This window comes from Massilia sp. TWR1-2-2 (assembly GCF_049897565.1).
Classification (GTDB): Bacteria; Pseudomonadota; Gammaproteobacteria; order Burkholderiales; family Burkholderiaceae_D; genus JAFCUW01.
On the sequence record NZ_JAFCWM010000003.1, the window covers coordinates 57,029 to 169,229 of the forward strand.

A 112,201-nucleotide genomic window follows, 5' to 3' on the forward strand; every position below is an offset into this window, starting at 1 on the left:
CCGTTGATGCCGCCGCCGATCACCAGCAAGTCGCAGGCGATGTCCTGCACAGCGGCGGTCATGGCGCCACCTGTTCTTGCCAGCTGCGCGCGAGCGCCACCGCGCGCCGCCAGCGTGCCAGCGTGGCGCCGCGCCAGTCGTCCGAGCGGCGCGGCTCGAAAGCGCGCGCCAGCTTCCAGTGCGCGCCGATCTCGTCCAGGCCCGACCACACGCCGCAGCCCAGTCCCGCCAGGTAAGCGGCGCCGAGGGCGGTCGTTTCCGTCACGCGCGGGCGCAGCACCGGCACGCCGAGCACGTCGGCCTGGAACTGCATCAGCAAATCGTTGGCGCTGGCGCCGCCGTCGACGCGCAATTCGTGCAAGGGTGTGCCGGCATCGAGCTCCATCGCATGCATCAGGTCGGCGCTTTGCAGCGCGATCGATTCAAGCGCGGCGCGCGCAATCTGTGCGCGGCCGGTCGCGCGCGTCATGCCCAGCAGCGTGGCGCGGGCGCCGGCATCCCAATACGGCGCACCGAGGCCGGTAAAGGCCGGCACCATCAGCACCCCGCCGGTGTCCGGTACGCTGGCCGCCAGCGCTTCGACTTCGCCGCTATGGCCGATGATGCCGAGGCTGTCGCGCAGCCACTGCACCGTGGCGCCACCCATGAAGACACTGGCCTCGAGCAGGTAAGTGGTCTGGCCGCCGGCCTGCCAGCCGACGGTGGTGAGCAGCCGGTGCTGCGACGCCCGCGCTTCGGCGCCGGTGTTTTGCAGCATGAAGCATCCGGTGCCGTAGGTATTCTTGGCCATGCCCGGACGGTGGCACGCCTGGCCGAAGGTGGCTGCCTGCTGATCGCCCGCGATGCCGGCGATCGCAATCGGGGCGCCGAACAATGCCGCCTCGGTGTAGCCGCACACGCCGCTGCTGGGCACCACTTCGGGCAGCAGCAGGGGCGCAATGTCAAACAGCGCAAGCAGCTCGTCGTCCCAGGCGCAGGTATGGATATTAAACAGCATCGTGCGCGCCGCGTTCGATGGATCGGTCACGTGCAGCCGCCCGCCAGTGAGCATGAACAGCAGATAGCTGTCGACGGTGCCGAAACACAGTTCGCCGCGCGCGGCGCGGGCGCGCCCGTCAGGCACATGATCGAGCAGCCAGGCCAGCTTGGTGGCGGAAAAATACGGGTCGACCACCAGGCCGGTGCGTTCTGTGATCAGCTGCGCGTGGCCGGCTGCGCGCAAACGCTCGCACGTATCGGCGGTACGCCGGTCCTGCCACACGATGGCGTTGGCCAGCGGCGCGCCGCCGTCGCGCTCCCATAGCACCGTGGTTTCGCGCTGGTTGGTCACGCCGATCGCGCTGATCGACTGCGGCGCCAGGCCACTTAGCGCAGCGCGCGCCACGGCAAGCTGCGCCTGCCACAGCGCACGCGCGTCGGTCTCGACCCAGCCCGGACGCGGATAGTGCAGCGCCAGCTCCTGCTGCGCGCGCGCCACCGGCTGGCCAAGATGGTCGAACACGATGGCGCGCGAACTGGTTGTGCCCTGGTCTAGCGCTAATAGATAGCTCACTGGCTTCCTTCCTGGTGTACTTTACGGCTGGCGGATTGTTAAAACAAACTTTCGTTGACATCGAAGATGAATCACTTTATCGTAGACATATTAATCATCTATATGAATATTACGGCCAAAGGTGGTGCGGCGCAAGGCAAATCGCCGGCCCGCAGATTGGCGCTTACCAGAATCGAAGGAACACATGGCCACATCGACACCACGTCGCCCCCTGTCGGAATTGCGCAGCCAGCGCTGGCTGGCGCCGGACGACATGCGCTCGTTCGCGCACCGCCAGCGGCTGCAGCAAATGGGACTGCGGCGCGAAGAGTTCATGGGCCGTCCCGTCATCGCCATCATCAATACCTGGAGCGACCTGTCGCCCTGCCACGCCCACTTGCGTGAGCGCGCCGACGCTGTGCGGCGCGGCATCCTGCTCGCCGGCGGCTTCCCGGTCGAACTGCCGGCCATGTCGCTCGGTGAAGTGATGGTCAAGCCGACCACCATGATCTACCGCAATTTCCTGGCGATGGAAGTCGAGGAGCTGCTGCGCTCCCTGCCGATCGACGGCGCCGTGCTGCTCGGCGGCTGCGACAAGACCACGCCCGGCATGCTGATGGGCGCCATCAGCATGGATATTCCGGCGATCTTCTGCCCGGCCGGCCCGATGCTCAACGACCGCCATCGCGGCCACAGCGTCGGCGCCGGCACCCACACCCGCATGTTCTGGGACGACTACGTCGCCGGCGCCATCGACCAGCCGGAATGGATACGGCTCGAAGCGAAGATGACGCGCTCGCCCGGCACCTGCAACACGATGGGCACGGCCAGCACCATGACCGCGATCGCCGAAGCGATGGGCATGACCTTGCCGGGCGCGTCGAGCATTCCGGCGATGGACTCGAACCATCCGCGCATGGCCGCGCAGTGCGGCGCGCGCGCCGTCGACATGGTGTGGGAAGACCTGAAGCCGTCGCGCATCCTCACCCGCGCCGCCATCGACAACGGCGTGGTGGCATACATGGCGCTGGGCGGCTCGACCAACGCGGCGATCCACCTGGTCGCCATCGCCGGGCGCGCCGGCGTCGACCTCACGCTCGACGAGATGGCGCGCACGGCCACCACGGTACCGGTGCTGGCCAACCTGTTCCCATCCGGCGACAAGCTGATGGAAGACTTCTATTACGCCGGCGGCCTGCCCGCGCTGCTGGCCGAGGTGGCGCCGCAGCTCGCACTCGATTGTCTAACCGTGACCGGGCGCACCTTGGGCGAAAACATCGCCGGCGCCGCCAGCACAGATGCGCAGGTGATCCGTTCCTGCGCCGAGCCGGTGTCGGCGCTTGGCGCGCTCGCTGTTTTGCGCGGCAACCTGTGCCCGGACGGTGCCGTCATCAAGCCATCTGCCGCCAATCCGAAATTTTTCCGCCACCGCGGCCGCGCGCTGGTGTTCGATTCGAACGCCGACATGCTGGCGCGGATCAATCAGAGCGACCTCGATGTGGACGAAGACACGGTGCTTATCTTGCGCAACGGCGGACCGATCGGCGCGCCCGGCATGCCGGAATGGGGCAATCTGCCGATCCCCAAAAAGCTGCTGCAGGCGGGCGTGCGCGACATGCTGCGCGTGTCGGATGCGCGCATGAGCGGAACCCACTACGGCACCTGCGTACTGCACGTTACGCCCGAGGCGGCCGTCGGTGGTCCGTTGGCGCTGGTGGCGACCGGCGACATCATCGAACTCGATCTCGACGCCGGCTCGCTCAACATGCTTGTTACCGACGACGAACTGGCGCGCCGGCGCGCCGCCTGGCAAGCACCGGTACACCCCTACCGGCGCGGCTACACGCGTTTGTACATCGAACACGTGACGCAGGCCGACAAGGGCTGCGACCTCGATTTCCTGCTGGGGAACGAACCGACGCCGGAGCCGCCCATCTTCTGACGTCGCGCCCGCATCGCTGCCGGCGCCCGCACCCTCACAACAACACAAACAACAACCCGAGACAAGACCATGGATATCCTCAACAATCCGTTCCGCGCGCTGCTCGCTGCCGGCTCGCCGCCGCTTGGCACCTGGCTCATGTCGGGCTCTGCGGCGACGGCCGAAGCGATGGGCTGCGCCGGCTTCGACTGGCTGTGCGTCGACATGGAGCATGTGCCGCTGGGCTTTAGCGACGCCATCGCCATTTTGCAGGCCATCGCCGGCACCCGCGCCTGCCCGGTGCTGCGCGTGGCCTGGAACGACCAGGTGCTGGTCAAGCGCGCCCTCGACATCGGCGCCCAGACGTTGATGTTCCCGTTCGTCGAAAACGCCGATGAGGCGCGCCGCGCGGTCGCCTCGACGCGCTACCCGGCGCCGGGACAGGAAACGCCGGGCACGCGCGGCTACGCCGCCATGCACCGCGCCAGCCGCTACGGCACCGTGCCGGACTACAACGCCCGCGCCAACGATTCCATCGTGCGCATCATCCAGATCGAAACACCGGGCTCGCTCGCGCGGCTGGAAGAAATCGCCGCCGTCGACGGTGTCGACGCACTATTCGTCGGGCCCGGCGACATGGCCGCCGCGCTGGGCCACCTGGGCGACATCGCCCACCCCGACGTGCAAGCTGTCATTGCCGACGCCGCGCGCCGCGCCAAAGCGGTCGGCAAACCGATCGGCATTGTCGGTCCGACGCCGGCGATGGTGGCCAGGTTCATCGCCTACGGCTACACCTACGTGGCGGTCGCCTCGGACATGGGCATGATGATGCGCCAGGCGAACGCCTTCCTCGCGGACCTGCGCGCCATTCCTGGAGTCGCACTCGACACCGGGGCCTACTGATGGATCCGCGCATGTCGGGCGTCAAGCTCGAAGGCGTCGTCAAACAATATGAAGGCGGCCTGCAGGTCATCCACGGCATCGACCTGGAGATCCGGCGCGGCGAATTCGTCGTGTTCGTCGGCCCTTCCGGCTGCGGCAAGTCGACCCTGATGCGCATGGTGGCCGGCCTCGAAAGCATCTCCGCCGGCACCATCTCGATCGACGGGCGCGTCGTCAACGAGCTGCCGCCGCGCGAACGCGACATCGCAATGGTATTCCAGGACTACGCGCTGTATCCGCACAAGAGCGTGTACGACAACCTCGCATTCGGGCTGAAACTGCGCAAGACCGCCGCCGCCGACATCGCCAAGCGCGTCGCCGACGCCGCCGCCATCCTCAAGATCACCCATCTGCTCGACCGCAAACCGAGGGCACTGTCCGGCGGCCAGCGCCAGCGCGTGGCGATGGGCCGCGCGATCGTGCGCAACGCCAAGCTGTTCCTGTTCGACGAGCCGCTGTCGAACCTGGACGCACTGCTGCGCTCCGAAATGCGCACCGAGATCAAGAAGCTGCACCAGCGGATCGGCGCCACCACCATCTATGTGACGCACGACCAGGTCGAGGCGATGACGCTGGCTGAGCGCATCGTCGTGCTCGATGCCGGCCGCATCATGCAGGTCGGTACTCCCGACCAGATCTACCAGCGTCCGGTGTCGCGCTTCGTGGCCGGCTTCACCGGCTCGCCGCCGATGAATTTTCTAAAGGCGACCCTCGACGTGCGCGATGACGGCGCGGCAATCGTCGTCGGCGCCAGCGCACTGGCGATTCCCGATTCGCTGCGCGCCTGCGTGCAGGGCATGCACGGACGCGAAGTCGAATTCGGCATCCGCCCCGAAGACATCCGGCTGGCGCCGAACGGCGCCGGCAACGCGGCGCTGCCCGCAACGGTGGTGGTGGCCGAACCGCTGGGCGCCGAAACGCTCGTCACGTTCGAGTGCGCCGCCGGCGAACTGATCGCGCGCCTGCCCCCCAGCGTCAAACTGGCGCCGTCGCAACCGTGCGCGCTGGCGCTCGACATGGACAAGCTGCACCTGTTCGACGGCGCCAGCGGCCTGTCGCTCGGCATGACGCACCGCGGGAGCTAGCCGATGCATCCGCCTCCCGTCATGACACGCATGCTGCTGTGCGCAGCCCTGCTGGGCGGCGCCTGCCAGCACGCCCTGGCCGAGACGCGCCTGCGCGTATTCGTCGGCGCGCAGCAGCGTCCCGAAGTGATGCAGCAGGTATTCGCCCGCTACATGGCGCTGCACCCCGGCGTCGTGATCGAAGCCGAGACCGGCGGCGCCACGTCCGAGCTGCAGTCGCGCTACCTGAACATGATGCTGAGCGCGCGCGACAGCCACCTCGACGTCTTCCTGATCGATATCGTGCGCCCCGCGCAGTACGCCGCGGCCGGCTGGCTCGAGCCGCTCGACCGCTACCTGGGCGCCGAGCGCGATGCGCTCATCGACAGCTATCTGCCGGCCTATCGCCAGTCGAACGTCATCGACGGCAAGCTGGTGGCGCTGCCCGGCTTTGCCGATGCCCAGTTCCTCTACTACCGCAAGGACCTGCTGGCGCGTCACCATATCGCGCCGCCCACCACCTGGGACGAATTGGCTGCCGCTGCCAAAAAAGTGATGGCGGCCGAAGCGAACCCCAAGCTGCAGGGCATCAGCTTCCAGGGCAAGGCCGTCGAGTCGGCGGTGTGCACCTTCCTGCTGCCGTACTGGAGTCTCGGCGGCGAACTGGCCCCGCGCGGCAAGCTAGAACTCGACCGCGCCAAGGTCACCGCCGGCCTCGACATGTGGCTTGGCCTGGTACGCCAGGGAGTGGCGAAGAAAAATATCGCCGAAGTGGCCACCGACGACACGCGCAAGGAATTTCAGGCCGGCAACGCGCTGTTCGCCGTCAACTTCGGCTACGCCTGGAACCACTTCCAGAGCAATCCCGATACCCGGGTGCGCGACCGGGTCGGCGTGATGCCGGTGCCGGCCATGCGCGGCGGCGTGCCGGCCGGCTGCATGGGCGGCTGGCAGTGGGCGGTGTCTGCGTTCTCCGGCAACAAGGCAGAATCGGTGCGGCTGATCCGCTGGCTGGCCGGCCCGGAAGCGTCGAAGATGCTGGCCCTGAAGGCGTCGAACCTGCCGGTATTCGCGCACCTGTACCAAGACAAGGACGTCCTCGCGGCCAATCCATTTTTCGGCGCGGCGCTGCCGGCCGTGCTGGGTGCGCGTCCGCGTCCGGTCACGTCCGAGTACCGCGCCGTATCCGATGCGCTGCGCATCAACACCAGCGCCGTGCTGGCCGGCGCCAAGAGCATTCCCGCCGCGATCACCGACATCGAGGCGCGCTTTGCGCGCGTCAACCACTAAGGGTGCCGACCATGCAAGCACGCAGCTGGAAAAACCGCCTGGCCGACCCCAGTGAACGCACCCTGGCCTGGCTGCTGCTCGCGCCAGCAGTTCTGCTGCTGCTGCTGGTGGTGGCCTATCCGGTCGGCCGCCTGATCGTCGACAGCTTCTACGACATCCGCATCACGCGCGGCACCGCACCGCGCTTCATCGGCTTCGACAACTACATCTACGCCTTTGGCGACGTGCTGTTCTGGCACGCGCTGAAAAACACGATGATCATCACCATCGTCACCGTTCCTGGCGCGCTGGTAGTGGGCCTGGGACTGGCGATGCTGGCCAACCTGCCGTTCAAGCGCAAATGGCCAGTGCGCCTGGCGCTGCTGATGCCGTGGGCGCTGCCGCTGGCCTTCGTCGGCATGATCTTCGCGTGGTTCTTCCACAGCGAATACGGCGTTGCCAACGACCTGCTGCGCCGCGTAGGCCTGGAACAGCAGATCTGGTTCAACTCCACCGCCCTGACCATGATGGCGATCTGCATCGCCACCATCTGGAAAACCTCGTCGTTCATGGCGCTGATCCTGCTGGCCGGCCTGCAGACCATTCCGGCATCGCTTTACCAGGCCGCCGAAGTCGACGGCGCCACGCGCTGGAACCAGTTCACCGAAATCACCTTGCCGCTGCTGCTGCCGTCGATGCTGGTGGCGCTGATCTTCCGTACCCTCACCGCCATCCAGTCCTTCGACATCCCCTACAACATGTCGGGACCGGGCGAAGAAACCAAGACGCTGGCCATGTACATCCAGGGCAGCGCGGTCGACTACCTCGATATCGGCTACAGCTCGGCCCTGGCGGTGTTCATGTTCCTGCTGTCGATGGCCACCACGTTCGTGTATCTCAAATTTGTCAGGGCGGACAAGGAATGAATTCACTGCTGTCCTCGAAACGACTGCGCTGGCTCGCCGCGCTGATCGTCATCTTCAACGGCGCCGCACCGGCGCTATGGATCTTGCTCACCTCGCTCAAGGGCGAAGCCGAACTGACCCAGCTGCCGATCACCTACCTGCCGCAGGCGCCGACGATGGTCAACTTCGTGCACGCGTTTGCCGACCAGCCGCTGCTCACGTTCCTTTACAACAGCGCCGTCGTCGCCACGCTGTCGACCATCAGCTCCCTGTTCGTCAGCACGCTGGCCGCCTACGCCATCGCACGCCTGCGCCTGCGCTTTCGCAACGCCATCCTCACCTGCATCATCGCCGTATCGATGTTCCCGCTGGTGACCTTGATGGTGCCGCTGTTCGAGATCATGCGCGGCCTGGGTCTGCTCAATACCTACTGGGCGCTGGTGCTGCCATACACGGTGCTCAATCTGCCGATCTGCACGCTGATGCTGGTCAGCTTTTTCCAGGACATCCCGCGCGACATCGAAAATGCCGCCATGCTCGATGGCTGCACCCGCGTCGGCGCGCTGTGGGCCATCGTGATGCCGCTGGCGGCGCCTGGCGTGTTCACCGCCGCCATCATTGCCTTCGTCAACGCGTGGGACGAGTTCCTGCTGTCGCTGTCGATGAATTCGGCCGTGGCCTACCGCACCCTCCCGGTCGGCATCCAGCTGTACCAGGGCGAATTTTCCTTCCCGTGGCCGATCGTCTCTGCCGCGCTGGTGGTGGCGCTGGTACCGGTGCTGATCCTGGTAATGGTATTTCAGGAGAAGGTCGTCAGCGGCCTGACGTCCGGTGGCCTGAAAGGCTGAACCGCATTCGTCGTTCGCGTTTTTGTAGTTTGCCACAGGAGTCTGCATGTCCTCGTCCGTTTTACACCAAGCCGATTTTTCCCGATTCGCGCAGCTGCGGCTGCTCGCGTGCGAGGCCCACCGCGCCCGCTTCGACGCCGACGGCGTCGCCCTCACCGTCAGCGCGGTCGATGGCCGCACGCTGCGCCTGACCCTGGGCACCACCAGTTTGCCGGACTATGCCTTGCTGCAGCCTACCGCGCTGCCGCCCGCACTGACGCTGGCGCAAATCGACGGCGGCTGGCACATCGACTGCGGCGTGCTGCGCCTGGAATTGCGCGGCAATCCGCTGCGCCTGTCGCTGTACCGCGACGCCGAGCTTGTGCTCGAGTCGATCACCGACCAGCACTTCAAGGGCCGCACCCGGCTGCCCGCCTTCGGCCGCGCCGGCGCCAATCTGTGGTGCGCCGCCTTTGCGCTGTCCAGCGACAGCGCGGTCTACGGACTGGGCGAAAAATACGGGGCCCTCGACAAGCGCGGCCAGCTGGTACGCGGGCGCACCGAAGATGCGCTCGGCGTCAATACCGAACTGTCGTACAAAAACATCCCGTTCTGCTGGAGCCCGGACGGCTGGGGTCTGCTGGCGCACACGCCGGGCGTGGTGCGCCACGGCGTGGGCTTCGGCCAGTGGTCGCACCGCAGCTACGTGCTCGAGGTCGAGGACGACTGCCTCGACCTGTTCCTGTTCGGCGGCGAACCGGCCGCCATCATCGACAGCTATACGGCGCTGACCGGACGCGCCGCCATTCCGCCTTTATGGAGCCTTGGCATGTGGCTCTCGCGCGCCTACTACGCCACCCCGGAGGAAGCGATCGAGACGGCGGCCGAACTGCGCAAGCGCAAAATTCCGTGCGACGTGATCACGCTGGACGGTCGCGCCGCGTGGGAAGTGCGCACCCGCTTCGACTTCAAGTGGGACAAGAGCCGCTTTGCCGACGCGGCCAAGTCGCTCTCGGCGCTGAAGGCGCACCAGCTCAAGGTGTGCTTGTGGGAGTACCCTTGCGTCTCGGTCCACAACCCGCTGTTCGGCGAACTCGAAAAAAAGGGCTGGCTGCTGAAAAAAGCGGACGGCTCGGCTTACGTATTCGATTGGGTCAAGGACCCTACCGACGATCCTTTCGGCGCGGTGCTCACGCCGCTGCCGCCATCGGCTCTGCTCGACTTTACCCATCCGGACGCCGCGCGCTTCTGGGCCGACAGCCACGACGCCCTGTTCGATGACGGCGTCGACGTGATGAAGACCGATTTCGGCGAACAGGTCGAAGACGACATGCACGCCCACAACGGCGACACCGGACGCCGGCTGCACAACGTCTACCCGCTGCTCTACAACGGCTGCGTGTACGACGCCACCCAGCGCTACAACGACGCCCACGGGCGCGGTGCGGCCATGGTGTGGGGGCGCGACGGCTTCATCGGCAGCCAGCGCTATCCGATGCAATGGGGCGGCGACCCGCAGACCGACTGGGAAGGCATGGCCGCCAGCATTCGCGGCGCCCTGTCGTATGGCATGAGCGGCGTGCCGTACTACTCGAGCGACGTTGGCGGCTTTTACGGCGCACGCCAGCCCGATCCGGAGCTTTACCTGCGCTGGACCGCCAACGCGATCTTCTGCTCGCACTTCCGCTACCACGGCATCGGCGTGCGCGAACCGTGGGGCCTGGGCGAAGAGGCCGAAACGGTCGCGCGCCAGTGGCTGCTGTTTCGCTACCGGCTGATCCCCTACATCATGGGGACGATGCAGCAGGCAGCGGGCACCGGCCTGCCGCTGATGCGCGCCATGGCGCTGGCGTACCCGCACGACCGCGCCGCGCGCGCCTTCGAAATGCAGTACATGTTCGGCGACGCTTTGCTGGTCGCTCCGATCATCGCCGCCGGCGGCGCCACGCAGGTATGGTTCCCTGCGGGCAGCGCGTGGTACGACCTGGGCACGGGCGAGCGCATCGAGGGCGGCCAGGCGCGCCAGGTGCACAAGGCAATCGACCAGTTGCCGGTGTACGGGCGCGAGGGCCACATGCTGTGCCTTGGCGCCGAAGTGCAGCATACCGGCGAAATCGATCTTGCCAATCCGGTCGACCAGGTCTGGCTGTTCGGACAGCCGCGCCACGCGCCAACCGTGATGAACCAGTGCGTCATGCTCGAACTCGGGCGTGACGGCGCATGGCTGAACGGCGTAACGGCTGCGCAGTGCCTGCCGGCGGCCGGCATCGGCGTGCAGCAGCGCGGCGCCCGCGTGCGGATAAGCTGAGACGCGCATGACCGCCATGCTGGCACTCGCGCGGGGCGACACCACCGCCACAATCGACGCGCACACCGGCGGCGCCATTGCCAGCTTGACGTGGCGCGGCATCGACCTGCTGCGCCGCGCCGGCGAGGGCGCGACGGTGCGCGCAATGGGCATGTTCGTGCTGGTGCCCTACTCGAACCGCATCGGCCTGGGCGGCCTGCCCGGCGAAGCCCAACTCGCTGCCAATTTTCCGGGCGAGCCGCACAGCATCCACGGTTTCGGCTGGCAGCGCACCTGGCAGGTGTCCGGCGCAGGCGCCGACTGGGCGTGCCTCGAACTGGTCCACGCGCCCGACGCGCACTGGCCGTTCTCGTGCCGCGCCACCCTTCACATCGCACTGCGCGCCGATGGCGCGCGCATGCAGCTTTCGCTGCGCAATACCGACACGCGCCCGATGCCGGCGGGGCTCGGGTTTCACCCGTTTTTCCCGGTCGCCGCGTCCACCTGCCTGCAGGCGCAGTGGGACGGACGCTGGGAGCTCGACGCCGCTGGCCTGCCCACGCATCTGGCGGCGCTGTCGCCGCAGGACGACTTCAGCGCACCGCGCCCGATTGGCCGCTGGCAGGTCGACAACTGCTTTACCGGCTGGCCTGGGCGCGCCACGCTCGATTACCAGCACTACCGCGTGCGCATCGAGGCCGGTCCCGAGTGCCCGTATGTAGTATGTTTCCGCCCGGCCGACGGGCGGGCGTTCATCGCCATCGAGCCAGTGAGCCACGTCAGCAACGCCCACCAGCTCGAGCAGCGCGGCGTGACCGGCACGGGCCTGCGCAGGCTGGCGCCGGCCGAGTCCTTTTCCATCCGCATGGCCATTAGCGCCATGCCCACCACGAGACAGCCATGACTCTTTATCCGAGCCTCACCGACCGCCTGGTCGTCATTTCCGGAGGCGCTTCCGGCATCGGCGCCGCGCTGGTCGAACATTTCGCACGCCAGGGCGCGCGCGTGGCCTTTTGCGACATCGACGCCGATGCCGGCGGCGCGCTGGCCGAGCAGCTGGCGGGCAAATCGCACCGTCCCGATTTTTTCGCCTGCGACGTGCGCGACATCGGCGCCTACCAGGCAGCGCTGGCCGCGCTGGAGCAGCGCGCCGGCCCGGTGCGGGTGTTGATCAACAACGCCGGTCGCGACGACCGCCACACGCTGGCCGAGCTGACGGTCGACTACTGGGACAACTGCCTCGCGCTCAATTTGCGCCACCACGTGTTCGCGATCCAGCAGGTGGCGCCGGGCATGGCGGCTGCCGGCGGCGGTTCGATCATCAATCTGGGATCGATCTCATGGATGCGCGGACGACCCAACCTGGTCGGCTACACGGCGTCGAAGGCGGCGGTGTCGGGCATTTCGCGCACGCTGGCGCGCGAGCTCGGCGAATCCAACATCCGCGTCAACGCGCTCGTGCCGGGCGCTATCGTCACCGAACGCCAGGCGGCGCTGTGGCGCAGCGCCGACGACGACAGGACATTCATCGACCTGCAATGCCTCAAATACCGGCTCGATCCGGGCCACGTCGCCCGCGCCGCGCTGTTCCTCGCCGCGGACGACTCGGACGGCATGACGGGGCAGAACATGATCGTCGATGCGGGCCTGTCGCAGGTCGCCGTATTCGGCTAACACACACCCAGGAGCGACCCATGCTGCAACTGAACGACCCAACCTTGCTGAAGACCGCCTGCCTGATCGACGGCCAGTGGATAGGCGCCGATGATGGCGCCACGATCGATGTCATCAACCCTGCCAGCGGCGCGCTGGTTGCGTGCGTGCCGCGCATGGGCGAGGCCGAAACACACCGCGCGATAGCGGCGGCGCACGCTGCCTTCCTGCTGTGGCGCCAGACTACCGCCAAGGAACGATCGGTGGTCCTGCGCCGCTGGTACGATCTGATTCTGGCCAACGTCGACGACCTGGCGCTGATACTGACCAGCGAACAAGGCAAGTCGCTGGCCGAGGCGCGCGGTGAGATCCGCTCCAACGCCGCCTACCTCGAATGGTTTGCCGAAGAGGCCAAGCGCGTGTACGGCGACGTGATCGCCGCGCCGTCCAACGACAAGCGCATCGTCGTCATCAAGCAGCCGATCGGCGTGTGCGCCGCGATCACGCCGTGGAATTTCCCCAACGGGATGATCACGCGTAAAGCGGGACCGGCGCTGGCGTCCGGCTGCGCGATGGTGCTCAAGCCGGCCTCCAAGACGCCGCTGTCGGCGCTCGCCCTGGGCGAACTGGCGCTGCGCGCCGGCGTGCCGCCCGGCGTGTTCAACGTGATCACCGGTGGCGCCGAGGCCATCGGCAGCGCCATCTGCGCCGATGAACTGGTCCGCAAGATCAGCTTCACCGGCTCGACCGAGGTGGGCGCCTGGCTAACCCGGCAGTCCGCCGGCACCATCAAGAAGCTGTCGCTCGAACTGGGCGGCAACGCACCGTTCATCGTCTTTGACGACGCCGACATCGATGCCGCCGTCGAAGGCGCACTGCTGTCGAAATACCGCAACAGCGGCCAGACCTGCGTCTGCGCCAACCGCATCTACGTGCAGGACGGCGTCTACCAGCAGTTCGCCAACAAGCTGGTGGCCCGTGTGCGCCAGTTGAAGGTCGGCGACGGCACCGGCGACGGCGTCGAGCAGGGACCGCTGATCGACCAGAACGCGGTGCACAAGGTGGAACAGCACATTGCCGATGCGCTGGCCAAGGGCGGGCAGCTGGCAACGGGCGGCGCCCGCCACGCGCTGGGCGGCACGTTTTTCGAGCCGACGGTGATACTCGAGGCAACCGCGCAGATGCTGGTGGCGCGCGAGGAGAGCTTTGCACCGCTGGCACCGCTGTTTCGCTTCGAGACCGAGGCGCAGGTAATCGCCATGGCCAACGACACCGAATACGGCCTGGCAGCGTATTTCTATACGCGCGACCTGGCGCGAAGCTGGCGCGTGGGCGAGGCGCTGGAAGCGGGCATGGTCGGCATCAACACCGGCATGATCGCCAACGAGGCGGCCCCGTTCGGCGGCGTCAAGCAGTCGGGAATGGGACGTGAAGGATCGCACTACGGCATGGAGGACTACCTCGATATCAAGTACCTGTGCATCGGCGGCATGTAATTATCCGGGCGATAAAGAAAGGCCGCGCAGTGCGCGGCCTTTTTCTCGGGGTGCGGCCGGTTAGCCTGTGCAGCAGGGTCAGAAGTCCTTGCGCACGCTGATGCCGAAGTAGCGCTGGTCGTCGCGCGGCACGTAGCGTGCAAAGAAACCGCCGCCGCTCACCAGGTTGGTCGCGTAGGACTTGTTGGCGAGGTTCTTGCCAACCAGCGTTACGCTCCAGCCCTGCTCCGAGTTGTACAGCGACAGCGTGGCATTGATGATGCCAAACGCCGGCTGGATCGAATCGGGCGCCTGGCCAATATCGTAAATGACTTCGCTCTGGTAGTTGTAGTCGGCGCCGACGTCCGCCATCCAGCCACCCGATACGGCGACCTTGTAATTGGCGCGCAGGTTGGCGCGCCAGTCAGGCGAGAATGGCAGCGGCTTGCCATTGACGTCGCAGCTGGCCGATGCACCCGGTGGGCAGTTGAAGCTGTCGATGCGCGCCTGGATATTGGCAGCCGCTCCCGACACCGTGAAGCGCGGCGAGAACTTGGCCACGAAGTCCATCTCAATGCCTTTGGTGGAGACCGAGCCGGCGTTGATCAGGCGCGTGACGATTGTGCCGGCCACCAGGTCGTTCAGGTTGGCCTGGTAATTGTCGTACTTGGTGTTGAAGGCCGCAAGGTTCAGGCGCAGCCTGTTGTTCAGCAGCGAGGACTTCAGGCCGACTTCGTAGGAGTTGGAGGTCTCCGGCTTGATCGCGATGTTGTCGAACGCCTGCATGTTGAAGAACACGTTGTAGGCTGGTCCCTTGTAGCCGCGCGAGGCGGTGGCGTAGACCATCACATCGCGGTTGATGTCGAACTGGGGCCCGATTCGGCCCGAGTAGCCGGTCACCGAGGTGCTGCCCGCCGCGGCAAACGCCGGACGCACGCCAGGGATGGCGGCCAGTTGGGTCGACGTGCGGCTATGGTCAAACGACAGCTTGTCGCGCGTATAGCGCGCGCCGGCGATCGCACGCAGGTCGCTGCGGAAATTGAAAGCGCCTTCGCCGAACACCGAAGCGCTGGTGCTGTCGATGCCGTAGGTGGCCACGCCGTTATCGACCGTGGTGGTCGACGGCGTGCACGGCACCAGGCCCGACGGCAGCGCCGCCGCCACGCTGTTGGCGCAGCGCGTGACGTCGCGCCGGTACGTCTCGGCGTTTTCGGCCTTCATGTAGAACAGGCCGCCGACGTAGTCGAAGAACTGGCCCTTGGGCGAGGCGACGCGCAGTTCCTGGGTGAACTGGTTGAACGACAGGTCGCCCTTGTCGACGGTCTGGGGGAACTGGCGGTACGTCAGCGGCAAACGGTCCTGGTCCTGGAACTGCGTGTTTTCCCATTTGCGATAGGCCGTGATCGACGTCAGCGCATGCGCGCCGGCGTTCCAGTCAACTTGAGCGGACAAGCCCGAATTATCGTCGGCGACCCGGGTTTCGAGCTCGCTGTTGATGCTGCGGTTGGTCTTCGACGGCACCACTGGCGCAACGGCAGCCTGGTACAGCGTGTTCGGCGCGCCGACGACATTGCTCGGATAGGCAGTGACGGTCAGCCCCACCGGCACGCCGGTCGGGGTGTTGTCGCGCGACTTGACCATGTCGGCAATCAGCGCGATCCTGGTATCGGCATTCGGGGTGATAATGAGTTTGCCGCGGGCGCCGTTACGGTCGTAGCCATTGAGCTTGGCGCCATTGGCGACGTTGGTGATGTTGCCGTCGTAGTCGCCATGCATCAGCGAAATCGAACCGCGCACCACGCCGGGTTGCAATTCGCCGGAAACGCCAACGCGCGCGCGCTTCTCGTTACCCTGGTAGAAACCGAGATCGACGTAGCCGCCGAATTCGGTCCCAGGATCGCGCGTGACGATGCTGATCACGCCGGCCGAAGCGTTTTTGCCGAACAGCGTGCCTTGCGGTCCGCGCAGCACTTCGACACGGTCGACGTCGAGCAGGTCCATCGTCGACTGGCCCGGGCGCGCGGTGACCACGCCGTCGATCACGGTCGACACGGTCGGCTCGATGCCGGGCGAAGTCGAAATGGTGCCGACCCCGCGGATGAACAACGACGTGTCCTTGTTCGAGGCGCCCGAGCGGAAGCTGGCCGTCGGCGTTTGCGACGTGATCGCGCCGAGCGTGTTGAGGTTCGATTTTTCTAGCTGGGCGCCGCTGATGACGGTGATCGCGATCGGCACCGTCTGCAGCGGCGCGGAGCGCTTGGTCGCAGTGACGATCACCGTTTCGATCTGGCTCGACTCGGCCGCCGGCGCGGCGACCGGCGCCTGCTGGGCGTGCGCCGGCAGGCTGGCCAGTGCTGCCGCGATCAGCGACGGGAGCAGCGCAAGCTCAAGCCTGCGCGGATAGCGGGTACTAGACGTCAACTTCATGGGGTGTCTCCTCCAGTTGGACTGCTTTTCTATACGCCACGTGCTGGCGCCCGCATGCGGGCGCCAGCACGTGGCAACGATGAAACGGCTGCGTCTCGAGTTCGCGGCGATCGTTTTTCCCGTGCTGGCCGTGTCTCCGGCCATGCTTGTCAAACGATCTTATCCAGCGCTCTCGTTTAAGTCAAACGTAATTTATATCATCTATATCAATTAGCGGAGCATGAGCACCCCGGCGAAGACGAATGCTGCGATCCACAGCGTCTCGCCCACCAGCATGGCGACCGGGCGCCAGCCAAGCTGGGCGAGCGCCTGCAGCGAGGTTTTCATCCCCAGCGCAGCGATCGCGGTGACCAGGCAGGCGCGCGAGATGGTGTTCAGCAGCGCCACCAGCGGCGGCGGAATCAAGCCATAGGTATTGGCCAGCATGATCACCACGAAACCCATCAGGAACAAGGGCAGCAGAGCCGGCACGTCGACCTCGGTGCTGCAGCCGCGCGCCTGGAATATCACGCACAGGGCCAGCACCACCGGCACAAGGCAAGCGACGCGGGTCAGCTTGACGATGGTGGCGACGTCGCCCGCGTGGTTCGATATCAGATAGCCGGCGCCGACTACCTGGGCGACATCGTGAATGGTGCCGCCGATGAAAATGCCGCCGGCGGCGCCGTCCAATCGCGCCAGGTGCACCAGCAGCGGGTAGACGATCATCGCCAGCGTCGACAGCGCCGTGACGCCGACGACGGTGAGCAGCGTGAAGCGCTCGTTTTCGCGCGTTTGCGGCAGCACCGCGGCGATAGCGAGGGCGGCCGACGCGCCGCAGATGCCGACCGCGCCGCCGGACAGGATGCCTTCGTGCAGCGGCCGGCGCAGCAGGCGCGCCAGCAGGTAGCCACAGCCGATGGTCGACAGGACCGCCGCTACCACCAGGGCGATGGTGGTGCCGCCGAGCGACGCCACCTGGGGAAAGGTGATGCGAGCGCCGAGCAGCGCCACGCCGGTGCGCAGCACGGTTTTGCTGCAAAAATCGACGCCGGGCCGGCACACCGGATCGTTGGACAGGAAGTGGAAGGCCAGTCCGATAAAGAGCGCAAACAGCAGTTGCGGGCCGCCGTAGCTGCTCGAAATGAACGATGCGGCCAGCGCGATCACCACGGCGATGACGATGCCCGGCCACAAGCGCAGCAGCGCGGCAGGCTTCCAGGCCAGCACAGAATTCATCGCAACGACCTTCGGACTCGTGGGGGGTGAGCCAAAGAATAGCATCAATTAAATATAAATGATACAGGTCATCTAGTTGAATTAAACGACGGTCGCAAGAATTCAAGCGGACGAAAAAATGCCCGGCGCCTCTTGCGGAAGCGGCCGGGCCATGCTGGCAACGTCGTTGTGTGCTTAGTCGGCTTGCTTGCGCAGGAACGCCGGAATGTCGTACGTCTCGACGCCATTGCGCTGCATTGCCTGCACCTGCTCGGACGCCTGTTCGCGGCGCCACACGGCCGGCTGCTTCATGCCGTCCATCGCGGCGTGCCCGCCCACCGATGTCGAACCCATCGTCACGCCGGCCGACGCGTGCAAGCCCGCGCTCGACGCCATCAGCGGCGCGTTGTGGGTACCGGTGCGCAGCATCGGCTGCTGCACCAGCTGCATCGCCTTCTTGCTCTTGCCCAGGCCAGTGGCGACCACCGTCACGCGGATGTCGTCGCCCATGGCGTCGTCGTACGCGATACCCTGCGCGATCGATGCATCGGGAGCGGCAAAGGCGCGCACCGCCGCCATCACTTCCTTGATCTCCTTGCCCTTCAGGCCACGGCTGGCCGTCACGTTGACCAGCACGCCGCGCGCGCCGGACAGGTCGATGCCATCCAACAGCGGCGACGCCACTGCCTGCTCGGCGGCGATGCGCGCACGGTCGACGCCCGACGCGGTCGCGGTGCCCATCATGGCCTTGCCCTGCTCGCCCATGATGGTCTTGACGTCGTTGAAGTCGACGTTGATGTGACCAGGAACGTTGATGATCTCGGCGATACCGGCCACCGCGTTATTGAGCACGTCGTCGGCATGCTTCATCCAGTCGATCATGCTTTCGTCTTCGTAGATCTCCTCGAGCTTTTCGTTGAGGATGATGATCAGCGAGTCGACGTGCTTGCTCAGCTCTTCGAGGCCTTCTTCGGCGATGTCCATGCACTTCTGGCCTTCGTACGAGAACGGCTTCGACACCACCGCCACCGTCAGCGCGCCCATCGACTTGGCGATTTCGGCCACGATCGGCGCGGCGCCGGTACCGGTGCCGCCGCCCATGCCGGCAGCGATGAACACCATGTGCGCGCCGCGCAGCGAGTCTTCGATGCGCGCGCGCGATTCCTCGGCCAGCTGGCGGCCGACCTGCGGCTTCATGCCGGCGCCCAGGCCCGACTCGCCGATCTGGATCACGTTGTGCGCCGACGATGCAGCCAATGCCTGCGCGTCGGTGTTCGCGGCGATGAACTCGACGCCGGAGACGCCCTTGTTGATCATGTGTTGAACCGCATTGCCGCCTGCGCCGCCGACGCCGACAACCTTGATGACAGTACCCAGTGCTGCGTTATCGACCATATCGAACTCCATGATGAAACTCCTAATCAAAGTGCCGTTTCCAAGCGCCAGGACTCATAGTCGTATGAAACCTGGAGATTGAAAACTGCGTTTGTAAATAAAAAATGTAAGTGTTTGTATTCTTGTTGCAACCGTCTTGCCAATCCGCCGCCGTACTTAGAAATTCCCTAAAAACCATTCCTTCATTCGCTGCCACACCGCCTTCACAGAACCGTCCTGGCGCGTCACGATGTGCCCGCGCAGATACTGCTTTTTCGCTTCCAACAACAGACCGAGCACGGTCGCGTAGCGCGGACTGCGCACCACGTCGGCCAGCTGGCCGCGGTAATCCGGCGTGCCAAGGCGCGCCGGCTTGAGGAATATGTCTTCCGCCATTTCGACCATGCCCGGCATGATCGCGCTGCCGCCGGTGAGCACGATGCCCGACGAGAGCACGCCTTCGTAGCCCGACTCGCGCACCACCTGGTGCACCATCGCGAACAGCTCCTCGACGCGCGGCTCGATGACGGCGGCCAGCGCCTGCTTCGACAGCGTGCGCGGACCGCGGTCGCCCAGGCCCGGCACTTCGAGCGTCTCGCCGGGATCGGCCAGTACCTGCTTGGCGACGCCGTAACGGATCTTGATCTCCTCCGCTTCCGAGGTCGGCGTACGCAGCGCCATCGCGACGTCGTTGGTGATCTGGTCGCCGGCGATCGGAATGACCGCCGTGTGGCGAATGGCGCCGTCCGAGAACACCGCGATGTCGGTGGTGCCGCCGCCAATGTCGATCAGGACCACGCCGAGCTCTTTTTCGTCCGGCGTGAGCACCGCATCGGCCGACGCCATCGGCTGCAAAATGAGATCGGACACTTCAAGACCGCAGCGACGCACACACTTTACGATGTTCTGCACCGCGGACACCGCACCGGTGACAATGTGCACCCGCACTTCCAACCGGATGCCGCTCATGCCGATCGGCTCGCGCACGTCTTCCTGGCTGTCGACGATGAATTCCTGCGGCACCGTGTGCAGCAGCTGCTGGTCGGTCGGGATGTTGACCGCCTTGGCCGTCTCGATCACGCGCGCCACGTCGGTCGCCGTCACTTCCTTGTCCTTGATGGCGACCATGCCGCTCGAATTGAACGAGCGGATATGGCTGCCGGCGATGCCTGCGTAGACATTGCGGATCTTGCAGTCGGCCATCAGCTCGGCTTCTTCGAGCGCGCGCTGGATCGATTCGACGGTCGCCTCGATGTTGACGACGACACCTTTCTTCAGGCCGCGCGACTCGTGCTGCCCGAGTCCGATCACCTCGTGGCGTCCGTCGGACATCACCTCGGCGACGACGGCGACCACTTTCGAGGTGCCGATATCGAGTCCGACGATCAGGTTTTTAGCGTCTTTTGTCATTTTGCTGTGGCCTAGTGCTTGCTGGTTTTGTTGGTTGTTGAAGTTGTCTTTTTCACGACGGCCTTCACAGGCTTGGTTCCATCTCTCGGCACTGCCAGCCCGGCCGCGGCCAGCGCCAGGCCGTTCGCATAGCGCATGTCGATCGTGTCGATGCCGCCCTGCACCCGGCTCTCGAGCTGCGGATAAATCCCCACCAGCCGCTGCACCCGGGTACGCAAGGTGGTGTTGTCCTGCTCGCGTCCCAGCGCCACCTGCATGCCATTGTCGAGCTTCACCGTCCACGCATAGCGGCTCGACAAACTCAGCGCCGCCGGCACCAGCTTGATCGGCGCGAACCACGCGCGCAGCTCGGCAAACCGCGCCAGCACTTCCTTCTCGCTGCCATCGGGTCCGGTGAACTCGGGCAGCGGATGGTCGTCTTCCGCCTCCGCCAGGTTCGCCGTGAACACATCGCCCTTCACCGACAGCAGCCGGCCGTCCTCGCCCCAGGTGCCGAGCGGCTCGTGCTCTTCGACCGACACGATCAGCTGGTCGGGCCACTCGCGTCGCACCGTTGCGCGCCGTACCCACGGCACCGATTCGAACGCCGTGCGCACCTGCTCCAGGTTCGCGGTGAAAAAATTCCCCTTGATCTTGCCGACCACGCCGTTGCGCAAGGTCAGTTCGCTCACCCGCTTGAGTTCAATGTCGTACATGCTGTCGACCCGCACCGTGCGCAGCGAGAACATCGGCCGCTGCGACACCCACCACACGCCCGAGGCGATGCACGCCAGTACCACCAGGGCCATCAGGCCGCTGGCGGTTGCGTTCAGGGCGCGCGCGTCTTGCCACATATGCGATTAACCCTTTTCCTTGACCAGCTTCAGGCGCGCCGTCTTGAGGATCTCGACGCACAGGTCTTCATAGCTCATGCCGACCGCGCGCGCCGACATCGGCACCAGCGAGTGGGTCGTCATGCCCGGCGACGTATTCACCTCGATCAGGAACGGCTTGTTGTCGGCCGCGCGCAGCAGCACGTCGACCCGGCCCCAGCCCTCGCAGTCGAGCGCGCGGTACGCTTCCAGCGCCAGGCGCGCCATCTCGGCCGCGGTGGCGTCGTCCAGCTTGGCCGGGCAGATGTACTGCACGTCGTCGGTAAAGTACTTGTTCTGGTAGTCGTAGTTCCCTTGCGGCGCGACGATCTCAACGACCGGCAGCGCGCGCGCTGTCTTGCCGCGGCCGAGCACCGTGACGGTGAACTCGCGGCCGGTGACGAATTCTTCGGCCAGCACGATGTCGTCGAAGCCGACGGCGACATCGTACGCCGCCTTCAGGTCGGCGCCGGCGGTGACCTTGGTGATGCCGATGGTCGAGCCTTCGTGCGGCGGCTTGACGATCAGCGGCAGGCCGAGCTCGGCCACCACCTGCGCCAGGTCGGTCGCGTCGTCGAGCGAAGCATACTTCGGCGTCGGCAGGCCTTTCATCAGCCAGATCATCTTGGTGTAGATCTTGTCCATGCCGATCGCGCAGGCCATCACGCCGCTGCCGGTGTACGGGATGCCGAGCTGCTCGAGCGCACCCTGCAGGCTGCCGTCTTCGCCGAAGCGGCCGTGCAGCGCGATGAACACGCGGTCGAATTTTTCGGCCGCCAGCTCGGCGATGCCGCGCTCGGCCGGGTCGAACGCGTGTGCGTCGACGCCGCGGCTTTTCAGCGCTGCCAGCACGCCGGTGCCTGACATGATCGAGACGTCGCGCTCGGCGGAACGGCCGCCGAACAATACGCCTACCTTGCCAAGTGCTGTTGCGTCAGTGGAGAAAATTTCGCTCACGATCAAGCCTTTGTATAAGAAGTCAGTTTGGCCGGAATGGTGCTGATCGAGCCGGCGCCCATGGTGATGACGACGTCGCCGTCGCGCACCGCACCCATGATCGTCGCCGGCATGTCGGCGATCGACTCGACAAAGATAGGTTCGAGCTTGCCGCCCACGCGCAGCGCGCGCGCCAGGGCGCGGCCGTCGGCGGCGGCGATCGGCGTCTCGCCGGCGGCGTAGACGTCGGCCAGCAGCAGCACGTCCGGCGTCGACAGCACCTTGACGAAGTCTTCGAACAGGTCGCGCGTGCGGGTGAAGCGGTGCGGCTGGAACGCCAGCAAGATGCGCCGGCCCGGATAGGCGCCGCGCGCGGCCGCCAAGGTCACTTCGGTTTCGATCGGGTGGTGGCCGAAATCGTCGACCAGCGTGAAGCTGCCGGCGCCGCCCGGAATGGCGATGTCGCCGTAACGGGTGAAGCGGCGGCCGACGCCATTGAAGCCGGCCAGGCCGCGCTGGGTGGCGCTGTCGTCGATACCGATTTCGCGCGCGATTGCGATCGCCGAGCAGGCGTTGGCGACGTTGTGCATGCCCGGCTGGTTCAGCACGAAGTCGGTGTCTTGATAGCCGTCCTGGATGACGGTGAAGTGCATCTGCAGGCCGTTGGCGCGGGCGTTGACCGCGCGCACCTGGGCCAGCGCCGAAAAGCCGTAGGTGGTGACGGGCTTGGAGATGTGCGGGATGATGGCGCGCACGTGCGGATCGTCGATGCACAGCATCGCGCGGCCATAGAACGGCAGCCGGTGGGTAAAGTGCACGAACGCCATCTTCAGCTTCTCGAAGTCGTGCTCGTACGTCTCCATGTGATCGGCGTCGATGTTGGTGATCACTTCGATCATCGGCGCCAGGTTCAGGAACGACGCGTCCGATTCGTCCGCCTCGACGACGATGTAGTCGCCGTTGCCAAGCTTGGCGTTGGCGCCGGCGCTATTGAGCTTGCCGCCGATGACGAAGGTCGGATCGAGTCCGCCTTCGGCCAGAACCGAAGCGACCAGGCTGGTGGTGGTGGTCTTGCCGTGGGTGCCGGCAATCGCGATGCCGCGCTTCAAGCGCATCAGTTCACCGAGCATGATCGCGCGCGGCACGATCGGGATCATCGCGGCGCGAGCGGCGATCACTTCCGGGTTATTGTCGTTGACGGCGGTGGAAGTGACGACGGCGTCGGCGCCTTCGACGTTCTTGGCGTCGTGGCCGAGCGTGACGATGGCGCCCAGGCTTTCGAGGCGCACGCTGGCCGCATTGCTGCCCAGGTCAGAGCCCGTCACGTTGTAGCCGAGGTTGAGCAGCACTTCGGCGATGCCGCTCATGCCGCTGCCGCCGATGCCCACGAAGTGGATGTTCTTGATCTTGTGTTTCATTTGGAGTCCGCCAATTTTTCGAGTATGTCCGCAATCGCCTCATTGGCGTCGCGCTTGCCCACCGCCTGAGCGGCTATCGCCATCTGGCGGCAGTCGTCGCGGCTGAGCGATTCGAGCAGCTGCGCCATGCGCGCTGCGTTCAATTCCTGTTGCGGCACATGGATCGCCGCCTTCTGCGTCGCCATCCACTGCGCGTTGTCGCGCTGGTGACTGGTAGTGGCCGCGACGAACGGCACCAGCACGCTGGCAACGCCGGCCGCCGTCAGTTCCGACATGGTGATGGCGCCGGCACGGCAGACCACCAGGTCCGCTTCTGCGTAGGCGGCGCCCATGTCTTCGATGAAGTCGACCACGTTCGCTTCGACGCCGGCATCGAGGTACGACTTGCGCAGCGCATCGATGTTCTTCTTGCCCGACTGGTGGGTGACGATCGCGCGCGTCGCTTGCGGCATCAAGGCCAGCGCCGCCGGCACGCTGTCGTTGAGCGCCTTGGCACCGAGGCTGCCGCCGACGACGAGGATGCGCAACGGACCATCGCGGCCGTCGAACCGCGTCTGCGGCGCTTCGACATCGAGAATCTCCTTGCGCACCGGGTTGCCGGTGACGCTGGCCTTGCCGGCGGCGCGGCCGAAGTCGGCCGGAAAGCCGAACAGCACGCGCTGCGCCAGCGGCGTCAGCGTCTTGTTCGACAACAGCAGCGCGGCGTCGGCGTTGACCAGCGCCAGCGGAATGCCGCGCAGGCGCGCCATCAGGCCGCCCGGCACCGTGACGTAGCCGCCCATGCCGAGCACCACGTCGGGCTTGCGGCGCGAGATGATGCGCAGGCAGGTGGCGAAACTGGCGGTCAGCTTGAACGCACCCGACAGCGTGTGCTGCAGGCCCTTGCCGCGCATGCCGGAAAAGTCGATGGCGTCGAGCGCGATGCCGTGCTTGGGCACGATGTCCTGCTCCATGCCGAGCGAGGTGCCGAGCCAGGTCACTTCCCAGCCGCGCGCGCGCATCGTCTGCGCGATCGCGATGCCGGGGAAGATATGGCCGCCGGTGCCGGCCGCCATGATCATCAGGCGCTTCATGGGCGGCCTCCGCGCATCAGCACACGGTTTTCGTAATCGATGCGCAGCAGGATCGCCAGGCCGACGCAGTTGATCACCACGCCAGTGCCGCCGTAGCTCATCAACGGCAGCGTCAGACCCTTGGTCGGCAGCAGGCCGAGGTTGACGCCCATGTTGATGAAGGTCTGCACGCCGAGCCAGATGCCGATGCCCTTCGCGGCCAGGCCGGCGAAGGTCTGGTCGATGGCGATTGCCTGGCGGCCGATGTCGAAGGCGCGCTTGACGAGCCAGTAGAACATCGCAATTACCACCAGCACGCCGACCAGGCCAAGTTCTTCGCCGATCACGGCGAGCAGGAAGTCGGTGTGCGCTTCGGGCAGGTAGTGCAGTTTCTCGACGCTGCCGCCGAGGCCGACGCCAAAGATCTCGCCGCGGCCAAAGGCGATCAGCGAGTGGGTCAGCTGATAGGCCTTGTTGAGCGCATTATCTTCCTGCCACGGGTCGAGGTAGGCGAACATGCGTGCGCGGCGGAACGGCGACAGCGCAATGATGGCGGTGAAGATCAGCACCAGCAGCGCGCCGATGCCGCCAAACCAGACCGCGTTGATGCCGCCGAGGAACAGGATGCCCATCGCGATGCAGACGATGACGCCAAAGGCGCCCAGGTCCGGTTCGAGCAGCAGCAAGAGGCCAACCAGGCCGATCGCGCCGGCCATCGGCAGGAAGCCCTTGGTCAGCTTGTGCATGTATTCCTGCTTGCGTACCGTGTAGTCGGCCGCGTACAGCACCGCCACCACCTTCATCAGTTCGGACGGCTGCAGCTTGATGACCTTCAGGTCCAGCCAGCGGCGCGCGCCGTTGACCGAATAGCCCAGTACCGGCATGAACACCAGCGCCAGCAGCACCAGCGTGGCGACGAACAGCCACGGCGCGAAGCGCTGCCAGGTGGCGATGCGCACGCGGAAGACGAACAGGCCGGCCAACAGGCCCACCGTGATGAAGGCCGCCTGGCGGGTCAGGAAATAGGTGTTCTTGTAGGCGGCGAACTTGGGCGAATCGGGCAGCGAGATCGAGGCCGAGTACACCATCACCATCCCGAACAGCATCAGCAGCAACGTGACCCAGACCAGCGGCTGGTCGTATTCCATCATTTTCGACGGCCGCGCGCGGCTGCTGCTGAGCGCATCAGCGGACGAACCGGCGAACTTGAATGGGAGCTGGAAGGCCATCAGAGGTCCTGGCCTTTCGACAGTGCGATGTCGCGCACCGCGTCGACGAACACCTGCGCGCGGTGGGCGTAGTTGGTGAACATGTCGAGGCTGGCGCAGGCCGGCGACAGCAGCACGGCGTCGCCCGGCTGGGCCAGTGCGCAGGCGCGCTGCACCGCGTCGGGCAGCGAGCGGCAGTCGATCAGTTCGACGCCGGACGGCTCGAGCGCGACGCGCAGCTTCGGCGCATCGCGCCCGATCAGCAGCACGCTGCGCACGTAGCGCGACGCCGGTTCGGCCAGCGGGTCGAAATCCTGGCCCTTGCCGTCGCCGCCGGCGATGAGCACGATGCGCTGCTGTTCGCCGCCGAACGCCTTGCCCAGGCCAACCAGCGCGGCGACGGTGGCGCCGACGTTGGTGCCCTTGCTGTCGTCGTAGTATTCGACGCCATCGATGGCGGTGACCAGTTCGACGCGATGCGGCTCACCCTTGTATTCGCGCAGGCCGTGCAGCAGCGTCGCCATCGGCAGGCCGATCGCGCGGCACAGCGCCAGCGCGGCGAGCGCGTTGGTGGCGTTGTGCACGCCGCGGATGTGCAGCGCGTCGGCCGGCATCAGGCGGTTGACGATGGCCTCGACCGGTTCGGCCGCTGCGTTCTTCTTGCGCTTCTTGTCACTCTCTTCGCCCGGCGTGGCCATTGCCAGCCACAGCACGCCGCGCTCTTGAACCAGGCCGAAGTCGTCGGCCTGCGCCGGCGCGCTCGCGCCAAAGGTGACCGCCGGCGCAGTAGCCGATGCCATCCGCATGACGGCGGCGTCGTCGCGATTGAGCACGCGCACGGTGTTGGCGCCGAAGATGCGCGCCTTGTCGTTGGCGTAGGCGGCCATGTCACCGTGCCAGTCGAGGTGGTCCTGGGTCAGGTTCAATACGGTGGCGGCGTCGGCATCGAGGCTGAAGGTCGAATGCAGCTGGAAGCTCGACAGCTCGAGCACCCACGCCTGTGGAAGCGCGTCGTCCCGCAGCGCTTCGCGCAGCACGTCCAGCGCGGCCGGGCTGATATTGCCGGCCAGGCGGGTGCTCAGACCGGCGCGCTGGCACAACAGGCCAGTCAGGCTGGTGACGGTGGTCTTGCCGTTGGTGCCGGTAATCGCAATGACTTTCGGCGCGTAGCCGCGTTCGAGCCTGAGTGCTGCCAGCGCCTGGGCGAACAGCTCGATCTCGCCCCACACCGGGATGCCGCGTTCGCGCGCGCTTGGCACGATGCCGCGCAATTCGCGCTGCGGTCCGAGGCCCGGGCTGAGCGTGACGAAGTCGACGCCGTCGAGCAGGGCGTCGTTGAATTCGCCGCAGACAAACTCGACGCCCTCGACCGCGGTGCGCAGCGCATGCAGGCGCTGCGGCTCGGTGCGGGTGTCGGCCACGCGCACGCGCGCGCCGCAACGGGCCAGCCATTGCGCCATCGCCAGCCCGGATTCGCCGAGGCCGAGCACGAGTGCCTGTTTGCCCGCGTAGTTCATCAGCGCAGCTTCAAGGTGGACAGGCCGACCAGGACCAGCATCATCGTGACGATCCAGAATCGCACGACAACCTTGGTCTCTTTCATGCCCAGTTGTTCGAAATGGTGGTGCAGCGGCGCCATGCGGAACACGCGCCGCCCTACCCCGTAGCGCTTCTTGGTGATCTTGAACCACGCGACCTGGATGATCACCGACAGCGTCTCGGCGACGAACACGCCGCCCATGATGAACAGGACGATCTCCTGGCGCACGATGACGGCGATGGTGCCGAGCGCGCCGCCGAGCGCCAGCGCGCCAACGTCGCCCATGAACATCTGCGCCGGGTGCGCGTTATACCAGAGGAAGGCCAGGCCGGCGCCGGCCATCGCGCCGCAGAAAATCAGCAGTTCGCCGGCGCCGGGGATGTGCGGAATGAACAGGTAGCGCGAATAGGTGGCCGAACCGGTCAGGTAGGCGAACAGGCCGAGCGCCGAGCCGACCATCACGGTCGGCATGATCGCCAGGCCATCGAGGCCGTCGGTGAAGTTGACGGCGTTGCTGGTGCCGACGATGACGCAGTAAGTGAGCGCGATGAAGCCCCACACGCCGAGCGGATAGCTGATGGTCTTGACGAACGGGACGATCAGGTCGGCCTTCGGCGGCAGGTCCATCGAGAAGCCCGACTGCACCCACGCGTAGAACAGTTCCCACACCTTGGCCGGCGTCGGCGCCGATACGGAGAACGCCAGGTACAGCGCGGCGGCCACGCCGATCAGCGACATCCAGAAGTACTTCTCGCCCGAGCGCATGCCTTCCGGATCCTTGTAGACCACCTTGCGGTAGTCGTCGGCCCAGCCGACCGCGCCGAAGCCGAGCAGGACGACCAGCACCGGCCACACAAAACGGTTGGAGAAATCGCACCACAGGAACGTGGAGATGCCGATCGAGATGATGATCAGCACACCGCCCATGGTCGGGGTGCCGTGCTTGGCCAGGTGCGACTCGGGACCATAGGTGCGCACCGCCTGGCCGACTTTCATGCGGGTCAGCCAGCGGATCACGTACGGGCCGGCGCCAAGGCCGATGACGGTCGCGGTAATCGTCGCGAACACCGCGCGGAACGTGATGAAGTTGAAAATACGCAGGGGACCGAGGTCTTGCTGAAAGAATTGTGCGAGCCAGAGCAGCATGTTAGTGGGCGTCCTTGCCAGTGTTTTTGGTTCCAAGCAGGTGTTGGACTACGCGTTCCATCTTCATGAACCGCGAGCCCTTCACCAACACAGTCGCGTCAGATTTACTGCCCAGTTCTGTATCCAGTGCTGCCAATAATTCGTCGAGCTGTTCAAAATGCCGCGCGCCGGCGGCCGTCATGTGGCGCGTCAGTTCACCTGTCACCAGCACGGCGTCGATAGCGCGGCTGGCAGCGTAGGCGCTGATCTCTTCGTGAAACTGCTGGCCCTGAGTGCCGACTTCGCCCATGTCGCCCAATACGAGCATGCGCGGGTGCGGCGCCTGCGCCAGCACGTCGATCGCGGCGCGAACCGAATCGGGGTTCGCATTGTAGCTGTCATCGATAACTGTTGCGCCGTTCGCGCTTCTATTGTGCTGCAGTCGGCCCGCCACCGGCGCGAACGCTTCGAGCCCGCGCACAATGGCTTCCTGGCCAATGCCGGCGGCCAGCGCGCAGGCGATCGCGGCGAGCGCGTTGCGCACGTTATGCAGGCCGGCAGCGGCCAGGTTGATGTCGAAATGCTGCTGTTGCTGCCCGCCGATGCGCACCGAAACCGACAGCGCGCTGCCGAAGGCCTGGACGGCGTGGGTGCAGCCGACGTCGCACTGGCCATCGAGGCCGAAGGTGATCGAGCGGCGCTGGTCGGCCAGCCGCGCCCACAGCGGCGTATAGATGTCGTCGCCCGGATAGACGGCGATGCCGTTTTTCGGCAGGCCGGCCAGCACGGCGCCGTTTTCCAGCGCCACCGCTTCGACCGTGTGCATGAATTCCTGGTGCTCGCGCTGGGCGTTGTTGACCAGGCCGACCGTCGGCGCGGCGATGGTGGTCAGGCGCGCGATCTCGCCAGGGTGGTTCATGCCCAGTTCGACGACGGCCGCCTTGTGCTCGGGCGCCAGGCGCATCAGGGTCAGCGGCACGCCGATTTCGTTATTCAGGTTGCCACGCGTGGCCAGGCGGCCGTCTTCGCCGTGCGCGGCCGCCAGGATCGCCGCGATCATTTCCTTGACCGTCGTCTTGCCGTTGCTGCCGGTGACGCCGATGACAGGAATGGTGAATTTGCTGCGCCAGAAATTGCCGACCTGGCCGAGCGCGGTGAGGGTGTTGGGCACGACGATTGCCGGCAAGGTCCAGCCGGACGGCAGCGCTTCGACGATGACGGCGGCTGCGCCCTTCTCGGCCATCTGCGGCAGGAAGTGGTGGCCGTCGAAGTGCTCGCCGCGCAGCGCGACGAACAGGGAACCGGGCGCCAGGTTGCGGCTGTCGGTGGTGACGCCGTCGAACGGGGCGTTGTGAGTCATGCGGGCGCCCGACAGCGAGGCGACCAGGTGGGCCAGCGAAGCGCGCATCAGTTAGTCCTCATCATGGTGACCCGGGCGGCCAGCGCCAGGGCGGCGTGGTCGGCATCGGAAAACGGCATCTTGCGGCCCTTGATTTCCTGGTAAGGCTCGTGGCCCTTACCGGCCAGCAGGATCACATCTGGCTTGGCGGCGTGCTTGACGGCCGACAGGATCGCCGCGGCGCGGTCTTCGATGGCCTGGAAAGTCGACTGCGGGTGCGCCGCGTCCATGCCGGCGACGATCTGGGCGATGATCGCCGACGGATCTTCGCTGCGCGGATTGTCGCTGGTGACCAGCACATGCGCGGCGATCTGGGCGATCGCGCCCATCTGCGGGCGCTTGCCCGGGTCGCGGTCGCCGCCGCAGCCAAACACGCACCACAGCTGGCCGCCGCGTTCCTGCGTCACCTGGCGCAGCGTCAGCAGCGTTTTTTCCAGCGCGTCCGGCGTGTGGGCGTAGTCGATGACGACCATCGGCGCTTCCTGGCCGCCGACCTGCTGCATGCGGCCCGGCGCCGGCGTCAGCGCTTCGATGGCGTCGACCGCGGCGCGCAGCGCCACGCCCTTGGCCATCAGCGCGCCGAACACCGCCAGCGCGTTGCTGATATTGAAGTGACCGACCAGCTGGGTCTTGACGGTGGCGCTGCCGTAGGCCGAATCGAGGTGAAAGTCGGTGCCCGAATTGCGGCTCTTGAACTGCGAGGCGCGCAGCATGGCGACGCCAAGCAGGTCCGGCTGGGCGGCGCGGTCCTGCAGCGTGTAGCCCATCAGCGGCAAGCCCGGGTTGGTCGACTGCAGGTGCGCGACCAGCCGGTGGCCGGCCGGGTCGTCCAGGTTCAGCACCGCCGCCTTCAGGCCAGGCCAATCGAACAGCTTGACCTTGGCCGCTTCGTAGCTGACCATGTCGCCGTGGTAGTCGAGGTGGTCGCGCGTGAGGTTGGTAAACAGCGCGACGTCGAAGTGCATGCCCAGCGCGCGGCCCTGTTCGAGGCCGATCGACGACACTTCGATCGCTAATGCAGTGGCGCCGGCGTCGCGCGCGGCGGCGAGTTTTTCGGCCAGCAGCACAGCGTCGGGAGTGGTGTAGCCAGTGACGTCGAATTCAGGTTCGGCGCGACCCTTGAACATGCCGACGCCGAGCGTGCCGATTACCGCGGTGGTGTGGCCAAGACGCGCCATGGCCTGGCCGATCCAGACGGCGCACGAGGTCTTGCCGTTGGTGCCGGTGACGCCGACGGTGAACATGGTGGCGTCGGGCATGCCGTGGCAGGCGTGGGCGATCGGGCCGGCGTTCTTTTTCAGGTCAGGCACGGCCAGGTGCGCGACCTGCCAGGCCGGGTCCCAGGTGAAATCGCGCTGCTCGAATACCACCGCGGCGGCGCCCTGGGCGATGGCGGCGCCGATGAACGCGCGACCGTCGCCGCCTTCGCCCGGGTAGGCGAAGAAGACGTCGCCGGCGCTTACGCGGCGCGAGTCCGACGCCAGCCTGGCGCCAGGCGCGGCGACGGCGATCCAGCTACAGACATCCTGATGGTTGATGGCAGCGGTCACATGCCCTCCTCAAGAGGATTTTCCGGAATGATGATGTCGGTGACGGTCGAATCGGGCGGTACATTGGCCGCGCGCAGCGCGCTGGTGGCCAGCGCGGCGAAGGTCGGCGCGGCTACGGCGCCGCCGGTGTGGGCGGCGGTGGTCGGCTCGTCGATCATGACGGCGATGACGAAACGCGGGTTCGACATCGGCGCGATGCCGACGAAGTTGCCGATGTACTTGGTATGCGAATAGCGGCCGTTGACCAGCTTTTGCGCGGTGCCGGTCTTGCCGCCGACGCGGTAGCCGGCCACCTGCGCCTTTGACGCGGTGCCCTCCGGGCTGACGACGCTTTCGAGCATCACGCGCATTTCGCGCGCCGTCTTGGACGAGATCACGCGCTGGCCGACCGGGTTCTCGCTCACCTTCTGGAACGACAGCGGGATGATGTCGCCGTCGCGGGCGAAGATCAGGTAGGAGCGCGCCAGCTGCAACAGCGACACCGAGATGCCGTGGCCGAACGCCATGTTGGCCTGCTCGATCGGCTTCCACGCTTTATATGGCCGCACGCGGCCGGCGACGGCGCCGGGAAAGCCGAACTTCGGCTGCTGGCCGAAACCGGACTTGGTGAACATTTCCCACATTTCCTGCGGAGGCATCGGCAGCGCGATCTTCGCCATGCCGATGTTGGACGACTTCTGGATGATCTGCGACACCGTCAGCTGCGGCTTCGGATGCGCGTCGTGAATCGTGTCGGAGCCGATCTTCATCGCGCCGGGCGTGATGAACAGGGTGTCCGGGCGAATACGATTGGTCTCGAGCGCCAGCGCCGCGGTGAACGGCTTGAGCGTGGACCCAGGCTCGAAGGTATCGGTCATGACGCGGTTGCGCAGCTGGTCGCCGGTCAGCGCCCTGCGGTCGTTCGGGTTGTAGGCCGGCCAGTTGGCCAGCGCCAGCACCTCCCCGGTATGGACGTCGAGGATCACCGCGGCGCCGGCCTTGGCCTTGAATTTTTCAACCGCTTCCTTGACGTGCGAGAAGGCGATGTACTGCAGCTTGCTGTCGACCGATAGTGCCAGGTCCTTGCCGTCGCGCGGGTCGCGCGACAGGCCGACGTCTTCGACGATGTTGCCGAGGCGGTCCTTGATGACGCGGCGGCTGCCGACGGCGCCCACCAGCGTCTTTTGCTGGGCCAGTTCCATGCTTTCCTGGCCGATGTCCTCGACGCTGGTAAAGCCCACCAGGTGGGTCATCACTTCGCCCTGCGGATAGAAGCGCTTGTATTCCGGCCGCTCGTCGAGCCCCTTGATATCGAGCTTCTTGATCTGGTCGATGACGTCCATCTCGACCTGCCGCTTGAGGTAGACGAAGGTGCGGTCGGAGTCGAGCTTCTTGCGCATCTCGGCTTCCGGCATGTCGAGCAGTTTGGCCAGCGCGCGCAGCTTTTCCGGCGGCGAGGTAAGCACGACGTCCGGAAACGCCCATACCGCCCGCACCGGCAGCGACGACGCCAGTACCTGGCCATTGCGGTCCGTGATTTTCCCGCGGGTGGCCGGCAGCTCGATGGCGCGCTCGTAGCGGCTCTTGCCCTGGCTTTGCAGGAACTGGGTCGACACCGCCTGCAGCCACAGCGCGCGCCCGGCCAGCGCGACGAACGAGGCGAACAGCACGAACAGCACGACGCGCGAACGCCAGGTCGGCAGGCGAACCGCCAGCACCGGGCTTTTCGAGAACGCCACCCCTTTCGAGGCAGCGACCCGCGAACCGTTTGCGCCATTCCCGCCGCGCTTCATTTGGCGCCTTCCGTCAGATACTGCGTGCGCGCCGGCGTGAGCGGCGTCATGTTCAAATCGGTGCGCGCGATCTGTTCGATGCGCGCGTTCTTGCCCAGCGTGGACTGGTCGAGCTGCAGCTGGGCCCAGTCGATGTCGAGCTGGCGCGCCTGCTGCTGCAAGCTCTCGAGGTCGATGAACAGGTGGCGCGCCTTGTACTGCGCGCTCACGACCGACAGCGCGCAGGCGACCAGCGCCGCCAGCAGCACCAGGTTGATCTTGGCGTTCATTGTGCGCCTTTCGACGGCAGCCGTTCGGCCACGCGCATCACCGCCGAACGGGCGCGCGGGTTGGCGTCGACTTCAGCATCGGATGGCTTGATCTTGGCGACGAGCTTCATCAGCGGTTGCGGCAGGTCGACCGCGCGGATCGGCAGGCGGCGGTCGGGCTGTGCGACCTTGGCTTTGCTGGCCAGGAACTGCTTGACGATGCGGTCTTCCAGCGAATGGAAGCTGATGACGACCATGCGCGCGCCCGGCGCGAGCATGGCATACGCCTCGGTCAGGCCTGCCGCAAGGTCTTCAAGCTCCTGATTGACGAAAATCCGGATAGCCTGAAAGGTACGGGTGGCCGGATCCTTGCCCTTTTCCCGAGTCTTGACCGCGTTTGCCACGATTGCGGCAAGCTGTCGTGTGCTTGAAATTGGTTCGACTGCCCGGCGAGCAACAATCGCCTTTGCAATCTGAAAAGCAAACCGTTCTTCCCCATAATCGCGTATCACCTTTTCCAGTTGTTGTTCGGTTTCGACGGCCAGCCATTGCGCCGCCGACACGCCGCGCGTGGTATCCATCCGCATGTCGAGCGGGCCGTCGTTGCGAAAGCTGAAGCCGCGCGCGGCGTCGTCGACCTGCGGCGAAGAAATGCCGAGGTCGAGCAGGATGCCGTCGACCTGGGTCACGCCGCGTTCGGCCAGCGCGCTGCGCATGGTGGCAAAACTGTCATGGACGATCTCGAAACGCGCATCGTCGATCTGGCCCGCGGTGGCGATCGCCTGCAGGTCCTTGTCGAAGGCGAACAGGCGGCCGTTGGCGCCCAGCTTCGACAGGATCAGGCGGCTGTGGCCGCCGCGGCCGAAGGTGCCATCCATATAGATGCCGTCGGCGCGCGCGCCGCCCAGGTTGAGCGCATCAACCGCCTCGTCGAGCAGCACCGTCCGATGCTGAAACTCGGGCACCGCCACTGGGGTCATCGCGGCGCCTTCAGAAAGAAAAATTGGAGAGCACATCGGGCATGCCGCCGGCAACGGCTTCCTGCTCGTTTTCGTGCAGCTTGACGGCGTCCCAGATCTCGAAATGGGTGCCCATGCCGATCAGCATCACGTCCCTGGCCAGGCCGACGGCGGCCCGCAGCTCGGGCGAAATGAGAATGCGGCCGGCAGAATCGATCTCGACATCGCAGGCGTTACCGAGGAAAATGCGCTGCCATGCGCGGGCCGACATCGGCCAGGCGGCGATTTGTTCGCGGTGCGATTCCCACACCGGGCGCGGGAAGAACAGCAGACAACCATTCGGATGCTTGGTGAGCGTAAGGCGGCCTTCGCACTGAACTGCGAGTGCGTCACGGTGCTTGGCGGGGATAGACATCCTGCCTTTGGCATCGAGGTTGATTGCGGACGCGCCTTGAAACACGGTGTATACCTAGCTTAGAGTTTGATGGATCGGTTTAGTTTGCGCGTCGGATCATGATTTTTTTCCCACAAAACTACACTTTTCCACACAGTTGCCCACTTTAGAGGAAGCATTCCTAGGGGTCAAGCGGTTTCCGATAGGAAAATGGTAAATTTTCCAATGAAGTCAATGACTTAGCGCGTTTCGCTGAAGTGACGTAAAGTAAAAATACGTCGATAAATTAGGCACTTATCAAAGACAGTGAATGTGGCTTCTCAGCTGTATGGACGCTTTTCTCTTCTAAAATAAATGTCCACAGTTCAATTCCCGCAACAAATGCAGGGAACTGTGCGGCATTGCGCGATCAACCCGTCCGGGGTAGGATTTGAACGCGGGCCGGCCGTTTTGACGGCCCCGGCGGACAGTGCCGCCACGTCACTTTCAGGAAGTGCGGCAAGCTGGCGGAGCGGCTGGTGCGTGGCCAGTTTGCCAACCCTGAAACGTCGCGCGCGTTTCGCGACGAGTTCATCGACGTGGAGATCGACGCCAGCCAGATCTTCTGGGTGCTGACGGCCAACAGCACCGACGGCATTGCGGCGCCGCTGCTGAACCGGATGGCGGTATACGAGGTGCCGGCGCCGACCCTGGAGCAGGCGGCGGGAATTGCGCAGCGGATCTATGCGGGGCTGCTGCGCGAGCTGCACCTGGGGAAATTCGCGCCGCAACTGAACGGCGCAGTCATCGACAGGCTGGCTGGCGTGTCGCCGCGCGACATGCGCAAGACGCTGCTCGACAGCCTGGGATATGCGGTGGCGGCGGCCCGCGACCAGGTCAAGGCGGAAGACATCCGCGTCAAGCCGGGGGCGGGCAAGGCGCGGATCGGATTCTGATCTGTGGCGCCGAATGCATATTAGATAAGCTATACTGGCGATGGGTGCTCACACGCCGTGTGCAGCAGGAAAAGCGTCGGTCGGGCCGCCACGCGAACATCCCGCGCCTCCATGAACCCTCCTGCCACCACGTCGCATCGCCAGCTATCCCTTACTTTCAAACGTTTTTTCGCGTCGAACAAGTCGAGCGGAATCGTCCTCATCGTCTGCACGCTCGTGTCGCTGCTGTTGGCCAATTCGCCATGGGGCGATACTTATCAGGCGCTGTGGCACCGGCAATTACTCGGCATGAGCGTCGAGCACTGGATCAATGATGGCCTGATGGCGATCTTCTTCCTGATGGTCGGCCTCGAACTCGAACGCGAAATGTACAACGGCGAATTATCCGACTTTCGCAACGCGCTGCTGCCGATATTCGCAGCGGTCGGCGGCATCTGCGTTCCCGCGCTGCTGCACTTCAGCCTCAACGCCGGCTCGCCGACCCAAGGCGGCATCGGCATTCCGATGGCGACCGACATCGCGTTCGCGCTCGGCGTGCTTGCCCTGCTGGGCAGCCGGGTGCCGGCATCACTCAAGATATTTTTGACCGCGCTGGCCGTCATCGACGACCTGTGCGCCATTGTCGTCATCGCGCTGTTCTATACGAACACGCTGTCGATGGTCTATCTGGCCGGCGCGCTGGCCGTGTTCGGCGTGCTCGTCTGCATGAATCGCTTCGCGCGCGTGATGGCGCTCGCCCCCTATCTCATCGGCGGCGCGCTGATGTGGGTGCTGATGCTCAAATCGGGCATCCACGCGACCATCGCCGGCGTGCTGCTGGCGTTTGCGATTCCCTTTTCGGCGCGGGAAGACGACCAGCAGTCGCCTTCGCACCGGCTCGAACACGCGCTGCATGTTCCGACCGCGTTCGTGATTCTGCCGCTGTTCGCGCTGGCCAACACCGGCATCATCATCGCGGCCGGCTGGACCGAGCAACTGGCCTCGCCGAACAGTCTCGGCATCTTCGCTGGCCTGATGCTCGGCAAGCCGATCGGCATCTTCCTGTTCAGTTTTGCCGCGGTGTCGTTCGGCGTGTGCAGGCTGCCGCTCGACCTCGGCTGGCGCCATGTGCTCGGCGCCGGGATGCTGGGCGGGATCGGGTTCACGATGTCGATCTTTATCACCAACCTGGCGTTCGCCGGTCAGGCGAGCGACATCACGGCGTCGAAGATCACGATCCTGCTGGCGTCGCTATCGGCCGGGGGGTGCGGCTTCGTGTGGCTGAAATTCTTTGGCCCGCACTTGCCGACCGATACCGATCCCGACAGCGTCGACTATGCAGTTTCGGCGTCACGCTGATCTACGATTGCGTCGTCGCCTTGCGCTGAAACCTGCACCAGGAAGTTCATTTGAAACTCCACATACAAATGCAGGATGGGTGCGGGAGCGAACAGAAGGCCGTTGATATAACTGCGATTCTGGCATCAATCCAACCACGCTGCACTCTACGAGGCTACATCATGAACGAAGACCTGCCAAGCCAGCCCGTCCCTGACCGTTCGATCTACCTTCATGAGGAAATGGAAGTCGCTTACTGGATGAAAGAGCTGGGTGTCAGCAGGGATCAACTGCGCGATGCCGTTCAGCAGGCCGGCACCGGTGCGACCGCTGTCAAGAACCTGCTCGGGTTGCATTGAGCGTTAGGTAGCCAGCAGCACACCGGGGTCTGCCCCCACAGGCACTCGGCGTCCCCGTCAGACCCCAGACCCGGACGGCGCCCAGCCGCGCGAGCGTTCCACTGCCCTCGCCCACGTCGCCATCAGTTCGCGCCGCCGATCCTCCGGCATCAGCGGCTCGAACTGCTTTTCCGCCTGCCACTGCGCCGCCACTTCTTCGCGCGACTGCCAGAATCCGATCGCCAGTCCAGCCAGCCAGGCCGCGCCCAGCGCGGTCGTTTCCGTCACTTTTGGCCGCACCACCGGCACGCCGAGCAGGTCGGCCTGGAATTGCATCAGCAAATCGTTGCGCGCGGCACCGCCGTCGGCCCGCACCTCGGTCACCGGGATCGCGGCATCTTTCTGCATCGCCATCAGCAGCTCGGCGCTCTGGTAGGCAATCGCCTCCAGCGCTGCCCGCGCCACGTGCCCACGATTGCTGCCGCGCGTCATGCCGATCAGGGTGCCGCGGGCGTACGGGTCCCAGTGCGGCGCACCGAGCCCGGCAAATGCCGGCACCAGGTAGACGCCGCCGTTGTCCGGCACGCTCAGCGCCAGCTCCTCGACGTCGCACGATTTTTCGATGATGCCCAGGCCGTCGCGCAGCCACTGCACCGTCGCCCCGCCCATGAAGACGCTGCCTTCGAGCAGGTAGTCGGTGGCGCCGTCGATGCGCCAGCCGACGGTGGCCAGCAGCCGGTTGTGCGAGGCGACCGCCTGCTGGCCGGCGTGCATCAGCATGAAGCAGCCCGTGCCGTAAGTATTCTTGACCATGCCCTGGGTGTGGCAGGCCTGGCCGAACGTGGCCGCCTGCTGGTCGCCGGCGATGCCGCAGACCGGTACCGGCGCGCCGAACAGCTCGGTGTGGGTGTGCCCCACCACTTCCGAACTGGACACAACCTGCGGCAGCACCTCGGGGGGAATATCGAACAGCGCCAGCAAGCGCGGGTCCCACGCCACGTCGTGGATGTTGAACAGCATGGTGCGCGAGGCGTTGGAGACGTCGGTGACATGGCGCCCGGTCAGCTTGAACGCGAGCCAGCTGTCGACGGTGCCGAAGGCGAGTTCGCCGCGGCGTGCGCGCTCGCGGGCGCCGGCCACGTTGTCGAGCAGCCAGGCGAGCTTGGTGGCGGAAAAGTAGGCGTCGAGTTCGAGCCCGGTGGCCTGCTGGACAAGCGCGGCGTGGCCGTCCGCGCGCAGCCGTTCGCAAGCGTCGGCGGTGCGCCGGTCCTGCCAGACGATCGCCGGCGCCACCGCTTCGCCGCTGCGGCGGTCCCACAGCAGCGTCGTTTCGCGCTGGTTGGCGATGCCGACCGCGGCCACCTGCGCGGCCGACACGCCGGCTTCGCGCAGCACCTGGCGCGCGCAGGCGAGCTGGCTGCTCCAGATGTCGTTGGCGTCGTGCTCGACCTGGCCGGGAACCGGAAAATGCTGCGGGAATTCGTGCTGGGCGCTGCCGCACAGGCGGCCATCGTGGTCGAACAGGATGGCGCGCGAACTGGTCGTGCCCTGGTCGAGGGCGAGGATGTACTGTTTCATACGCAGCTCCCCGATTGGCCCGCGGGCGCACGCGCGCCGGGGCCGGAAATATGAAGTGAAGCAGGCCGATAGGCCGGATTTTGTTACGGCCGATGCCCTTGCGAACACCCGCTATGACAGCCATTCCTCTAGGCGCAGAATTACTCCTGCGCTCAAGCTCCCTACCCGCACGCTCCGCGAGCCGCCTCAACGCGTGCCTATTTGGGATTGCTCCAGATGGAGGTTACCGCGTTTCACCGTAACTTAATACGCTCGTCTCTGTGGCCCTATTCCTCGCCTTATACCTTGCGGCTTTCGGCGGACGGCCGTTAACCGTCATCCTGCTCTATGGAGTCCGGACCTTCCTCCCGCCGACGCATTACACGCCAGCCAGCGACTGTCTGGCCTGCTTCACGGCGCCATTGTACCGCGCCACGGGCCGCGCCGGCAGAACGATCGGCGCAATGGCGGATGCGACAGCGCCTAGGCCTCCTGCGGCGGCGGCGCGGCGCGCGACACCAGCACCCGGTCGATGCGGTGATTATCCATGTCGACGACCTCGAAGCGATGGCCGTCACGGTCAAAATGGTCGGCCGGCTTGGGCACGTGGCCCAGCTCGTCGAGCACGAAGCCGGCCAGCGTCTGGTAGGCGCCGGATGCTTGATCCGGGAACGCGGTATTTGCGCCGAGCTTGTCGCGCACAAGGTGCAACGAGATGACGCCGTCCATCAGCCAGCTGCCGTCGGCGCGCTGCACCGCATCGCCGTTGCGCTCCTCGACACCCGGCGCGTCACCGACCAGTGTATTCATCAGGTCGGCCATGGTGACGATGCCGCCGACCTGGCCGTGTTCGTCGACTACCAGCGCCAGCTCGGCCCGGTGCGAGCGAAACTGTTCCAGCAAGTCCATCGCGCTGACCGAATCGGGGACGAACAGCACCGGTTTCATCGCCGCCAAATGTCGATGCCGCCAATCGAGTCGCGATGCACCGCCTGCTCCAGCAGGTCGCCGGCATGCACTACCCCGATTATATGGGAGCGGTCGCCGCGATAGATGGGCAAGCGGCGATACGGACTGCGCGCGATGTGCTGCAGGTTGCGCTTGCTGTAGTCGTCGATGTCGATCAGTTCGAGGTCGATGCCGGGCGTCATCACCCCGCTGAGGCGCTGGTCACGCAGTCCCAGGGCGCGGGTGACGATGTCGTATTCGCCTTGTTCGAGCCCGCCGGCGGCGGTGCCCTCCTTGAGCACGGCCAGCGAGAGCGCCGTGCGGGCGCCATGGCTGCCTTCGGCGGCACGCTTTTGCAGCCGCGCTCGCTTCGACGACACCAGGGCCAGCTCTGCCATGGCGAACACGCCGTTGAGCAGGATCCGTCCGAGGATGATGAATATTTCCATGGCAGACACGTCGAGCCGCTCGTCAATCGTTGACGATCGACTGCGCGCCGGTCGCGCGTTTGAGCAAAACCAACCGTGTGCATATTGCCGCCGTTGGCGGACGGCGTGCCACCGCCACCGCGTGTCACGGGTGCGCGTCGGCCGCGACTGTCCGGCCCGATCAGTTCAGAGCGACCTGGTCGGCCCGAATGGCGAAAATCTCGTCGATGATCTTGCCGATGTTAGTGCGAATCGCGCCTTCGTTGGCCAGACGGAGACGTTCGGTCCCGACGAAGGACGAATTCCATGCCGCCGTGTATGGCAGGCTGACCGTACGGTTCAGCACTTCCTTGCCGCTTGCGCGCTCCGTCAAGACGTAATTGACGGTGACGGTGACGGTCATGCTGGCGCCGACCATCGGCTGCTCGACCTTTTGCATGTGCGCCGTCAACAGGTATTTGCCCGCCTGCTTTCCGGCTGACAGCAAGCCGGCATCCTTCAGCGACCCCTCCAGCGCCTGCTCGAACTCGCTGTTGCCAACATTCGATACCCACATCGGATTGGTTTCCTTGCCGCCGGAAACATCCTCGACGGCGACGTTGTTTCGCATCGGCGTGTTTGCAACGCGCAGCGCAGGGCTGACCTGCGCCGTCATCTGATCGGTCCGGGCCGGCGCCGCACAACCGGACAACAGGGCCGCCGACAAAGTAAACAGCGATAGGAGGGAGATGGTTTTCAGGCTTTTCATGGTTTTATTGCTTGCGATCGAGGGGAAAAGCGGATGCAGATACCATTCCAGGGCATTTGCGAATAATTGCCGATTGCTGAACTGCGTCATATTCACCGCGCAGCCGGCCGTAATCGGCCTCCTGCTGCCTGGTGCCGCCCAGCGCGAATAGCGCTGGCCAGAACAGAATCACCCCTACGCCGGCAATCGCCTTGTCGTTCGATGCGGCGGTGTCAAGCCGCCCGCCAAGCTGCACGACGCGGGTTTGAATGCGCTGCGACTCGCTGGCGAGCTGGTCACAATCATAGGACTGGTATTGCATCGGCGAAGTGTAGGTCGGCGAAATATCCTTCGACGCCGTAGCGCATCCAGACAACACGAGACTGGCCGATACGGCGGCAATCGCTATTCTCTTCATGGTCTTCCCTTTATTAACGTCCTTGTTGTGGAGAGTCGGCATTCTATTGCCACAAGGACTTTAGTTCTTATTGGCAAGATTTGTCAATAAATATTATTTACCACTTGTTAACACGCGTCGCTGTGTGCCGCGCACCACACTTCCGCCCGGCCATTTTTGAAATTTGGTGTCGCCATTTCAAAAGCCACCTAGAAACGGCTCGCATAGAATGGCTGCCATACGCCCCAGTTCGCCTGGCGCTGATAACCACATAGGCAGACATGACCCACCCATCCCGCACCGGCGGCCAGATCCTGGTCGACGCACTCAAGATTCACGGCGTCGACACCGCCTTCGGCGTGCCTGGCGAGAGCTTTCTCGACGTCCTCGACGCGCTGCACGACTCGAGCATCCGCTTCATCATCAACCGCCAGGAAGGCGGCGCCGCGTTCATGGCCGAGGCCTACGGCAAGATGACCGGGCGGCCGGGCATCTGCTTCGTTACCCGCGGGCCGGGCGCCACCAACGCCTCGATCGGCGTGCACACCGCCTACCAGGACTCGACGCCGATGATCCTGTTCATCGGCCAGGTCGGCCTCGACTTCATGGACCGCGAAGCGTTCCAGGAGATCGACTACCGCCGCATGTACGGCCAGATGGCCAAGTGGGTGGCGCAGATCGACCGCGCCGACCGCATCCCCGAATACATCGCGCGCGCCTTCCAGGTCGCCACCAGCGGCCGCCCGGGCCCGGTGGTGCTGGCGCTGCCCGAAGACATGCTGGTGGCGCTGGCCGCCGTCGCCGACACCCGCTCCTATCAGCCGGTGCAGGCGTCGCCGTCCGCCGCCCAGATCGACAGCTTGCGCACGCTGCTCGCAGCGGCGAAAAATCCGCTGCTGCTGCTCGGCGGCGGCACCTGGAATGCCCAGGCCTGCGCCGACGTGCAGCGCTTCGCCGAAGCGAACGCGCTGCCGGTGGCATGCGCATTCCGCTTCCAGGATTTGCTCGACAACGCGCACCCGAACTACGTCGGCGACGTCGGCATCGGCATCAATCCGACGCTGGCCGCGCGCGTGAAGAACGCCGACCTGCTGATCGCCTTCGGCCCGCGCCTGGGCGAAATGACCACCAGCGGCTACTCGCTGCTGGCGTCGCCGACACCGACCCAGCAGCTGGTGCACATCCACCCGGACGCCGAGGAACTGGGCAGCGTGTACCAGGCCGACCTGATGATCGTCAGCGGCGCGCCGCAGGCAGCGGCGATGCTGGCGGCGATGGCGCCGGTGGCCGCCGATGCGTGGCGCCACACGGTGGCCGAGGCGAAAGCCGAACTGGCGGCGTACCAGCAGCAGCCGCCGATTTTCCAGCACGGCAGCGCCCCGCTCGACCTGTGGCAGCTGGTGCAGGAGTTGATGGCGGCAGCGCCGAAGGACACCATCATCACCAACGGCGCCGGCAACTACGCGACGTGGGCGCACCGCTTCTACCGCTACGGCGCGATGCGCACGCAGCTCGCGCCCACCAGCGGCGCGATGGGCTACGGCGTGCCGGCCGGGATCGCGGCCAAGATCATCGATCCGCAGCGCACCGTGGTTACCTTCGCCGGCGACGGCGAGTACATGATGAACGGCCAGGAGCTGGCCACCGCGGTGCAGTACAAGGCGGGCGTGGTCATCATCGTCTTTAACAACAGCATGTTCGGCACCATCCGCATGCACCAGGAGCGCGACTATCCGGGCCGGGTGTCCGGCACCACGCTCTCCAATCCGGATTTCGCCGCGCTGGCGAAGGCGTATGGCGCGCACGGCGAAGTGGTGGCGCGCACCGAGGAGTTCGGCCCGGCGCTGGCGCGCGCGCTGGAACACACGCGCACGCAGAAGCTGCCGGCGCTGATCGAACTGCGCTACGACGGCAACCTGATCACGCCGAATGCGACGCTCGAGACGATCCGCGCCAACGCCGAACGAGCGAAGGCGGCCAGCTAGGCCTAGTGCGGCGAGGCTTCGGTGAACGTCGGCGACGCCGGCGCCTCGGCGCCGATCGAGCGCAGCGTGAATTCTTCGATGCCCAGTTCGGGCGGCAAGGGGACCGGCTGCTCGCCCTTGCCCAGCTCGCCCACCGGGCTGGTGCGAAACAGCGCGATCAGCGCGATGAACAGGCCGCACAGCACGGTGCGCAGCGTCGCCGCACCGCGCACGACGATCTTATCGGTAGACAAGATACGCTTGAAATACCCCGCGATCTTCATCGCCATCCCCTGGATGAGTCAACTCTGCCATGACTTATACCAGCGACAAAGTGCTGCCTGGCTGATCTGCTTCAAACGCGCGCATCACTTGTTGGCCGCGCGTTTCAGCCAGCGCATCAGCGCCCCCACCAGCGGCAACTTTTGGTACAGTTCCTCGGCCGCATCCCAGTAGTCGCGGTGCATGACAACGGCGCCGCCGTCGTCGAAGCGGATGTGGGTGGAGCCGCGGATGCACTGGCGTTCGCGCGAGAAGCGTTTCATGCGGAACGTGAAATCCCAGACCAGGAAGGCGTCGTCGCCTTGCAGGACGCGGGTGCCGACGGCGAAGCGCGGCGCGTCGACCTGCTCGTACATGTGGCGAAAGATCGCCGTGATCGGCACGATGCCGCGTACCTCGTTGAACGGATCCTTGAACCTTGCGTCGGGCGCGTAGATCGCCGGCAGCTGCGACAGCGATTCGAGGCTGAGCGTTTCGTAGAAGCGTACCAGCCGGTCGAGTTGTTCCTGGTGTTTCATAGCCCCGTCACCTTGTGGATCAGCCAGAAGTATGCACGGTACGGCAGCAGGCGCGCAAGGCGCATGCTGTTGGTGAAGCGGCGCGGGAAATGCACGTGGAACTGGCCGTGTTCGATCCCTTCGAGCATCGCCGCCGCCGCTTCGTCGGCGCTGATAATTGCCGGCATCGGGAAGTCGTTGTGGGCCGTCAGCGGCGTGTCGACGAAGCCGGGATTGATCTGGTAGACGGCGATGCCGCGCGGGCGCAGGTCGAGGTACAGCGACTCGGCCAGGTTGATCAGCGCCGCCTTGGTCGGCCCGTACACCAGCGCCTTCGGCAAGCCGCCGAAGCCTGCCACCGAAGCGACGATGCCGATGCCGCCGGCGCCCTGGCGCAGCAGCACCGGCAGCACCGCGTCGAGGCAGTTGAAGGCGCCGCGCAGGTTCAGGTCGACCATCGCGTTGGCCGCGTCCAGGTCGAAGCTGTCGGCGCGCATCTCGTTGTAGCCGCCGGCGACCACCAGCACCAGGTCGATGCCGCCCCAGGCGGCGATGATGGCGTCGCGCGCGGCCAGCACGCTGGCATGGTCGGTGACGTCGAGCGGCAGCGCCAGCGCGTTGGCCGCGCCGGTCGCCACCGCGTCAAGCCTGGCGGCGTTGCGGGCCGACAGCGCCACCCGCGCGCCTTGCCGCAGCAGCCGGGCGGCGGCGGCGGCGCCGATGCCGGTCGAGGCACCGATCATCCAGACGCGCTTGCCCGACCAGGAGTCGATGCGCGGATTCATCGCTTGGTGAACGACAGCGTCACGTGGCCCAGGTTGACGCCGAATTTGCTCATCGCGGTCCGGTTCAGCATGACCTTGTCGTCGATCAGGAACATCCAGTCTTCCATATCGACGTTGTAGACCTTGTCGCCGACCGGTTGCGCCAGCACGTACTTCCAGCGCAGCGCGTTGCCGGACTCGATTCCTTCGGCGACGCCGATGACGTCGGGCGCGGTCGCGGTAAAGGTTCCGGGGCCGGTCTTGCGGATGGTCCAGACGCGCTTTTGTTTGGTGCCGTCGGAGTAGGTGAAATCTTCGTCGAGCGTGCCGGTGTCTCCCACCCAGCTGCAGCGCATCACCACGACGAAGCGCTTGACGACGTCGCCGGAGCGGTCCTGGAACATGCCGTGGGCGTCGAGAATGCCGTTGAAGTAACGCTGGATGTCAAGGCGCGGGGACTCCTTCGCATACTGGTCGGGCTTGGGCGACGAGCAGCCGCCAAGTACCACGCCGAGCGCCGCGCCGAGCGCCAGCGCGCCGATAAGTCGTTTGGTATTCATGGTATCTCCTTTTAGATTAACAATCGCGCAGCGGCGCGCGCCACAGCATGGCGGCGGCCGTCAGTTTCAATGCACATGGCAGCAGCGCGTACGCCGCCGCCAGCGCGCCTACCGCACCCTGCCCGCCCGGCACGTAGCCGAACCAGCCAAGCAGCGGCAGCGCAATGCCGGCGGCCAGCGCCAGCGTCAGTTGCACGCCCCAGTTCCACACGCCGAAATACGCCGCCTCGCGCGAGCCCCCATGGCCGGCCTTGCCGATCACGCCGGCCAGCAGGGCCGGCGGCAGCGCCAGGTCGGCGCCCAGAGCAATCCCCGACAGCAGGCAGATCGCGCCAAAGCCGACCGCGGCGCCAGGCGCCAGGCCGAACGCCCAGACGAACACCAGCGCCGAGGCAAGCATGGCGCCGGCCCACACGCGCGCTTCGCCAAAGCGGCGCGCCAGCGCGACCCACAGCGGCAACGACAGCGCCGCGGCGCAGAAGTACAGGATCAGGAAGGGGCCCGACATGGCGGCCAGGCGCAGGCGGTCGGCGGCAAAAAACAGGAACAGCGTGGCCGGGATGGCCGACGCCACGCCGTTGACCAGCAAGACGGCAAACAGCGCGCGAAAGCGCGGCTGGCGAAACGGCATGACGAGCGCGCTCCATTCGAGCGGCGCGGCGGCGGCGGTGGCGGCGGGACGGTCGGCCTTGGCCAGCAGCAGCGCGCCGCCAAGGCCCAGCGCCACCGCGAACGCCAGCGCCAGGGCGTCGTAGCCGGCGGCGGCGGTGACGCCGGCGGCCAGCACCACGCCAACCAGGCCGCACGCTTCGCGCACGCCGGTCACGCGGGCGCGCTCGCTCGGTGCATGCGACAGCGCCGCGCCCCAGCTCTGGTGGGCGATGGTGGCCAGGCTGAAGCCCAGGTAGACCAGCATCAGCGTGGCGCCGAACCAGGCCAGCGTGGCGCCCGCCGCCATGGCCGGAGGGTGGAACAGCGCAATGAAGCTGGCCAGCAGCAGCGGCAGCGCCAGCGCGACGTAGCGCGCGTAGGCGCCGCCGCCGCGCTCGATCCACCAGCCGAGCAGCGGATCGATGAAGGCGGCGACGATGCGCGCAACGAGCAGCGCGGCGCCGATCAGCGCCAGCGGCAGGCCGGCGCGCACGGCATAAAACTGCGGCAGGTAGACGTAGATGGGCAGCGCCACCATGGCCAGCGGCAGGCCGAAGAAGCCGTAGTACAGCAGCTTGGGCAGCCCGAGCGCCTTCACGGCGGCGGCGCGGCGTTGGCCAGCAGCGCGGTGCGCAGCGCCGGCGCGGTGGTGGCGGGATCGAGCCAGATGCCGAAGAAGGCACGGGCGAATGCCGGGTCGGCGACAGTGCCGAGCGGCTTGCCGTCGAGGTAGAAGCGGGCGCCCTCGCCCGGCACGTTGACGCCGGTGATGCTGCTGCCTTCGTTCACGTCGGGGAACAGCGCCGTCATCCGGGCCAGCCACGCCTGGCGCTGGGCGGCGCTGCCGGCGCCGATCCTGGCCATCTGTTCGGCGCTGGCCTGGGCGATCTTGGCGCCATCGAGCTTGCGCGCGTAGCGCAGCTCGAGGGCGAACGGCGCCTGCGGCTGATAGCCCTGCGGCCCGACCCACAGCTCGGCCGAGTAGATCTTCATGGTGAACCAGGTGAAGGCGCCGGCGCCCGCCAGGCGCGCCTGCGGCACCGACTGTTCGACGTGGCCGGGGACGGCGGCGGCCTGCGCCAGCGCGCACGCGCACGCCAGCGACGCCAGTGCGACCAGGCGGCGCAGCACCATCATTTCTTCACCAGCGTGAAGTGCATGACGTTGGTGTTGCCGGCCCTGAAGGCGGCCTCGCAATAGCACAGGTAGAACTCCCAGGTCAGGATGAAGCGCTCGTCAAAGCCCTGCGCGCGCACCGTGTCGAGCCGCGCGTGGAACACCTTGCGCCAAGCTGCAAGCGTATCGGCGTAGTCGATGCCGAAGCTGAACCGGTCAACCACTTCCAGGCCATGTTCGGCGGCCAGGCTGGCGAACCTGGATGGCGACGGCAGCATCCCGCCGGGGAAGATGAACTGCTGGATGAAGTCGGTGCCCTTGCGGTAGCGCTCGAACAGTTCATCGGCGATGACGATGGTCTGCACGCAGGCGCGCCCGCCGGCATTGAGGCTATTGGCGATGCATTCGAAGTAGCTTGGCCAGTAGCTTTCGCCGACCGCCTCGAACATCTCGATCGACGCCACCGCGTCGTAGCCGCCGACGCTGTCGCGGTAGTCGCGCAGGTGCAGGTCGACCTGGGCGGTAAGGCCGGCGGCGTCGATGCGCTCGACGGCGTATTGCAGCTGCTCGGACGACAGCGTGAGACCGGTGACGTAGGCGGCGCGCTCGCGCGCCGCCATTTCGGCAAATCCGCCCCAGCCGCAGCCGATTTCCAGCACCCGCGTGCCGGGGGCGATCTGCAGCTGGTCGAGGATGCGGCGGTATTTTTCGGCCTGCGCCTTCTCCAGGTTGGCGCCGCTCGCCGCGTTGAACAGCGCGCTCGAATAGGTCATCGACGGATCGAGCCACAACTTGTAGAACTGGTTGCCGATGTCGTAGTGGGCGTGGATGTTTTTCAGGCTGCCTGCCTTACTGTTGCGGTTGAGCAGATGCTTGATGCGGTAAGCCAGGCTGCCCCACCAGCTGCCATACACCAGCGCTTCGATCTCGGTGCGGTTGCGCGCCAGCAGTTCGATCAGGCCGGCCAGGTTACTGGTGCTCCAGTCGCCGGCGATGTAGGACTCGGCAAAACCGATGTCGCCGGCGCGCGCCGACTGGGTAAACAGGTTCCAGTTCTTCAGCTCCAGCGCGATCGGCGCCGCGCCGTTTCCGAAGTGGCGCACCTCGCCGTCGGGCGTGCGCAGCGCCAGCGCGCCGTGCTGCAGGTTCGACATGAGCTTGAGGAAGATGCGCGCCGCCGCCGGCGCCGGCGACGCGACGATCGCCTGGCCGAGGGTATGGATGGAGTCGGAATTCATCGGGTTACCTTGTTTTCGGGTGGAGCAGGTTGGGAATGGAACGGCACGCGCTTGAGCCAGAGGCGCAGCGCCTGTATATGGATGCGGGCGACGACGCCGAACGTCATCAGCGGGTAGGTGAAGAAGGCGATGGCGACGCGCGCGCTGGTGACCGGCGCGCCGCTGCCGGAGACGCTCGTTTGCAGCAGCAGCTCGCCGGCGGCGTCCTCGTGGTCGATGCGCGCAAGCGTCGCTTCGGCCGCGCCGCGCCGCGAGCGCATGAAGCGGAAGCGGTAGCTGCCGTCGACGGCAAAAAACGGCGACACGTGGAACACCTTGCGGGCCGTGATCTCGGCGCCGTTGGCCAGGTCGCCGCCGTTATCGAGCAGGTAGAAGTGGCGCTCGCCGAAGGTGTTGCGCACGTCGCACAGCACCGCGCGCAGGCGGCCGTCGGCGCGGTGGCAGAACCAGAACGAGACCGGATTGAAGACGTAGCCGAGCACGCGCGGCATCGCCTGCAGCCACACTTCGCCGTCGGCATCGAGCACGCCTTCGCGCGCCAGCAAGACGTCGATCCATGCGGCCAGCGGCGTGCTGCCGTCGCCGTGGTCGGCATCGTGGAACGACAGCAGGTTGAAGCGGTTGCGCGAAAACAGCGCGCAACGCGGGCTGCCGGCGCCCATCGCGCGCAGCGGCAGGCGCAGATAATAGGCGCGATAGGCGAACGCGTTCGCCACCGGCCGCACGCGCTTGTGGCGAACCTGGCCGAAGCACAGCTGAGGCGCCGGCGCGGCGCAGCCGTCAGGCCGCATGCTGGCGCGCCGCCATCAGCAATGTCAGCGACGCCGCCACCGCCAGGCCCGACTTGAGGCCATCTTCGTGAAACCCATAACCGGTCCAGGCGCCGGCAAACCAGGTATTCTGCGCGCCCTGCATCTGCGCCAGCGCGCCTTGCGCGGCCACCGCCGCCTGGTCGAACACGGGATGGGCGTAGTCGAACGACGCCAGCACGCGCGCCGGATCGGGCGCGTCGATCGGGTTGAGCGAGACGATCACCGGCGTGGTGCAAGGCAGCGGCTGCAGCATATTGAGCAGGTAGTGGACGCAGACGTCGGGCGTGGCCGCGGCGGTGCTCTGGTAGTTCCACGCCGACCAGGCTTTTCGGCGCGCCGGCAGGCAGCTCGCATCGGTGTGCAGCACGGCGCGGTTCTGCTGGTAGCGGATCGCCGACAGCAGGTCGCGCTCGTCGGCGCGGGCGTCGCCCAGCAGCGCCAGCGCCTGATCGCTGTGGCAGGCCATGACGACCTGGTCGAAGTGCTCGACGCCGGCGTCGGTCTCGATGCGCACTGCGCGCGCGCCGCCGCTGACGCGCAGTACCGAGCGCACCGGGCTATTCAAGCGGCACGACGGGATCGCCGCCAGCATCTTGTCGACGTACTTGCGCGAGCCGCCCCTGACGGTGCGCCACTGCGGCCGTCCGCTGACCTGCAGCAGGCCGTGGTTGTGGCAGAAGCGCACGAAAGTCGACAGCGGAAACGCCAGCATCTGGTCCGACGGGCACGACCAGATGCAGGCGGCCATCGGCAGCAGGTACCAGTCGCGAAACTGCGCGCTGTAGCCTTGCTGGTCGAGCCAGTGGCCAAGCGCGGCGTCGGGCATGGCGGCGCCCTGCGCCATCGCGCCGGCCTCGCGGTTAAAGCGCATGATGTCGCCCAGCATGCGCAGAAAGCGCGGGCGCAGCAGGTTGGCGCGCTGGGCGAACACGGTGTCGAGATTGGCGCCGGCCCATTCGAGCATGGCGCTAGCGCCGAGCGGCAGCTTGACCGAGAACGACATCTCGCTGGGCGCGGTATCGACGCCGAGCTCATCGAACAGCTTGATCAGGTTCGGATAGGTGCGGTCGTTAAAGACGAGAAAGCCAGTGTCGACGCCGAAACTGGCGCCGTCGAGCGTGACGTCGACGGTGTTGCTGTGGCCGCCAAAATAATTGCCAGCTTCGAGCAAGGTCACGTCGGCCGACGCCTGGGCGAGCCGGTACGCGCACGACAAGCCGGCGATGCCGGCGCCTATCACCGCTATTTTCATGCCAACCCGCCTTCATTGATGTATCTTTGTCGTGGACAAACCATATGGAGTGCCCATAATCCACGAAAAGTCAATCGTCGTCAATTGTTTGTCCTAGACAAACGAGTCGGGAGATGATTAGATAGTCATACCTTGTCGCTACCGGCAGCGCAACAGGGGCTGCGCAGTCCATAACGAACGGAAGCAATCTTTATAGGCGTACAAGATCCGATGCATTTGTCGTATTGACGTCATCTCAATGTAGAATGCAGACAGCCGCCTACAGAGCGGCGATGTCCTGAACAGGAACCGACACTTTGACCGAGCCCGACATGACCAGCGCCCCCCTCCCTGCCGTACTGAGCAGCATTAGCGACGTCGAACGCGACATCGGCGTTGCCAAGGAAACCCTGCGGGTGTGGGAGCGCCGCTACGGCTTCCCGCAGCCGCGGCGCGACGCCAACGGCGAGCGCGCCTACCCGGCCGACCAGGTGCACCGGCTGTCGCTGGTCAAGCGCCTGCTCGACCAGGGTTACCGTCCGGGCAAGATCATGGCGCTCGGCACCGAGGAACTTGCTGAACTGGGCAGCAAGCTAAGTCCGGCGACCCCGCATCGCGGCCTGGACGACCCGGAAATCCGCGCCTGCATCGCGCTGCTGCGCTCGCACAAGATGGCTGAACTGCGCCAGCGTCTGTCGCAGTCGATCCTGCTGATGGGGCTGCAGCGCGGCGTGACCGAACTGATCGCCCCGCTGACCTCGGCCGTCGGCACGTCCTGGGCGCGCGGCGAACTGGCCGTTTTCGAAGAGCACCTGTTCGCGGAACTGCTGCAAGGGGTGATGCGCAGCGCCATCTCCGCCGCTACCCAGCACGCCGGTCACGCGCTGGCGACGCCGCGCGTGCTGTTGACCACGGTGCCGCAGGAACGCCACGGCCTCGGCCTGCTGATGGCCGAAGCGCTGCTGGCGCTGGAAGGGGCGCACTGCGTCTCGCTCGGCGTGCAGACGCCGCTTGGCGACATTGTCGAAGCAGCTCTGTCGCAGCGCGCCGACATCGTGGCGCTGTCGTTTTCCGGCGTCACTTCGCCGCGCGCGGCGGTCGACAACGTCAACGAACTGCGCACCCGGCTGGGCGACCGTGCCGAAGTGTGGGCCGGCGGCGCCGGCGTCGAAGCGGCGCGGCGCCATCTCAATCCTGCCAACGTGCTGAACCTGGGCGGCATTCCGGCGGCGGTGGCGCGCTGGCGCGCCCAGCACGGCGCGCTTGCCGCTTAAGCAACGCATGCGGCGAAGCATCGCCCTGCTCTGGTAAAATACCGGCCAGTCGATTCGTCGTGCCCGGCAGCGCCGGTCATGTGCATGCAGCGCCCGCCCCTAGACATCCATGTTCAGTTTTTTCAAGAAGAAACCGCCTGTTCCCGAGACAGCACCGCCGCCACCCGAGCCGGTCGTGACCGCCATTGAACCTGGCGTAGTGCCTGCCGCGCCTTCCACGCCTTCGCGCCGCTACGGCACCACGTCGACTTTCATTGCGCCGCCGCGCGCGCCAGCGCGGCCGGATCGGCTGCCTGTGCCGGCGCCGGCGCCGCTGATCGTCGAGACCGCCGAGCGCCTCGGCGGCAGCGAAGCCGAGCGCAAATCGTCGTGGATGGCGCGCCTGAAGGCCGGCCTGTCGAAGACGTCGTCGAACCTCAGTTTGCTGTTCGTCGGCGCCCGCATCGACGAAGACCTGTACGAGGAACTCGAATCGGCGCTGCTGATGGCCGACGCCGGCATGGACGCGACCCTGTTCCTGCTCGACGGCCTGCGCCGCAAGGTCAAGGAAGACAAGCTGCTCGACGCCGCCGCCGTCAAGCGCGCGCTGAAGGTGCTGATGACGGACCTGCTGCGCCCGCTCGAAAAGCCGCTCGAACTGGGCCGCCACGCGCCGCTGGTGATGATGATCGCGGGCGTGAACGGCGCCGGCAAGACCACCACCATCGGCAAGCTGGCCAAGCACATGCAACAGTACGACCAGTCGGTGCTGCTGGCCGCCGGCGATACCTTCCGCGCCGCCGCCCGCGAGCAACTGATGGTGTGGGGCCAGCGCAATAACGTCACCGTCATCTCGCAGGAATCGGGCGACCCCGCCGCGGTCGCGTTCGACGCCGTGCACTCGGGCAAGGCGCGCGGCATGGATGTGGTCATGGTCGACACCGCCGGCCGCCTGCCGACCCAGCTGCACCTGATGGAAGAACTGAAAAAAATCAAGCGCGTCATCGGCAAGGGCATGGACGGCGCACCGCACGAGCTGCTGCTGGTGATCGACGGCAATACCGGCCAGAACGCGCTGGCGCAAGTGAAGGCTTTCGACGACGCGCTCGGCCTGACCGGCCTCGTCATCACCAAGCTTGACGGCACCGCCAAGGGCGGCGTGCTGGCGGCGATCGCGCGCACCCGCCCGGTACCGGTGTATTTCATCGGCATCGGCGAGAAAATCGAAGACCTGCAGCCATTTAACGCCGACGAATTCGTCGAAGCGCTGCTCGGATAGGACCACATGATCGAATTTCGTTCTGTCTCAAAACAGTATTCCGCCCACGCCATCGCCTTGCGCGAAGTGTCGCTCGACATTGCCAAGGGCGAACTGGTCTACCTGGCCGGTCCGTCCGGCGCCGGCAAGTCGACCCTGCTGAAGATGATTGCCGCCATCGAGCGGCCGACGTCGGGCTCGGTACTGGTCAACGGCCAGGACATCGGCAAGCTGCGCAAGGAAGGCACCCCCTTCTTGCGGCGCAACCTCGGCCTGATCTTGCAGCAGCAGAAACTGCTGAACGACCGCAACATCCTGGCCAACACCATGCTGCCTTTGTTGGTGACCGGCGCCTCGAAGGCGCAGGCCGAGCAGCGCGCCCGCGCCGCGCTCGACAAGGTCGGCCTGCTCGAGCGCGCCAAGGCGCTGCCGCTCGAGTTGTCCGGCGGCGAGCAGCAGCGCGTGTCGATCGCGCGCGCCATCGTCAACCGGCCGCAGATCATCCTGGCCGACGAGCCCACCGCCAACCTCGACCGGGCCAGCGCCGACAAGGTGCTCGACGCCCTGCGCGCGTTCCACGCGGTCGGCGTGACGTGCATGATTTCCACCCATGACGAATATGTACTGGACGGCGCGGCGCGCGTGATCCATCTCGACCATGGCCAGCTGGTGCAGGAGCAATCATGAAGAGCTGGCTGCGGCAACACCGTTTCGCCATGATGGCGGCGCTGGGCAACCTCGGCAAGTCGCCTGGCAGCTTCCTGTTCAACGTGGTGGTGGTGGCGATCGCGCTGGCGCTGCCGTTTGCCGGCATCACGCTGCTCGACAATGTGCGGCCGATGTCGGAGCAGCTGTCGGTCGATCCGGAAATCAGCCTGTTCGTCGACGCCGGCACCACCCGCGAGCAGGCGCAGGCGCTGGCGCCGTCGCTGCGCGCGGTGCTCAAGGACCACAACGCGAAGATCGTGTTCGTGCCGCGCGAACAGGCGCTGGAGACGCTGAAGGCCAAGAGCGGCCTGTCCGACGTGCTTGGCACGCTGGGCGAAAATCCGCTGCCCGACAGCTACGTCATGACGCTGGGCGGTTTCAATAGCGCCGCCGAAGCGAGCAATGTCGACGCGTTGGCCGACCAGCTGCGGGCGCTGCCTGGCGTCGAAACGGTGCAGGTCGATTCGGCCTGGGTGCGGCGCCTGGCCGCCCTGCTCGGCGTGCTGCGGCTGGTGCTGCTGCTGCTGGCGCTGACGCTCGGCATGGTGGTGATCGCGGTGGTGTTCAACACGATCCGCCTGCAGGTGCTGACCCAGCGCGACGAGATAGCCGTTTCCAAGCTGATCGGCGCGACCGACCTGTTCATTCACCGGCCGTTCTATTACACCGGCGCCCTGCTGGGCCTGTGCGCCGGCGCCGTGGCGCTGGGCGCGGTGGCGCTGGCGCTGCTGCCGCTGAACACGGCGATCGCCGAATTCGCGCGGCTGTACGCCAGCCAATTCCAGCTGACGCCCTTGGCGCCGGCGGCGATCGCCGCCCTGCTGGCCGTCAGCGCCGGCCTCGGCCTGGTCGGCGCCGTGCTGTCGGTGCAGCGCCACCTGGCGCGCCTGCACTAACAACGCTGGGGTCAGGTTGTTGAGCAGGGTGCGTTCTCGTACCGGGCGCCTCCCCTGCGGCGTCTATCGTATACTTGATCGGCGCCACAACCGCGACCTTTCCCAAGAACAACACGTTTGGTTCGATCCAGTTCAGTAGAGGACGATGCCCGTGCTCTACAGTGTTAACGCCGCAATTAGATACTTACAAGCAATTTAATCGCCTATCAGGATCATAGTTCCTGGCGATTGGCACTCTATCTAAGAGAGTGCTAAACTATGTTTGCTGACGGGGAAACACAATCACCACCGTCGGCACCAGGGAACAAACGCTGTGACCGCGCCGGGGAATTTCTCCTCCAGGCCGACGATCCGGCACTACTACATGACGAGGCAACTACATGACGACGATGACCGCACAATCCGCATTGGTACCAACCGCCAATCGCGCTTTGGGCCTGGGCTTCACGGGTAACCTTGGCAATATCGACGCCTATATCTCGGCGGTGAACCGCCTGCCGATGCTGACGCACGAGGAAGAGATTTCGCTGGCCAAGCGGCTGCAGGAACAGAACGACCTCGGCGCCGCGCAGGAGCTGGTGCTGTCGCACCTGCGCCTGGTGGTGTCGATCGCCCGCGGCTACCTCGGCTATGGCCTGCCGCACGCCGACCTGATCCAGGAAGGCAATATCGGCCTGATGAAAGCAGTCAAGCGCTTCGACCCGAACCAGGGCGTACGGCTGGTGTCGTACGCGATGCACTGGATCAAGGCCGAGATGCACGAGTACATCCTGAAAAACTGGCGCCTGGTCAAGGTTGCCACGACCAAGGCACAGCGCAAGCTGTTCTTCAACCTGCGCAGCAACAAGGTTGGCCTGGACGCGATGACCCCGACCCAGATCGACGCGCTGGCCAAGCTGCTCGACGTCAAGCGCGAAGAAGTGATCGAGATGGAAACGCGCCTGTCGGGCCGCGACATCGCGCTCGAATCGCCGACCGATGATGAGGACGACAAGTTCTCGCCGATCGCCTACCTGTCGTCGGACCTGTCGGAGCCGACCAAGGTGCTGGAAGCGGAGCAAGTCACGCGCCTGCAATCGGAGGGCCTGGACACCGCGCTCGGCAAGCTCGACCCGCGTTCGCGCCGGATCGTCGAAGCACGCTGGCTGGCCAACGACGACGGCTCGGGCGCCACGCTGCATACGCTCGCTGAAGAGTTCGGCGTGTCGGCCGAGCGCATTCGCCAGATCGAGTCGGCCGCGCTGAAGAAGATGAAAGGCGCGCTGAGCGCATTCATCTAACCGGCTGCATGCCAGCACAAGAAGGCGCCTGTTACAGGGCGCCTTTTTTCATGTCGAAGTGCGTTACCATGCTGGCATTGTCCATGCGGAATACACGATGAAACGAATCGCCCTGTGGGCCAGATTGCTGTGCGTGTCGGTGCTCTACAGCCTGGCTGGCTGCGCCGGCACGCCGCTCGACCAGCCGCTGCGTGGCGGCAGCTTTCCGCTGGCCGAACGCCAGGCCGTGACGCTGGCGCCCGGCGTGGCGGTGCGCTACGACAGCTTCGCCGACAGCCGCTGCCCGACCGGCGCAATGTGCATCTGGGCCGGCAAGGTCAGCTACAACTTCACGCTCACCAGCAAGGCAGGCGCGGAGAAATTTGCGCTCGATTACGAGGGCGAGCAGTACGTTTCCACGACGCTGCCGGACCTGCGCTTCGGCATTTCGTTTGCCGGCGTGAAGCAGCGGCCGCTGGCCGAACATGCCGTCGTGCTGGAAGTGGCCATCGGGCACAAGTCGCAATAGCAACGTGTCAGCGCTTGCTTCCCGCGGGGAATGCCGGCGGCGCCTGCACCATGCAGCGCCAGCGGCGCCAGACGAACAGCGTGATGGCGATCGTGCCGGCCAGCGCACACCAGGCCCATACCTGGCCGTCGAACTTGCCGCGCACCGCCGCCGGCACCAGGAACAAGGCCGCGCCGGCGCCAACGGCGAGCAGCACCGGCTGCAATCGGTCGGCCACGACGCCGCGCGCATAGTCGCGCAGCAGCACGCCGGCCAGCACCAGCGCGGCGCCGCACACGGCCAGCGCGCGCAGCACTTCGCCGCCGGTCGCGCCCAGCACCCACAGCATCGCCAGCGTGACCACGCTAGCGAACGCCCACATCGCGCAAAATCGGGCGAGCAGGTATCGCGCCAGCGCGCGGTTGAGCTCGCGCGCCATCGGCGCCGCCGGCGACAGGCGCACCAGGCGCTGCTCGGCGGTGCGGCCATAGCAGCGCGCCGCTTCGATGAAAGTCATCATCGCCAGGCCGAACAACACTGTGCTCAACACCAGCGCGCGCGTCATCGTCAGCCGTGCGTGGGCGGTGCCGAGGCCCTGCACTTCGATCAGCACGCGGATCGCCACGCATACCACCACCAGCACCGCCAGCCAGGTGCGCGCGCCGCTGAAGGCGGCGGGACCAAGCACGCGGGTGAACGGCGGCTGGCGGCGCTGGCCGTCGATGCGGATTTCGCGGTGTACCGGCGCGCTCACTGCGTCACCTCGACAAACAGATCGGCCAGCGTCAGGTGCTCGATGCGGATGGCCGGCTCGCGTTCGGCCAGCGCCAGCAGCTCGCCGCTGGCCGCGCTGGTGACGATCTGCGTGATGCCGTCGAGATCCTTGGAGCGGCGCAGCTCGCCGCTGACGGCGAAGCGGTCCAGCAGGCGGCCCGGCCCGGTGACGCGGCGCGCGCTTTGCAGCAATTCGTCCAGCCCGCCTTGCAGGGCAATCTTGCCGCTCTTCAGGAACGCCACTTCCGACGCCACCCGCTCGAGATCGGACAGCACATGGGTCGAGAACACGATGGTGGTGCCGCGCTCGATAAAGCCGTCGAACAGCTCGCGCAGGAAGTCGCGCCGCGCGGCCGGCTCGAGGGCCGACATCGGTTCGTCGAGCACCAGCAGCTGCGGGTCATGCGCCAGCGCGCGTACGATCGACAGGCGCTGCTTCTCGACGGCCGAGAGCTGGCTGATCGGCCGCTTGCGCATGATCTTGTCGAAGCCCCAGCGCGCCAGCAGACCCTCGACCTTGGCGCCGTTCCAGTGCGGGTACAGCGTCTTGAAGTAGTCGAGCATCTGCAGCGGCGAGAGCCAGTCGAACAGGTCGCAGGTGTGCGGCACGTAGGCCAGTTTCGCCCGCGCCTGCGCCGACAGGTTGGCGACCGGCTCGCCGAACACGGTGACGGCGCCGCCGTCGGTTTCCTGCAGCCCCAGGATGCAGTCGAGCAAAGTGGACTTGCCGGCGCCCTTGCGTCCCAGCAGCCCGATCACCTGGCCAGGCAGGATCTCCCAGTCGAGCTGGTCGAGGACCGGCTTGCTGGTGAAATGTTTCGAGATCGACGCTATCTGGATGATCGGTACGGTCATGACGCTTCTTTCAGTATTCTCGTGAACAGGGCAAGCACGATATCGGCATCGAGTTCGAGTTGGCGCGCCTCGCGTGCGGCGCGTTCCAGCGTCGGGCGCAGCAAGTCGATGCGGCTGGCCACGCTGGGGCGGGGCTCCGGCGCCTCGGCCACGAGCATGCCCACGCCGCGCCGGCGCGTCAGCAAGCCTTCCGTTTCCAGGATGCCGTACGCTTTCGACACCGTCATCGGATTGAGCGCCAGCGCCTGGGCGATCTGGCGCACCGACGGCATCGCGTCACCGGGCGCGAGCTGTCCGCCGGCGACCAGGCGCCGCGCCTGGTCGACCAGCTGCCGATAGATCGGCTCGGACGCACCGGGGACGATCGAAAACAGGTGGGCAGAGTGGGCAGCCATGATGTCGCGCTGTATTATTTGACTAATACAGTAATCATATCAAGGTGACATGTCAAGAAAAACCGGCTCGCGGACTGCGATTTGCTACATCGTGAAAATTTTCAATCTCGCCGGAGCTGTCCATGACCCACCAGCCGTCAGCGCATGAGTCGGAGGAAATCGGCACGGCACAGGGCCGAACGCGATTGTGGCATGCATGGCATTAAAATTGGTTGAAAAAAACAACGATACAATACCTCCAACACCAAACTGAAAGGTCTGCCAATGCGAATTATTCGCAGCCAGGAATTTACCGCCGAGCGCGCCTGGGGCGCTGACGATATCGCCAAATGGAACCACGACCCGCCTGCATTGGACCGACCAGCCGTACAAGTGGCATGTCAACGATGGTGAAGAGGTATTTGCAGTCCTGGACGGAACCGTGCACATGCATTATCGGGAAGCGGGCATCGAACGAGTCGTGACCCTGGCGGTTGGCGACGTGTTTTTCGCTGGAGCCGGATGCGAGCATATGGCCCATCCGCGCGGCGAGGCCCGGATTCTGGTCGTTGAACGCGAGGGCAGCGTTTGATTGACTAACGATCAGCACCAAAAAAAGCAGGTCCGGTGTTAGCGGACCTGCTGGCGGTATTGCAAGCGCACTGGAAATTACAGATGCGGCGTGATCTGCGGCATCAGGTCGTCAAAGGTGCGGCCGCTGCCGTTTTCGCCGATCGCGTGCATCTTCCACTCGCCGCCATGGCGGTACAGCTTGGCCATGATCTGCGCCGTATGCGCGCCCTGCACCGACAGGTCGTAGCGCGCCACTTCCTTCTGGTTGGCGGCATTCAAGATGCGGCAGTAGGCATTCTCGACCTGCGAGAAGTTCTGGCCGGTGAAGCTGTTGACGGTGAAGATCAGCGACTTGACCGACGCCGGCACGCGCGACAGGTCCACTTCGATCTGCTCGTCGTCGCCGTCACCGGCGCCGGTGCGGTTATCGCCGGTGTGGACGATGCTGCCGTCTTTGCTCTTGAGCTGGCGGAACCAGACGTAGTCGACCGGCTTGTTCGATTCGTCGAACATGACGCACGACGCGTCGAGGTCGACGCTCTCGGTCTTGCTGCCAAAGCCGAACAAGCCCTTCGACTTGATCGCGTCCCAGCCGAGGCCCATGACGATGCGCGTGAGCGCGCCGCCGGCTTCCTTGTCCAGAGAGATTTTCTGGCCTTTTTGCAAATTGACTGACATGTGAGACTCCTGGTTGTTTTTAACGCGCGCCCTGCTGGGTCCAGGCGCGAAATGCCGCCCGGTTGCGCGAACACACATACACTTTGCCACGCCCGGAAAAGCGCAGCACGACGCCCTCGCCGCTGGTCTGGCTGTTGACCAGGTTGCCGAGGAAGCCGCCGCTGGTGCCGGTCGTGATCGAGATTTCGTAGCGCAGCGTGCTGTCCCAGCACACCACGTGCGAATTGTCGATGATGGCGTCCTTGCCCGGCTCGACGTCGAGTGCCGACATCGAACCGAAACCGGATACCACCACCTGGCCGCTGCCGGACGTTTCAGTGACGAAGAAGCCGCCGCTCTGCGCAAACAGCGCATTGCCGACGCTTTGCGTGCGCACCTTCAGGTCGACTTTGGCACTGGCGGCGACAAAGGCGCCGTCGCTGATGATGTAGTTGCTGGCGCCGACATCGACAATCTGCATCGCACCTGGCAGCGTCGGCGACAGCAGGCAATCGCCGTCGCCGCGCACCGCTTCGATGTGCTGCTGGAAGAACGATTCGCCGTTGGCAAAGGTGCGCATCAACGCGCTGCCGAGGCCGCCCTTCATCTTGCCCTTCAGGTCGAGCGTCGACTCCATCATCACCATCGCATCGGACTCGCAATAGATGGTTTCACCCTTGGCGAGCGAGACGTGGAGGAACGGATCGACATCTCCCGTCACTGTAAACTCTGGCATACCGAGCCTTTCTGTGGAATGGAAGTTTGCAGCCCGTGCCGCCTGGCGCCGGCTGCAACCCTTGCTGCGATTTAAACGTTGACGCCGAAGTTCTTGGCGAGGGGGCCGAGGCCGCCCTTGAAGCCCTGGCCGATCGCCTTGAATTTCCAGTCGGCGCCGGCGCGGTAGACTTCGCCGAAGATCATGGCCGACTCGGTCGAACCGTCTTCCGACAGGTCGTAGCGGGCGATTTCCTTGCTGTCGCCGGCGTTGACGGTGCGAACGTAAGCCTTCGACACCATGCCGAAATTCTGCTTGCGCGCTTCGGCGTCGTGGATGGTGACGCAGATGGCGATCTTCTCGACATCGGCGGCCACTTTCGACAGGTCGAAGTTGATGGTCTCGTCGTCGCCTTCGCCGGCGCCGGTGGTGTTGTCGCCGGAGTGGACGACGGCGCCGTCGACCGACTTCAGGTTGTTGTAGAAGACGAAGTCGGCGTCCGAGCGGACCTTGCCGGCGGCGTCGAGCAGGAAGATTGCACCGTCCAGGTCGAACGCGGCGCCGTCGGTGCTGCGCGCATCCCAACCTAGGCCGACGAGCAGCTTGGTGAGACCGGGAGCTTCTTTGCTCAGGTTGACGTTACCGCCTTTTTGCAGACTGATAGCCATTTGTATATCTCCTGGTAAATGAGTTAAAAACAATGAGAACTAATTGAACACCGTGTAGTTTGACACACGCAGCAAACCGGTGTTCGTCCGTTTGCCGCGGGTTCCTTGCGCAACGCTTATGCCGACGCTTCGCTCAGTTTTTGCTGCTTCTTGTACCGCAACGACGACCACAGCGAGGCGACGATGAAGGCCACGCCAATCAGGCCGGTGAACAGTTCAGGCACGTGGTACTTCATACTTGCCAGCATGATTACTGCCAGGATACCGATCGCGTAGTGGGCGCCGTGTTCCAGATACACGTACTCGTCGAGCGTGCCCTTCTTGACCAGGTACACCGTCATCGAACGGACGAACATTGCGCCAATGGCCAGGCCGAGCATGATGATGACGACGTCCGAGGTGATCGCAAAGGCGCCGATCACGCCGTCGAAACTGAACGAAGCGTCGAGCACTTCGAGGTACAGGAAGGCGCCGATACCGCCGCGCTTGACCACTTCGCCAGCTTCTTCCTTCTCAAGCATGCTGGAGATCACGTCGACGCCGACGTAGATCAGGATGCCCCACAGGCCGGCGATCAGCACGACCATCTTTTGCGCTTCGGCGACCATGCTCAGGCTGGCCATCAAGGTACCAAGCGCGATCATCACGGCGATCGACGAGACCTTGCCGAACGAACCGATCTTCTCTTCGAAGTGGCCGAGCCAGTGCACTTCTTTCTCGTCGTCGAGCAGGAAGTTGAGGAACACCAGCAGCAGGAACATGCCGCCGAACGCCGCCACTTCAGCGTGGTGGGCCGTCAGGTGGGCCGAGTACGCTTTCGGATCGGACAGTGCCAGGTTCCACACTTCCATCATGCCGAGGTCGGCCGCCTGGGCGACGATCACCAGCGGGAACAGCAGGCGCATACCGAACACGGCGATGATGATGCCGACGCCGAGGAACAGCTTTTGCCAGAATTCATCCCACGTCTTCAGTACCGACGCGTTGACCACCGCGTTGTCGAACGACAGCGACACTTCCATGATGCCCAGGATACTGGCGATGGCCAGCGCGGTGAGCGCACCGGACCAGCCGGTGTGCGAGTATCCCCACCAGCCCGCGGCCGCGAGGCACAGGAAGGTGACGATGAATGAAATCCTGAAATGCTTCATTGGTATTCCCCTCAGTTATGTAATTTGATAGCCAACATTATAGTTCCACTGCAGCCGGTTGAAAAAGGGAAGATAATCGAATAAATACTTCGTAAAAGCAGAACAATGAAAAACACCGGCATGAACTTTCGGCATCTATATTACTTCTGGGTGGTCGCCAAGGAAGGCGGCATCACGCGCGCATCCGAACGGCTCGGGCTGGCCGTGCAGACCATCAGCACCCAGTTGGCGCTGCTGGAGCAGTCGCTCGGCAAATCGCTGTTTTCCCAGCAGGGCCGGCGCCTGGTGCTGAACGAATCGGGCGAACTGGCGCTGGCCTACGCCGACCAGATCTTCATGCTCGGCGAGCAGATGCAGGAAGCGCTGGGCGACGCCGACAGCGACAAGACCCGGCTGACGGTCGGCATTTCAGACTCGCTGCCCAAGCTTACCGCTTTCCGGCTGCTGGAGGCCACCACCGCGCTGGCACGCCCGGTGCGCCTGGTCTGTTTCGAGAACAAGTTCGAGGCGCTGCTGGGCGACCTGGCGCTGCACAAGCTCGACCTGGTGCTGACCGACCGCCCGGTGCGCTCCGGCACCACCTTGCGCGTGTTCAGCCACCAGCTGCTCGAAAGCGGCACGATGGTGGTCGGGGCGCCGGCGCTGGCCGCGCGCTACAAGGCAGCCTTCCCGGCGAACTTGAACGGCGCGCCGTTTTTGCTGCCAACACGCAATAATGACCTGCGCGGCAAGATCGACGAATGGTTCGAGCAGCAAGGGGTTCGCCCGGACGTGGTCGGCGAGTTCGAGGACAACGCGCTGCTGAACACGTTTGGCCGGCGCGGCCTTGGGCTGTTTTTTGCCACCGCCGCCCTCGCCTCCGAGGTCAAGGCGCAGTTCGGCGCCGTGCTGATCGGCCACGTGCCGCAGGTGCGCGAGCAGGTGTACGCGATTTCCAACGAACGCAAGATCAAGCATCCCGGCGTCGAGGCGATCCTCGCCTCGGGCCGGCAGGATGGGTCGAAGCCGGCGTGACCGGTACAATGCACTGGTATTTTCATGCTCGCAACCCCGGGGTCAGTGCCGACAAACGGACACGGACTGATCCATGAAGGGGCTATAGCGCCGAGGTCGTGTCCGAATGTCGGCACTGACCCCGGGGGTTCTTTTTGTCCGTAACTACCAATTTATGTATAACTTCCTGTTACTCCTGCTGGCCCTGTTTCTCGTCGTACTCAACGGTTTTTTCGTCGCCGCTGAATTTAGTATCGTCAGCTTGCGCAAGACGCGCATCCGCGCCATCGCCCGCACCCAGGGCATGCGCGGGCGCATCCTGGCCAAGGTGCACAACCAGCTCGACGCCTACCTGTCGGCCTGCCAGCTCGGCATCACGCTCGCGTCGCTGGGCCTCGGCTGGGTCGGCGAGCCGGCTTTTGCCAGCCTGCTCGAGCCGCTGTTCCTGATGGCCGGCGTCACCTCGCCCGCCGTCATCCATGGCGTGTCGATCGTGTTCGCCTTCAGCGTGATTTCATTCCTGCACATCGTGGTGGGCGAACTGGCGCCAAAGTCGCTGGCGATCCGCAACCCGGAAGTGGTCGGCCTGTGGAGCTCGGTGCCGCTGTACGCGTTTTACTGGGCGATGTATCCGGCCATCTGGGTGCTCAACGGCAGCGCCAACATGGTGCTGCGCATGGCCGGCTTGCATGGCAAGGGCGGCCACGACGCGCACTATTCGACCGAGGAACTGAAGCTGATCCTGCGCACCAGCCAGCCAGGCGAAAAATTTACCCGCGACGAGCGCCACATCCTGGCGCAGTCGCTCGACTTCAGCCACCTGCAGGTGTCGGACCTGATGCGCCCGATTAACGAGGTGATTGCGCTGCACGCGAGCAAGTCGCTGCAAGAAAACCTCGAGACGGTGCGCCGCAACCGCTTCAGCCGCTATCCGTATTTCGACGCCAACGGCGAGGATGTGCTCGGCGTGATTCACCTGAAGGACCTGTTCTTCGCGCAGCAGGCGGGCCGCCCGATCAGCGACCTGACCCAGTTCCTGCGCCCGGTGGAGACGATGTCGGCGCGCACGCCGGCGCAGGACATGTTCCGGCGCTTTCGCGACGGCGCCCCGCACTTCGCGCTGATCGGTGAAAAGGGCAAGCGCCCGGTCGGCTTCATCACGCTCGACAACCTGCTCGGCGCGATGGTCGGCGAGATCCGCGATGAATTCCGGCTCAACGAGAACGACTGGCTGCGCCAGACCGACGGCACGCTGGTCGGCAAGGCCAGCCTGCCGATCTTCTCGCTCGAGCGCATCCTCGGCATCGACATCAACAACGAGGAGCTCGGCCTGGACGAAGTCGAATCGGTCGGCGGCCTGCTGATGGTCAAGCTGGGCGATATTCCCAAGCAGGGTCAGCGCATCGAGTTTCCGCGCTTCGACATCGTCGTCAAGAAGATGAACGGGCCGCGCATCGTGCTGGTGAAGGTGATCCCGCAGCTGCAGCGCGAGGTCGATACCGACGACCTCGACTGACCGGCGGCTAGTCCAGCTCGGACTCGGCTTCCTCTTCGAGCGGCTCGGCGGCGAGCACCGGTTCGCTGTCGGCCTCGTCGTCCGCTTTCAGGTTGAGCGCTTCGTCGGGCTCGAAATCATCGTCGTCCTCGAGCTCGTCGCGCTCGCCGCGCATCATCACGGTGGCCGAGCGCAGCGGCGCCTTGCGCGGCGCCTTCGATTCGTCCGCCCACGACAGCATTGCATTGACCATAATTTCAAATTGCTGCATTTCCACGGCGGCCTCCAACGTTGAGTTCGTCTGAAAAGAATATGCCTGCCGGCACCGGCACGTTTGATCTAGCGCAGATTCGTGGACGTCGCCAGCGTTTGCTCTCAGTGTCCCGGAACGTTGCTCGCCCGAAGTTAAATCAGCAATAATATCTATCTAGCATTGAATGGAGGTATTATTGGCAGGCGTCACGGCACGCGAACGATGCCGCCAAGGAGATGACGAGTCCGATGCGCGACCTTTCCGAAAGCGAAGCACTCGACCTCGTGAGCGGCCCGCTCATATGCGAGGACGCGCCAGGCTGGACCCCAATAAACGTACAGGCCGGAACAGTTCGGCTCGGTGCAGGCGTGCTTGACATCGATGGAACCGGGACGCAAATGTACATCGAGCTCATGTACCGTCGAAGTCAAAAGACCAACACGACTACCTTCTTGTTCACCCTCTTCAAGCGATACAGCTACGGCAAAGACCGTGTATATCAGCTTGAAGTGACTCAAACGCCGAGGCGGATCAAGGACCAGCACAAGATATCTCACGAGCACATGGGCAGCACCCGGACTGTCGGGGATGCGGTGTGGGCCAGTTGGGGATATGATGAAGTATTGGCATATTTTTCTGCCCGCACCAACATAATTTTCCGGCCGTTGCCGCCTCACCCTGAACATTTTCAACTCACGGGGGAATGATGATTTGCTCTTCCATTTCCGCACTGATCGGGTTCGAGTGCCACCCACTCTCGGACGACGGCAGCGTCGCCATGATCGATACGCCATTTGCCTTTCCGGATGGGGACGAAATCCCGGTGTTCGTCGAAAAGATGGCCGGTCAAGTGCGGTTCTTCGATGATGGTGCCTTTATCATGCACCTGCTTGGCCGCGGAGTGTCCCTGGACGACGACAGAAAGACGAAGTTCATAAGAAATCTGGCTGAGCCGAATGGCGTTCTCTTGACCGACATGGGTGAGTTGGAAATATGGGCGCCGCAAGAAAATGCTCCGCCAGCATTCGCGAAATACATGGCGACCATGCTTGCGCTCTCTCGTTGGGAGGTCGATCAAAATGGTGTCTCCACCGACACATCGTTATTCCTCGATGAGGTTGCAATGTGTCTCAAGGCTTGGAAATCTGGCGTGCCGCTAGGCGATGGCCAGGATTTTACCGGCGTCTCCGGTCATGTCTACAAGATGGACTACCAGTTTGATGGCGCCGCAGTCCTTGCGATAGGAACTCATCCGGCAACGGTCGGCGCGACCGCGAAGAAATTGCTCGATATACGAGCAGAGACTCAAAACCGTCATCTCAAAATTTTGCTCATCATCGACGACAGGCGAGATGCGGATACGGCGAAGAGCGAAGGCCTCATCCTGGACTCGCTCAGCAACGTAATGATGATGACGCAGCTGCAGCGCAGGGCACAGGCCTACAACCATCCTCACTAGGCGTTCTGCAGCTCTTCAAGTCGTCGCTGTGGCACCGTGATAAACCTTCCACTGCGGGACACCCCACGCCTGCTTGCATTTTTGCCATTAGCTGTAATACTGTTGAGCAGGACCGCCCCGCCATCCCGGCGCGCGGCCCGCGTTCGCGGAGAACCATCGATGCCGACCACCCCGGAAATGGTAGCACTCAAGTCGCGCTTGAAGCACACCTGGATGGCGGGCGACTACGCCCACTTCGCCCAGTTCCTGCTGCCAGGCGCCCTCGAGTTCCTCGATCACCTGAAAGTGGCGCCCGGCACCCGCATGCTCGACCTCGGCTGCGGGGCCGGCCAGATCGCCATTCCCGCCGCCAGGGCCGGCGCTGAAGTGACCGGCATCGACATCGCCACCAACCAGATCGCAGCGGCCCGCGCCCAGGCCGCCGCCGCGGGCGTGACCGTGCGCTTCGAAGAAGCCGACGCCGAGGAGTTGCCCTTCGCCGACGATTCGTTCGACCTGGTGGTGAGCCTGTTCGGCGCGATGTTCGCGCCGCGCCCAGACCGGGTTGCGGCCGAAATGCTGCGGGTGTGCCGCCACGGCGGGCGCATCGCGATGGCGAACTGGACCCCGGAGGGCCATGTCGGCCAGATGTTCAAGATTATCGGCAAGTATGTGCCGCCGCCGCCCCTGATGCCGTCGCCGCTGAAATGGGGAGACGACGCCTGCGTGCGCGAGCGGCTCGGCCAGCGCACGTCAAAGCTGATCAAGACGCGGCGCCTGTACCCGATGCGCTATCCGTTTTCGCCGGCCGAGGTGGTGGAATTTTTCATCCTGTTCTACGGCCCGACCGTGATGGCCAGCGAAGCGCTCGACGAGCGCCGCCTGGCGGCGTTGACCAAGGAGTTGACGCAGCTGTGGACGGCAAATAACAAGGCCACCGACGGCACCACTTTCGTCGAGTCCGAATACCTCGAGGTGTTGGCGCTCCACAATTGAGCGCGCACTGCCGAAGGTTGCACTAGGCTTCGCGCACCGCGTCCACCTGCGCGTCGACGACGCCCGGGTCGCCGGCGGCCGTCCAGTCGCGCAGCAGCGAATACGCCACCGCCAGCACGGTCGGGCCGATGAACAGGCCGACGAAACCGAACGCGAAGACGCCGCCGAGCACGCCGAGGAAGGTGAGCAGGAACGGCTGGCTGCTGCCGCGGCTGATCAGGATCGGCTTGACGACGTTGTCGACGCCGGAGATCAGCACCACTCCCCACAGCAGCATGAACACGCCCCAGCCGGTGCTGCCGTTGGCAAACAGCCAGACCGCGGCGCCGCCCCAGATCAATGGCGGGCCGACCGGTACCAGCGAAAAGATGAACGTGAGCACGGCCAGCAGCGGCACTGCCGGCACGCCGGCAATGGCGAAGCCGAGCGCGGCAACCAGCGCCTGCGCCAGCGCGGTGCCGAGCAAGCCGTACATGACGCCGCGCACGGTGTTGCTGACGGTGACCCAGACGGTGGCGGCGCGGTCGCCGTAGATGCGGCCGGCGCCGACCTCGAGCACACGCATCAGCGCCATGCCGTCGCGGTACATGAAGAAGCTGACGAAGGCGGCCATGCTCATCTGCACGACGCCGCCGCCGAGGATCAGCCCGCCGCTCATCAGGATGCGCCGCGCCGGCTCGAGCATGCGCTTGGCCAGTTCGGTCATCTGTTCGCGGCTGGCGATCAGCGTGTTGACGTACTGGTCGAGCCAGACGCCGACCAGCGGCAGCTCGCGCAGCCAGGTCGGCGGATGCACGTTGCCAAGCTCAATCATTGCCTTGACTTGCTCGAAGGTGCGGCCTATATCGTCAGCCAGGTTCCATGCCACCAGCGCAATCGGAATAATCACCAGCAAGGTCAAGCTGAGCGTCATTGTCAGCGCGGCCAACGTGCGCCGGCCGCGCATGCGCGTGAGCAGGCGCATGTACAAAGGCCAGGACGAAATGACCACGGCGGCGGCGAACAGCAGCGCCGTCAGGAACGGCCGCAACACATACACGACACCCAGCCCCAGCAGCACCACTGTCCCTAACCGGGTGTAGTTCTTGCCGAAGCGCGCCGTCTCCATCGATCAGTCCAGCAATTGCTTGAGGTCGGCCACGATCGGCCCGGCGCCCTGGCCGTGGCGCAGGAACAGGCGCACCCTGCCGCTCTTGTCGAACACGTAGCTGCCGGCGGTGTGGTCCATCGAATAGCTGCCCGGCGTCTTGCCCGGCACCTTGGCGTAGAACACCTTGAAGTCCCTGGCCATCTTGGCGGTGGCGGCGGCGTCGCCGTACATGCCGAGGAAGCGCTTGTCGAACGCCGGCACGTACTGCGCCAGCAGCTGCTCGGTGTCGCGCTCCGGGTCGACGGTGACGAACAGCACCTGCACCTGGTCGGCCTGCGGCCCGAGCTCCTTCATGACGGTGGCCATCTCGGCCATCGTCGTCGGGCACACGTCGGGGCACTGTGTAAAACCGAAGAACACCACCACCACCTTGCCCTTGAAGTCGGCCAGCGTGCGCGCCTTGCCGTTGTGATCAAGCAGGGCGAAGTCCTGGGCGTACGGCAGGCCGGTGACGTCGGTGTTCTGGAAGCTCGGCGGCTTGCTGGTGAGCTTGTCGCAGCCGGACAGCGCAAGCACGGCGGCAAACGTCAAGGCAATAACGACTGGCAGTTTTTTCATCTTCAGAATTTCAGGTAATGGTCGACCACCAGCGCGGCGAACAGCAGCGACAGGTAGACGATCGACCAGGTGAAGGCCTTGCGCGCGATCTGGTCGGTGTAGTGGCGGTACACGCGCCAGGCGTGCCACAGGAACACGGCATTCAGGGCGACGGCCGAGGCCAGGTAGATCAGCCCGCTCATATGGACGGCGAACGGCAGCATCGTGACCGCCGCCAGCGCGATCGAATACAGCCAGACGTGAAAGCCGGTGAAGTTCATGCCGTGGGTGATCGGCAGCATCGGCAGGCCGGACTTGGCGTAGTCGTCGCGGCGGTACATCGCCAGCGCCCAGAAGTGCGGCGGAGTCCAGACGAAAATGATCAGCACCAGCAGCCACGCTTGCATCGGCACGTCGTTGGCGATCGCCGCCCAGCCCAGCGCCGGCGGCATCGCGCCCGACAGGCCGCCGATGACGATGTTCTGCGGCGTGGCCGGTTTCAGGATCATCGTGTAGATCACCGCGTAGCCGACGAAGGTGACGAAGGTCAGCCACATCGTCAGCGGGTTGACCAGCAGGTACAGCACCGCCATGCCGGCGCCGCCGATCAGCGCGGAAAAGACGATGGTTTCACGCTTCGTCAGTTCGCCCGTGGCGCTGGCGCGGCGCGCGGTGCGCGCCATGCGCGCGTCGATCTCGGCTTCGACCAGGCAGTTGACGGCGAACGCGGCGCCGGCCAGCAGCCAGATGCCGATGGTGGCGGCGATGACGACGCGCCACGGCGGCAGCTCGTCGGTGGCGAGGAACATGCCGATCACGGCGCAGAATACGGCCAGCTGCGTCACGCGCGGCTTGGTCAGCGCCCAGTACTGGGCGATGCGGTTGGACCGCTTGTGCGGTTTTTGTGTGGCGGTTTGGCTTGTCATGGAGGCTATCGCGGGTGGATCTCGGCCGGCACCGGCGCGCGCGCCGGTGTGCGCAGGGCGATGTCGAGTTGGTACTTTGACTTGTAGTTTAACATGGTCACCAGCAGCACCAGCACTGCGGCGCCGGCATTATGCAGGACCGCAATGGCGAGCGGGAAGCTGAAGTAGATGGTCGCCAGGCCGCTGGCAGCCTGCAGCGCCAGCACGATGGCGACGTAGCGCGCGGTCGGGCGCAGCGCCGCGTGCGGCCAGGCGCGCCAGGTGGTCCAGCCGAGCACGGCGACGACGACCAGCGCGAAGTTGCGGTGCACCCAGTGGATCGCCGTCAGCGCGGAAAACGGCAGGTAGTGGCCGGCGGCGGTCTTGCCCAGTTCGCGCCACAAGGTGAAGCCGTGCTCGAAGTCCATCTCCGGCACCAGCTTGCCATTGCACAGCGGGAAGTCGCTGCACGCGAGGGTGGCGTAATTGGTGCTGACCCAGCCGCCCAGCGCGATCTGCACCAGCAGCAGCGCGGCGCTGGCGATGGCCAGTGCGCGCACGCGGCGCAGCGCGGCCGGATTGCCGCCGGGCGCCTGCGGCTTGACGAGGTAGTCTTCGCGCCCGCCCAGCCAGGTCAGCAGCGCCAGCAGGCCCATGCCCAGCAGCAGGTGAATGGTGACGATGACCGGCTGCAGCTTCAGCGTCACGGTCCAGGCGCCGAACGCGCCCTGCACGCAGACGAACAGGAACAGCGCGGTGGGAATGGCCGGCGCGAACGTCTGGCTGCGGGTGCGGCGCCATTGCATCCAGGCAGTGGCCATCAGCGCCATGATCAGCACGCCGATGCCCATCGCCAGGTAGCGGTGGATCATCTCGATCCACGCCTTGACGACGGTCACCGGGCCGTGCGGCAACAGCTGCTCGGCGGCGGTGATCTGTTCATGCGCGAGGAAGGGATTGGCCAGGCCGTAGCAGCCGGGCCAGTCGGGGCAGCCGAGGCCCGAATCGGTCAGTCGCGTAAAGCCGCCGAACACGATCAGGTCGAACGTCAGGAACACCGCGACCCACACCAGCTTGCGGTATTTGTTGGCGTCGGACGATATCCACACCATCGCCAGCGGCAGGCTGGCCGCCAGCAGGCCGATCGCGCCCAGTTGCAGCAGTGTTGCCGTCTGCATCGCTTAGCCGATCGCCGATGCTTTGAGCAGCTTGCCGATGTCCTTCTTGACCTTGGCGTAATGCTGCACCTTGTCCGCTTCGGCGGCGCCGGCCGGCACTTTCGGGAAGCGCATCATCAGGTTGCCGAGCGGGTCGATCAGCCACAGGCCCTCTTCCAGCGCGGCGTTCGGCTCGGCCGGCAGCCATTGCGCCACCGCCGCGCCCGGCGCGCGCAGGATGCGCATGCCGTCGAGCTGGCGTATCAGAATGGTGTCGAGCGGCGCCGTGTCGGTGACCAGCCAAAGCCGTTCGATGCGGCCCATTTCCTTGCCCGTCATCGAGCGCACCTGCTGCATCGCGAACATTTGCTCCATGCAATCCTGCGCGCAGGTTGACGGGCCGACCTTCAGCAGCACCCACTTGCCCTTGTACTGCTCCAGGCTGGCCGGCTTGGCGTCGATCGTGGTGGCGCCGAGGACCGGCGGAATCGGGTGCGCGCGCGGGTCGATCAGGGTGCCGAAGTTGGTGCGCGCCTGCGGCTTGATGACGTAATAGGTCAGGTACGAAAAGATCATCGGCGCCGCGCACACGGCCAGCACCGCCAGCAGCTTCCAGCGGCCGCTGATTTTCTGTTTCTGTTCGGGGTTACTTGCTTTTGTCTGTTCCACGTCGAAATCCTGTAATCACAAAAAAGAGGAGCGCCATTGCCGCCAGCGCATACCATTGGAATGCATAACCCTGGTGTTTCTCGACACCGAGGGACGGCGCCGGCCAGCTGCGCACCAGGCCGTCGGCGGCCGGGGCCGGGCCGGCCTGCTCGATGAAAAACGGTTGCAGCTTCAGGCCGCTCGCCTTGGCGAATTCGGCCGGATCGATATTTTGCACGATTGCGCCAGGTTTCACCGGCTCCGGGGTGCCGAGCTGCATCACCCGGCCCACGCTGGCCTTGACGATGCCGTCGACCGTCACCGTGCCGGCCGGGGTCGCATACGGCGGCAACCTGGTCGCTTCGGCGGTATTGCGCGGCAGCCAGCCGCGCGCCACCAGCACGTGGGTGTCGGTACCCAGAATGCGCAGCGGCATCACCAGGTAAAAGCCGGCGCGCCCGTCCTGCGGGCGGTTGTTCAGGTACACCGGCCAGCCGGCGACGAATTCGCCCGTCACGCGCACGTTGCGGTATTCGAGCGGCGCGGCCGGCACCAGCTCGGCGCCCAGCGCCAGCGGCGCCTCGGCGCCGCGCGCGGTCAGCTTCTGCTGCAAGCTGGTCTTTTCCAGCGCGCGCCGGTCCTGCCACTGCCCCAGCGACACCCCGAGCGCCACCAGCAGCACGGTTGCCACAAAGGGAATTGGTCGAAACCGGAAGCTGATACCCATTACAATAGATCCTCGTTCGCTGTTATCTATCTACTGACCATGAAAATTCTCATCGCCATCGCCTTCATCCTGATCATCGGCAGCCTCGGCTCGGCGCTGTTCTTCCTCATGCGCGACAAGGGCAAGAGCAACCGTACCGTGCAGGCGCTGGCGATGCGGGTCGGCCTGTCGATCACCTTGTTCCTGCTGCTGCTCGGCGCCTACAAGATGGGCTGGATCGCGCCGACCGGGTTGCGTTAAAAGCACTTGCCGCTTGCGTGAAAAAAGCCGCACGAGGGATTATCCCCCGTGCGGCTTTTTCATGCGGCGGCGCCAGCGCCGCCGGCCATTACAGCCAGTAGACGACGACGTACAGGCCGAGCCAGACGACGTCGACAAAGTGCCAGTACCAGGCGGCGCCTTCGAAACCGAAGTGGTTGTCGGCGGTGAAGTGGCCCTTGAGCACGCGGTACAGCACCACCGACAGCATGATCGCGCCGAGCGTGACGTGGAAGCCGTGGAAACCGGTCAGCATGAAGAAGGTCGAGCCGTAGATGCCGGACGTCAGCTTCAGGTTCAGTTCGCTGTAAGCGTGCATGTACTCGTAGACCTGGAAACCCATGAAGGTCGCGCCGAGCAAGATGGTGGCGAACAGCCAGATCGCGGTCTGGGCGCGGTGGCCGGCGCGCAGGGCGTGGTGCGAGATGGTCAAGGTCACGCCCGACAGCAGCAGCAGCGCGGTGTTGATGGTTGGAATCGGGAACGGTCCCATCGTCTGGAACGCGTCGACGGTGCCGGCAGGACCGGTGCCGCCCCATTGCGCGGCGTAGTCAGGCCAGATGAACTTGTGGTCGAGGTCGCCGAGCCAAGGCAAGCTGATCGCGCGGGCGTAGAACAGCGCGCCGAAGAAGGCGCCGAAGAACATGACTTCGGAGAAGATGAACCAGCTCATCGACCAGCGGTACGACAGGTCGACGTTCTTGCCGTACTTGCCCGCTTCCGATTCGCCGATGGCGTCGCCGAACCAGAAGTACAGCACCAGGATGGTTGCCAGGATGCCGCCGATGTTGAGGATCGGGCCCCAGCTGGCGTCGTTGACCCAGCCGGACGCGCCGATCATCGTCACCAGCAGCGAAAGGCCGGCGGCCATCGGCCACTTGGAAGGACCCGGCACGAAATAGTGCGGTACGGCGTGTGGTGAACTCATCTTCATCTCCTAAATCAAACTTGGTATTCGGTCGTGGGCCGGGTGTTCCCCTGGCCCTGTAATGCTTGCGTTGACTATTGCTTCGTTACCGACGCCTGGGTGCCGGCAATTTCAAAGAACGTGTACGACAGCGTGATCGTCTTCACCTCGCGCGGCAAGGCCGGATCGATGAAAAACACCACCGGCATCTGGCGCGCTTCGTTTGGCTTCATGGTCTGCTGTTTAAAGCAAAAGCACTCGACCTTCTTGAAGTGCGGCGTCACCGACTGCGGCGCGTAACTCGGTATTGCCTGCGCCTGCACCGTGCGGTTGGTGGTGTTGACCACCTCGTACATGACCGTCGCCAGCTCGCCCGGATGGACGTCGATGCTGCGGGTAGTCGGGCGAAACCGCCACGGTCCCTGCGCATTGCCGTCCAGCTCGATCGTGATCGTGCGCGTCTTGTCGATCTGCGTATTGGCATCGCGTACGGCCATGCCGTCCTGCGCCGTCAATACGTTAATGCCAAGCAGCTCGCACATGTGCTTGTACACCGGTATCAGGGCGTAGCCGAAACCGAACATCACCACCGCCACCACCACCAGCTTGATGAGCATCGTGCGGTTCAGGCGCAGGCGCCCTTTCGGTACGGTACTCACGTTACAGCCAGATGCGCTTGATGAACACCATCGCGAAGAAAAACAGCGCGATGCCGCCGATGATCAGGCCGGTCTTGAGGTTGTTCGGCTTTTTTGGGTCAGGCATATTAACCACTTACTTTCTGTCGGCAGACGGCGTTGGCCGCCTGCCGTGCTGCAGATTACTTAACCAGCGGTGGGGTCTCGAAGGTGTGGAACGGCGCCGGGCTCGGCACGGTCCACTCGAGGCCTTCGGCGCCATCCCATGGCTTGGCCGCTGCTTTGGCGCCGCCGCGGATGGTTGGCAGGATCACGAAGAACAGGAAGTACGCCTGCGACAGACCGAAACCGAAGGCGCCGATGGTGGCCACCATGTTGAAGTCGACGAACTGCGCCGGGTAGTCGGCGTAGCGGCGCGGCATCCCTGCCAGGCCCAGGAAGTGCATCGGGAAGAACGTGATGTTAAATGTGATCAGCGATGCCCAGAAGTGGATCTTGCCGCGCGTTTCGCTGTACATGTGGCCAGTCCACTTGGCGGACCAGTAGTAGAAGCCGGCGAACAGGGCGAACAGGGAACCGGCCACCAGCACGTAGTGGAAGTGCGCCACGACGTAGTAGGTGTCCTGCAGCTGGATGTCGATCGGGGTCACGGCCAGGATCAGGCCGGTGAAGCCGCCCATCGTGAACACGAAAATGAAGCCGACCGAGAACAGCATCGGCGTTTCGAACGTCATCGAGCCCTTCCACATCGTGGCGACCCAGTTGAATACTTTGACGCCGGTCGGCACTGCGATGAGCATCGTGGCGTACATGAAGAACAGCTGCGACGTCACCGGCATGCCGGTGGTGAACATGTGGTGCGCCCAGACGATGAACGACAGGATCGCGATCGACGCGGTCGCGTAAACCATCGATGCGTAGCCGAACAGCGGCTTGCGGGCGAATGCCGGCAGGATCTGCGAGACGATGCCGAACGCCGGCAAAATCATGATGTACACCTCAGGGTGGCCGAAGAACCAGAAGATGTGCTGGTACATGACCGGGTCGCCGCCGCCGGCCGCGTTAAAGAACGAGGTGCCGAAGTGACGGTCGGTCAGGGTCATCGTGATGGCGCCTGCCAGCACTGGCATGACGGCGATCAAGAGGTAGGCGGTGATCAGCCAGGTCCAGCAGAACATCGGCATCTTCATCAAGGTCATGCCCGGAGCGCGCATGTTGAGGATGGTGACGACGATGTTGATCGACCCCATGATCGACGAGGCGCCCATCAGGTGCATCGCGAAAATTGCCATGTCCATGCCAGGCCCCATCTGGGTCGACAGCGGCGCGTACAGCGTCCAGCCGGCGGCGGTCGCGCCGCCAGGCACCAGGAACGAGGTGGCCAGCAGGATCGCGGCCGGCGGCAGCAGCCAGAACGAGAAGTTGTTCATGCGGGCGAACGCCATGTCGGCGCAGCCGATCTGCAGCGGGATCATCCAGTTGGCGAAGCCGACGAAGGCCGGCATGATGGCGCCGAACACCATCACCAGGCCGTGCATGGTGGTGAGCTGGTTGAAGAACTCAGGCTGGAAGAACTGCAGGCCGGGCTGGAACAGCTCGGTGCGGATCATCAGCGCCAGCACGCCGCCGGACATCAGCATGATCAGCGAGAACCACAGGTACAGCGTACCGATGTCCTTGTGGTTGGTGGCGAACAGCCAGCGGCCGATGCCATGCGGGTGGTCGTGGGCGTGATCGTGCGCGTCGTGGGCGTGATCTACAGTCGTTGTGCTCATGTGTTCTACTCCTGATTACTTGCGTGCAGCCAGGACTTCGGCTGGTTGAACGATATTTTCCGCGGCCTTGTTCGACCAGTTGTTGCGGGTAAAGGTAATCACCGCAGCGATGTCCGAATCCGACAGTTGCTTCCAAGCTGGCATTTCCGAAGGGTACTTACCGCTCTTCTGGCCATTCAGCAGGACGTGGATCTGGTCCGCTTTCGGGCCGTTCACGACGGCCGAGCCGTCCAGCGGCGCGAAAGCGCCCGGGATGCCCTTGCCATTGGCCTGGTGGCAGACCACGCAATTGGTGGTGTAGACTTTTTCGCCCTTGGTCTTGAGTTCGTCGATGGTCCACACTTTCGCAGGATCGTCGGCCAGCGCCGCCATTTCCTTCTTCTTGCCGGCGACCCATGCGGTGTAGTCGGCGTCGGAGACGACCTTGACGACGATCGGCATGAACGCGTGCTCTTTGCCGCACAGCTCAGCGCACTGGCCGCGGAAGGTGCCGATTTTCTCCGCCTTGAACCAGGTGTCGCGCACGAAACCAGGAATCGCATCTTGCTTGACGCCGAACGCCGGGACCATCCAGGCGTGGATGACGTCGTTGGCGGTCAGGACGATACGGACCTTCTTGTTGACTGGCACGACGACTTCGTTGTCGACTTCGAGCAGGTAGTTGATGCCGCGATTTTCGGTCGGCTTCACGCCTGGCGAACCGACTTGCGAACGCGGGGTCGACAGGTTCGACAGGAAGGAAATGCCTTCGCCCTCGCCCTTCAGGTAATCGTAGCCCCACTTCCACTGCATGCCGGTGGCCTTGATGGTCAGGTCGGCGTTGGAGGTGTCTTTCATGCCGACCACGGTCTTCGTTGCCGGCAGCGCCATCGCGATGACGATCAGGAACGGCACCACGGTCCAGGCGATTTCGACGGCGGTCGACTCGTGGAAGGTGGCCGGCTTGTGGCCGAGCGAGCGGCGGTGCTTGAACACCGAGTAGAACATCACGCCGAACACGCCGACGAAAATGACCACGCAGACGACCATCATCCAGGTGTGCAGATCGTAGATCTCGGACGCGATCCGGGTCACGGGCGGTTGCAGGTTCAACTGGTATGGAACCGGACGCCCCGTCACCTCTGTCTGGGCCAAGGCCGGCATTCCGGCCGTCATCGCCAGACCGATCATCAAGGCTTGAAGTCGCTTTGCATATGTCATGTTTTCCCCAACCACCCAAAATTAAAATCTTTTATCGTCAACGAACCCACTCGCGGCCGCCGCACTTTTCAACACTTCGCGCAAAAAAGGCCCCTAGCAGACCCGGCCGCATTGACTCCGAAGCTCCTGCTGGAACCATGACACCGCCACCGGGTAAATGCTGCACACCGATGAACGCTGCTTGCTTTTGCTGCTGTCGACTACACATTGGACACAGGCGGCATTACCGCCTGTTTTTCTAGCGTTCGCAACTTGGTCGACAAAATTAGTCGTTGATTATACTCAAGGAGTGCCCTAACCATCAAGGGGAAATCGACCCGCAAGCGGGTCAGCACGCGCGTTTTTCCCTCTTGGCGCCCACAGTTTGTGTCAATTTCTGCAATTCACCGCCGCCGCCACACTTTCGCTTCCCGGCGCTAGCGGCGCGGCTGGAAGCGCACAATTGCTTCGCCCGCCGCCGTTACGCGCGGCGCCGGCCGGAACGCGTGGCCGTAGATCACCTCGAACGTCAATGCCAGCTTGCCGTCGGCGCCGCGGCCGCGCTCGAGCGCGGCGCGCAGCCTGGCGCCGCCGGCGCGCCCCAGCAGCCCGCGCCGGCGTGTCGCCAGCGGGTTGCCGCCCAGCGCGCGCACGTCCGCCAGCAACGCGTCGACCGTGTCGTACGTCACCCTGATCACTTCCATGTCCATCACCGGAGTGGAAAATCCCGCCTCCACCAGCTGGTCGCCGAAGTCGTGCATGTCGACAAACGGCAACACGTGCGGCTCCCCGTCCACTTCGGCGAAGGCGGCGCGCAGCTCGCGCAACGTATCCGGGCCGAAATTGGAAAACATCAACAGGCCGTCGACCCGCAGCACGCGGCGCCATTCGGCAAACACGCGGTCGGGCTGGGGATGCCAGTGCAGTGCCAGGTTCGACCACACCAGGTCGAGCGAGTTCGGCCCGAACGGCAGATCGGCGAAGTCGCCGGCCAGCACGTCGATGCCGGCCTTGGCCGGCAGCAAGCGGCTCAGCAGCGACTTCGCGCCCGGCGTTTTTGCCGCCGCCGCCATTTGCGGCGCGGCATCGATGCCGACGATCTGCGCGGCCGGATAATCGGCCTGCAGCAGCGCCAGGTCGGCACCGGCGCCGCAGCCGGCGTCGAGCACGCGCTGCGGCGCGATCTTGACCAGGCCGAGGCGCTCGTGCATGCGGCTGGCGATTTCGCGGCGCAGGAAGGCCGACGCGGCCACTTTGTCCGGCCGGTCGAACAGCCGGCGCACCCGCGCCAGCTCGATCGGCGCGCTCAGTTTCGATGGGGATTGGGGGGGAACCATGGGCGTCGTGCGGTGAAATGAGATAATGGCCGCAGTGTACATGGTTGTATCAATCTGCGAGGACCGAAGCCGATGCCTGACCGCCTGGGCCGCTGGCGGCGCGTGGCGCGCGCGCTGTTGCCGTCGTCGTGTGCGCTGTGCGCGGCCGCTTGCGACGGCGCCGTGTGCCGCCCCTGCCATGCGCAGTTCGTCGCTCGCACGGCGCGCTGCCCGCGCTGCGCCAACCCGGTTGCCGACGCCGACGCCGGGCGCGAGTGCGCCGCCTGCCTGGCCGAGCGGCCGGCGTACGACGCCACCGTGGCCGGCGCCGACTACCGCGCCCCGCTCGACCAGCTGGTGCTGCAACTGAAATTCGGCGGCAAGCTGGCATTGGCGCCGTGGTTTGCCGAAGTGCTGCGCGACGCCGTGATCGACGAGCGCTTCCTGCTGCCGCAGGTGCTGTGCCCGGTGCCGCTGGGGCCGCGGCGGCTCGTCGAACGCGGCTTCAACCAGGCGCTCGAGATGGCGCGCCCGCTCGCGCGCCACCTCGGCATCGCGCTGTGCGAGCGGCTGGCGGTGCGCGCGCTCGACACGCGCGCGCAGTCGGGCGTGGCGCCGGACCAGCGGCGGCGCAACATCCGCGGCGCCTTCGCCGTCGCGCCGGACGCGCTGGAGGTGGTGCGCGGCCGGCACGTCGGCGTGGTCGACGACGTCATGACGAGCGGGCACACGCTGGGCGAACTGGCGGCCACGTTGAAGCGCGCGGGCGCCGCGCGCGTCAGCAATTTTGTATTCGCGCGCACCCCGCCCCATTGAATTTTTAAGGAGAAGCATTTTGTTCCATGTCGTACTGGTCGAACCCGAGATCCCGCCGAACACCGGCAACATCATCCGCCTGTGCGCCAACACCGGCGCCCAGCTGCACCTGATCGAACCGCTCGGCTTTCCGCTCGACGACAGCAAGATGAAGCGCGCCGGACTCGACTACCACGACTACGCCACGATGAAGGTGCACAAGAACTGGGACGCCTACCTTGCCGCCGAAAAGCCCGACGCCGCGCGCATGTTTGCGCTGACCACGCATGGTTCGGCGCCGTTCGCCAGCGCCACGTTCCTGCCCGGCGACGTGTTCGTGTTCGGCAGCGAAACGCGCGGGCTGGCGCCGGAACTGCGCGAATCGTTTCCGGCGGCCCAGCGCATCCGCCTGCCGATGCGCCCCGACAACCGCAGTCTGAACCTGTCGAACACGGTTGCGGTGGTGGTGTTCGAGGCGTGGCGGCAGAATGGCTACGCCGGCGGCGCCTGACTGGCGTCTGGTACGGGTGCGGAGTTCATCGCGCGGCAATGCGTCGACGTTGAGGGCGGGCGACCAGCTACGATTCGGTCTACATCGACATGGGGTACGCAACGCTACCGGGCGGCAATCAGCTGTTTATTCCGCTCAAAGTGTGGCGCAACAGCGAGCGCGGCAACAACGAGGCCCTGGTGCCGAACATTGCCTCGATGTCGACTTAGCGGACGACGAACAAGCGGTCCGCGCCACGCTTGCCGCACTGAGCAAGGCGCAGCGCTGAACTGCTTGCTGCGCCTCTCGTCGGCAACCCAGGCGATGCGACGGGTGGCGGCGGCATGGGCATAACAGGGTCGCCTGGCAATAACTAAATGCAATTTGTTGCCACAAATACACAGTTATATGTGCGAGTATCGATGCTTTCTTGACATCGGTAACTTGACAACAGGGCTCACTTCGAACCGGCTGACACCGCCGGCATCCATCTGATCATGCGCTAGCGCGCACGCCCTGGCGTAGCGCGGGCGCCGTTCCCGACGCATCTTGATCGGAGAAATATCATGTCCTTGACTTTCGGCCTGCCCGATTGGCAAACGTGCGTGCGCAACGACCCGGGCGCCCCGTTGATCCTGTGTTTCGGCGATTCCTGGATGCAGTATCCATTCCCAAGCAACGGCAACCTGTGCAACCGCTTCCTCGATTTCGGCAAGTTCCAGGCGATGGACATCGTTGCGCTCGGCGAGAGCGGCATGGAAATCGGCGCCCCCGGCAAGAGCAACCTGTACACCCTCACCGACTTCCTCAAGTTCGAATGCCAGACGGTCGACATGATCGTCGTCAGTGGCGGCGGCAATGATTTTGCCGGCGCCGACGATCTGCTGCCGCTGCTGAAGGTAGGCAATGCGAACGACGTCGGCAGCTGGTTCAAGGCTGCCGAGAGCGCCGCCCTGTTTGCCCGCGTCACGCGCGGTTTCGAACGCGTGATCCACCTGCGCAACACGTTCTGCCCGAAGGTGCCGATCGTCAGCCACTGCTACGACTACGCGCCGCCGACCGGCCGCGGCCTGCTGGCCTTCTCGCCGTGGATCCGGCCGGCGCTCGACCAGATCGGCATGCCGCGCCCGATGCAGACCGATGCGGTGCGCTACATCATCGACCACCTCGCCAAGGTGCAGCAGAGCCTGGAGACGACGCCCGGCTACCATTTCGTCGACACCCGCGGCGCGCTGGCAGTGGAGGATTGGGAAAACGAGTTGCATCCGAACCGCGACGGCTTCAACAAGATCGCCGCCCGGTTCTTCCCGGTGATTGCCAAGACCTTCCCGGACTGGGTGCGCCAGCCGAAGTGGATGCAGCAGTTGCAGTAAGATTTGGCGCGGGCCACTGGCCCGCATCGTTTCGGTACGCGCGCCGCCTTCCGGCATTCCAGGCCGGTCCATGGCGCGCGAGCCGCAGCCCCAACCGCGCAACCATCAGCACCGGAGGAGTCGATGTCGAAGTCCCCGTTTCCTTTCAAACTCGACGACACCAGCGAGGCGATCCGCGATATCCAGCGCAAACTCGCGTGCATCGACCCGAAGGGCGAATCCGACCTGATAGCGTTCAGGGCAAAGCTGTGCACAGGTAGATTCGACCAAGAAACGCTGAACGCAGTGCGCGCATTCAGACGGCTCAACGGCAAGACCGATCAGGTCGAAGGGTGTGACCAAGCGACCTGGCACCTCTTGAACGATCAGGCCGGCAGCGTGTTCGGCGAGACCTGGCAATTCGAAATTGACGCCTTGGTCAAGTACGACAAAGCCAACACGGTACAGCCCGTAAGAGACACGCTGGCGGCTGAAGCCCACAAACATCAATTCGCGGGATTGGCCTTCTCCGGCGGCGGCATCCGCAGCGCGACGTTTAATCTCGGCATGCTTCAGGCGATGGCGGAGCTAAAGATGCTGCGCGATTTTGATTATCTGTCGACCGTGTCGGGAGGCGGCTACATCGGCGCCTGGTTTTCCAAATGGCTAAAAAGACTCAATGGGAATATCACGACGATCGAAGAGCAGTTGCAGCCGGGCGCCTCCGGCAAACCCAAGCGCGAGGCGGAGGAACTCAAATTCCTGCGCCAGTACACCAACTACCTGACCCCGAAGACAGGCTTTTTCAGTGCCGACACCTGGGCCTTGCTGGGCATTTACTTACGCAACACGACGCTCAACCTGACCATCCTGGCATCGGTACTGGCCGCGGTGATGGTGCTGCCGCGCCTTCTGGCATTGTTTATCAACGGCACTAGCGAGAAACAGATCGGTTGGGTGGTGTCGCTGGAAGCCGTGCTCCCCTTCTCGCTGTTCTCCAGCATCGCCGTGATTGCGGCGCTGCTCGTTGTCTTCTGGAGTGCTGCCAGCATATCGGGCCTTCCGGATCCAAAAAGCAAGCGCCTGCTGTGGCGGCAAAGCCAGAACAGCATCATCTGGTTCACTGTCTTGCCATTGATGGTGGCGGCGTTTTTTGGCGCAGCGGCTCTGTGGAGCATTCACGGCGCCATCCATTCGGCGTGGGACTTGCTGTTCGCCAAACCAGAACTTGGCAACCCAATTCTTCTCTGGCTGTTCGCCCCTGGCGTGGCCTATTTTTTTGCCTGGGCTGCCGGCTGGTGGCTGGCGCAACGCCACAACGAACGGATTGACGAAGCCAGCGCCAACGTCCGCAAGGACATGCCGGGAACCAGCATGTCGGACGACCGGAAAACGGCGAAGGCAGAATGGAAACGATTGCGCAACGAGGCGTTCGGGCACTTCACGTCCGCCGTGCTGGTGCTGGCGGTAGGAACATTACTGGTCGTCATGGCCATCAGCGCGCTGGATGCCTGGCATGCCTCCACGCTGGCGGCGCCGGCGGCGACAGCGACCACGATGCCGGCCGCGGGGCTGCACAGCACATCGACACCGACATCAGCAGCCCCTGCCGCGCCCCTGGTAGGGAGGAACACGACTGTTCCACTGATCGCATTCGGCATGCCGATCCTCGGCAGCCTGTTTGGCTTCACGATGATCTTGTCGGTCGGCCTGGTCGGGCGGCTGTACACCGAGAAAAGCCGGGAATGGTGGAGCCGTCAAGCTGGCTGGACCACTATTTTTGTCACCGGATGGCTGGCCCTGATTACCGTCAGCCTCTACGCACCGGGGATCATCGCCTACATCCACTCCCGGCTGGGCGACTGGGCCGGCGCCGCCGTCGGCAGTGCCTGGCTGGGCACCACCGTTGCCGGCCTACTGCTTGGCAAGAGCGGCACGACCGGCACGCCGCACGGCAGCTCCAGGCTGGAGTGGGTGGCACGCGCAGCGCCGCTGGTGTTTTCGGTGGGCGCCGTGTTCATCGTGTCGAGCCTGCTACACGCGCTGCTGTTGCCGCACGGCTTACGCCGCGCCACGGACGGCACCACATCGTTCATCGGCTTTCTCGCCGCCTACGATCGGGAGACGATGTCGAGCACTTTTCCCGAACTGGCGCTGGTTCTTTGCTGCCTTGCGATCGTGGGCCTGGTGCTGGCATGGCGCGTTGACATCAACAAATTCTCGCTGCACATGATGTACCGCAATCGCCTTGTGCGCGCCTACCTTGGGGCGAGCAACATCGAACGACGGCCTCATCCCTTTACCGGATTCGACCCTGCCGACGACGAACATATGGACACCTTGCTTGCGCCGGACGATCAAGCGGTTCAGCGACCCTTCCACATCATTAACACGGCGCTCAACCTGGTCAACGGCCAGGAACTGGCGTGGCAAACTCGCAAGGCGGCCAACTTTACTTTTACCCCGGCGTTTTGCGGTTTCGAATTGCCAAGCGCGGCCGCGCCCGGCGGCATCAGGGTCGGCAATGAAGCAATGCGCGGCGGCTTTCGACGCACCGCCAACTATCGCCCGCGAACGCCAGCACGCCACGACGAAGAAAAAGGCATTAACCTGGGCATGGCGGTGGCGGTATCGGGCGCAGCAGCGAGTCCCAGCATGGGTTACCACTCGTCGCCGCCGCTGGCGTTCCTGATGACGCTGTTTAACGTCAGGCTCGGGCGCTGGTTCGCAAATCCGGTGCGTCCGGTTCCGCCGCGTACGGCGAAGGAAATCTCCCAACAAGCGGACGTGGACGGGCCTTCGGAGCGCCCGCCGACGCGCACCTCTCCGTCGCTCGGCTTGTGGTACCTGCTCAAGGAATTATTCGGCCTGACGGACGCCAAATCCAAATTCGTCTACCTGTCGGACGGTGGGCATTTTGAAAATCTCGGCATCTACGAACTGGTGAGGCGGCGCTGCCGCTTGGTCGTCGTCGTCGACGCCGGCGCCGATGGCCATTTCGATTTCGAAGACCTCGGCAACGCCATTCGCAAGTGCGCCACTGACCTCCATATCGAAGTTGAAATCGATGTCAGCAAGATCGACTTGGCTAAACCTGCCGAGTTCAGCCGCTCGCATTGCGTTACCGGCCGGATCCGTTACGACAAGGTCGACAACAACGCGCCGATCGGCACGCTGCTGTACATAAAGCCGTCGCTGCTTGGCACTGAATACGCCGATGTGCTGAACTATCGAAAAATCAACAAGACCTTCCCCCACCAGCCGACAGCTGACCAATGGTTCGATGAAACCCAGTTCGAAACCTACCGTTCGCTCGGCTACAGGATCGGCAACATCGCACTTGAAAAAGCGGCGGGCGCCGCGTGGCGCGAGGATTTCGTCGATCACGACATCTTGTCGCTGTGCAAAGCGCTACAGGAGAACTGGGACGATCCGCGAGCCGCTAACGTGGGGCTGCCGACAGTCCAGCAACCGGTGCTCCCGCTGCAAAACGACAGGCGCCTGGCCAAGCGCCGCCAGCTTCACCTCGTTCCGAGCGCACAAGAACTGCCTGCTGCAGAACGGCGCGCCAATAACGACCGGCGCTCTTGATGGCCTGGCGTCACTGCTGCCGCACCTTCTTCAGCAGCTTGGTCGTCGAGCGGTCGTGCTTGAAATCGATCGCGACCGCCTGGCCGCCGTACGCCAGCACCGCCCGCCCCTCGGGAATGGCGGTCAGGTCGTAGTCGCCGCCCTTGGCGTAGATGTCCGGCTGCGCTTCCCGCACCACTTCGAGCGCGGTGTCTTCGTCGAAGTCGACCACCAGGCTGACCGATTCGAGCGCGGCGAGCACCGCCATGCGGTCGGCGCACGTGTTCAGCGGACGGTCGTCGCCCTTGCCGAGCCGCTTGACCGACGCGTCGGTATTGGCCGCCACCACCAGCGAGGCGCCCAGCGCGCGCGCCTGCGCCAGGTAGGTCACGTGGCCGCGGTGCAGGATGTCGAACACGCCGTTGGTCAGCACCACCGGTTTCGGCAAGGCGGCCACGCGCGCCTTCAACTCGTCGCGCGTGCAGATCTTCTTTTCAAATTCAAGCATCGGCATCGTCACTCTTCCGGCTCTTCCTCGACCAGCATCGACAGGTCGTCCGAGGTGGTGGTGCCGGTGCTGCCGGGCTCCTTGCGGTCGCCGCGCAGCTTGATCTGCAACCGCAGGCCGTTGGCCGAATCGGCGTTGCGGATCGCCTCGTCGTAGCCGATGAAGCCCTTGTTGTACAGTTCGTACAGCGCCTGGTCGAAGGTGCACATGCCCAGCTCGCGCGACTTGTGCATGATCTCCTTGATGCCCTGGAAGTTGCCCTTCAAGATCATTTCGCTGATCGTCGGCGTGTTCAGCAGGATTTCGATGGCCGCCTTGCGACCCTTGCCGTCCTCGGTACGCACCAGGCGCTGCGAGACAATCGCGCGCAGGTTCGACGACAGGTCCATCAGCAACTGGTTGCGCCGCTCTTCCGGGAAGAAGTTGATGATGCGGTCCATCGTCTGGTTCGAGTTGTTCGCGTGCAGCGTGCCGAGGCACAGGTGGCCCGTTTCGGCGAAGGCGATCGCGTGCTCCATCGTCTCGGTGTCGCGGATTTCGCCGATCAGGATCACGTCGGGCGCCTGACGCAAGGTGTTTTTCAGCGCGTTGTGCCACGAGTGCGTGTCGACGCCGACTTCGCGGTGGGTGATCAGGCAGCTCTTGTTCCTGTGCACGTACTCGACCGGGTCTTCCACCGTGATGATGTGGCCGGCCGAGTTGGCGTTGCGGTAGTCGATCATCGCCGCCAAGGTGGTCGACTTGCCCGATCCGGTGCCGCCGACGACCAGCACCAGGCCGCGCTTGGTCATGATGACGTCTTTCAGCACGTCGGGCAGGTCGAGCTTTTCGAAGTTCGGAATTTCGGAAGCGATCGTGCGGCACACCATTGCCACGCATTGCTGCTGCACGTAGACGTTGATGCGGAAGCGGCACACGTTCGGCAGCGAGATGGCGAAATTGCACTCCATCTGGTCTTCGAACTCGGCCTTCTGGCGTTCGTTCATCAGCGACAGCGCCAGCGCGCGCGTGACTTCGCCGGACAGCTTCTGCTGGCTCAGCGGCTTCATCGCGCCCTGGTGCTTCATGCTCGGCGGGAAGTCGGCCGACACGAACAGGTCGGAGCCGCCCTGGTGGTGCATCACCGTCAGCAGTTTGTGGATGTAAGCCTGGGCTTCGGCGGGGCCAAATGTCGTCGACATGCGCAACTTTCAAGAATGAAGCGGCGAAAAAACCGCCTTCCGGGCAATTATATCGACTGCCCTTCCGGTAAAATATAATTTCTTTGCTGACTAAAAAGCAACTTTCTGGCACTATGGCCGCTGGCCACCCGTCCCCACCTGCCATTCACCTATCCGATGACACTGACTGAACTGAAATATATCGTTGCCGTCGCGCGTGCGAGACATTTCGGGCACGCCGCCGAAGCCTGCTTCGTCGCCCAGCCGACCCTGTCGGTGGCGATCAAGAAGCTCGAAGACGAACTCGGCGTGGTGCTGTTCGAACGCGGCGGCGCCGAAGTGTCGGTCACGCCGCTCGGCGCCCAGATCATCGCCCAGGCCGAACGGGTGCTCGAGCAGACCGCCGCCATCAAGGAGCTGGCCAAGCAGAACAAGGATCCGCTGGCCGGCCCGCTGCGGCTCGGCGTCATCTACACGATCGGGCCGTACCTGCTGCCGCCGCTGGTCAAGCAGCTGATCGACACGGTGCCGCAGATGCCGCTGATCCTGCAGGAAAACTTCACCGTGCGCCTGCTCGAACTGCTGCGCCAGGGCGAACTGGACGCAGCCATCATGGCGTTGCCGCTGCCGGAACACGGCATGTCGATGCAGACACTGTACGACGAGCCGTTCGTGGTGGCCACGCCGAGAGGCCACCCGTGGTCCGCGCGCAAGGAAGTGCCGGCCGAAGACCTGAAATCCGAGACCATGCTGTTGCTCGGCAACGGCCACTGCTTCCGCGACCAGGTGCTGGAAGTGTGCCCGGAGATGGCGCGTTTTTCGACGCCGGGCAACGGCATGCAGCGCACCTTCGAAGGCTCGTCGCTCGAGACGATCCGCCACATGGTGGCCAGCGGCATCGGCCTGACCGTGCTGCCGCGCGCCTCGGTGCCGGACATGAAGGACAAGAACGGCATGCTCAGCTTCGTGCCGTTTTCGGCCCCGGCGCCATCGCGCCGCGTCGTCATCGTCTGGCGCAAAAGTTTTACGCGCCGCGCCGCGATCGAGGCGATCTGCGCCTGCGTGGCCGCGTGCGACCTGCCCGGCGTCGACATGCTGCCGCTGGCCGACGCCGCCTGAGCCGCCCCCCTTCAGACCCCGGTCTGCTCATGGCGCGCCACCATCGCTACCGTGTGCCCGCGATCGAGCTCCGGCAAGCGCCGCAGCACGCTCGCCGCCAGCGTATCGCGCAGCCCTTTAAAACGCAGCAGGCGCCCGATCGCCCGATACTTCAAGCCGCGGTCCAGCAGCCGCGTCCTGGCCAGCCCGCACAGCACGAAATAATGAAACGCCAGCGTCTGCCGGTGCCACTCGCAGTGGAACGACGCGACCGGCTCGTGCCACACATCGACCAGCGCCAGGCCTTCGCGCCGCGCCAGGTTGGCCAGCGCCAGGTCGCTCCAGCGCAGCACGTGGTGCGGCGGCATGTTCAGCGGCGAATTGGGCGCAATGGCGAGAAAGCTGTCCTCGGCCGGCACCGCCAGAATCAGCTTGCCGCCGGGCGCCAGCGCCTGCACGCACGCGTGCACGAAGCTGGCCGGCTCGGGCACATGCTCGAGCACCTGGAACGCGCAGACGACATCGTACTGGCCCGGATTTTCGGCAGCATGCGCCTCCACCGGCTGCTTGCTGACCGCCAGCCCCGCCGCCTGCGCCCTGGTCACCGCCGCGTCGTTGAATTCAAGCCCGGTGTAGCTGACCGACACCGGCAGCGCAGCGCGAAATGCGCCCTTGCCGCAACCGACTTCGAGCACCCGCGCGCCCTCTTTTACGTGGCCGCCGGCATAAGCGTATTCGGGCTTGTCGTCCTGGTAGTACCAGTCGAACTGCTGCAGTTGCTCGTAGAAGGCGGCGTCGCCGGCGCAGGGCGGCGAGAAGAAGCCCAGGTCGCAGCCGGCGCAGCGGAACAGCACGATCGCCGGCGCGGCGGCAAAGCAGGCGGCCACGTCGATGCCCTTGTCGCGGTAACCGGCGACCAGGTCGGCGCTGCGGATCGATTCGGCGGCGATGACGGCGCCGCTGCTGCAGGCTGGGCAAAGAAGGGTCGGCATGGCGATTTCGCGGAGTGGCGTAGGGAGCCTATCGTCGCGCCGGGCCAGGGCGGCACGCTTGATCTGCCCCAAGGGCAGGCGCAAAGGCGGTAGAATTCGAGCCTTGCCAAAAACACATACCTCTCGATGAACAAGCTGGCGTTGTACTTCAAGCTGATCCGTGCCGACAAGCCGATCGGCATCCTGCTACTGCTGTGGCCGACGCTGATGGCGCTGTGGATGGCATCGAACGGCAAGCCGGACTGGCAGCTTTTTCTCGTTTTTACAGTCGGCACCGCGCTGATGCGCTCGGCCGGCTGCGCCATCAACGACTTCGCCGATCGCGACTTCGACAAGCACGTCAAGCGCACCGCCGAGCGCCCCCTCACCAGCGGGCGCATCGAGCCGTGGGAGGCGGTGGCGGTGGCGGCCGTGCTGGCGATCGTGTCGTTCCTGCTGATCCTGCCGTTCAACGCGCTGACCAGGCAGTTGTCGGTGGCGGCCGTCATCATTGCCGCCACTTATCCGTACTTCAAGCGCTTCTTCGCCATCCCGCAGGCCTACCTGGGCATCGCGTTCGGCTTCGGCATCCCGATGGCGTTCGCCGCGGTGCTGGGCGACGTGCCGGCCGTGGCCTGGTGGCTGCTGCTGGCCAATGTGTTCTGGGCAGTTGCGTACGACACCGAATACGCCATGGTCGACCGCGACGACGACCTCAAGATCGGCATGCGCACCTCGGCCATCACGTTCGGCCGCTTCGACGTTGCCGCCGTCATGCTGTGCTACGGCGCCGCGCTGGCGATTGACCTGGTCTGCGGCTGGCTGCTGGGGCTGCGCTGGTGGTTTGTCGGCGGCATTGTCGTCGCGGCAGGAATTGCCTTTTATCACTTCACCTTGATCCGCGAGCGGGACCGGATGGGCTGTTTTGCCGCCTTTCGCCACAACAATTGGTTGGGTGCGGCCCTTTTTGCCGGAGTCGCGTTAGACTATGCAACAGGATAATGTTATCCAATTTGCACTTGGCGGATCCTTTGTCCGAACCCGGCATTCTCAAAAAGAAAATTTAACTAACGAGGCTATCCCATGATGGAAAAAATCCCTACCCAGACCGGCGCACGCGACCAACTGATGAACGACCTGAAAACGGTGATTCAGGATGCCGAAAGCTGGCTGCGCAACAGCTCGCTGACCGGTGAAGACCTGAAAGCGGCGAAGGAAAAGTTCGAGCGCACCATCAGTTCGGCGAAGGCCGACGTGATGCGCTACCAGGAGATGGTGGTCGAGAGGACGCGCGAAGCGGCCAAGGCGACCGACGAGTACGTGCACGAGAACCCATGGCGCGCGATCGCCATCGGCGGCGCCGCCGGCTTGCTGCTCGGCCTGGCGATCTCGCGGCGCGATTGAGCCAACGCGCGTCAGGGTCGCGTCCGGGGTCTGACGGGGTCAGCCCCCGTCACCTCCCAGCTGCTCCCCTAGTTCACGTCCGCGCGCGGACGCCGCTTTGACCGCTTCAATGATCGCCTGCCTGACCCCCGACTGCTCCATGCTCATCAAGGCGGCGTGCGTGGTGCCGCCCTTCGACGTCACGCGCTCGCGCAGCACCGACACTTCGTCGGGCGACTGCGCCGCCAGCTGCGAGGCGCCGGCAAAGGTGGCCAGCGCCAGCTGCTTGCCCTGCTCGGCCGTCAACCCCAGTTCCTGCGCCGCCTGCTGCATCGCTTCGATGAAGTAGAACACGTACGCCGGTCCGCTGCCCGACACCGCCGTCACCGGGTCGATCAGCGCCTCGTCATCGAGCCACACGGTGGCGCCGACCGCCTTCATGATGTCGTCGGCGGCCTTTTTCTGCGCCGCCGTCACGCCGCCCATCGCCACCATGCCGGTGATGCCGCGCCCGATCAGCGCCGGTGTGTTCGGCATCGTGCGCACGATGGCGCCGTAGCCGCCCAGCCAGCGCACCAGGTCGACGCCGCGAATGCCGGCGGCAATCGACAGCAGCAGCGGCTGGCCGCCGAGCCGCGGCGCCAGGCCCGCAGCGACTTCGCGCATCTGCTGCGGCTTCACCGCCAGCACGATGACGTCGCTGGCGGCGACCTTGCCGTCGGCCTCGGTGGCGGTGCTGACGCCAAAACTGTCGGCCAGCCGCGCCAGCTGCTCCGGGTTCGGATCGACGACGTGGATGTTGGCCCCCGCCGTCAGCTGCCCGGCCAGGCCGGCGATCAGCGCCGAGGCCATGTTGCCGCCGCCGATAAATGTAATCTTCATGCCTGCCCTTTATTCATAATTGCGTACTCCGAAAATGGCGCTGCCGACGCGTACGATGGTGGCGCCTTCGGCGATTGCCGCGGCCAGGTCGGCCGACATCCCCATCGACAGCGTATCGAGTTCGATGCCGCCGGCGCGCAGCCGCTCGGCCAGCAGGCGCAGGCGGGCAAACCCGGCGCGCTGTCTGGCCTCGTCGGTTTCGAGTTCGGGAATCGTCATCAGGCCGCGCAGCTTCAGGTTCGGCAGCAGCGTGATCTGGCGTGCCAGCTCCTCGACCTCATCGGCGGCGGCGCCACTCTTGCTCGCCTCGCCGCTGGTGTTGACCTGGATGCAGATATTCAGCGGCGCCATGCCCGCCGGACGCTGTTCCGACAGCCGCTGGGCAATCTTCAGCCGCTCGACGGTATGGACCCAGTCGAAGCCGGCGGCGATCGGGCGCGTCTTGTTGCTCTGGATCGGGCCGATGAAGTGCCACTCGATCGGCACGGCCGGCAGCGCGGCGGCGACGGCGGCCATCTTGTCGAGCGCTTCCTGCAGGTAGTTTTCGCCGAAGGCGCGCTGGCCGGCGGCAATTGCTTCGAGCACCGCTTCGGCCGGGAACGACTTCGACACGGCCAGTAGTTGTATCGATGCACGGTCGCGCCCGGCAGTATTGCTCGCGGCGCGTATAGTCGCATCGACAGCTTGCAGTTTGTGGGCGATTGTGGACATAATCATTGTCAGCGGGCAATTAAAAACTTCGAGTCGATGCAAACGTGCACACTTGGCAAGGCACGCGCCCTTCACTGCACAGGGATTATAAATGGACATCTCCGAATTACTCGCTTTCTCCGTCAAGAACAAGGCATCCGACCTGCACCTGTCATCCGGCCTGCCGCCGATGATCCGCGTGCACGGCGACGTGCGCCGCATCAACCTGCCGCCGCTCGAGCACAAGGACGTGCACGGCATGATCTATGACATCATGAACGACGGCCAGCGCAAGCAGTACGAGGAAGTGCTCGAATGCGACTTCTCGTTCGCCATCCCGGGCCTGGCGCGCTTTCGCGTCAACGCCTTCAACCAGGAACGCGGCGCCGCCGCGGTGCTGCGCACCATTCCGTCGAAGATCCTCAGCCTGGAAGACCTGAACGCGCCGAAGATCTTCGGCGACCTGGCGATGAAGCCGCGCGGCCTGGTGCTGGTGACCGGCCCGACCGGCTCGGGCAAGTCGACCACGCTGGCGGCGATGGTCAACCATCTCAACGAAAACGAATACGGCCACATCCTGACGATCGAGGACCCGATCGAATTCGTCCACGACTCGAAGAAGTGCCTGATCAACCAGCGCGAAGTCGGGCCGCACACGCTGTCGTTCAACAACGCGCTGCGCTCGGCGCTGCGCGAAGACCCGGACTGCATCCTGGTGGGCGAATTGCGCGACCTCGAGACGATCCGACTGGCGCTGTCGGCCGCCGAAACCGGCCACCTGGTGTTCGGCACGCTGCACACCTCGTCGGCGGCAAAAACGATCGACCGTATCGTCGACGTCTTCCCGGCCGACGAAAAGGAGATGGTGCGGGCGATGCTGTCGGAGTCGCTGCAGGCGGTGGTGTCGCAGACGCTGTTGAAAACGAAGGACGGCTCCGGGCGCGTCGCCGCGCACGAGATCATGATCGGCACGCCGGCGATTCGCAACCTGATTCGCGAAGCGAAGATCGCGCAGATGTATTCGGCGATCCAGACCGGCAGCAATGTCGGCATGCAGACGCTCGACCAGAACCTGACCGACCTGGTACGCCGCAACGTCATCTCGAACGGCGCCGCGCGCTCCGCCGCCAAGACCCCGGATAACTTCCCCGGTTGATTTTTCGCTTATTCTCAGGATGACAATGGAACGCGACCAGGCTTCAAAATTCATGTTCGACCTGCTCCGGCTGATGACCAGCAAGGGCGGCTCGGACCTGTTCATCACCGCCGGCTTCCCGCCGGCGATCAAGATCGACGGCAAGATGACGCCGGTGTCGAGCCAGGCGCTGACGCCCTCGCACACCGCCGACCTGGCCCGCTCGATCATGAACGACAAGCAGACCGCCGGCTTCGAGCTGACCAAGGAAGCGAACTTCGCCATCAGCCCGGGCGACCTGGGACGCTTTCGCGTGTCGGCGTTCGTGCAGATGAGCTGCGTGGGCATGGTGCTGCGGGTGATCACCACCACCATCCCGAAACTCGCCGACCTCGACCTGCCGCCGATCTTGGCCGACATCATCATGGAAAAGCGCGGCCTGGTCATCATGGTCGGCGCCACCGGTTCGGGCAAGTCGACGACGATGGCGGCCATGGTCGGCTACCGCAACGAAAACAGCTACGGCCACATCATCACCATCGAAGACCCAGTCGAATACGTCCACCCGCACAAGAACTGCGTCATCACGCAGCGCGAAGTGGGGGTCGACACCGACAGCTTCGAGGCGGCGCTGAAAAACTCGCTGCGCCAGGCGCCCGACGTGATCCAGATCGGCGAAATCCGCGACCGCGAGACGATGGAGCACGCCATCGCGTTCGCCGAAACGGGCCACCTGTGCCTGGCCACGCTGCACGCCAACAGCTCGAACCAGGCGATCGACCGCATCATCAACTTCTTCCCCGAAGAGCGCCGCGCGCAGCTGCTGATGGACCTGTCGCTGAACCTGAAGGGCATGGTGTCGCAGCGCCTGATCCCGCGCAAGCAATCGAAGGGGCGCGTGGTGGCGATCGAAATCATGCTCAATTCGCCGTTGATCTCGGACCTGATCTTCAAGGGCCAGGTGCACGAGATCAAGGAGATCATGAAGAAGTCGCGCGAACTTGGCATGCAAACGTTCGACCAGGCGCTGTTCGACCTGCACGAGCTCGACAAGATCAGCTACGAAGACGCGCTGCGCAACGCCGACTCGGTCAACGACCTGCGGCTGGCCATCAAACTGCAGGGCAAGGACGCGAAGAACCGCGACCTGTCGGCCGGCACCGAGCACTTGGGCATAGTGTGATCCTGCTTCAATGACACCTTGTCAAAAATGAGGGGCTGCCGCTGTTCGAATGCGCAGGTTCCACCTGCGCATTCGTCGCTCACCGGCAGTCAAATAACAGCTAGTGAAAGTTGGCAAATATTTTGTTGCCATTTTGAAATTCTACTGCTAGCATTGATCGACGAATAATCCTGCTTGAGGGATGAACGCAACGCAGCGCTTCTTGCGCCCCGCCGCGCGGGCATCGTCTGTTGGTCGCGGCAAAGATTTTTCAGCAAGCCGCGCCCCTCCAGCGCCATTACCAGCTTGCCTGTACCGGCCTTGCCCCCGCCGCCTGTTCCACCACAATCGAGCGCGAGTTGCTGGCGCGACTACCGACATCGAGCAACTCGCGCGCCGAGGCGCGTCGCGGCGTCGCGAAAATTCCCTTCACCTTCAGGTACACCAGATGAACATTTCAAACTTCAAGATTGCGCAACGCCTTGGCTTGGGTTTCGGCTTCGTGTTGCTGTTGCTCGCGGCACTGAGCGTCATGGGCATCGTCAAGGCGCAGCACCTGAACGAGGCCAACGCGCAACTGGTCACCAATATCTGGCCCAAGGCAAAGCTTGCCAACCTGGCCCTCGACAACGCGCGCGGCAGCATTGCCCGCGTGCTTCAGCTGACGGCCAACATCTCGCCAAAGGAAGAGGCGGTGGCAAACGAGCGCTTGAAAGCGAATGCCGACGCGTTCAACGAGGCGCTGGAGAAGCTGCGTACGCTGCTGACGACAGACGACGGCAAGGCCGAGCTGGCCAAGAGCCTGGCGGCACGCGACAACTACGTCGCGCTGATCGCGCGCGTGCTGGCGCTAAAGAAGGCCGGCGACACCGAGCCGGCCAGGGCGCTCGCGCATGGCGACACGTATGCGGCCTTGCAGACGTTTTCCAAGGCGCTGCGCAGCCAGATTGAGATCCAGGAAAAGAACTTCGAGGCGGCCGGCGAGGCGAGCACGACGACGTTCCATGGTGCGCGCCGCGACATGCTCGCGCTCGGCCTGGTGGCCTTGCTGGCCGGTATCGCCTCGGCCTATGCGATCAGCCGTTCGATCACACGCCCCATCGCGCGCGCGGTTCGCGTCGCCCAGCAAGTCGCCGCCGGCGATCTGACCGGTCAGATCGTGGTGACCTCGCAGGACGAAACAGGTCAGTTGCTGCGGGCGTTGAACGACATGAACGACAGCCTGCTCAAGATCGTCGGCGAGGTCCGCATCGGCACCGACACCATCGCCACCGCGTCGTCGCAGATCGCCGCCGGCAACCTAGACCTGTCGTCGCGCACCGAGGAACAGGCCAGCTCGCTCGAAGAAACCGCCGCCTCGATGGAAGAAATGACCAGCACCGTCAAGCAAAACGCCGACAATGCGCGCCAGGCCAACCAGCTGGCGGCGTCGGCCTCCGACGTCGCCGGCAAGGGCGGCGCCGTCGTCGCGCAAGTAGTCCGTACCATGAGTTCGATCAACGAATCGTCGAAGAAGATCGTCGATATCATCGGCGTCATCGACGGCATCGCGTTCCAGACCAACATCCTGGCGCTGAACGCCGCCGTCGAGGCCGCCCGCGCCGGCGAGCAGGGCCGCGGCTTCGCCGTCGTCGCTTCGGAAGTGCGCAGCCTGGCGCAGCGTTCGGCGGCGGCGGCGAAGGAAATCAAATCGCTGATCGGCGACTCGGTGGCCAAAGTCGACACCGGCGCCCGGCTGGTCGAGCAGGCCGGCATCACGATGGACGAGATCGTCGACAGCGTCAAGCGCGTCGCCGACATCATGGGTGAGATCACCAGCGCCAGCCAGGAGCAGACCTCGGGCATCGAACAGATCAACCAGGCGATCAGCCAGATGGATCAGGTCACGCAGCAGAACGCGGCGCTGGTGGAGGAAGCGGCAGCGGCGGCCGAGTCGCTGCAGGAGCATGCCGGTTCGCTGGCGCGCGCGGTCAGCATCTTCAAGCTCGCCGGCGATGCCGGCGCGGCGCCGCGGCAGGCCCCGCTGAAAACGCTGGTCCCTCGGCAGCGCAGCGCCGCGCGGCCGGCCAGAACGGCGCTGGCGAATCGGGCCGCCGACTGAAAATCGCTCCGAGCGGTGCCTGCGCGCGTGCCGCCGGCGATGCGATGGCGTCATCGGATATCATGCCAATTGACGCCAGGGATTCGACCCGGCCCATCATGTCCCGGCTGAACGGGACAATTACAATGGAAGACAGCCTGCCCATGAACGCTTACCACTTCCAGGCCGCATCCATCGGCGGCGAACAAGTTGAGCTGTCGCGCTATCACGGCAAGGTGCTGCTGATCGTGAACACCGCCAGCGCGTGCGGCTTCACGCCGCAGTACAAGGGACTCGAAGAGGTGTATCGGCAGTTCCGCGAGCGCGGCTTCGAGGTGCTCGGCTTCCCGTGCAACCAGTTCGGCAAGCAGGAGCCGGGTACCGAAGCGGACATCGGCGCCTTTTGCGAAAAGAACTTCGGCGTGACGTTCCCGCTGTTTGCCAAGATCGACGTCAATGGCGCCGACGCCCATCCGCTGTTCAAGCACCTGAAGCAAGCGGCGCCCGGCCTGCTCGGCACCGAAGGCATCAAGTGGAACTTCACCAAGTTCCTCGTCGATAAAGACGGCAGTGTCTACAAGCGCTATGCGCCGCAGACCAGGCCGCAAGATATCGTCGCCGACATCGACCAGCTGCTCGGCGCCTGAGTGCGCGCGCCCGCGCTGAGGTATGATGCTCGATCTCGTCATCGTTTGAGTGGCACGCGCGTATGGATTCCACCACAGTAACCGATCCCCGGCAGGACAGCGGCGCCGTCAATATGAATTGGGCGTTCGAGCATAGCCCGGACTGCATCAAGATCTTCGACCTGCACGGCCGTCTGCAGGCAATGAACCGCAATGGCCAGTGCGCCATGGAGATCGACGACTTGAGCACCCTCACGGGCACGTTGTGGCCGTCGCTGTGGCCGGAGGACGCGCGCGCCAAGGTGATCGCGGCGATGGACTCGGCGCTGGCCGGCGGCTCCGGCCACTTCGACGCCTTCTGCCCCACTAACAAGGGCTCGCCGCGCTGGTGGGACGTGCTGGTGACGCCAATTTTTGGCGATGACGGCAAGGTCGCCAACCTGCTGTCGGTCTCGCGCGACATTACCGACGCCCATCGCGCCGTTGAGCAGCGCCTCGAACTGGTCGCCCGTCTTCAATTGACCCTCGATGTCGCCGAATTCGGCGAGTGGGATCTCGACCTCGGCACGCGCAATTCCGAGCGCACGCTGCGCCATGACCAGTGTTTCGGCTACGCCGAGCCGGTAGCAGTGTGGAACGACGCGATCATGCTCGAACACGTCTTGCCGGCCGACCGCGCCATCGTCGAGGCGGCATTCCGGGCCGCGTTCGACGGCGCCCAGCCGCTGCGTTTCGAGTGCCGCGTGGTGTGGTCCGACGCCACCGTCCACTGGATCAGTGTCAACGGCAACCTGTATCGCAGCAGCGGGCGCAGCGACCGCCTGGTCGGGCTGATCTCCGACATCACCGAACGGATGCGCACCAACGAAGCGCTGCACGACGCCAACCGCAACAAGGACGAGTTCCTGGCGATGCTGGCGCACGAACTGCGCAACCCGCTGGCGCCGATCAGCGCCGCCGCCCAGATCCTCGCCATGGGCCATGCCGACCAGGCGCTGACGCTCAAGGCCGGCGCCATCATCGACCGCCAGGCGCGCCACATGAACCGCCTGCTCGACGACCTGCTCGACGTTTCGCGCGTGACCCAGGGCCTGGTGCAGCTGGCGACCACCCGGCTCGACCTCAAGATCGTCGTGGCCGGCGCCGTCGAGCAGGCGCGCCCGATGATCGAGCAGTACCATCATCAGTTCACCGTGCAGCTGGACCCGGCGCCGGCGTTCGTCGTCGGCGACGACAAGCGCCTGGTGCAGGTGCTCGCCAACCTGCTCAACAACGCCGCCAAGTACACGCCGCGCGGCGGCAACATCATGCTGCGGATGCACTGCGCCGGCGAACAGGCCGTCATCAGCGTGGCCGACGATGGCGTCGGCATGTCCGCCGACACGCTCGCGCGTGCGTTCGAGCTGTTTTCGCAGGCAACCCGCTCGTCTGACCGCAGCACGGGTGGGCTAGGACTCGGGCTGGCGCTGGTGAAAAGCCTGGTCGAGCGGCACGGCGGCACCGTCCGCGGGCAAAGCGCCGGCGAGGGCCTCGGCAGCGAATTCGTGGTCGCCCTGCCGCTGGCCGCCACCCCCGCGCAGCTGCCGCCGGCCGCGGCCGCCGAGGCCGCGCCGGCGTCGTCGGCATTGCGCCTGCTGATCGTCGACGACAACCGCGACGCCGCCGAGACGCTCGGCATGTACCTGGAGGCGGCCGGTCATCACATCGACATCGCGTTCGATGGCGCCGATGCGCTGGCGCGCGCCGCGTCGATTCGTCCCGAGGCGTTCCTGCTCGACGTCGGCCTGCCCGACATGAGCGGCTACGCCCTGGCGCGCCGCTTGCGCGCGCTGCCGGAAACGCGCGGCGCGGTGATGATCGCCATCACCGGCTACGGCAGCAAGAGCGACCGCGAGAACTCGGCCGACGCCGGCATCGACCACCACCTGACCAAGCCGGTCGATGCGCCGCAGTTGCAGGCGATCCTGGCGGCGATTTCGCACACCGCTGCGGCAATTCCCGTCCCTCAGCCGGACTAGGCTGCCGACGCCGCTGGCGGGTCCGTCATCGCGTCTTGCCCACTTGCACAATCAATAGCGCCATCCCACCTACAATTAAACAACAACATCAGCACGAACATTCCTTATGTTGCTTTTTTAGAAATTTAACATGTAACATTCGTCGGTAAGTCGCGGTTTTGTACCGCCATAGTTCTCTTGCTTCCGCGGCCAAACTCCAGCCTCGGCACATCAAACCTTCCCTTTGCGCATTGCGCCTGGCGCCTCCACCCGGACGCGCTTCTGCGCCGTACATCGCCGCTGCGCTTTTCAAACAAGAACGAACAGCGATCCCCCATGTCAGAGAGCAATCGATTTGCGCCCGGACCAGGTCAAGCCGGGCCCGCAGTGTGGCGCGGCGCTCGATAGCGACCATCTGGTCGGCATGGGCACGCGCGACGACCGGCGCGTGCTGCTGGTCGACATCGACCAGATGGTGTCCGGCGGTGAGATGGGGACTGATCGAACAAATTGCCTGCCGACGCGGCAATGGCGCGTCGCACCCTTATCCACACCATTTGATCACGTAGAGAGAGAAAAATGAATATTGGAAATTTAAAGATCGGCACCCGTCTCGGCGCAGGCTTTGCCATCGTCTTACTGCTGCTGGCGACCATCGCGGCACTCGGCATCAGCCGCATGGCGCTCATGGAGGGCCGTATGGAAGAGATCACCAAGGTCAATGATGTTGAGGCGAAGTTGGCGGACACCATGCTCGTTACCGTCTTCGACAGGGCGATCGCGCTGCGCAACTTGGCGTTGATGACGGAAGAGTCGGAGATGGCGCCCGAAGCGGCGCGGGTGAGGGAGCAGGCGACGAAATACGCCGACGCGGAAGAAAAGCTGAGCAAGATGCTCGCCAACCTGCCGGGCACCAGCGAGTAGGAAAAGGCGGTCTTGATCCGAATCAGCGAAGAGGAAGCTGCTGCGCGCCCGCTCATCGCAAAAGCGATGCAACTGGGGTTGGCGAACAAGGCCGAGGACGCGACCGCGGTGTTAATCAAGGAATTGCACCCAGTGCAGAAAAAATGGCTCGATGCCTTGGGCGACCTGATCGCCACCGAAACGAAACAAAATGAGCAGGCGATTGCCGAGGCCGAAAGTAGTTATGCCAGCGCGCACACCCTGATGCTGTTGCTCGCCGGGTTCGCCATCGTGTTCGGCACGCTGATCGCCTGGCGGATCACCATCGGCATCACGGGCCCGATTCATATTGCCGTAAAGCTCGCGCAGGCGGTCGCTGCGGGCGACCTCACCAGTCGCGTCGAGGTCAAGACCACAGATGAAACCGGCCAATTGCTGCTGGCGCTGGAAAACATGAATGACAACCTGATCAAGATCGTTGGCGAAGTGCGGGTCGGCACCGACACCATCGCCACCGCCTCGTCGCAGATCGCCGCCGGCAACTTCGACCTGTCGTCGCGCACCGAGGAGCAGGCCAGCTCGCTCGAAGAAACGGCCGCATCGATGGAAGAAATGACCAGCACCGTCAAGCAAAACGCCGACAATGCGCGCCAGGCCAACCACTTGGCGGCGTCCGCCTCGGAGGTCGCTTTCAAGGGCGGCGCTGTGGTGGCGCAAGTGGTGCAGACCATGAGTTCGATCAATGAGTCGTCGAAGAAGATCGTCGACATCATCGGTGTCATCGACGGCATCGCCTTCCAGACCAATATCCTGGCGCTCAACGCCGCCGTCGAGGCCGCTCGCGCAGGCGAGCAGGGCCGCGGCTTTGCCGTCGTCGCCTCGGAAGTACGCAACCTGGCGCAGCGTTCGGCGGCGGCGGCCAAAGAGATCAAAGGTCTGATCGGCGACTCGGTGGCCAAAGTCGATACCGGCGCCAGACTGGTCGAGCAGGCCGGCGTCACGATGGACGAGATCGTCGACAGCGTCAAGCGCGTCACCGACATCATGGGAGAGATCACCAGCGCCAGCCAGGAGCAGACCTCGGGCATCGAGCAGATCAACCAGGCCATCAGCCAGATGGACCAGGTAACGCAGCAGAACGCGGCGCTGGTGGAGGAAGCGGCGGCTGCAGCCGAGTCACTGCAGGAACAGGCCGGTTCGCTGTCGCAGGCGGTCAGCGTGTTCAGGCTTGCCGGCGACAACGCCGCCGCCGTACACGGCGCCAACGTGACCAGGTCGGCCGCGAAGCCAAGCCCGGCGGCGCCGCGCCGCGCCAGCCTCGCCCTTGCCGACGTGCCGGCCAAACGGTTGGCGGCCACCAGCGCCCTCTCCGATTGGGAAGCGTTCTAACTGCGCCATCCGCTCGAACGCAGCGCTGCCTGCCGGCGCCGCGCGCTACCACTGTGCCAGCGGTCAGCAAGAGCGAGCGCGAGAACTCGACCGACGCCGGCATCGACCGCCACCTGACCGAGCCGGTCGACAGCGCGGTGCCGAACCGGCCGCTGGCCGGGCTCACGTGCCTGCCGGCGTCGCGCGGTAGTTTCCGCTCGGTAGTCGCGCTTGCCGAATCCTCGTGCTATCCGGTCGAGGCCAGCCAGGCGCGCGTGGCGTCAACGCTGTCGTGGCTGATCGCGATGGTGGCGGCGTCGACTTCGTTTTTTAACTGGCAAAAGGCGTGGCAACTGTACACGCAGTCACAATTGACACTGCAGTTCGCGTTGACCGAATGGGAGGCGCGCACGGCCGAGGCGCGCTGCGCGGCGTCCGAAGAAGAGGCGCTGAAGATACTCAAGGCGGCGCTGCAGCAGTTGACGAAGGTGGCAGCGACGCGCTGGCCGATGAGACGGCGCAATATTTTGACGGCGTCAAAGTGCCGGAACAGCGTTCGAAGCACGCGTGATGCGTCACTGATCGAATGCGAGCATGGTAGCGGTATCATTGCTTCATCACCGTCTACCCGGGAGCACCCATGGAAATGAAGCGCGTCAATGCCGGCAAGCTGCGGGCGATCGGCTACGACCGCCGCCAACGCCTGCTGCGCGTCGAACTCGACGATGGCAGCGCCATCGAATACGCCGCCGTCGACAGCGAAGTGTGGCGCAAGCTGTCCACCTCCGGCGCGGCGTGGAGCTACTATCGCGACAAGATCGAGGAAGAGTTCAGCGGAAACCGGGCGGCGCCGCGCGCATCATCGCAGTCGCGCGACGCCCTCAACGACCTGTTCGGCGCGCCGGACGAGAAAGGCTAGTGCGCCAGCGCGCGGTCGATCAGCTCGATCCAGTGCGTCACCGGCGTGTCGGTACCTGACTGCAGATGCGTCAGGCAGCCGATATTGGCCGAGACGATTTCTTCGGCGCCGGTCGCCCGCAGGTTCGCCAGCTTCTGGTCGCGCAGCGCATGCGACAGCTCCGGCTGCAGCACCGAGTACGTGCCCGCCGAGCCGCAGCACAAATGGCTGTCGGCGCACAGCACGACGTCGACGCCGGCCGCGCGCAGCACACCTTCGACCTTGCCGCGGATCTGCTGACCATGCTGCAGTGTGCATGGCGGATGGTAGGCAACCCGCTTCGTGATTTTGCCCTTCAGGCGCGCGCCAAGCTCGGTTTCGAATTCCGGCATGATCTCCGACAGGTCGCGCGTCAGCGCCGAGATGCGCTCCGCCTTGGCCGCGTACGCGCTGTCGTGCGCCAGCAGATGGCCGTACTCTTTCACGGTCACGCCGCAGCCTGACGCGTTCATGACGATCGCCTCGACCTGGTCGACGTACGGCCACCAGGCGTCGATATTGCGGCGCATGTCGTCAAGGCCGCCTTCCTGGTCGTTCATGTGAAAGCGCAGCGCGCCGCAGCAGCCGGCCTTCGGCGCCACCATCAGCTGAACGCCGACCGCGTCGAGCACCCGCGCGGTCGAGCTGTTGATGTTCGGCCCCATCGACGGCTGCACGCAGCCTTCCAGCACCAGCATCTTGCGCGCATGCGTGCGGGTCGGCCATACGCCGGCAGCGGGCGTCGGGGGCAGCTTGTCCTGCAGATTTTTCGACAGCAGCGGGCGCACCAGCTGGCCGGCCTTGAACGCCGGCTTGAACAGCCACTCGCGCGGCAGCGACTCCTTCAGCACGGTGCGGGTGATGCGCTCGGAAAGCGGGCGCGACACGCGCTCTTCGACCACCCTGCGGCCGATGTCGGCCAGGCGGCCATACTTGACGCCCGACGGACAGGTCGTTTCGCAGTTGCGGCACGTGAGGCAGCGGTCGAGGTGAATCTGCGTCTTGCGGGTCGGCTCGGCGCCTTCGAGCACCTGCTTGATCAGGTAGATGCGCCCGCGCGGCCCGTCCAGTTCATCGCCGAGCAACTGGTAGGTCGGACAGGTCGCCGTGCAAAAGCCGCAATGGACGCAGGCGCGCAAGATGGCCTCGGCTTCGTCGCCTTCGCGAGTGCCTTTGATAAAATCGGCGAGATTGGTTTGCATGATCCTTGGGTTTCTCTACGGGCGACCGGGCGGATTCGGCTTTTCGCTCAGTCCGCGCTTCAGCTTTTCCCGGTCGCTTTCATATTGTTCAAAATTCGGACCGATCCGCTTCAGGCAAGCATTGCGATCCTCGATCAACTTCATCCTGTTGCAGCGGTCAGTATTGGCGTCCTGCCCGATATCATAAAGCAGGCTGCATCCGGATGCAGGCAACAACACAGTCAGGTACAGCAGGGTCGGTATTTTCATTTCCGCTCGGGATATGGTGGCTGAGGACGACGATCATACCCAGCCCCCTCGCCTGGCAGTTACTTGTTTCGCAAGTACCGCCATCCGATCCCGCACGGCCCGATTCTCAGTACATCCGTCCTGGATTAAAAACATGCGACGGGTCGAACGATGCCTTCAGCCGCTCGTGGATCCGCGCGATCGCCGGCGCCAGCGGCTGGAACACGCCGACGCTCTTGTCGCCGCCGCGAAACAGCGTGGCGTGTCCGCCCACCGCCGTCACCGCACTGCGAATGTTCTGCGCGGTCGCCGCGTCGCCGCTCGCCTTCAGCCAGCGCTGCGCGCCGCCCCATTCGATCAGCTGCTCGCCGCGCAGGACGATGGCGCCGGTGGTGGCCGGCACCGACAAGCGCCACACGCTGTCGGCGCCGGCAAAGAACGCATGCTGCTGCTCGCGCAGGCTGGCCCAGAAGGCGCGCGCGTCGTCCACCGCGGCGCCGCCGAACTGGCGCGCCGCCGCGTCGACCGCCGCCTGCGCGCCGGACAGACGCACCGTCAGCTGCCCGTCGTGCCAGCAGCTGGCCGACAGCGGCAGCGGCTGGCCGCCCCATTCGTTCAGGCGGCGCAGCGCGTCGATCTCGCCCATGTCGAAACGCAGCGTCGTCTCGCGCACCGCCAGCGGCAGCACCTTGATCGAGTGCTGCAGCATCAGCCCGAGCGTGCCCATCGAGCCGGCCAGCAGGCGCGACACATCGTAGCCGGCGACGTTCTTCATCACCTGGCCGCCGAAGGTCAGCACTTCGCCGGTGCCGTCCATCAGCACGGCGCCCAGCACGAAGTCGCGCACGGCGCCGCTGGTGGCGCGGCGCGGGCCGGACAAGCCGGCAGCGACGGCGCCGCCGAAGGTGGCGCCATCGCCGAAATACGGCGGCTCGAAGGCGAGCATCTGCTGGCGCTCGGCCAGCGCGGCCTCGATCTCGGCCAGCGGCGTGCCGCAGCGCGCGGTGATTACCAGCTCGGTCGGCTCGTAGTCGACGATGCCGCTGTAGACGCGCGTGTCGAGAATGTCGCCGGCCAGCGCCTGGCCGTACCAGTCCTTGGTGCCGCCGCCGCGGATGCGCAAGGTGCGCTTGTCGGCCGCGGCCGCCCGCACCTGCTGCCTGAATTGGTCAATTTGCGGCTCTGTCATTGTGTCGTCACTCGCTTGTCAAAAACGCGGCAGGTCGGCGAACGGCAGCACGCCGCCGCTGACCCGCATCTTGCCGAATTCGGCACAGCGGTTCAAGGTAGGAATCGCCTTGTCCGGATTGAGCAGGAACGGCACGTCGAACGCGCGCTTCACCGCGAAAAACATGTCCAGCTCGGGCCGGGTGAACTGCACGCACATCGAGTTGATTTTCTCTTTGCCGACGCCGTGTTCGCCCGTGATGGTGCCGCCCACTTCCACGCACAGTGCGAGGATGGCGGCGCCGAACGCTTCGGCGCGATCGAATTCGCCCGGCTGGTTGGCGTCGAACAGGATGAGCGGATGCAGGTTGCCGTCGCCGGCGTGGAACACGTTGGCGCAGCGCAGGCCGTATTCGGCTTCCATCAGCTCGATGCCGGTCAGGACCTGGGCCAGCTTCTTGCGCGGGATGGTGCCGTCCATGCAATAGTAGTCGGGCGAGATGCGGCCCGCCGCCGGGAAGGCGTTCTTGCGGCCGGACCAGAACTTCATCCGTTCGGCCTCGGTCTGCGACACCTGGATGGCGCTGGCGCCGGCCGCCTGCAGCACCGCCGTCATGCGTTCGATTTCCTCGTCGACCTCGAGCTGGGTGCCGTCGGCCTCGCACAACAGGATGGCGGCGGCGTCGATGTCGTAGCCGGCCTTGACGAACGGCTCGACCATGCGCGACGAGGTGCGGTCCATCATCTCCAGGCCGGCCGGGATGATGCCGGCGGCGATGACGCTGGCCACCGCGTTGCCGCCGGTGACGACATCGTCGAACGAGGCCATGATCACGCGCGCCGATTGCGGCTTTGGCACCAGCTTGACGGTCACTTCGGTGACGATGCCGAGCATGCCTTCGGAGCCGATGAACACGGCCAGCAGGTCGAGGCCAGGCGCGTCGAGCGCCTCGCCGCCGAGTTCAATGATCTCGCCGTCAATGGTTGCCACGCGCACGCGCAGCACGTTGTGCACCGTCAGGCCGTACTTGAGGCAGTGGACACCGCCCGAGTTTTCAGCCACGTTGCCGCCGATGGTGCAGGCGATTTGCGACGACGGGTCGGGCGCGTAATACAAGCCGTGCGGCGCGGCCGCTTCCGAAATGGCCAGGTTGCGCACGCCAGGCTGGACGACGGCGGTGCGCGCATACTGGTCGACGCGGACGATCTTGTTGAGCCGCGCGGTCGAGATGACAACGCCGTCGTGCAGCGGCAGCGCGCCGCCGGAGAGGCCCGTGCCGGCGCCGCGCGGCACGATCGGCACCTTCAGCTCGCGGCAGATGTCGAGAATGGCCAGCACCTGCTGCTCGGTATCGGGCAAGGTGACGACCATCGGCAGCTGGCGGTAAGCCGCCAGGCCGTCGCATTCGTAGGGACGCGTGTCTTCCGGGTCGGACAGTACGCAGCGCTCGGGCAAGGCCGCGCGCAGTGCGGAGGCCACCTGCTGCCGGCGAACGGGGTCGATTGTGAGGGATTGGGACATACGACGATTGTACTGGATTGTCGATATGGCGTATCCTCGACGTTATTGATTCGCACGACCAGGGGAAAAATATGGGTAACAGGCTTTCAAAGATCGCCACGCGCACCGGCGACAACGGCACCACCGGCTTGGGCGACGGCAGCCGCACCGAGAAGGACAGCGCGCGGATTGCCTCGCTCGGCGACGTCGATGAGCTCAACAGCTTTGTCGGGCTGCTGCTGTGCGAGGAGATGCCGGCCGATCTACGCGAAGAGCTCATCTCGATTCAGCACGACCTGTTCGACCTGGGCGGAGAGCTGTGCATTCCGGGTTACCAGATGATCACCGACGTGCATGTGGGGCGGCTCGACGATTTGCTGGAGAAGTACAACGCCGACTTGCCGATGCTGAAGGAATTCATCCTGCCGGCCGGCTCGCGGGCGGCGTCGATCGCGCACGTGTGCCGCACGGTGTGCCGGCGCGCCGAGCGCAGCATCGTCACCCTCGGCAAGAACGAGGCGATCAACGAGCATCCGCGGCAGTACGTGAACCGGCTGTCGGACCTGATGTTTGTGCTGTCGCGCGTGCTGAACCGCTTTGCCGGCGGCAGCGACGTGCTGTGGCAGCACGACAGGGGCCGGGTCTGATATTCGGACATTTCGGCGCGGGGGTCAGACCTGACCCCAGCTTTTTTGCGGCCGCGTGAACGCCGGGGTCAGGTCTGCCATTCGAACATTTGAAAAGCTAAATGTCCGAATAACAGACCTGACCCCGGCTAGCTGTTGTTGACCACCAGGCGCGGCACCGCGGCGCCAAAGCGCTGGCGGATCGACGCGGCGATGCCGGCAGCATCCAACCCCACCCCAGCCAGCAGCGCGGCCGGGTCGCCATGGTCGATGAACTTGTCGGGCAGGCCGAGCATCAGCAGCGGCTTGACGATGCCTTCGGCAGCCAGCGCCTCGGCCACGGCGGCGCCCGCGCCACCCATCACCGAGCCCTCTTCCACCGTCACGAAATAATCGTGGTCGCGCGCCAGCTGCTTCACCAGCTCGACGTCGAGCGGCTTGACGAAGCGCATGTTGGCCACCGTCGCGTTGAGCCCTTCGGCGGCGGCCACGCTCGGCGCCACCATCGAGCCGAACGCCAGGATCGCCACACCGGCACCGCGCCGCTTGATCTCGCCCTTGCCGATCTCGATCGAGGTCAGCTCCTTGTCGATCACAGCGCCAATGCCGGCGCCGCGCGGATAGCGCACCGCCGCCGGCCCCGGATAGTGGAAACCGGTAGTGAGCATGCGGCGGCATTCGTTTTCGTCCGACGCCGCCATCACCACCATGTTCGGGATGCAGCGCAAGAACGACATGTCGTAATTGCCGGCGTGGGTGGCGCCGTCGGCGCCGACCAGGCCCGCGCGGTCGAGCGCGAACACGACATCGAGGTTTTGCAGCGCGACGTCATGGATCAACTGGTCGTAGGCGCGCTGCAAAAAGGTCGAGTAGATCGCCACCACGGGTTTTAAGCCTTCGGTTGCCAGGCCGCCGGCGAACGTCACCGAGTGCTGCTCGGCGATGCCGACGTCGAAATAGCGCTCCGGATACTGCTGCTCGAAGCGCACCATGCCGGAGCCTTCACGCATCGCCGGCGTGATGCCGACCAGGCGTTTGTCGGCGGCGGCCATGTCGCACAGCCAGTTGCCGAAAACCTCGGTGTAGGTGACCTTGCCGGCCTTGGTCGGCGCGATGATGCCTTCGGTCGGGTTGAATTTGCCGGTGCCGTGGTACAGGATCGGCTCGGCCTCGGCCAGCTTGTAGCCCTGCCCTTTTTTGGTCACCACGTGCAGGAACTGCGGCCCCTTGAGCTTCTTGATGTTTTCCAGCGTCGGGATCAGCGACTCGAGGTCGTGGCCGTCGATCGGGCCGATGTAGTTAAAGCCGAATTCCTCGAACATCGTGGCCGGCACCACCATGCCCTTGGCGTGTTCTTCGAGGCGCTTGGCCAGCTCGCGCACGGGCCCGGGCAGCACCGATTTGCCGACGTTCTTGGCGGCGGCGTAGAACTGGCCGGACATCAGGCGCGCCAGGTAGCGGTTGAGCGCACCGACCGGCGGCGAGATCGACATGTCGTTGTCGTTCAGGACCACCAGCAGGTTGATGTCTTCCTGCACGCCGGCGTTGTTGAGCGCCTCGAACGCCATCCCGGCCGTCATCGAGCCGTCGCCAATGACGGCGATCGCGTGGCGGTGCTCGCCCTTGATCTTGGCCGCCTGCGCCATGCCCAGCGCGGCCGAGATCGAGGTCGACGAATGCGCCGTGCCGAACGTGTCGTACTCGCTCTCGTCGCGCTTCGGGAAGCCCGAGATGCCGTCGAACTGGCGCAGCGTGTGCATGCGCTCGCGCCGGCCGGTGAGGATCTTGTGCGAATAGGTCTGGTGGCCGACGTCCCAGACGATGCGGTCGTGCGGCGTGTTGAACACATAATGCAGCGCGATGGTCAGCTCGACCGTGCCGAGGTTGGACGACAGGTGGCCGCCCGTTTTCGATACCGAATGAAGCAGGTACTGGCGCAGCTCGTCGGCCAGGGGCGTGAGCTGGGTGCGCGCCAGCTTGCGCAGCTGGGCCGGTTCGTTGATTGTCTCTAGCAAGTTCATTTATGCTTTCCGCTGCACGATCAGGTCGGCAATCTCGCGCAACCTCAGTGCTTTTTCGCCGAACGGCGCCAGCGCTTCATGCGCTGCGCGCCGCAGTTTTTCCGCCAACAACTGCGACTCCGCGAGTCCCAGAATCGACACATAGGTCGGCTTGTTGGCCGCCGCATCCTTGCCGGCCGTCTTGCCCAGCGTGGCCGAATCGGCCGTCGCATCGAGCACATCGTCGACGACCTGGAACGCCAGGCCGATCGCGTTCGAATACGTGTCGAGCGCGGCGTGTTCGTCAGCCGCGACGTCGCGCCCGGCCAGTGCGCCCAACACCACCGACGCGCGCAGCAAGGCGCCGGTTTTCAGCTGGTGCATGCGCTCGAGCTGCGCCAGGGTCAGGCTCACGCCGACGCTATCGAGATCAATCGCCTGGCCGCCGCACATGCCGGACGAACCGGCGGCGCTGGCCAGCACGCGCATCATCGCTACCTGCCGCGCGGGCGGAATCATCTGCTGTTCAGCCAGTACCATGAAGGCCTGCGCCTGCAGCGCGTCGCCCACCAGCAGCGCGGTCGCCTCGTCGTAGGCCACGTGCACGGTCGGCTTGCCGCGCCGTAGCGCGTCGTCGTCCATGCACGGCATGTCGTCGTGCACCAGCGAGTACGCGTGGATCATTTCCACCGCCGCGGCGGCGCGCGCCAACGTCCGCATGTCGGCGCCGAACACGCCGCCGGCGGCGTACACCAGCAGCGGGCGCACCCGCTTGCCGCCGCCCAGCACCGTGTAGCGCATCGCTTCGTGCAGGCGCGCAGGTCCGGCGGCGGCCGGCAGCAACGCATCGAGCGCCTGCTCGACATGGGCCTGCACCGTCTTCATCCAGTCGTCGAAGGCCGCCGACATCGTCATTGGGCGCCCTCGCCGATGCCCTCGGCGGCGAACGGCTTGAGCATGTCGCCTTCGAGCACCTTGACCTGCGATTCTACTTTTTCGAGCTGCGCGGCGCAGTACTTGACCAGCTCGGAGCCGCGCGCGTAGGCGGCGACCGACGCTTCCAGCGGCAGCTGGCCCGATTCCATCCGGGTTACCAGCTGCGCCAGTTCGGCCATCGCCTGTTCGAAGGATTCGGGCGCCAGCTGCGCGGCCGCTTCAATGTCGTCTGTTAATTTCTTTGCCATAGATGCTTTTGTAAATCGGCCGCGCGCAACTTGTGCGCCAGCAGCCAGTCTAATTCCTTATTCTAGAACAATCCATCCTGTTCGGTCGCGCAGGCCGCTCCAGCCTGGAGGCGAGCCGACATTTTATAGCAATCGGTCACACCGGCATGAAAACGATGTTTTGTGAGCAATATCCGCACAGCTTCCCGCCACATTCGCGCGCCGGACCGAGACTGTAGAGTCCGTTACCCGGTATAATCGCCGGTTCTGTCCGAAATACCGTATTCCGCAGCCTAGATACTGGTCTTTGGATTCTTTCTCTTCTTTTGCTTTGAAGCTCTTATTAAAGGGGGGTTGGGATGTCCGATCTGGCTACCCACGCCAAGCTGGCGCGCCCGAACGCGCAGCTTCCGGTAGATGTCTACTTTGACGAAGCGCTGCTGAAGCGCGAGATGCAGCAGTTATTCCAGGCCGGGCCGCGCTATGTCGGGCACGAACTGATGGTGCCCGAGGTCGGCGATTTTGCCACGCTCGCGGCCGAGCACGAAGGCCGCATGCTGGTGCGCAACGCCAACGGCATCGAAGTGCTCTCCAACGTCTGCCGTCACCGCCAGGCGCTGATGTTCAATGGCCGCGGCAATGCCGGCAACATCGTCTGCCCGCTGCACCGCTGGACGTACGACCTCAAAGGTGAGCTGATCGGCGCCCCGCACTTCCCGGAAACGCCGTGCCTGCACCTGTCGAAAACGCCGCTGCAGAACTGGAACGGCTTGCTGTTCGAGCGAAACGGCTACAACGTGATGGACCAGCTGGCGAACCTGTCGGTCACCAAGGATTTCGATTTTTCCGGCTACATGTTCGACCACGTCGAAGTGCAGAACTGCAACTACAACTGGAAGACTTTCATCGAGGTCTACCTCGAGGATTATCACGTCGAGCCGTTCCACGCGGGCCTGGGCGGCTTTGTCAGCTGCGACGACTTGCGCTGGGAATTCGGCCGCGACTACTCGGTGCAGACCGTTGGCGTGAACCGCGGGCTGCAAAAGTCCGGCTCGCCGATCTACCAGACGTGGCAGGAGCAAGTGCTCAAGTTCCGCGGCGGCGTCGCGCCCGAAAACGGCGCCATCTGGTTCACGCTGTACCCGAACATCATGGTCGAGTGGTATCCGCACGTGCTGATCGTGTCGACCTTGTGGCCGGACGGGCCCCAAAAGACGCGCAACGTCGTCGAGTTCTACTACCCCGAAGAGATCGTGCTGTTCGAGCGCGAGTTCATCGAGGCCGAGCGCGCCGCCTACATGGAGACGTGCGTCGAGGACGACGAGATCGCGCTGCGAATGGACGCCGGCCGGCGCGTGCTGATGGCGCGCGGCGTCAGCGAGAGCGGGCCGTACCAGTCACCGATGGAAGACGGCATGCAGCACTTCCACGAGTGGTACCGCAATAATATCGACCTCGATTTACCGCGTTAAGGATCCGATGGCCTCGTTGTGGATGTTGTCAGCCGCCTTTCTGTTTTCCGTGATGGGCGCCTGCGTGAAACTGGCGTCCGACAGCTTTTCGATCTCCGAGATCGTCATGTACCGCGGCCTGATCGGCGTGGTCATGCTGGCGCTGCTGGTGGCGCAGCGCGGCGGCAGCCTGCGCACCGCGTTCCCGTGGCAGCATGCGTGGCGCGGCGCGGTCGGCGTGGTGTCGCTGTGGATGTGGTTCTACGGGATTTCGCGCCTGCCGCTGGCAACCGCCGTCACGCTCAATTACATGTCGCCGATCTGGATGGCGGCGTTCCTGTTCTGCGCCGGCTGGTGGCACTCGAAGGACCACGTCGAGTGGCCGCTGGTGGGCGCCATCCTGCTCAGTTTTGTCGGCGTCACCCTGGTGCTGCAGCCGGCGTTCGAAGCGCAGCAGTGGCTGGGCGCCGTCACCACTTTAGCGTCCGGCATCCTGTCGGCGGCGGCGTACCTGCAGGTGCGCAAACTGAGCCTGCTGGGCGAACCCGAATACCGCGTCGTGTTCTACTTCGCACTGGTGAACCTGGGGGCGGGCCTGGCCGGCAGCGCCACCACGGTAGCAGATCCGGCGGTCGACACCTGGCACCGGATCGACCTGTACGGCGCCGGCCTGATGCTGCTGATGGGCGTATCGGCGACGCTGGCGCAGATGGCGATGACGCGCGCCTACGGCACCGGCAAGACGCTGGTGGTGGCCAACCTGCAGTACACCGGCATCATCTTCTCGAGCGTGTGGGGCATGCTGCTGTGGGGCGACAGCTTCGGCTGGCACGTCTGGCTCGGCATGGCGGTAATCCTCTGCTCCGGCCTGGCCGTCACCTATTACAATACCCGCAAGACCGAGCGCGGCGTCGCGGTCGACAAGACTGATCCGATTGCAAGTGAAACCTGAGGATTCCATGAACACGACATTGATCTCCGCCAGCGAACTCGCGGCCCGCCTCGACGACCCGGCGCTGGTCATCGTCGACTGCCGCCACGACCTGATGAACCTCGCCGCCGGCCGCGAGGGCTACGCGGTGGGGCACATCCGCAATGCCGTCTTCGCCGACCTGGAAACGGCGCTGTCGGGCGCCAAGGCCGGCGCCGACGGCCAGTTCCGCGGCCGCCATCCGCTGCCCGAGCGCGCCGCGCTGATCGACACGTTGCGCCGCTGGGGCATCGACGACGGCACCCAGG

At 65.0% G+C, this 112,201-nt stretch carries 109 protein-coding genes, 1 other RNA gene and 2 pseudogenes (2 of these 112 cut by a window edge); 47 read left to right on the forward strand and 65 right to left on the reverse strand.

All coding sequences use genetic code 11. The features are described from left to right. Positions 1-62: the beginning of a glycerol-3-phosphate dehydrogenase gene (gene glpD, locus ACP7DD_RS03780; RefSeq protein ID WP_426173375.1), read on the reverse strand. The gene continues 1,468 nt to the left of window position 1, outside the view; 62 of the gene's 1,530 nt are visible here — the first part of the coding sequence; the start codon lies at positions 60-62; its stop codon lies beyond the left edge, outside the window. Continuing rightward, a complete protein-coding gene (gene glpK / locus ACP7DD_RS03785) occupies positions 59-1,552 on the reverse strand; it encodes a glycerol kinase GlpK (RefSeq protein ID WP_426173376.1) in 1,494 nt (497 codons plus the stop codon). The genes glpD and glpK (ACP7DD_RS03785) overlap by 4 nt, the downstream gene beginning before the upstream one ends. A gap of 184 nt (positions 1,553-1,736) precedes the next feature. Between glpK (ACP7DD_RS03785) and araD the strand changes: the two genes are divergently transcribed. From araD to ACP7DD_RS03835, 10 genes are all read left to right on the forward strand, one after another. Continuing rightward, entirely contained in the window at positions 1,737-3,473 is a 1,737-nt protein-coding gene (gene araD, locus ACP7DD_RS03790; protein WP_426173377.1) for an L-arabinonate dehydratase, read from the forward strand. Between the two features lie 69 nt (positions 3,474-3,542). After that, positions 3,543-4,355, forward strand: coding sequence for an HpcH/HpaI aldolase family protein (locus ACP7DD_RS03795; RefSeq protein WP_426173378.1), 813 nt, complete (start codon positions 3,543-3,545; stop codon positions 4,353-4,355). 11 nt (positions 4,356-4,366) lie between these two features. Next, positions 4,367-5,479, forward strand: coding sequence for an ABC transporter ATP-binding protein (locus tag ACP7DD_RS03800; RefSeq protein WP_426173583.1), 1,113 nt, complete (start codon positions 4,367-4,369; stop codon positions 5,477-5,479). Between the two features lie 3 nt (positions 5,480-5,482). Then, positions 5,483-6,748: an extracellular solute-binding protein gene (locus ACP7DD_RS03805; protein WP_426173379.1), complete on the forward strand. Its 1,266-nt coding sequence runs from the start codon at positions 5,483-5,485 to the stop codon at positions 6,746-6,748. An 11-nt stretch (positions 6,749-6,759) separates the two neighbouring features. Continuing rightward, the gene (locus ACP7DD_RS03810) at positions 6,760-7,653 is read left to right on the forward strand and encodes a carbohydrate ABC transporter permease (RefSeq protein ID WP_426173380.1); all 894 of its coding nucleotides are present in this window, start codon (positions 6,760-6,762) and stop codon (positions 7,651-7,653) included. Continuing rightward, positions 7,650-8,480, forward strand: a complete 831-nt coding sequence (locus tag ACP7DD_RS03815; RefSeq protein ID WP_426173381.1) for a carbohydrate ABC transporter permease — start codon at positions 7,650-7,652, stop codon at positions 8,478-8,480. Before ACP7DD_RS03810 ends, ACP7DD_RS03815 begins: the two co-directional genes overlap by 4 nt. A gap of 46 nt (positions 8,481-8,526) precedes the next feature. Next, on the forward strand, positions 8,527-10,767 hold the full coding sequence (locus tag ACP7DD_RS03820; protein ID WP_426173382.1) for a glycoside hydrolase family 31 protein: 2,241 nt from the start codon (positions 8,527-8,529) through the stop codon (positions 10,765-10,767). A 7-nt stretch (positions 10,768-10,774) separates the two neighbouring features. Further along, positions 10,775-11,650, forward strand: coding sequence for an aldose 1-epimerase (locus ACP7DD_RS03825; RefSeq protein ID WP_426173383.1), 876 nt, complete (start codon positions 10,775-10,777; stop codon positions 11,648-11,650). Next, complete coding sequence (locus ACP7DD_RS03830) at positions 11,647-12,420, forward strand: SDR family NAD(P)-dependent oxidoreductase (protein WP_426173384.1); 774 nt, start codon at positions 11,647-11,649, stop codon at positions 12,418-12,420. Before ACP7DD_RS03825 ends, ACP7DD_RS03830 begins: the two co-directional genes overlap by 4 nt. 20 nt (positions 12,421-12,440) lie before the next feature. Then, positions 12,441-13,895, forward strand: coding sequence for an NAD-dependent succinate-semialdehyde dehydrogenase (locus tag ACP7DD_RS03835; RefSeq protein ID WP_426173385.1), 1,455 nt, complete (start codon positions 12,441-12,443; stop codon positions 13,893-13,895). A gap of 78 nt (positions 13,896-13,973) precedes the next feature. On the opposite strand, the gene ACP7DD_RS03840 is transcribed toward ACP7DD_RS03835, so the two are convergent. The 17 genes from ACP7DD_RS03840 to mraZ form a co-directional block, all read right to left on the reverse strand. Then, positions 13,974-16,301, reverse strand: a complete 2,328-nt coding sequence (locus tag ACP7DD_RS03840) for a TonB-dependent receptor (RefSeq protein ID WP_426173386.1) — start codon at positions 16,299-16,301, stop codon at positions 13,974-13,976. A 210-nt stretch (positions 16,302-16,511) separates the two neighbouring features. Continuing rightward, positions 16,512-17,519, reverse strand: coding sequence for a YeiH family protein (locus ACP7DD_RS03845; protein ID WP_426173387.1), 1,008 nt, complete (start codon positions 17,517-17,519; stop codon positions 16,512-16,514). 174 nt (positions 17,520-17,693) lie between these two features. After that, positions 17,694-18,905 carry a cell division protein FtsZ gene (gene ftsZ / locus ACP7DD_RS03850; protein WP_099788127.1) on the reverse strand — a complete coding sequence of 404 codons (1,212 nt, stop codon included), beginning with the start codon at positions 18,903-18,905 and terminating at the stop codon, positions 17,694-17,696. A 144-nt stretch (positions 18,906-19,049) separates the two neighbouring features. Beyond that, positions 19,050-20,282, reverse strand: a complete 1,233-nt coding sequence (gene ftsA / locus ACP7DD_RS03855; RefSeq protein ID WP_426173388.1) for a cell division protein FtsA — start codon at positions 20,280-20,282, stop codon at positions 19,050-19,052. Positions 20,283-20,293: 11 nt separating this feature from the next. After that, positions 20,294-21,115, reverse strand: coding sequence for a cell division protein FtsQ/DivIB (locus ACP7DD_RS03860; protein WP_426173389.1), 822 nt, complete (start codon positions 21,113-21,115; stop codon positions 20,294-20,296). A gap of 6 nt (positions 21,116-21,121) precedes the next feature. Continuing rightward, positions 21,122-22,090, reverse strand: a complete 969-nt coding sequence (locus ACP7DD_RS03865; protein ID WP_426173390.1) for a D-alanine--D-alanine ligase — start codon at positions 22,088-22,090, stop codon at positions 21,122-21,124. A 2-nt stretch (positions 22,091-22,092) separates the two neighbouring features. Then, positions 22,093-23,487, reverse strand: a complete 1,395-nt coding sequence (gene murC, locus ACP7DD_RS03870; RefSeq protein ID WP_426173391.1) for a UDP-N-acetylmuramate--L-alanine ligase — start codon at positions 23,485-23,487, stop codon at positions 22,093-22,095. Next, positions 23,484-24,560, reverse strand: a complete 1,077-nt coding sequence (gene murG / locus ACP7DD_RS03875; RefSeq protein WP_426173392.1) for an undecaprenyldiphospho-muramoylpentapeptide beta-N-acetylglucosaminyltransferase — start codon at positions 24,558-24,560, stop codon at positions 23,484-23,486. The genes murC and murG overlap by 4 nt, the downstream gene beginning before the upstream one ends. Beyond that, positions 24,557-25,768: a putative lipid II flippase FtsW gene (gene ftsW / locus ACP7DD_RS03880; RefSeq protein ID WP_426173393.1), complete on the reverse strand. Its 1,212-nt coding sequence runs from the start codon at positions 25,766-25,768 to the stop codon at positions 24,557-24,559. The genes murG and ftsW overlap by 4 nt, the downstream gene beginning before the upstream one ends. Next, the gene (gene murD / locus ACP7DD_RS03885; protein ID WP_426173394.1) at positions 25,768-27,264 is read right to left on the reverse strand and encodes a UDP-N-acetylmuramoyl-L-alanine--D-glutamate ligase; all 1,497 of its coding nucleotides are present in this window, start codon (positions 27,262-27,264) and stop codon (positions 25,768-25,770) included. Before murD ends, ftsW begins: the two co-directional genes overlap by 1 nt. Beyond that, entirely contained in the window at positions 27,264-28,433 is a 1,170-nt protein-coding gene (gene mraY / locus ACP7DD_RS03890) for a phospho-N-acetylmuramoyl-pentapeptide-transferase (RefSeq protein ID WP_426173395.1), read from the reverse strand. Before mraY ends, murD begins: the two co-directional genes overlap by 1 nt. Before the next feature lies 1 nt (position 28,434). Continuing rightward, complete coding sequence (locus ACP7DD_RS03895; protein WP_426173396.1) at positions 28,435-29,820, reverse strand: UDP-N-acetylmuramoyl-tripeptide--D-alanyl-D-alanine ligase; 1,386 nt, start codon at positions 29,818-29,820, stop codon at positions 28,435-28,437. Further along, positions 29,820-31,361, reverse strand: a complete 1,542-nt coding sequence (locus ACP7DD_RS03900; RefSeq protein WP_426173397.1) for a UDP-N-acetylmuramoyl-L-alanyl-D-glutamate--2,6-diaminopimelate ligase — start codon at positions 31,359-31,361, stop codon at positions 29,820-29,822. The genes ACP7DD_RS03895 and ACP7DD_RS03900 overlap by 1 nt, the downstream gene beginning before the upstream one ends. Then, a complete protein-coding gene (locus tag ACP7DD_RS03905) occupies positions 31,358-33,133 on the reverse strand; it encodes a peptidoglycan D,D-transpeptidase FtsI family protein (RefSeq protein WP_426173398.1) in 1,776 nt (591 codons plus the stop codon). The genes ACP7DD_RS03900 and ACP7DD_RS03905 overlap by 4 nt, the downstream gene beginning before the upstream one ends. Continuing rightward, positions 33,130-33,402, reverse strand: a complete 273-nt coding sequence (ftsL, locus tag ACP7DD_RS03910) for a cell division protein FtsL (RefSeq protein ID WP_426173399.1) — start codon at positions 33,400-33,402, stop codon at positions 33,130-33,132. Before ftsL ends, ACP7DD_RS03905 begins: the two co-directional genes overlap by 4 nt. Continuing rightward, a complete protein-coding gene (gene rsmH, locus ACP7DD_RS03915) occupies positions 33,399-34,361 on the reverse strand; it encodes a 16S rRNA (cytosine(1402)-N(4))-methyltransferase RsmH (protein ID WP_426173400.1) in 963 nt (320 codons plus the stop codon). Before rsmH ends, ftsL begins: the two co-directional genes overlap by 4 nt. A gap of 10 nt (positions 34,362-34,371) precedes the next feature. Beyond that, positions 34,372-34,800, reverse strand: a complete 429-nt coding sequence (gene mraZ, locus ACP7DD_RS03920; protein ID WP_426173401.1) for a division/cell wall cluster transcriptional repressor MraZ — start codon at positions 34,798-34,800, stop codon at positions 34,372-34,374. Positions 34,801-35,252: 452 nt separating this feature from the next. On the opposite strand from mraZ, the gene ACP7DD_RS03925 reads away from it, so the two are divergent. From ACP7DD_RS03925 to ACP7DD_RS03935, 3 genes are all read left to right on the forward strand, one after another. Then, positions 35,253-35,669, forward strand: a complete 417-nt coding sequence (locus tag ACP7DD_RS03925; RefSeq protein WP_426173402.1) for a hypothetical protein — start codon at positions 35,253-35,255, stop codon at positions 35,667-35,669. 111 nt (positions 35,670-35,780) lie between these two features. Further along, positions 35,781-37,007, forward strand: a complete 1,227-nt coding sequence (gene nhaA / locus ACP7DD_RS03930; protein ID WP_426173403.1) for a Na+/H+ antiporter NhaA — start codon at positions 35,781-35,783, stop codon at positions 37,005-37,007. A gap of 161 nt (positions 37,008-37,168) precedes the next feature. Continuing rightward, positions 37,169-37,345: a DUF3606 domain-containing protein gene (locus ACP7DD_RS03935; protein WP_426173404.1), complete on the forward strand. Its 177-nt coding sequence runs from the start codon at positions 37,169-37,171 to the stop codon at positions 37,343-37,345. A 57-nt stretch (positions 37,346-37,402) separates the two neighbouring features. Here ACP7DD_RS03935 and glpK (ACP7DD_RS03940) read toward each other — a convergent pair whose 3' ends face one another. From glpK (ACP7DD_RS03940) to ACP7DD_RS03965, 6 genes are all read right to left on the reverse strand, one after another. Continuing rightward, on the reverse strand, positions 37,403-38,902 hold the full coding sequence (gene glpK / locus ACP7DD_RS03940; protein WP_426173405.1) for a glycerol kinase GlpK: 1,500 nt from the start codon (positions 38,900-38,902) through the stop codon (positions 37,403-37,405). Between the two features lie 53 nt (positions 38,903-38,955). Then, positions 38,956-39,294: RNase P RNA component class A (rnpB, locus tag ACP7DD_RS03945), an RNA gene on the reverse strand. A gap of 70 nt (positions 39,295-39,364) precedes the next feature. Continuing rightward, positions 39,365-39,829, reverse strand: a complete 465-nt coding sequence (locus tag ACP7DD_RS03950; protein ID WP_426173406.1) for a transporter associated domain-containing protein — start codon at positions 39,827-39,829, stop codon at positions 39,365-39,367. Then, the gene (locus ACP7DD_RS03955) at positions 39,826-40,278 is read right to left on the reverse strand and encodes a CNNM domain-containing protein (protein WP_426173407.1); all 453 of its coding nucleotides are present in this window, start codon (positions 40,276-40,278) and stop codon (positions 39,826-39,828) included. Before ACP7DD_RS03955 ends, ACP7DD_RS03950 begins: the two co-directional genes overlap by 4 nt. Positions 40,279-40,438: 160 nt before the next feature. Beyond that, entirely contained in the window at positions 40,439-41,095 is a 657-nt protein-coding gene (locus ACP7DD_RS03960; RefSeq protein ID WP_426173408.1) for a hypothetical protein, read from the reverse strand. Further along, a complete protein-coding gene (locus ACP7DD_RS03965) occupies positions 41,010-41,402 on the reverse strand; it encodes a hypothetical protein (protein WP_426173409.1) in 393 nt (130 codons plus the stop codon). Before ACP7DD_RS03965 ends, ACP7DD_RS03960 begins: the two co-directional genes overlap by 86 nt. A gap of 260 nt (positions 41,403-41,662) precedes the next feature. Between ACP7DD_RS03965 and ACP7DD_RS03970 the strand changes: the two genes are divergently transcribed. Next, complete coding sequence (locus ACP7DD_RS03970; RefSeq protein ID WP_426173410.1) at positions 41,663-43,366, forward strand: thiamine pyrophosphate-binding protein; 1,704 nt, start codon at positions 41,663-41,665, stop codon at positions 43,364-43,366. Positions 43,367-43,368: 2 nt separating this feature from the next. Here ACP7DD_RS03970 and ACP7DD_RS03975 read toward each other — a convergent pair whose 3' ends face one another. The 9 genes from ACP7DD_RS03975 to ACP7DD_RS04015 all read right to left on the reverse strand — a co-directional run bounded on the left by ACP7DD_RS03975 (position 43,369) and on the right by ACP7DD_RS04015 (position 50,517). Further along, a complete protein-coding gene (locus ACP7DD_RS03975; RefSeq protein WP_426173411.1) occupies positions 43,369-43,629 on the reverse strand; it encodes a hypothetical protein in 261 nt (86 codons plus the stop codon). Between the two features lie 84 nt (positions 43,630-43,713). Then, positions 43,714-44,145: a nuclear transport factor 2 family protein gene (locus ACP7DD_RS03980; RefSeq protein ID WP_426173412.1), complete on the reverse strand. Its 432-nt coding sequence runs from the start codon at positions 44,143-44,145 to the stop codon at positions 43,714-43,716. Continuing rightward, positions 44,142-44,909, reverse strand: a complete 768-nt coding sequence (locus tag ACP7DD_RS03985) for an SDR family NAD(P)-dependent oxidoreductase (protein ID WP_426173413.1) — start codon at positions 44,907-44,909, stop codon at positions 44,142-44,144. Before ACP7DD_RS03985 ends, ACP7DD_RS03980 begins: the two co-directional genes overlap by 4 nt. Further along, positions 44,906-45,448: a DUF3833 domain-containing protein gene (locus ACP7DD_RS03990; RefSeq protein ID WP_426173414.1), complete on the reverse strand. Its 543-nt coding sequence runs from the start codon at positions 45,446-45,448 to the stop codon at positions 44,906-44,908. Before ACP7DD_RS03990 ends, ACP7DD_RS03985 begins: the two co-directional genes overlap by 4 nt. Positions 45,449-45,464: 16 nt before the next feature. Continuing rightward, a complete protein-coding gene (locus ACP7DD_RS03995) occupies positions 45,465-46,697 on the reverse strand; it encodes an MFS transporter (protein ID WP_426173415.1) in 1,233 nt (410 codons plus the stop codon). Further along, the gene (locus ACP7DD_RS04000; RefSeq protein WP_426173416.1) at positions 46,694-47,236 is read right to left on the reverse strand and encodes a chalcone isomerase family protein; all 543 of its coding nucleotides are present in this window, start codon (positions 47,234-47,236) and stop codon (positions 46,694-46,696) included. Before ACP7DD_RS04000 ends, ACP7DD_RS03995 begins: the two co-directional genes overlap by 4 nt. Beyond that, complete coding sequence (locus tag ACP7DD_RS04005) at positions 47,233-48,453, reverse strand: class I SAM-dependent methyltransferase (protein WP_426173417.1); 1,221 nt, start codon at positions 48,451-48,453, stop codon at positions 47,233-47,235. Before ACP7DD_RS04005 ends, ACP7DD_RS04000 begins: the two co-directional genes overlap by 4 nt. Continuing rightward, positions 48,450-49,244, reverse strand: coding sequence for a DUF1365 domain-containing protein (locus tag ACP7DD_RS04010; protein WP_426173418.1), 795 nt, complete (start codon positions 49,242-49,244; stop codon positions 48,450-48,452). The genes ACP7DD_RS04005 and ACP7DD_RS04010 overlap by 4 nt, the downstream gene beginning before the upstream one ends. Continuing rightward, the gene (locus tag ACP7DD_RS04015; protein ID WP_426173419.1) at positions 49,234-50,517 is read right to left on the reverse strand and encodes an NAD(P)/FAD-dependent oxidoreductase; all 1,284 of its coding nucleotides are present in this window, start codon (positions 50,515-50,517) and stop codon (positions 49,234-49,236) included. Before ACP7DD_RS04015 ends, ACP7DD_RS04010 begins: the two co-directional genes overlap by 11 nt. Before the next feature lie 311 nt (positions 50,518-50,828). Here ACP7DD_RS04015 and ACP7DD_RS04020 point away from each other — a divergent pair, with 311 nt between their 5' ends. From ACP7DD_RS04020 to ACP7DD_RS04045, 6 genes are all read left to right on the forward strand, one after another. Beyond that, positions 50,829-51,770, forward strand: coding sequence for a MerR family transcriptional regulator (locus tag ACP7DD_RS04020; RefSeq protein ID WP_426173420.1), 942 nt, complete (start codon positions 50,829-50,831; stop codon positions 51,768-51,770). Positions 51,771-51,879: 109 nt separating this feature from the next. Beyond that, the gene (ftsY, locus tag ACP7DD_RS04025; RefSeq protein WP_426173421.1) at positions 51,880-53,028 is read left to right on the forward strand and encodes a signal recognition particle-docking protein FtsY; all 1,149 of its coding nucleotides are present in this window, start codon (positions 51,880-51,882) and stop codon (positions 53,026-53,028) included. 6 nt (positions 53,029-53,034) lie between these two features. After that, entirely contained in the window at positions 53,035-53,694 is a 660-nt protein-coding gene (locus ACP7DD_RS04030) for a cell division ATP-binding protein FtsE (RefSeq protein ID WP_426173422.1), read from the forward strand. Beyond that, positions 53,691-54,611: a permease-like cell division protein FtsX gene (gene ftsX / locus ACP7DD_RS04035; RefSeq protein ID WP_426173423.1), complete on the forward strand. Its 921-nt coding sequence runs from the start codon at positions 53,691-53,693 to the stop codon at positions 54,609-54,611. The genes ACP7DD_RS04030 and ftsX overlap by 4 nt, the downstream gene beginning before the upstream one ends. A gap of 380 nt (positions 54,612-54,991) precedes the next feature. Beyond that, positions 54,992-55,891 carry an RNA polymerase sigma factor RpoH gene (gene rpoH, locus ACP7DD_RS04040; protein ID WP_426173424.1) on the forward strand — a complete coding sequence of 300 codons (900 nt, stop codon included), beginning with the start codon at positions 54,992-54,994 and terminating at the stop codon, positions 55,889-55,891. 97 nt (positions 55,892-55,988) lie between these two features. After that, complete coding sequence (locus ACP7DD_RS04045) at positions 55,989-56,399, forward strand: hypothetical protein (RefSeq protein ID WP_426173425.1); 411 nt, start codon at positions 55,989-55,991, stop codon at positions 56,397-56,399. A gap of 7 nt (positions 56,400-56,406) precedes the next feature. Here the strand turns inward: ACP7DD_RS04045 and ACP7DD_RS04050 are convergent, their stop codons facing one another. From ACP7DD_RS04050 to ACP7DD_RS04060, 3 genes are read right to left on the reverse strand one after another with little or no spacing between them, the layout of a single operon-like run. Beyond that, positions 56,407-57,132 (reverse strand): hypothetical protein, encoded by a 726-nt coding sequence (locus ACP7DD_RS04050; RefSeq protein WP_426173426.1) that lies wholly within the window; start codon positions 57,130-57,132, stop codon positions 56,407-56,409. After that, positions 57,129-58,007 carry an ABC transporter ATP-binding protein gene (locus tag ACP7DD_RS04055; RefSeq protein WP_426173427.1) on the reverse strand — a complete coding sequence of 293 codons (879 nt, stop codon included), beginning with the start codon at positions 58,005-58,007 and terminating at the stop codon, positions 57,129-57,131. The genes ACP7DD_RS04050 and ACP7DD_RS04055 overlap by 4 nt, the downstream gene beginning before the upstream one ends. After that, positions 58,004-58,402 (reverse strand): GntR family transcriptional regulator, encoded by a 399-nt coding sequence (locus ACP7DD_RS04060; RefSeq protein WP_426173428.1) that lies wholly within the window; start codon positions 58,400-58,402, stop codon positions 58,004-58,006. The genes ACP7DD_RS04055 and ACP7DD_RS04060 overlap by 4 nt, the downstream gene beginning before the upstream one ends. 264 nt (positions 58,403-58,666) lie before the next feature. Between ACP7DD_RS04060 and ACP7DD_RS04065 the strand changes: the two are divergent. After that, a pseudogene (locus tag ACP7DD_RS04065) lies at positions 58,667-58,973 on the forward strand (cupin domain-containing protein). A gap of 77 nt (positions 58,974-59,050) precedes the next feature. Here the strand turns inward: ACP7DD_RS04065 and ACP7DD_RS04070 are convergent. The 4 genes from ACP7DD_RS04070 to ACP7DD_RS04085 all read right to left on the reverse strand — a co-directional run bounded on the left by ACP7DD_RS04070 (position 59,051) and on the right by ACP7DD_RS04085 (position 62,145). Continuing rightward, on the reverse strand, positions 59,051-59,632 hold the full coding sequence (locus ACP7DD_RS04070) for a TerD family protein (protein WP_426173429.1): 582 nt from the start codon (positions 59,630-59,632) through the stop codon (positions 59,051-59,053). 19 nt (positions 59,633-59,651) lie between these two features. Next, positions 59,652-60,347 carry a TIGR00266 family protein gene (locus ACP7DD_RS04075; protein WP_426173430.1) on the reverse strand — a complete coding sequence of 232 codons (696 nt, stop codon included), beginning with the start codon at positions 60,345-60,347 and terminating at the stop codon, positions 59,652-59,654. Positions 60,348-60,418: 71 nt separating this feature from the next. Beyond that, a complete protein-coding gene (locus tag ACP7DD_RS04080; protein ID WP_426173431.1) occupies positions 60,419-60,994 on the reverse strand; it encodes a TerD family protein in 576 nt (191 codons plus the stop codon). Between the two features lie 116 nt (positions 60,995-61,110). Further along, the gene (locus ACP7DD_RS04085) at positions 61,111-62,145 is read right to left on the reverse strand and encodes a DUF475 domain-containing protein (RefSeq protein WP_426173432.1); all 1,035 of its coding nucleotides are present in this window, start codon (positions 62,143-62,145) and stop codon (positions 61,111-61,113) included. 105 nt (positions 62,146-62,250) lie between these two features. On the opposite strand from ACP7DD_RS04085, the gene nhaR reads away from it, so the two are divergent. Then, a complete protein-coding gene (gene nhaR / locus ACP7DD_RS04090; RefSeq protein WP_426173433.1) occupies positions 62,251-63,159 on the forward strand; it encodes a transcriptional activator NhaR in 909 nt (302 codons plus the stop codon). Between the two features lie 154 nt (positions 63,160-63,313). After that, positions 63,314-64,654 carry a hemolysin family protein gene (locus ACP7DD_RS04095; protein ID WP_426173434.1) on the forward strand — a complete coding sequence of 447 codons (1,341 nt, stop codon included), beginning with the start codon at positions 63,314-63,316 and terminating at the stop codon, positions 64,652-64,654. Positions 64,655-64,661: 7 nt separating this feature from the next. Here the strand turns inward: ACP7DD_RS04095 and ACP7DD_RS04100 are convergent, their stop codons facing one another. Beyond that, positions 64,662-64,910: a hypothetical protein gene (locus tag ACP7DD_RS04100; RefSeq protein WP_426173435.1), complete on the reverse strand. Its 249-nt coding sequence runs from the start codon at positions 64,908-64,910 to the stop codon at positions 64,662-64,664. A gap of 224 nt (positions 64,911-65,134) precedes the next feature. Between ACP7DD_RS04100 and ACP7DD_RS04105 the strand changes: the two genes are divergently transcribed. The 3 genes from ACP7DD_RS04105 (at position 65,135) to ACP7DD_RS04115 (ending at position 67,320) form a co-directional block, all read left to right on the forward strand. After that, positions 65,135-65,593: a hypothetical protein gene (locus ACP7DD_RS04105; RefSeq protein WP_426173436.1), complete on the forward strand. Its 459-nt coding sequence runs from the start codon at positions 65,135-65,137 to the stop codon at positions 65,591-65,593. Positions 65,594-65,664: 71 nt separating this feature from the next. Then, on the forward strand, positions 65,665-66,345 hold the full coding sequence (locus ACP7DD_RS04110) for a DUF1828 domain-containing protein (protein ID WP_426173437.1): 681 nt from the start codon (positions 65,665-65,667) through the stop codon (positions 66,343-66,345). 159 nt (positions 66,346-66,504) lie between these two features. Next, positions 66,505-67,320, forward strand: coding sequence for a class I SAM-dependent methyltransferase (locus tag ACP7DD_RS04115; RefSeq protein ID WP_426173438.1), 816 nt, complete (start codon positions 66,505-66,507; stop codon positions 67,318-67,320). A gap of 22 nt (positions 67,321-67,342) precedes the next feature. Here the strand turns inward: ACP7DD_RS04115 and ACP7DD_RS04120 are convergent, their stop codons facing one another. The 6 genes from ACP7DD_RS04120 to ACP7DD_RS04145 are packed head-to-tail and all read right to left on the reverse strand — an operon-like array spanning position 67,343 to position 72,444. Then, positions 67,343-68,428 carry an AI-2E family transporter gene (locus ACP7DD_RS04120; RefSeq protein WP_426173439.1) on the reverse strand — a complete coding sequence of 362 codons (1,086 nt, stop codon included), beginning with the start codon at positions 68,426-68,428 and terminating at the stop codon, positions 67,343-67,345. A gap of 3 nt (positions 68,429-68,431) precedes the next feature. Further along, a complete protein-coding gene (locus ACP7DD_RS04125) occupies positions 68,432-69,028 on the reverse strand; it encodes an SCO family protein (protein WP_426173440.1) in 597 nt (198 codons plus the stop codon). A gap of 2 nt (positions 69,029-69,030) precedes the next feature. Next, a complete protein-coding gene (cyoE, locus tag ACP7DD_RS04130; RefSeq protein WP_426173441.1) occupies positions 69,031-69,933 on the reverse strand; it encodes a heme o synthase in 903 nt (300 codons plus the stop codon). Between the two features lie 5 nt (positions 69,934-69,938). Then, entirely contained in the window at positions 69,939-71,090 is a 1,152-nt protein-coding gene (locus ACP7DD_RS04135) for a COX15/CtaA family protein (RefSeq protein WP_426173442.1), read from the reverse strand. A 3-nt stretch (positions 71,091-71,093) separates the two neighbouring features. Then, on the reverse strand, positions 71,094-71,738 hold the full coding sequence (locus ACP7DD_RS04140; RefSeq protein ID WP_426173443.1) for a cytochrome C oxidase subunit I: 645 nt from the start codon (positions 71,736-71,738) through the stop codon (positions 71,094-71,096). Continuing rightward, positions 71,716-72,444 carry an SURF1 family protein gene (locus ACP7DD_RS04145; protein ID WP_426173444.1) on the reverse strand — a complete coding sequence of 243 codons (729 nt, stop codon included), beginning with the start codon at positions 72,442-72,444 and terminating at the stop codon, positions 71,716-71,718. The genes ACP7DD_RS04140 and ACP7DD_RS04145 overlap by 23 nt, the downstream gene beginning before the upstream one ends. 39 nt (positions 72,445-72,483) lie before the next feature. Between ACP7DD_RS04145 and ACP7DD_RS04150 the strand changes: the two genes are divergently transcribed. Beyond that, positions 72,484-72,684, forward strand: coding sequence for a twin transmembrane helix small protein (locus tag ACP7DD_RS04150; RefSeq protein WP_426173445.1), 201 nt, complete (start codon positions 72,484-72,486; stop codon positions 72,682-72,684). A gap of 88 nt (positions 72,685-72,772) precedes the next feature. Here ACP7DD_RS04150 and ACP7DD_RS04155 read toward each other — a convergent pair whose 3' ends face one another. The 5 genes from ACP7DD_RS04155 to ACP7DD_RS04175 form a co-directional block, all read right to left on the reverse strand. Continuing rightward, the gene (locus ACP7DD_RS04155; protein ID WP_426173446.1) at positions 72,773-73,630 is read right to left on the reverse strand and encodes a cytochrome c oxidase subunit 3; all 858 of its coding nucleotides are present in this window, start codon (positions 73,628-73,630) and stop codon (positions 72,773-72,775) included. Positions 73,631-73,704: 74 nt separating this feature from the next. Further along, entirely contained in the window at positions 73,705-74,268 is a 564-nt protein-coding gene (locus tag ACP7DD_RS04160; protein ID WP_426173447.1) for a cytochrome c oxidase assembly protein, read from the reverse strand. Between the two features lie 161 nt (positions 74,269-74,429). After that, complete coding sequence (gene ctaD, locus ACP7DD_RS04165; RefSeq protein WP_426173448.1) at positions 74,430-76,022, reverse strand: cytochrome c oxidase subunit I; 1,593 nt, start codon at positions 76,020-76,022, stop codon at positions 74,430-74,432. 15 nt (positions 76,023-76,037) lie between these two features. After that, positions 76,038-77,222 carry a cytochrome c oxidase subunit II gene (coxB, locus tag ACP7DD_RS04170; protein ID WP_426173449.1) on the reverse strand — a complete coding sequence of 395 codons (1,185 nt, stop codon included), beginning with the start codon at positions 77,220-77,222 and terminating at the stop codon, positions 76,038-76,040. A 416-nt stretch (positions 77,223-77,638) separates the two neighbouring features. Beyond that, entirely contained in the window at positions 77,639-78,538 is a 900-nt protein-coding gene (locus ACP7DD_RS04175; protein ID WP_426173450.1) for a methyltransferase domain-containing protein, read from the reverse strand. A 72-nt stretch (positions 78,539-78,610) separates the two neighbouring features. On the opposite strand from ACP7DD_RS04175, the gene ACP7DD_RS04180 reads away from it, so the two are divergent. From ACP7DD_RS04180 to ACP7DD_RS04195, 4 genes are all read left to right on the forward strand, one after another. Beyond that, entirely contained in the window at positions 78,611-79,333 is a 723-nt protein-coding gene (locus ACP7DD_RS04180; RefSeq protein WP_426173451.1) for a ComF family protein, read from the forward strand. A 19-nt stretch (positions 79,334-79,352) separates the two neighbouring features. Further along, entirely contained in the window at positions 79,353-79,823 is a 471-nt protein-coding gene (trmL, locus tag ACP7DD_RS04185) for a tRNA (uridine(34)/cytosine(34)/5-carboxymethylaminomethyluridine(34)-2'-O)-methyltransferase TrmL (protein ID WP_426173452.1), read from the forward strand. Positions 79,824-80,368: 545 nt separating this feature from the next. Beyond that, entirely contained in the window at positions 80,369-81,175 is an 807-nt protein-coding gene (locus tag ACP7DD_RS04190; RefSeq protein ID WP_426173453.1) for a hypothetical protein, read from the forward strand. A 123-nt stretch (positions 81,176-81,298) separates the two neighbouring features. Next, positions 81,299-84,745: a patatin-like phospholipase family protein gene (locus tag ACP7DD_RS04195; RefSeq protein WP_426173454.1), complete on the forward strand. Its 3,447-nt coding sequence runs from the start codon at positions 81,299-81,301 to the stop codon at positions 84,743-84,745. Positions 84,746-84,755: 10 nt separating this feature from the next. On the opposite strand, the gene rfaE2 is transcribed toward ACP7DD_RS04195, so the two are convergent. Together rfaE2 and ACP7DD_RS04205 are read right to left on the reverse strand one after the other, a co-directional pair. Further along, positions 84,756-85,232: a D-glycero-beta-D-manno-heptose 1-phosphate adenylyltransferase gene (gene rfaE2 / locus ACP7DD_RS04200; protein WP_426173584.1), complete on the reverse strand. Its 477-nt coding sequence runs from the start codon at positions 85,230-85,232 to the stop codon at positions 84,756-84,758. 8 nt (positions 85,233-85,240) lie between these two features. After that, the gene (locus ACP7DD_RS04205) at positions 85,241-86,413 is read right to left on the reverse strand and encodes a PilT/PilU family type 4a pilus ATPase (RefSeq protein ID WP_426173455.1); all 1,173 of its coding nucleotides are present in this window, start codon (positions 86,411-86,413) and stop codon (positions 85,241-85,243) included. Positions 86,414-86,569: 156 nt separating this feature from the next. Between ACP7DD_RS04205 and ACP7DD_RS04210 the strand changes: the two genes are divergently transcribed. Then, a complete protein-coding gene (locus ACP7DD_RS04210; RefSeq protein WP_426173456.1) occupies positions 86,570-87,511 on the forward strand; it encodes a hydrogen peroxide-inducible genes activator in 942 nt (313 codons plus the stop codon). Positions 87,512-87,522: 11 nt separating this feature from the next. Here the strand turns inward: ACP7DD_RS04210 and ACP7DD_RS04215 are convergent, their stop codons facing one another. Next, a complete protein-coding gene (locus ACP7DD_RS04215) occupies positions 87,523-88,482 on the reverse strand; it encodes a class I SAM-dependent methyltransferase (protein ID WP_426173457.1) in 960 nt (319 codons plus the stop codon). A gap of 126 nt (positions 88,483-88,608) precedes the next feature. Here ACP7DD_RS04215 and ubiA point away from each other — a divergent pair, with 126 nt between their 5' ends. Further along, on the forward strand, positions 88,609-89,463 hold the full coding sequence (gene ubiA, locus ACP7DD_RS04220) for a 4-hydroxybenzoate octaprenyltransferase (protein WP_426173458.1): 855 nt from the start codon (positions 88,609-88,611) through the stop codon (positions 89,461-89,463). Positions 89,464-89,544: 81 nt separating this feature from the next. After that, entirely contained in the window at positions 89,545-89,865 is a 321-nt protein-coding gene (locus ACP7DD_RS04225) for a DUF883 family protein (protein WP_426173459.1), read from the forward strand. Between the two features lie 39 nt (positions 89,866-89,904). On the opposite strand, the gene proC is transcribed toward ACP7DD_RS04225, so the two are convergent. Both proC and ACP7DD_RS04235 read right to left on the reverse strand, forming a co-directional pair. Continuing rightward, on the reverse strand, positions 89,905-90,726 hold the full coding sequence (gene proC / locus ACP7DD_RS04230; RefSeq protein ID WP_426173460.1) for a pyrroline-5-carboxylate reductase: 822 nt from the start codon (positions 90,724-90,726) through the stop codon (positions 89,905-89,907). A 9-nt stretch (positions 90,727-90,735) separates the two neighbouring features. Continuing rightward, on the reverse strand, positions 90,736-91,437 hold the full coding sequence (locus ACP7DD_RS04235) for a YggS family pyridoxal phosphate-dependent enzyme (protein WP_426173585.1): 702 nt from the start codon (positions 91,435-91,437) through the stop codon (positions 90,736-90,738). Between the two features lie 91 nt (positions 91,438-91,528). Between ACP7DD_RS04235 and ACP7DD_RS04240 the strand changes: the two genes are divergently transcribed. The 9 genes and pseudogenes from ACP7DD_RS04240 to ACP7DD_RS04280 all read left to right on the forward strand — a co-directional run bounded on the left by ACP7DD_RS04240 (position 91,529) and on the right by ACP7DD_RS04280 (position 101,606). Beyond that, entirely contained in the window at positions 91,529-92,572 is a 1,044-nt protein-coding gene (locus tag ACP7DD_RS04240; RefSeq protein WP_426173461.1) for a type IV pilus twitching motility protein PilT, read from the forward strand. Between the two features lie 25 nt (positions 92,573-92,597). Next, positions 92,598-93,734 carry a PilT/PilU family type 4a pilus ATPase gene (locus ACP7DD_RS04245; RefSeq protein ID WP_426173462.1) on the forward strand — a complete coding sequence of 379 codons (1,137 nt, stop codon included), beginning with the start codon at positions 92,598-92,600 and terminating at the stop codon, positions 93,732-93,734. A 427-nt stretch (positions 93,735-94,161) separates the two neighbouring features. After that, entirely contained in the window at positions 94,162-95,814 is a 1,653-nt protein-coding gene (locus ACP7DD_RS04250) for a methyl-accepting chemotaxis protein (RefSeq protein WP_426173463.1), read from the forward strand. Positions 95,815-95,957: 143 nt separating this feature from the next. Then, positions 95,958-96,440, forward strand: coding sequence for a glutathione peroxidase (locus ACP7DD_RS04255; RefSeq protein WP_426173586.1), 483 nt, complete (start codon positions 95,958-95,960; stop codon positions 96,438-96,440). 62 nt (positions 96,441-96,502) lie between these two features. Next, positions 96,503-98,437 carry a hybrid sensor histidine kinase/response regulator gene (locus tag ACP7DD_RS04260; RefSeq protein ID WP_426173464.1) on the forward strand — a complete coding sequence of 645 codons (1,935 nt, stop codon included), beginning with the start codon at positions 96,503-96,505 and terminating at the stop codon, positions 98,435-98,437. A gap of 334 nt (positions 98,438-98,771) precedes the next feature. Continuing rightward, positions 98,772-98,999, forward strand: a complete 228-nt coding sequence (locus ACP7DD_RS04265; protein ID WP_426173465.1) for a hypothetical protein — start codon at positions 98,772-98,774, stop codon at positions 98,997-98,999. Beyond that, a pseudogene (locus tag ACP7DD_RS04270) lies at positions 98,996-100,708 on the forward strand (methyl-accepting chemotaxis protein). The gene ACP7DD_RS04265 and the pseudogene ACP7DD_RS04270 overlap by 4 nt, the downstream one beginning before the upstream one ends. Positions 100,709-100,761: 53 nt before the next feature. Next, positions 100,762-101,337, forward strand: a complete 576-nt coding sequence (locus tag ACP7DD_RS04275; protein ID WP_426173466.1) for a hypothetical protein — start codon at positions 100,762-100,764, stop codon at positions 101,335-101,337. Further along, positions 101,328-101,606 (forward strand): KTSC domain-containing protein, encoded by a 279-nt coding sequence (locus tag ACP7DD_RS04280; RefSeq protein ID WP_426173467.1) that lies wholly within the window; start codon positions 101,328-101,330, stop codon positions 101,604-101,606. Before ACP7DD_RS04275 ends, ACP7DD_RS04280 begins: the two co-directional genes overlap by 10 nt. On the opposite strand, the gene glcF is transcribed toward ACP7DD_RS04280, so the two are convergent. The 4 genes from glcF to ACP7DD_RS04300 all read right to left on the reverse strand — a co-directional run bounded on the left by glcF (position 101,603) and on the right by ACP7DD_RS04300 (position 105,743). Next, on the reverse strand, positions 101,603-102,826 hold the full coding sequence (gene glcF, locus ACP7DD_RS04285) for a glycolate oxidase subunit GlcF (RefSeq protein WP_426173468.1): 1,224 nt from the start codon (positions 102,824-102,826) through the stop codon (positions 101,603-101,605). The two genes, ACP7DD_RS04280 and glcF, sit on opposite strands and share 4 nt — an antisense overlap. Before the next feature lie 15 nt (positions 102,827-102,841). Continuing rightward, positions 102,842-103,075, reverse strand: coding sequence for a hypothetical protein (locus ACP7DD_RS04290; RefSeq protein ID WP_426173469.1), 234 nt, complete (start codon positions 103,073-103,075; stop codon positions 102,842-102,844). 106 nt (positions 103,076-103,181) lie between these two features. Beyond that, on the reverse strand, positions 103,182-104,243 hold the full coding sequence (glcE, locus tag ACP7DD_RS04295) for a glycolate oxidase subunit GlcE (protein ID WP_426173470.1): 1,062 nt from the start codon (positions 104,241-104,243) through the stop codon (positions 103,182-103,184). Between the two features lie 18 nt (positions 104,244-104,261). After that, entirely contained in the window at positions 104,262-105,743 is a 1,482-nt protein-coding gene (locus ACP7DD_RS04300) for an FAD-linked oxidase C-terminal domain-containing protein (protein WP_426173471.1), read from the reverse strand. 71 nt (positions 105,744-105,814) lie between these two features. Between ACP7DD_RS04300 and ACP7DD_RS04305 the strand changes: the two genes are divergently transcribed. Continuing rightward, on the forward strand, positions 105,815-106,369 hold the full coding sequence (locus ACP7DD_RS04305) for a cob(I)yrinic acid a,c-diamide adenosyltransferase (protein ID WP_426173472.1): 555 nt from the start codon (positions 105,815-105,817) through the stop codon (positions 106,367-106,369). Positions 106,370-106,497: 128 nt separating this feature from the next. On the opposite strand, the gene dxs is transcribed toward ACP7DD_RS04305, so the two are convergent. The 3 genes from dxs to ACP7DD_RS04320 are packed head-to-tail and all read right to left on the reverse strand — an operon-like array spanning position 106,498 to position 109,532. Continuing rightward, positions 106,498-108,369, reverse strand: coding sequence for a 1-deoxy-D-xylulose-5-phosphate synthase (dxs, locus tag ACP7DD_RS04310; protein WP_426173473.1), 1,872 nt, complete (start codon positions 108,367-108,369; stop codon positions 106,498-106,500). Then, complete coding sequence (locus tag ACP7DD_RS04315; protein WP_426173587.1) at positions 108,370-109,257, reverse strand: polyprenyl synthetase family protein; 888 nt, start codon at positions 109,255-109,257, stop codon at positions 108,370-108,372. It lies immediately after the preceding gene. A gap of 2 nt (positions 109,258-109,259) precedes the next feature. Next, positions 109,260-109,532 carry an exodeoxyribonuclease VII small subunit gene (locus ACP7DD_RS04320; protein WP_426173474.1) on the reverse strand — a complete coding sequence of 91 codons (273 nt, stop codon included), beginning with the start codon at positions 109,530-109,532 and terminating at the stop codon, positions 109,260-109,262. A gap of 338 nt (positions 109,533-109,870) precedes the next feature. Between ACP7DD_RS04320 and ACP7DD_RS04325 the strand changes: the two genes are divergently transcribed. The 3 genes in view from ACP7DD_RS04325 to ACP7DD_RS04335 are tightly spaced (at most 7 nt apart) and all read left to right on the forward strand, a layout consistent with a single transcriptional unit that may run on beyond the window. Next, entirely contained in the window at positions 109,871-110,983 is a 1,113-nt protein-coding gene (locus ACP7DD_RS04325; protein WP_426173476.1) for an aromatic ring-hydroxylating oxygenase subunit alpha, read from the forward strand. A gap of 7 nt (positions 110,984-110,990) precedes the next feature. Continuing rightward, positions 110,991-111,914 (forward strand): DMT family transporter, encoded by a 924-nt coding sequence (locus ACP7DD_RS04330; protein ID WP_426173477.1) that lies wholly within the window; start codon positions 110,991-110,993, stop codon positions 111,912-111,914. Between the two features lie 7 nt (positions 111,915-111,921). Continuing rightward, positions 111,922-112,201, forward strand: partial view of a sulfurtransferase gene (locus tag ACP7DD_RS04335; RefSeq protein WP_426173478.1) — the beginning only. The gene runs 572 nt beyond the window's last position; 280 of the gene's 852 nt are visible here — the first part of the coding sequence; its start codon is at positions 111,922-111,924; the stop codon falls past the right edge of the window.

Coding starts and splice junctions, on each gene's coding strand:
- nhaA (WP_426173403.1), top strand. CDS start 35,781: ATGAACCCTCCTGCCACCACGTCGCATCGCCAGCTATCCCTTACTTTC.
- ACP7DD_RS03810 (WP_426173380.1), top strand. CDS start 6,760: ATGCAAGCACGCAGCTGGAAAAACCGCCTGGCCGACCCCAGTGAACGC.
- ACP7DD_RS03840 (WP_426173386.1), bottom strand. CDS start 16,301: ATGAAGTTGACGTCTAGTACCCGCTATCCGCGCAGGCTTGAGCTTGCG.
- ACP7DD_RS04075 (WP_426173430.1), bottom strand. CDS start 60,347: ATGCCAGAGTTTACAGTGACGGGAGATGTCGATCCGTTCCTCCACGTC.
- ACP7DD_RS04325 (WP_426173476.1), top strand. CDS start 109,871: ATGTCCGATCTGGCTACCCACGCCAAGCTGGCGCGCCCGAACGCGCAG.
- ACP7DD_RS04210 (WP_426173456.1), top strand. CDS start 86,570: ATGACACTGACTGAACTGAAATATATCGTTGCCGTCGCGCGTGCGAGA.
- ftsL (WP_426173399.1), bottom strand. CDS start 33,402: ATGAACGCCAAGATCAACCTGGTGCTGCTGGCGGCGCTGGTCGCCTGC.
- ACP7DD_RS04015 (WP_426173419.1), bottom strand. CDS start 50,517: ATGAAAATAGCGGTGATAGGCGCCGGCATCGCCGGCTTGTCGTGCGCG.
- ftsY (WP_426173421.1), top strand. CDS start 51,880: ATGTTCAGTTTTTTCAAGAAGAAACCGCCTGTTCCCGAGACAGCACCG.
- ACP7DD_RS04000 (WP_426173416.1), bottom strand. CDS start 47,236: ATGATGGTGCTGCGCCGCCTGGTCGCACTGGCGTCGCTGGCGTGCGCG.
- ACP7DD_RS04240 (WP_426173461.1), top strand. CDS start 91,529: ATGGACATCTCCGAATTACTCGCTTTCTCCGTCAAGAACAAGGCATCC.
- ACP7DD_RS03975 (WP_426173411.1), bottom strand. CDS start 43,629: ATGAAGATCGCGGGGTATTTCAAGCGTATCTTGTCTACCGATAAGATC.
- murG (WP_426173392.1), bottom strand. CDS start 24,560: ATGAAGCGCCTGATGATCATGGCGGCCGGCACCGGCGGCCATATCTTC.
- ACP7DD_RS04145 (WP_426173444.1), bottom strand. CDS start 72,444: ATGGGTATCAGCTTCCGGTTTCGACCAATTCCCTTTGTGGCAACCGTG.
- ACP7DD_RS04280 (WP_426173467.1), top strand. CDS start 101,328: ATGGAAATGAAGCGCGTCAATGCCGGCAAGCTGCGGGCGATCGGCTAC.
- ACP7DD_RS03860 (WP_426173389.1), bottom strand. CDS start 21,115: ATGTGGCAAGACGCGCGCGCCCTGAACGCAACCGCCAGCGGCCTGATG.
- ACP7DD_RS03820 (WP_426173382.1), top strand. CDS start 8,527: ATGTCCTCGTCCGTTTTACACCAAGCCGATTTTTCCCGATTCGCGCAG.
- ACP7DD_RS04005 (WP_426173417.1), bottom strand. CDS start 48,453: ATGAATTCCGACTCCATCCATACCCTCGGCCAGGCGATCGTCGCGTCG.
- ACP7DD_RS04330 (WP_426173477.1), top strand. CDS start 110,991: ATGGCCTCGTTGTGGATGTTGTCAGCCGCCTTTCTGTTTTCCGTGATG.
- ACP7DD_RS04255 (WP_426173586.1), top strand. CDS start 95,958: ATGAACGCTTACCACTTCCAGGCCGCATCCATCGGCGGCGAACAAGTT.
- ACP7DD_RS04155 (WP_426173446.1), bottom strand. CDS start 73,630: ATGAGTTCACCACACGCCGTACCGCACTATTTCGTGCCGGGTCCTTCC.
- ACP7DD_RS04320 (WP_426173474.1), bottom strand. CDS start 109,532: ATGGCAAAGAAATTAACAGACGACATTGAAGCGGCCGCGCAGCTGGCG.
- ACP7DD_RS03825 (WP_426173383.1), top strand. CDS start 10,775: ATGACCGCCATGCTGGCACTCGCGCGGGGCGACACCACCGCCACAATC.
- ACP7DD_RS04010 (WP_426173418.1), bottom strand. CDS start 49,244: ATGCGGCCTGACGGCTGCGCCGCGCCGGCGCCTCAGCTGTGCTTCGGC.
- ACP7DD_RS04105 (WP_426173436.1), top strand. CDS start 65,135: ATGCGCGACCTTTCCGAAAGCGAAGCACTCGACCTCGTGAGCGGCCCG.
- ACP7DD_RS04125 (WP_426173440.1), bottom strand. CDS start 69,028: ATGAAAAAACTGCCAGTCGTTATTGCCTTGACGTTTGCCGCCGTGCTT.
- mraY (WP_426173395.1), bottom strand. CDS start 28,433: ATGCTGCTCTGGCTCGCACAATTCTTTCAGCAAGACCTCGGTCCCCTG.
- ACP7DD_RS03965 (WP_426173409.1), bottom strand. CDS start 41,402: ATGAAGAGAATAGCGATTGCCGCCGTATCGGCCAGTCTCGTGTTGTCT.
- ftsW (WP_426173393.1), bottom strand. CDS start 25,768: ATGGCCTTCCAGCTCCCATTCAAGTTCGCCGGTTCGTCCGCTGATGCG.
- ACP7DD_RS04030 (WP_426173422.1), top strand. CDS start 53,035: ATGATCGAATTTCGTTCTGTCTCAAAACAGTATTCCGCCCACGCCATC.
- ACP7DD_RS04070 (WP_426173429.1), bottom strand. CDS start 59,632: ATGTCAGTCAATTTGCAAAAAGGCCAGAAAATCTCTCTGGACAAGGAA.
- ACP7DD_RS03970 (WP_426173410.1), top strand. CDS start 41,663: ATGACCCACCCATCCCGCACCGGCGGCCAGATCCTGGTCGACGCACTC.
- proC (WP_426173460.1), bottom strand. CDS start 90,726: ATGAAGATTACATTTATCGGCGGCGGCAACATGGCCTCGGCGCTGATC.
- ACP7DD_RS03815 (WP_426173381.1), top strand. CDS start 7,650: ATGAATTCACTGCTGTCCTCGAAACGACTGCGCTGGCTCGCCGCGCTG.
- ACP7DD_RS04245 (WP_426173462.1), top strand. CDS start 92,598: ATGGAACGCGACCAGGCTTCAAAATTCATGTTCGACCTGCTCCGGCTG.
- ctaD (WP_426173448.1), bottom strand. CDS start 76,022: ATGAGCACAACGACTGTAGATCACGCCCACGACGCGCACGATCACGCC.
- ACP7DD_RS04150 (WP_426173445.1), top strand. CDS start 72,484: ATGAAAATTCTCATCGCCATCGCCTTCATCCTGATCATCGGCAGCCTC.
- ACP7DD_RS03960 (WP_426173408.1), bottom strand. CDS start 41,095: ATGACGCAGTTCAGCAATCGGCAATTATTCGCAAATGCCCTGGAATGG.
- ACP7DD_RS04060 (WP_426173428.1), bottom strand. CDS start 58,402: ATGGCTGCCCACTCTGCCCACCTGTTTTCGATCGTCCCCGGTGCGTCC.
- murD (WP_426173394.1), bottom strand. CDS start 27,264: ATGAACTACGCGGGCAAACAGGCACTCGTGCTCGGCCTCGGCGAATCC.
- ACP7DD_RS04305 (WP_426173472.1), top strand. CDS start 105,815: ATGGGTAACAGGCTTTCAAAGATCGCCACGCGCACCGGCGACAACGGC.
- glcF (WP_426173468.1), bottom strand. CDS start 102,826: ATGCAAACCAATCTCGCCGATTTTATCAAAGGCACTCGCGAAGGCGAC.
- ACP7DD_RS04225 (WP_426173459.1), top strand. CDS start 89,545: ATGATGGAAAAAATCCCTACCCAGACCGGCGCACGCGACCAACTGATG.
- ACP7DD_RS04110 (WP_426173437.1), top strand. CDS start 65,665: ATGATCGATACGCCATTTGCCTTTCCGGATGGGGACGAAATCCCGGTG.
- ACP7DD_RS04020 (WP_426173420.1), top strand. CDS start 50,829: ATGACCAGCGCCCCCCTCCCTGCCGTACTGAGCAGCATTAGCGACGTC.
- ACP7DD_RS03805 (WP_426173379.1), top strand. CDS start 5,483: ATGCATCCGCCTCCCGTCATGACACGCATGCTGCTGTGCGCAGCCCTG.
- coxB (WP_426173449.1), bottom strand. CDS start 77,222: ATGACATATGCAAAGCGACTTCAAGCCTTGATGATCGGTCTGGCGATG.
- ACP7DD_RS03835 (WP_426173385.1), top strand. CDS start 12,441: ATGCTGCAACTGAACGACCCAACCTTGCTGAAGACCGCCTGCCTGATC.
- ACP7DD_RS03845 (WP_426173387.1), bottom strand. CDS start 17,519: ATGAATTCTGTGCTGGCCTGGAAGCCTGCCGCGCTGCTGCGCTTGTGG.
- ACP7DD_RS03935 (WP_426173404.1), top strand. CDS start 37,169: ATGAACGAAGACCTGCCAAGCCAGCCCGTCCCTGACCGTTCGATCTAC.
- ACP7DD_RS04250 (WP_426173463.1), top strand. CDS start 94,162: ATGAACATTTCAAACTTCAAGATTGCGCAACGCCTTGGCTTGGGTTTC.
- ACP7DD_RS04115 (WP_426173438.1), top strand. CDS start 66,505: ATGCCGACCACCCCGGAAATGGTAGCACTCAAGTCGCGCTTGAAGCAC.
- ACP7DD_RS03795 (WP_426173378.1), top strand. CDS start 3,543: ATGGATATCCTCAACAATCCGTTCCGCGCGCTGCTCGCTGCCGGCTCG.
- ACP7DD_RS04120 (WP_426173439.1), bottom strand. CDS start 68,428: ATGGAGACGGCGCGCTTCGGCAAGAACTACACCCGGTTAGGGACAGTG.
- ACP7DD_RS03800 (WP_426173583.1), top strand. CDS start 4,367: ATGTCGGGCGTCAAGCTCGAAGGCGTCGTCAAACAATATGAAGGCGGC.
- rpoH (WP_426173424.1), top strand. CDS start 54,992: ATGACGACGATGACCGCACAATCCGCATTGGTACCAACCGCCAATCGC.
- ftsZ (WP_099788127.1), bottom strand. CDS start 18,905: ATGGAGTTCGATATGGTCGATAACGCAGCACTGGGTACTGTCATCAAG.
- ACP7DD_RS04290 (WP_426173469.1), bottom strand. CDS start 103,075: ATGAAAATACCGACCCTGCTGTACCTGACTGTGTTGTTGCCTGCATCC.
- glpK (WP_426173405.1), bottom strand. CDS start 38,902: ATGAAACAGTACATCCTCGCCCTCGACCAGGGCACGACCAGTTCGCGC.
- ACP7DD_RS04190 (WP_426173453.1), top strand. CDS start 80,369: ATGTCCTTGACTTTCGGCCTGCCCGATTGGCAAACGTGCGTGCGCAAC.
- ACP7DD_RS03830 (WP_426173384.1), top strand. CDS start 11,647: ATGACTCTTTATCCGAGCCTCACCGACCGCCTGGTCGTCATTTCCGGA.
- ACP7DD_RS04055 (WP_426173427.1), bottom strand. CDS start 58,007: ATGACCGTACCGATCATCCAGATAGCGTCGATCTCGAAACATTTCACC.
- ACP7DD_RS04300 (WP_426173471.1), bottom strand. CDS start 105,743: ATGTCCCAATCCCTCACAATCGACCCCGTTCGCCGGCAGCAGGTGGCC.
- cyoE (WP_426173441.1), bottom strand. CDS start 69,933: ATGACAAGCCAAACCGCCACACAAAAACCGCACAAGCGGTCCAACCGC.
- rfaE2 (WP_426173584.1), bottom strand. CDS start 85,232: ATGCTTGAATTTGAAAAGAAGATCTGCACGCGCGACGAGTTGAAGGCG.
- ACP7DD_RS03895 (WP_426173396.1), bottom strand. CDS start 29,820: ATGCGCGCTTCGCTGGCCCACCTGGTCGCCTCGCTGTCGGGCGCCCGC.
- ACP7DD_RS03985 (WP_426173413.1), bottom strand. CDS start 44,909: ATGAATCCGCGCATCGACTCCTGGTCGGGCAAGCGCGTCTGGATGATC.
- ACP7DD_RS03950 (WP_426173406.1), bottom strand. CDS start 39,829: ATGAAACCGGTGCTGTTCGTCCCCGATTCGGTCAGCGCGATGGACTTG.
- ACP7DD_RS04315 (WP_426173587.1), bottom strand. CDS start 109,257: ATGTCGGCGGCCTTCGACGACTGGATGAAGACGGTGCAGGCCCATGTC.
- ACP7DD_RS04180 (WP_426173451.1), top strand. CDS start 78,611: ATGCCTGACCGCCTGGGCCGCTGGCGGCGCGTGGCGCGCGCGCTGTTG.
- ACP7DD_RS04175 (WP_426173450.1), bottom strand. CDS start 78,538: ATGGTTCCCCCCCAATCCCCATCGAAACTGAGCGCGCCGATCGAGCTG.
- ACP7DD_RS04195 (WP_426173454.1), top strand. CDS start 81,299: ATGTCGAAGTCCCCGTTTCCTTTCAAACTCGACGACACCAGCGAGGCG.
- ACP7DD_RS03990 (WP_426173414.1), bottom strand. CDS start 45,448: ATGAATACCAAACGACTTATCGGCGCGCTGGCGCTCGGCGCGGCGCTC.
- ACP7DD_RS04135 (WP_426173442.1), bottom strand. CDS start 71,090: ATGCAGACGGCAACACTGCTGCAACTGGGCGCGATCGGCCTGCTGGCG.
- dxs (WP_426173473.1), bottom strand. CDS start 108,369: ATGAACTTGCTAGAGACAATCAACGAACCGGCCCAGCTGCGCAAGCTG.
- ubiA (WP_426173458.1), top strand. CDS start 88,609: ATGAACAAGCTGGCGTTGTACTTCAAGCTGATCCGTGCCGACAAGCCG.
- ACP7DD_RS04260 (WP_426173464.1), top strand. CDS start 96,503: ATGGATTCCACCACAGTAACCGATCCCCGGCAGGACAGCGGCGCCGTC.
- ACP7DD_RS04095 (WP_426173434.1), top strand. CDS start 63,314: ATGTATAACTTCCTGTTACTCCTGCTGGCCCTGTTTCTCGTCGTACTC.
- ACP7DD_RS04215 (WP_426173457.1), bottom strand. CDS start 88,482: ATGCCGACCCTTCTTTGCCCAGCCTGCAGCAGCGGCGCCGTCATCGCC.
- nhaR (WP_426173433.1), top strand. CDS start 62,251: ATGAAAAACACCGGCATGAACTTTCGGCATCTATATTACTTCTGGGTG.
- ftsA (WP_426173388.1), bottom strand. CDS start 20,282: ATGACAAAAGACGCTAAAAACCTGATCGTCGGACTCGATATCGGCACC.
- murC (WP_426173391.1), bottom strand. CDS start 23,487: ATGAAACACAAGATCAAGAACATCCACTTCGTGGGCATCGGCGGCAGC.
- ACP7DD_RS03905 (WP_426173398.1), bottom strand. CDS start 33,133: ATGAAGCGCGGCGGGAATGGCGCAAACGGTTCGCGGGTCGCTGCCTCG.
- ACP7DD_RS04080 (WP_426173431.1), bottom strand. CDS start 60,994: ATGGCTATCAGTCTGCAAAAAGGCGGTAACGTCAACCTGAGCAAAGAA.
- ACP7DD_RS04235 (WP_426173585.1), bottom strand. CDS start 91,437: ATGTCCACAATCGCCCACAAACTGCAAGCTGTCGATGCGACTATACGC.
- glcE (WP_426173470.1), bottom strand. CDS start 104,243: ATGACAGAGCCGCAAATTGACCAATTCAGGCAGCAGGTGCGGGCGGCC.
- araD (WP_426173377.1), top strand. CDS start 1,737: ATGGCCACATCGACACCACGTCGCCCCCTGTCGGAATTGCGCAGCCAG.
- ACP7DD_RS03980 (WP_426173412.1), bottom strand. CDS start 44,145: ATGAAACACCAGGAACAACTCGACCGGCTGGTACGCTTCTACGAAACG.
- ACP7DD_RS03955 (WP_426173407.1), bottom strand. CDS start 40,278: ATGGAAATATTCATCATCCTCGGACGGATCCTGCTCAACGGCGTGTTC.
- ftsX (WP_426173423.1), top strand. CDS start 53,691: ATGAAGAGCTGGCTGCGGCAACACCGTTTCGCCATGATGGCGGCGCTG.
- ACP7DD_RS04045 (WP_426173425.1), top strand. CDS start 55,989: ATGAAACGAATCGCCCTGTGGGCCAGATTGCTGTGCGTGTCGGTGCTC.
- ACP7DD_RS04205 (WP_426173455.1), bottom strand. CDS start 86,413: ATGTCGACGACATTTGGCCCCGCCGAAGCCCAGGCTTACATCCACAAA.
- ACP7DD_RS04085 (WP_426173432.1), bottom strand. CDS start 62,145: ATGAAGCATTTCAGGATTTCATTCATCGTCACCTTCCTGTGCCTCGCG.
- rsmH (WP_426173400.1), bottom strand. CDS start 34,361: ATGACCCCAGTGGCGGTGCCCGAGTTTCAGCATCGGACGGTGCTGCTC.